Genomic DNA, 114,300 nt, shown 5'->3' with positions numbered 1-114,300 from the left:
AACGGGGCGGCATCGACGCCTACCTCGATGAATTGAACGAGCACAGCCCGTTTCGCGCATAAAAAAACGCTCCCGGCCATGACTGGCGGGGAGCGTTTTTTATTTTACTGCGTGTTCTTAGGCTTTGGCGGCATCGGCCTTGAACGCGGCGACGCCGTTCAGGATTTCTTCCTTGGCGATTTCCGGACCATACCAGCCGTCGATCTTGACCCATTTGCCTTTTTCCAGATCTTTGTAGTGCTCAAAGAAATGCTGGATCTGGCGCAAGCGCAGTTCGTTCAAGTCTTCCGGCTTTTGCCAGTGGCTGTAGATCGACAGGACCTTGTCGACTGGCACGGCCAGCACTTTCGCGTCTTCGCCCGACTCGTCGGTCATTTTCAGCACGCCGATAGGACGGCAGCGCACGACCACGCCCGGGATCAGCGGGAACGGGGTGATGACCAGCACGTCAACCGGGTCGCCGTCCGGCGACAGGGTGTTTGGCACGTAGCCGTAGTTGCACGGGTAATGCATGGCGGTACCCATGAAGCGATCGACGAAAATCGCGCCGCTTTCCTTGTCGACTTCGTACTTGATCGGATCGGCATTCATCGGGATTTCGATGACGACGTTGAAATCGTTCGGCAGGTCGCGGCCGGAAGAGACGTTATTCAAACTCATGGGATTCCTCATTAGCGGGTGGTGTTTTAACCGCGCAATTATAGCGAAGTACAGGCCGCTTGTGCGACGCAGCAGCGGCCCGCCGGCGTTTTGCGCGTCCTGCCAGCAACAGTGGCGCGGCGACACGGGCCGCCAGCTTGCACGCCGTTTGGAGGAATGCTTCAAGAAAAACGTCTTTCGCTTGCGCACCTGGCGGCCCCTGCCGGACAATCGCGCCATGAATCTGCCCCAAGACCAGTGGTACCCCGTCCTCGACAGCACCGAACTCAAACGTACACCTCTGGGCGCCGAGCGCCTGGGCCGGCGCCTGGTGTTCTGGCGCACGGCCGATGGCGCGCCGCACGCGCACGTGGACCGCTGCCCGCACCTGGGCACGGCCCTGAGCGCGGGCAGCATCGCCGGCGACAGGCTGGTGTGCCCCTTCCACGGCTTCGCCTTCGACGCCGCCGGCCAGTGCGCGCACATTCCCGCCAACGGCTGCGCGCGCAAGGTGCCCAAGGCGATGGCCGTGGACGGCTTTCCCCTGGCTGAAGCGCACGGTTTCATCTGGCTGTGGCTGGGACAGCCCCTGGAAAGCTACCCGCCCCTGCCGTTCTTCGCGCAATTGCAGCAAGGCTGGAAGTACCGCACCGAGATCGTCGACTGGCCCGTGCACTACACGCGCGCCATCGAAAACCAGCTCGACGTCGCCCACCTGGCGTTCGTGCATCGCAGCACCATCGGCCGGGGCGGACGCAGCTTTGTCGACGGCCCGTATGTGGAAGCGGGAGCGCAAGGCATCCGCGTCTGGACCAGCAATGCGCTGGATCAGAAGCAGGAGCATCGCAGCCAGGCCGAACTGGCTCAGGCGGCGCAAGGCCGCGAACCCAGCCTGCAACTGCTGTTTCCCGGCACCTGGCTGCTCAACATCACGCCCGGCATGAAGAACTTCATCGCCTTCGTGCCGATTAACGAGCACAGCGTGCGCTACTACCTGCGCTTCTACCACCGCGTGCGCGTGCCTGGCCTGTCGTGGCTGTTTGGCAGGCTGATGGGTTGGAGCAACCGTTTCGTGCTGAACCAGGACCGCCGCGTGGTCGTCACGCAAACGCCGGCCAACAGCCTCGACGCCACCGGCGACCGTTTTATCGAAGCCGACCGCGCCATCATCGCGTATCGAAAACACCTCTCGCGTTTGCTGCAAACAAAATAAGCACGGCATTCCATGCGACGCCCGCTCAATAGAGGAAACATAATATCCGCCAGGCTGATAATAATAAGTACAAATACGTAGACGGCACCCGGCGCATTCCAGCCCATCCCGATTCATATTCTCTTTTAATATCACCATACCATAAACATGGTTATTATTTTTTCTATTGCATTTTTTATAGCCATTAGTGGCAACATTATCTGTTTACACTCTTCCAATATGCGCACGCACCTGCGAATCATCCATCCACACCGCCCCATACGCCGCATGCCAACATAATATTTGCGCTTATTTGAACAAATTATTTTTTGAAAATGGCAATGCCGTGAAAAATGGCGCTACCAGAAGACAATAGTAAATTCTGATAAAATATTACATTCTGGTGTTTCCAAAACTTCGCATACTCTGCAAACAAAGCCTTCGCTAGATTCTATATGGCGCATCCACGCGCCACCGATAAATCCTTGCAAAAAGGAATATGATGATTCCCTCTTTCCGGTCCGGGCCTTTATTAAAGGTTACCGGCGTTATTTTCATTCTGTTTGGCCTCGCCCTGCTGGGCGGCGGCATCTGGCTGACATCGCTTGGCGGCTCCTGGTACTACTTGCTGGCCGGCATAGGCATGCTGATCGCAGGCGTGCTCGTCTTCAAAGGCAAGCGCAGCGCGCAGCCGTTCATGGCCTTCCTGCTGCTCGCCACCCTGATCTGGTCCGTCATTGAAGTGAAGTTCGACTGGTGGCAATTGCTGCCGCGCCTCGACATCTGGTTTGCCGCCGCCGTCTGGCTGCTGCTGCCCTTCGTCAGCCGCCGCCTGGCGCCAGCCGCCGCAGAGAAACAAGGTCAAGCGGGCAAGACTGCCCTCTCCGCCGCCGTGGCCCTGACCGTCATCGCCGGCGTCATCGCCCTGTTCCAGGACTACCATGACCTGCATGGCGAAGTGCCAGCCGAAAACATGGCCGCCACCGCCACGGGCAACCTGGCGCCCGGCGTCGAGCACAACGACTGGTCCGCCTATGGCCGCTCCGGCTATGGCGACCGCTATGCCCCGGCCGCGCAAATCACGCCAGCCAATATTTCCGGCTTGAAAGAAGCCTGGACGTATCATACGGGCGACTTCAAGGGTCCGAACGATCCGGGCGAGATCGCCAATGAAGTCACGCCACTGAAGGTCAATGACATGCTGTATCTGTGCACCCCGCACAACATCGTCATCGCGCTGAACCCGGACACGGGCAAGGAAATCTGGCGCCACGATCCGAAGATCAACCGCGACGCGGCCAGCTACCAGCACATGATCTGCCGTGGCGTCGCCTACTGGGACGTGAACGCGGGCCGCGCGAAGAACAATCCCGCCCCCGAAGCTGCCAGCATGGAATGCCCGCGCCGCATCCTGGCGCCCACCATGGATGGCACCATGATTGCCGTCAACGCCGATACGGGCGAGTCGTGCAAGAGCTTTGGCAACAACGGCGTCGTCAACCTGTATAAAAACATGGCCATGATCAAGCGCGGTTTCCTGATGCCGACCTCGCCGCCGGCCGTATCGCAGAAAATGGCCGTGATCGCCGCCAGCGTGACGGACAACCATTCGACGGAAGAGCCATCGGGCGTGATCCGCGGCTACGATCCCGTCACCGGCAAGCTGATGTGGAACTGGGATCCGGCCACGCCGGAAGATACGGCGCCTTTCCCTGAAGGCAAGAACTACACCAACAACTCGCCCAATTCCTGGGGCGTGGCCAGCATCGATGAAAAGCTGGGCATGGTCTACATTCCGATGGGCAATGAAACCCCCGACACCTGGGGCGGCAACCGCAACAAGAACGGCGAGAAATTCAACAGCGCCATCGTCGCGCTGGACCTGGCGACCGGCAAAGTGCGCTGGGTGTACCAGACCGTGCACCACGATATCTGGGACATGGACATCGGCGGCCAGCCGTCGCTGGTCGACATCGACACGCCGAAAGGCAAAGTCCCATCCGTGGTCGCCACCACCAAGCGCGGCGACATCTATGTGATCGACCGCCGCGACGGCAGCCTGGTCGTGCCGGCGCCGGAAAAACCCGTGCCAACGAGCAATCCTGCCGCTGGCGACACCCTGTCGCCCACGCAGCCGTTCTCGGCCCTGACCTTCTTGCCTGAACGCAATATCAGCGAAGCGGACATGTGGGGCACGACGCCATTCGACCAGCTCGCTTGCCGCATCATCTTCAAGGAACGCCGCTATGAAGGCCCGTTCACGCCGCAAACGGCCGGCAAGGGCGCCGTCATCTCCCCTGGCCCGCTCGGCATCTTCGAATGGGGTGGCGCGGCCATCGATCCGGTGCGCCAGTTGTTGATCGTCAACCCTGACTACATGGGCTTCCTGGAAAAACTCGTGCCGCGCGCCGAAACGACGGCCAAGGGCGGCACGGGCGGCGAAATGGGCTTGCAACCGCAGACGGGCGTCCCATTCGCCGTGGAAATCAAGGCCTTCCTCTCGCCGCTGGGCTTCCCATGCCAGGCACCGCCGTGGGGCTATGTGGCCGCCGTCGACCTGCGCACCATGAAAAAAGTGTGGATGCACAAGAACGGCACCACGCGCGACAGCGGTCCCGTGCCGATTCCATTGCCACTGGGCGTGCCCAGCCTGGGCGGCATGGTGACCACCGGCGGTGGCGTGACTTTCCTCAGCAGCACGCTCGACTACTACATCCGCGGCTACGATGTCAGCAACGGTAAAGTCATCTGGAAAGCCCGCTTGCCAGCCGGCGGCCAGGCTACGCCGATGAGCTATGTGTCGAACAAGTCGGGACGCCAGTTCGTCGTCGTCATGGCCGGCGGCCACGGTTCGCTGGGCACGAAGATGAGCGACACCCTGGTCGCGTATGCCTTGCCGGAAGGCACTGCAGCGGTACCGAAGAAGTAAAGCGCGAAGAAGTAAAGTAGCAAAGTAGCAAAGTAGCAAAGTAGCAGCGCAAAAAAAAGCCGTTCAGTCTGCACTGAACGGCTTTTTTACGTCTGAAGAAACAAGTGGCTTACAGGATAGTAGCCAGTGCGCACTGCCGGTAATGCGCGGCAGCCTGTTCCGTCTGCTGCAAGGCGTCGTGCATCTGCGCCAGCTTCAGGTGGGCGTCGCGCACCATTTGCGGCTCGTTCGCATCCGACAAAGCCTGCTCCAGATGGCGCTGGGCCTTGCCCCACAGTTTTTGCTTGAGGCACAAGGTGCCCAGGGTCAGCGCCAGTTCCGCGTCCAGCGGACGCTGCTTCATCCATTGCTCGCAATGCTCGATCTGCAGCAGCAGGGCCGGCGTGCCGCTTGGCGCCGCCGCTTCGCGGTAGGCGCGCACGACGCGCTCGTCCCAGTCGGCGGCCAGCGACTCTTCGCACACGAGGCGCGCTTCATCGTGCAGGCCGCGCGCATTCAGGGCCGTGGCGGCGCGGCAGGCGATGTACGGCTTGACCCGGTCCGCGCTTGGCACGGTGGACCACACGCGCATCAGGGATTCGGCGTCATGCGACGGGTCGGACAGCAAATGCTCGTAGGCCAGTTCGCGCAGGCGCGACGACAGGGCCGGATGCAGGGCGCGGTGCTTGTCGAGCGAACGCACGAGACGCAGCACTTCCGGCCAGTTCTTCGCCTGCTGCTCGGCTTTCAACGACCATTGCAGCGCGTGGATGTGGCGCGTACCGCTGGCATTGAGTTCGCGCACGGCGGCCAGGGCCGCTTCCGGCTGGTGGTCGTCGACCAGCAATTCCGTCACCGTCATCAAACGGGCCGTCTTCAGGCTGGCATCGCCTTCGACGCGGGACAGCCAGCTGTCGCGGCGTTCGGACTGGCGCATGCGGTGCGCGGCGCGCGCGCCGATCAGCGCGGCCAGGCCGGCGTTTTCTTCCAGTTCGGCGGCGCGCAAGGCGGCCTTCTCGGCATGGCCGAAACGGCCTTCGAACAGGGCTTTCAAGGCTTCGCGCAAGCCCTTGTTGCCGTCGCGCTCACGCTTGCGCTGGCGGTAGGCCGCCACTTGCGCTGGCATGCGCACGGTGGCGCGCACGGCGCGCACCAGCAGGTACAGCAGCACGAACAGCACGACCTGCAGCAGCAGGAAGAAGTTCAGCGACAAGTCGATGCGGTACGGCGGATAGAACAGCACCACGTTGCCGGGATTGAAACGGGCCGTCACGGCGATACCGATCGCCGCGGCCATCAGGGCGAGTAACCAGAGAAATAGACGCATGGGCTCAGGACTTCGCTTTGTAGTTGCGCACAGCCGTCAGGCTGTCGGACAAGGTTGGCATTTCGATGGCCAAGTTGCTGCCCTGCACCTGGCGCAGCAGGGCTTGCGCCGTCTGCGTGCTCTTGGCGCGGGTGTCGAAATACTTGGCCAGCGCATCCTGCGCAGCGATCAAGTCGTTGCGGAAAGCCGTTTCATTGCGCGACAACAAGGCCATGCGGGCATTGAGCAGGCGCAGCTTGACGTTTTCACGCAAGAAATACGACTGCGTCGGCGACAGCATCAGCGCTTCCGGCGTATCGACACGGCGGATGCGGATCAATTGGCGCACGTCGGCCCACATGTCGCCGCTCCAGGTATTGAAGCCGTCGCGCACTTTTTGCAGCAGCGGTTCCGGCGCCGGCGGCCCCACCAGCTTGCCGGCGGCGTCGCGCACGGGCTTGGCCTTGCCGGTTTTTTCCGGCGCGGCCGGCAAGGCCGGCGTTTCGTCGGACAGCATCGGCAGGGAATCGACCTGGGCGATCACGGCGTCGAGGCGCAGGGCCACGCCCGTCGAATCGACGCTGGGCAGGGCCTTGAGTTTTTCCATGTCGCGCCCAATGGCGCGGCGGATGGTGATGAATTGCGGCTTGTCGGAACGCGACAGGCTGCGGTCCGCGTTTTGCAGGGCGATCAGTGCGCCGGGCACGTTGCCGGCCAGTTGCAGCTGCTGGCTGGCCGTCGACAGCACTTGCTCGATTTCTGTCAGCGCCCACTCGTCGCGGTTTTTCGACAAGTCGTTATACAGTTGTTCCAGGGCCAGCTGCTGGCTTTGCGTTTCGCTCTGGCGGTTTTCCAGCGCACCCACCTTGATTTCCAGCTCTTTCGTGCCTTCTTGCACGTTGCGCGCCAGCACGCCCGTTTCGGCATTGCTGACGTCGCCCTTTTGCAGGCGCTTGGCCACTTCTTCGCGCAGGTTGCGGATCTGCTTGCTGGTCGACCAGCTTTGCGCAGCCAGCAGCACGGCCAGCACGATGACAGCGATGCTCATGGGCTTTTGCAGCTGTTCCAGCAGGGTCGGCGCGCGGCCGGCAGGTTGGTCGGCCGCCTGCGGCGCCGTCTTCACGGCGCTGCCAGGCGTTGCATTCGGTTCGGAGAGTGTAGGCATTTCGTTCATGGTCGTGATTGTAACGCGGCGAGCACTCCTGCGTCGCCTGATCCTGTCAGGGTGACACGGGCGAAACCCAGGGCCGCCGCCGTTTGTGCAATGCGGGCGTGCGGCACGATCAGATGCTGCTGTTGCATTTTCACAACAGCCGTCTTTTCAGCATCCATTTCGCCCAGCAGCGCCAGCAAACCGCGCAGCGCTTCCGAGCTGGTGATGATCCAGTCATTATTATGCTGCAACAGATTTTCCAGGGTCGCCCGCAAGGCCGGCGTCAGCGTCGGCACCTTGCGCCGATAAGCCGTGACGAACTCGACTTCGGCGCCGGCCGCGCGCAAGCCGTCGGCCAGGTAATCGCGTCCGCCATCGCCGCGCACGATCAGCACGCGCTTGCCGCGCAGGGCCGGCAAGTCCAGCGCCAGCAATAAATGTTCGGAATCGCTGCGCGCCGTGTCCAGCGGACTCGTGATGCTGGCATTCGCATCCGTGACGCCATGCGCGGCCAGGGCCATCTTGCTGCCCTCGCCCACCACCGCCAGCGGCAAGCCTGCCGGCCAGGCGGGCAGGTGCGCAAAGACGCAGTCGATGGCGTTCGGCGAGACGAAGGCCACCAAGTCATATTCCGCCAGGCGCGCCAGCACGGCTTGCAGCTGCGCGCATTCGTCCGCGCCGTCAAGCGCGTGGATTTCCAGCAGCGGCAGCAGCTGCACGGGCAAGCCCAGCGCCGCGATCCTGGCGGCCAGCGGCCCCGCTTGTTGCGCAGGCCGCGTGATCACCACGGTGTCAGGCATGCGGCGCCAGGCCTTCATGGTTGTCGGGTGTGACGGCACACGAGGCGAGGATGCCGGCGGCGTCTTGCCCGCGCAGCAGTTCGGCCACCTGCTCGCCCAGCTGTTCCGGTGCGCTGGCCTGGCCACTGACGTCTGCGCTGGCCATGCGCGCGCCGTCCGGCGTGGCGACCATGGCGCGCAAACGCATCTGTTCGCCTTCGACGGTGGCGAAGGCGGCCAGCGGAATCTGGCAGCTACCGCCGAAAATCTTCGATACCTTGCGCTCGGCCGTGACGGCTTGCGCCGTGGCCGCGTGGTTCAGCGGCGCCAGCAGGCGCACCAGGTCGGCGCCGTCAGCACGGCCGCTGCGGATTTCGATCGCCATGGCGCCCTGGCCAGCGGCCGGCAGACTGTCTTCCGGCGCCAGCACGGCGCGGATGCGCGACGCCAGGCCCAGGCGTTTCAGGCCGGCGGCGGCCAGGATGATGGCAGCGTAATCGCCACGGTCCAGCTTGCCCAAACGCGTATCGAGATTGCCGCGCAGGGGCAAAATCGTCAGATGCGGATAGCGCGCGGCGATCAGCGACTGGCGGCGCAGGCTGCTGGTGCCGACCACGGCGCCATGCGGCAGCTCGGCCAGGCTGGCGTAATCGTTCGACACGAACGCGTCGCGCGGATCTTCGCGCTCGAGGATGGCAGCCAGGGCAAAGCCTTGCGGCAACTCCATCGGCACGTCTTTGAGCGAATGCACGGCCAGGTCGGCGCGGCCTTCTTCCATCGCCACTTCCAGCTCCTTGACGAACAGGCCCTTGCCGCCTACCTTGGACAGGGCGCGGTCCAGAATCTGGTCGCCGCGTGTGGTCATGCCGAGAATTTCAACGCTACACTGCGGATACAGGGCGGCCAGACGCGCACGCACGTGTTCAGCTTGCCACATGGCAAGACGGCTCTCGCGCGTGGCGATCACCAGGCGGGCGGGAATAGTCAATTCGTTCGGGGTCAATTCGGATGCTTTCAAAACAAGTTCTTTCGCTGTGGCTGTCGTTGTCATTATCGTTGCCAATTCGCCCGCCCGATATCAATTTGTATCGGAATGGCGCCCGGCGTCGCTATAATCGTTATCCCTTGGCCTAAACGGCCAAGTCAGGCTAGCGTCCATGTTGAAGACCACAAATTTTATCATGCGCCCCCTCCCCTCTGCGGCCAAACGCCCGGTGCGATCCACATTCCCTTGCTTTTACACTTACTTTGGTTCTTTATTATGCTCAATGACGCAGTAGCACCAGAAATAGTTCCAGCGGCCGGCTCCGACAAGGACGCGCCGCTGAAAGAAGACATCCGCCTGCTGGGCCGCCTGCTGGGCGACGTGCTGCGGGAACAGGAAGGCGACGCCGTCTTCAATGTGGTGGAAACCATACGCCAGACGTCCGTGCGCTTCCGCCGCGAAGCGGACGCGGACGCCGCGCTGGAACTCGACGCCATGCTCAAGGAACTGAGCCGCGAACAGACGATTTCCGTCGTGCGCGCCTTTTCCTACTTTTCGCACCTGGCCAACATCGCGGAAGACCAGCACCACATCCGCCGCCGCCGCGCCCACCTGCTGGCAGGATCCAGCGCGCAAAAGGGCAGCGTCAGCTTCGCCCTGAAAAAACTGCGCATGGCCGGCGTGCCGCGCAAGACCGTCGACACCTTTTTCCAGGATGCCCTGATCGCCCCCGTGCTGACGGCCCACCCGACGGAAGTGCAGCGCAAGAGCATCCTCGACGCCGAGCACGACATCGCCCGCCTGCTGGCCGAGCGCGACCTGCCGCAGACGCCGAAAGAACGCCACGCCAACATGCAGCTGCTGCGCTCGCGCGTCGCCACCCTGTGGCAGACGCGCATGCTGCGCTACTCGAAGCTGACGGTGGCCGACGAAATCGAAAACGCCCTGTCCTACTACCGCATCACATTCCTGCGCGAACTGCCGGGCCTGTATGACGACATTGAGGACGACATCGCGGCCGAGTACCCGAACGGCAATGGCACCATCGAACCGATCAACGCCGCCTACGTGCAGATGGGCAGCTGGATCGGCGGCGACCGCGACGGCAATCCGAACGTCAACGCGGGCACCATGCAGCACGCGCTGGCGCGCCACGCCACCACCATCCTCGATTTTTATCTCGATGAAGCACATGCGCTGGGCGCGGAATTGTCCGTCTCGACCCTGATGGTGGGCGTGAGCGCCGAACTGCAGGCGCTGGCCGACCAGTCGCCGGACGCCTCGCCGCACCGCAGCGACGAGCCCTACCGCCGCGCCCTGATCGGCATCTATGCGCGCCTGGCCGCCACGGCCCGCGCGCTGGGCGCCACCAATATCCTGCGCAAGGAAGTGGGCGCGGCCGCCGCCTATCCGGACGCGGCCGCCTTTGTCGCCGACCTGCGCACCATCGTCGCCTCGCTCGAATCGCACCACGGCGCCGCCCTCGTGCGCCCGCGCCTGGCCACGCTGGCGCGCGCGGCCGACATCTTCGGTTTTCATCTTGCCTCGCTCGACATGCGCCAGACATCCGACGTGCACGAGCGCGTGCTGGCCGACCTGTTCGCGCAAAGCGGCGTGGCCGACGACTACACGGCCCTGTCCGAGGAAGACAAGCAGGCGCTGCTGCTGAATGAACTGGCCCAGCCGCGCCTGCTGTACTCGCCCTACATCAGCTATGCCACGGAAACGGATTCCGAGCTGGCGATTTTGCGCGCGGCGCGCGACATCCGCCAGCGCTACGGCGCCCGGGCGATTCGCAACTACATTATTTCGCACACGGAAACCGTGTCCGACTTGCTAGAAGTATTGCTGCTGCAAAAGGAAACAGGCTTGCTGCGCACCGACTGGCAAACTGGCGACAGCAGCTGCGAGCTGATGGTCATCCCCCTGTTCGAAACGATACCCGACCTGCAGCGCGCGGCCGGCATCATGAGCCAGGTCATGGCCTTGCCCTTAGTCAAGCAATTGATCGCCAAACAGGGCCAGTTGCAGGAAGTCATGCTCGGCTATTCCGATTCGAACAAGGATGGCGGCTTCCTCACGTCAAACTGGGAACTGTACAAGGCGGAACTGGCGCTGGTGTCCGACTTCCAGAAGGCCGGCGTCAAGCTGCGCCTGTTCCATGGCCGCGGCGGCACGGTGGGCCGGGGCGGCGGACCCAGCTACGAAGCCATCCTGGCCCAGCCGCCGGGCACCGTCAACGGCCAGATCCGTCTGACGGAGCAAGGCGAGATCATCGCCTCGAAGTTTTCCAACGCGGAAATCGGCCGGCGCAACCTGGAATTGCTGGTCGCCGCCACCCTGGAAGCGAGCCTGGCGCCGCAGGAAGCCAATCCGGCCCGCAACGGCCAGCTGGCGCAGTTCGAAGCCGTGATGGCGGAGCTGTCGGACCTCGCCTATCACGCCTACCGCCACCTCGTGTATGAAACGCCGGGTTTTACGGAGTATTTCTTCTCGGCTACGCCGATTGCGGAAATTGCCGAACTGAACCTCGGTTCGCGCCCCGCCTCGCGCAAGGCCAACCAGCGTATCGAAGACTTGCGCGCCATTCCCTGGGGCTTTTCCTGGGGCCAGTGCCGCTTGCTGCTGCCGGGCTGGTTCGGTTTCGGCAGCGCCATCGAAGCGTGGATCAAGCAGGCCGACGGCGCCGCGCAGGAGGAAAGGATCGCCACCCTGCGCGCCATGTACGCCGAATGGCCGTTCTTTGCCACCCTGCTGTCGAACATGGACATGGTGCTGGCCAAGACGGACCTGGCGATCGCCTCGCGCTATGCCGAACTGGTGGCGGACCAGGGCTTGCGCGAACGCATCTACAAGCGCATCACGGACGAGCATGGCAACACCTTGCGCTGCCTGGAGCTGATCACCGGCAATACCGAGCGCCTGGCGGGCAATCCGCTGCTGGCCCGCTCGATCCAGAACCGCTTCGCCTATCTCGATCCGCTGAACCACTTGCAAGTGGAATTGATCAAGCGCAACCGCGCGTTGTCCAGCGCCAGCAAAGTCGACGAACGGGTGCACCGCGGCATCCAGCTGTCGATCAATGGCGTGGCGGCCGGCCTGCGCAACACGGGCTGATCGCGTCACCTTGCCATCGGCAAACAGGGGCCGGCGCCGCAAGGGCCGGCCCTTTTGCTTTCCCAATGGAAAAATATTCTCAAGAAAGCAACAATTGGTATTACACTAGCGGTTGATACTTTTCCCTCTTCGGCGCCAGGCGCACCGCAGCGGCCAACCATGACGCCGGGAACGCGGATGAGCAAATGGTCGATTGAAACGCTGAGTGCGGCATGCGCCGCCCTCATCCTGATCATGCTGGGCTGGCTGGCGGGCGCCGCCTGGCAGCAGCTCGACTTCTGGGAACACATCTGTCTGTCGCTGCTGCTGGCGACCGCTGGCGGCATCGTACTGTGGCTGCTGCGCGTGCTGCGCAACCACCTGGCCAGCACGCGCCAGCAGCTCGACGCCAGCGCCATGCGCTACCGCGACCTGAGCGAGACGGCGCAGGACGGTATGTGGCAAACGGATGCGCAGGGCACGATCTTGCATCTCAACCAGCGCCTGTGCGACATGCTGGGCATCCCGGCGGAAAAGCTGCTGGGCCACAAGATGAGCGAATTCCATGACGAGGCGACCTTGCTGCGCCTGTGTCCGCTGCGCCAGACAGCCACGGATAGCTGCATGGGGGAATTGCAGTACCGTCACAGCGATGGCTCGGAACGCTGGGCCATGATCAGTGGGCGCTGCCTGTACGACCCGCAAGGCAGCCTGACGGGCGCCCTCGTGCTGGCCAGCGACATCACGGAACACAAGCGGGCCGAACACGCCTTGACCGTCGCCCATGCGGAACTCGAAAGCCGCGTGGCCCTGCGCACGGCCCAGCTGCTCGATGTCAATCTGCAGCTCTCCGCGGAAATCGCCATGCGCGCGCAAACGGAAGCGGCCCTGGCGCGCAGCGAAGAGCGGCTGCAGGACATCATTTCCATGATGCCCCTGTCGCTGTTCCTGAAAGATGCCGATTCGCGCATGCTGCTGATGAACCAGGCTTGCGAGCAGCAATGGGGCGTGCGATTCCAGGATATCGCCGAAGGACGCGACGTGCAGCACTTTCCCTCGGACCAGACGCAGGGATTCCACGCGGCGGACCAGGAAGCGTTTGCCAGCCGCAGGGTCGTCATCCGCGAAGAGCTGGTATGGAATGCGCGGCTGCAGGAAAACCGCCTGCTGCAGACGCATAAAAAGCCCATCTTCGACGCGCAAGGCCGGCCGCAGATGATCATCGCCTTGGGCATCGACATCACGGAAAGCAAGCGCAACGAGGAAAACCTGCAGCGCACCCTGGCCCAGCTGCGCGAACTGAGCGACCACCAGCAGACCATCAAGGAAGAGGAAAGGCGCCGCATCGCGCTCGACATCCATGACGACCTGGGCCAGAACCTGATGGTGCTGCGCATCGACGTGTCGCTGCTGCACGCGCGCACGGCCAGCACCCACCCGCGCCTGCACCGCCACGCCCAGCGCGTGCTCGACACCATCGACGCCACCATCCGCTCGGTGCGCACCATCATCAATGACTTGCATCCCAGCACCCTGGAGCTGGGACTGGGTCCGGCGGCGGAATGGCTGATACGCCAGATGGAAAGCCGCGGCGCCATCCGCTACCGGCTCAAGCTCGACAGCGAGGCGCCCGACCTGGGCCTGGACCAGCGCCAGACGTCGGCCATCTTCCGCGTGCTGCAGGAATCGCTGTCGAACATCGTGCGCCACGCCCAGGCCAGCGAAGTGGAAGTGGCGCTGGCGCAGGATACGGACGCCATCGTGCTGCGCATCAGCGACAACGGCATCGGCATGCAGCCGGACGACCACGGCAAAAAGGCCGCCTTCGGCCTGAAAAGCATACGCGAACGCGTCCACGCCCTGGGTGGCGAACTGCGCATCGATAGCCAGCAGGGCCAGGGCACGGCGCTGGCCATCCGCTTGCCGCGGGCCAGGAAAAGCGCGCCGGTCGGGCATGACGAAATGCAAAAAATAGCAAAAATAGTAGCTAATTAAGTATGCATTGGCAGCATTAAAAATTATAGTAAGATTTTTCTTGAGGAAACTATCATGCTGCCACGGTTCTCCTGCTTCCCCGCCCCACTGCTCGGCCTGCTCCTGCTGGCCGCCGTCTCCACCGCCAGCGCCACCATCTATGCCGAACGGGGCTTTGGTGAAAAGGATGGCAATGGCAGCATCGCGTCCGACCTGAACCCGGCAGGGCTGGTGGCCGGCATCATCATGGAAGAGGAAGGACGGCGCCGCGCCGTGACCTATCAGCATGGCCGCCTCCGCGAACTGGGCACCCTGGGTGGCAATGAAGGTTTCACCAAAGCCATCAATACCCATGGCGTGGTGGTGGGCTCGGCGCAGACGGCCAGCGGCGCCTGGCATGCCTTCCGCTTTGAAGCAGCAGGCGGCATGCGCGACCTGGGCACCCTGGGCGGCAACAGCAGCTATGCCACGGCCATCACGCGCGACGGCATGATCGCCGGCTATGCCGATACCAGCGCCGGCGATTTCCACGCCTTTGTGACGAAAGCCGACCTCAGCCTGCAAGACCTGGGCACCCTGGGCGGCGCCAGCAGCTATGCCAGCGGCGTGAACACACATGGCGTGGTGGTGGGCACGGCGCAGCGCGGCGACGGCTACCGCCGCGCCTTCGTCTACCGCCCCGGCACGGGCATGCAGGAAATCGGCACCCTGCCCGGCGGACGCATCAGCTCGGCCACCGCCATCAATGACGCGGGCCTGATCGTGGGCGCCTCGGAAACGGAAAAGCGCCGCTGGCACGCGTTTGCCTGGGACGGCAAGCGCATGCTCGACCTGGGCGCCATGATCGGCCAGGGCGACAGCTACGCCACGGCGGTCAACGCGGCCGGACACGTCGTCGGCAGCGTCAACATCAACGGCTTTGAACCGATGACCTTTGTCTACAAGGAAGGCGTGATGACGGTGCGCCGCCGCGACGATGGCCTGTACCTGACCAATAAGATCACGGACGCCGGGCTGGTGGTCGGCGCCGTCTACACGGGGCACAAGTTCCAGGCCTTCGCCGTGCCGTCGCAAGCGGCGCCCGCACCGCAGCGCAGCAATCCATTGGACTGGCTGTTCCTCACCTTCATCCTCGGCGCCAGCGGCGTGGCACTGTACAAGCTGCGCGCCGGCCTGCGAGGCCAGCGCACGTATTTCATGTAAGCCAACGCTAGGGATGGACGAAAAAAAAGAGGCTTGCGCCTCTTTTTTTGTTTGCTTGCCCTACGCTTAGTTTTGCGTCAGGAAGGTTTTCAGCTTGTCCGAGCGCGAAGGCTGGCGCAGCTTGCTCATGGCTTTCGCTTCGATCTGACGGATGCGCTCGCGCGTCACGTCGAACTGCTTGCCCACTTCTTCCAGGGTGTGGTCGTTCGACATTTCCACGCCGTAACGCATGCGCAGCACTTTCGCTTCGCGCGGCGTCAGGGAATCGAGCACTTCCTTGATCACGTTGCGCATCGAGGCGTGCAGCGCGGCGTCCAGCGGCGCCAGGGTCGTGTTGTCTTCGATGAAGTCGCCCAGTTGCGAATCGCCATCTTCGCCCATTGGCGTTTCCATGGAAATCGGCTCTTTCGCGATCTTCATGATCTCACGCACCTTGTTTTCCGGCATTTCCATCTTGACGGCCAGGGTCGCCAGGTCCGGCTCGCTGCCCGTTTCCTGCATGATCTGGCGCGAGATGCGGTTCATCTTGTTGATCGTTTCGATCATGTGCACCGGCACGCGGATGGTGCGGGCCATGTCGGCGATCGAACGCGTGATGGCCTGGCGGATCCACCAGGTGGCGTAGGTCGAGAACTTGTAGCCGCGGCGGTATTCGAATTTGTCGACGGCCTTCAGCAAGCCGATGTTGCCTTCCTGGATCAGATCGAGGAATTGCAAGCCGCGGTTGATGTATTTCTTGGCGATCGAAATGACCAGGCGCAAGTTGGCGACCGTCATTTCGCGTTTCGCGTGACGCGCACGCTTTTCGCCGGCGGCCATCTGCTTGTTGATCTTACGCAAGTCAGCCAGCGGCAGGGCTACGCGCGCTTGCAGGTCGATCATCTTCTTTTGCAGTTCCTTGACGGCAGGCACGTTGCGGCTGAGGATGGCGCTGTACGGATACTTGCAATCGACTTCGCGGTCAACCCATTCCAGGTCGCATTCATTGCCCGGGAACACCTTGATGAAGTGGGCGCGCGGCATGCCGCATTTGTTCACGCACAGTTCCAGCACGGCGCGCTCGATGTGGCGCACTTCTTCCATCTGGCCGCGCAAGGTGTCGCACAGCTTTTCCACGACCTTGGCCGTGAAGCGGATGCCCAGCAATTCCTGCGAAATGGCTTCCTGCGCCTTGATGTAGGCTTTCGAGTTGTAACCCTCTGGCGCCTTGCGCATCTTGTCGTACTGCGTCGAAATGACGTTGAATTTCTCCAACGCATTCTTTTTCAGCTGGGCCAATTGCTCGCTGGAGAAACCGGCCGCGCCGCCATTGGCGTCGCCGTCTTCTTCTTCGGCTTCTTCTTCCTCTTCCTCGTCGTCACCGCTGGCGGCGGCAGGCGCGGCGGCAGCGGCAGGCGCCGGGGCATTGCTTTCGTTTAAGTCGACAAAGCCGTCGACCACTTCATCGACCTTGATTTCATCGCGCGCGATTTTTTGCGACAGTGCGACGATTTCGCCGATGGTGGTCGGGCAGGCGGAAATGGCCTGAATCATGTCTTTCAGGCCGCCTTCGATGCGCTTGGCGATCTCGATCTCGCCTTCGCGCGTCAGCAGCGCCACGGCACCCATTTCACGCATGTACATGCGCACGGGGTCGGTGGTGCGGCCGAAGTCGGAGTCGACGGTCGACAGCGCGGTCGCGGCAGCCGCTTCCACTTCATCGTCGCTGGTGACGGTGGCGACGTTGTCAGTCAACAACAGGCTTTCCGCGTCAGGAGCGCGCTCGTAGACGGCGATGCCCATGTCGTTGAAGGTGGCGATGATGCCTTCGATCGCTTCCGGATCGATGATGTTTTCCGGCAATTGGTCATTGATCTCGGCATAGGTCAGGAAACCGCGTTCCTTGCCCATGTTGATCAGGCCCGTAATCTGCTTGCGGCGGCGTTCCAGGTCCGCTGCCGAGGCTTCCGGATCGCCCAGCGCGTCCGCCAGGCCGCCCTTGGCCTTGCGGTCGCGCGCTTTCGACACGGCCTTCAGTTCGGCGCGTTCGACGGCGTTGAGTGCCGCCACTTCATCGTTTTCCGGCGTGAATTCGCTAGGCTTGCGGCCACGGCGGCCTGGAACCTTGACGGTTGGCAGGAAGTAATTCGACGTGTCGATGGCGGCCAGGGCGTCGGCGTCCGTGGTCTTGCTGACCACTTGCGCGCCGGTGATGATGGTCACGGGCGCCGCTTCCGGCTTGGCGCGCACGACTTTCGAACGGGCTGCCGTCACCACTTTGTTCGTGGCGGCGCTTTCGCTGACCTTGCGCGGCGCGGCCGGAGCCTTGGCGCCGGGGGCGATCTTCACGCTCGGCGTTTTGGCCGGTGCCGCTTCAGCGGCCTCGGTCACGTCGGCAACAGCCTCGGCGGCCGGGGCGCTGACGGCCGCTTCCGCAGCCGTTTCGGCCGCTGGCACGGCAGCCAGGCGCGAGCGGCTTTTCTTCACCACGGTGACGACGGTCGGCGCCGTCGTGACGGTGGCTTCCGGATTCGCTTGCGCATTATCGATGAAGTAAGATAAAGTCGTTTTGGGTACGGCAAGTGGCGCCGCGGCTGGGCGTGGCGCCTTGGCGGACAACGTTAAAGTTTTTGGCGTATTCTTCATGAGATATCTCTTAATGCGAGACCAGATGGTGTCGGCGCGAAGTGAATGATTCCACCTAAGCCTGCGAAACCGGACTCGATGGAGCGTATTGTTGCGGCTGCCGTGTTAACGACAGCGGCGCCTGTCTATCGGGACGTTCAAAGCCCGCGCATCCGTCATGGGGAGCGGCGGGCCGAAGCCGGGTCAGATAAATAAGCGATGTACATTGCGGAATGAAAAAAAGCCCGTACCAGAACGGGCTTGAATCTATTGTTGTTCAGTGAAGACACAGCGGAGAGCAAGATTATGCACGACGGCCAGTTATCTGGATAATTGATAAACAAAATATCTGATATCAAAAATACTAATAATTGGGGGCCTGCACCGCACTGCTCCTATCCCCTGCACACCTGAGCCAGACCTTTAAAAACAGGGTCCAGTCATCAGCGCAAGCCGACATTATACACATTTCCCGCATTTCGCGCTGTGCCGGCTGTCGCGCGCAGCCGCTTATTGCAGGTCAAGTTGCCAAAAAAGACAATGCACTTGCCTGTGGCGCGTGCTATGCTCCCCTTTTATAGCCCAACCAATGATGTCGATGACCAGCTCCACGCCAGACCAGCAAGCCACCACTCCTGACACGCCAGTCGATGCAGCCCCAGCGGCGGCACCGGCCGCAGCGACCACGCCGGCGCCCGCCGGCCTGACCGCGCGCGCCCTGCTGAAGCAGTTCCAGGAGCAATTCCCGCCATTCCGCGATTGCCTGCCCTTGTCGATCGGTATCGACAAGCAGATCCTGGCGCGCCTGCCGGACCTGGACCGCAAGCTGATGCGCACGGCGCTGGGCATCCACACGGGTTCGCTGCGCTACCTGCGCGTGATGGAAAAAGCCAAGGTACGCTACGACCTCGACGGCACGGCCGGCGCGGAAGTGACGCAAACCCACCGCGACCACGCCACGCAAGTATTGCAGCAGCGCTTCAAGAAGGAAGCCGAGCGCAAGAAAGCCGAACGCGACGCGGCCGCCGCCGAAGAAGCGAACCGTCTGCGCCTGGACAAACTGAATCAGCTGACCGCGAAATTCTCGCGCAAAGGCTGATCCGGTTTCATGGACACAGCTGCCGCACCGCCACTGCCCCCGTATCAAGGCATCGCCCTCGACCACGTCAAGCTGGTACGCACCAGCGATGATGCACAGGCGGCCATGGCTGCCCTGCTGGCAGCGGACGCCATCGGCTTCGATACGGAGTCGAAGCCGACGTTCGTCAAAGGCGAGTCCTCCACGGGACCGCATTTGATCCAGCTGGCCACCGACGACATCGCCTACCTGTTCCAGGTGGGCAGCACGCCGGCGCCGGCCTTGGCGGAACTCAAAGCCATCCTCGAATCGACCACCACCCTGAAAGTGGGTTTTGGCCTGTCCGACGACGTCAAGCGCCTGCGCAACAAGCTGGGCATCGCCCCGGCCCAGGTGCTCGACCTGTCCGTCGCCCTGCGCGGCGGCCAGCGCAACGATCTGGGCGCGAAAACGGCCGTGGCCAAATTCTTCGGCCTGCACCTGCAGAAATCGAAAAAGATCTCCACCACCAACTGGGCCACCTCGCGCCTGACAGAAAAGCAGATCCTGTACGCGGCCGACGATGCGCAAGTAGCCCTGCGCGTGTACCGCCGCTGGATCGCCGACGGCGGCAAGGTCGCGCCGCAAAAAGCCCCGCGCCCGGCCGCTGTACCACCGGCAGCGCCCGCTTCCCCGGCCTGATTCCACCGTTCATCGCATGCGCAAGAAAAACAGCACCGGTACCAGCGCCGCAGCCATCGCCGCAGCCGGGCAGGCACTGGGCCGCCCGTTGCCGCCATCGCACGCGGCATGGCTGCTGGACAACAATGGCCGCGCACTGGGCGCCCTGACCTTGTTTCCCGTCTACGACGCGGACAATCCGCGCAAGACCTGGGAATCGATAGACCGCCACTACCGCGAAGGCTGGCAGGCGTGGCTGGACAACTTCGCCGGCAGCGGCATCGATCACGCCAGCCTGCTGCCCTTCGCGCAATTCGGCACGGGCGACTACTATTGTTTCGACTATGCCCAGCCTGGGCCATCGGGCGAGCCGGTGGTCGTGCTGTGGTCGCACGAAACGGGAACCACCAGCACGGTGGCGCCCGACTTTAGCGCCTTTCTCGCCCTGCCCGGCCGTCCCGGCTGACTTCCCCTACGGCGCCAGTTGCTGCGCCGCCAGCCGCCCCAGCGCGGCGATGGCCGCTTCCAGCTGCGCGCTCCACGGGTGGCCGTAATTGAGGCGGATGCAGTGGCGAAACGCGCGCGTGGCGGAAAAGATGGGGCCGGGCGCGATGCTGATGCCGGCCGCCAGCGCGCTGCGGTGCAAGGCCAGCGCATCGATACCGGCAGGCATCTCCACCCAGACGAAATAACCGCCCTGCGGCCGCGTCACCCGCGTGCCGGGCGGAAAATGCACGGCAATGGCTTGCAGCATGGTGTTTTGCTGCGCCGCCAGGGTCAGCCGCAGCTGGCGCAAATGGCGGTCATAGCCGCCTTGCGCCAGGTAGTCGGCCAGCGCCATCTGCAACGGTATTGGCGCCGACAGGCTGGTGGTCAGTTTCAGGCGCTCGACCTGGCGCGTGTAGCGGCCCGCCACGGCCCAGCCCAGGCGAAAACCGGGCGCCAGGGTCTTGGAAAACGAACTGCAATGCATGACCAGGCCCGCACTGTCGTGGCTTTTCGTCAGGCCCGGACGCTGCTTGCCAAAGTACAGCTCGCCATACACGTCATCCTCGATCAGCGGCACGCCATGGCGCGCCAGCAATTCGACTAGTGCGCGCTTCTTTTCCGGCGACATCAGGCTGCCCAGGGGATTCTGGAAATTCGTCATCAGCCAGCACGCCTTGGGCTGGTGTCGCTGCAGCAATTCTTCCAGTGCCGCCAGATCGACGCCGTCGCGCGGGCTGGTGGCGATCTCGACTGCCTTGAGTTCCAGCCGCTGCAGCGCCTGCAGGCACGCATAGAAGCTGGGCGACTCGATCAGGACCGTGTCGCCGGGCCGCGTGACGGCTTGCAGGCACAGGTTCAGCGCTTCCAGCGCGCCATTCGTGATGACGATGTCGTCGCTGGAAACGGGCACGCCGCCCTGCTGGTAGCGCAGGGCGATCTGGCGGCGCAGCTCCGCATTGCCCAAGGATAAATCCGTGACGGTGCTCCACGGGTCGAGGCGGCGCATGCTGGCCGACACGGCGCGCGCCAGTTTTTCCATCGGGAACAGGTGCGGACTGGGAAACGCAGAGCCGAACGGCACGATATCGCGCACCCCCACGGCGCCCAGCACCTCGAACACGAGGTCGCTGACGTCGACGGTGGTGCTGGCGTCGAGCGGATGGGAACTATCCGGCTCGGGGGCCAGCGCGGCGCGCTGCGGCGCCACGTAATAGCCGGAGCGGGGACGCGAGACGATCATGCCGCGTGCTTCGAGCAAATAATAGGCCTGGAACACCGTCGACGGACTGACGCCCCTGCGCGCATGCTGCTGGCGCACGGAAGGCAATTTATCGCCAGGCAGCAATAGCTGCGTGCTGATCATGGCGGCCACTTCTTCCGCCAATTCCTCATATCGTTTCAACCCTGCTCCTCAAACTGATCCGTAGTTTTATTGCACAACTGATCCTGTCACAGTGACAGCACCCGTTATATGCTAGGGTAACAACATCCGGGCAGCAACACCGGCACGCGACACAGACCGACGAGACAGGTGATCTTTCCATGCGACTTTCCATGCTACTGCATTCTCCCCTCGCGCTGGTGCTGGCCATCGCCACGCCCACTGCCATCTCCGCCAGCCACGACAGCCTGGAGCAGCGCATCAAGGCGTGCACGTCTTGCCATGCGCAGCAGGAAAAGCACGATGCCTTCTTTCCCCGCATCGCCGGCAAACCTGCAGGCTACCTGTACAACCAGCTGCTGAACTTTCGCGAGGGAAGGCGCCAGTATCCGATGATGAACTATATGGTGGAACACTTGCCTGACGATTATCTGCGCGAAATCGCCGACTATTTTGCGGCGCAGCACCCGGCCCCGCCGCCGGCTCAACCCAGCAGCGCCGGCACGACGGCCCTGGCGCGTGGCAAGCAACTGGTGCTGCACGGCGACGCCGGCAAAAAGATTCCCGCCTGTATCGCCTGCCATGGCCAGCAACTGGCCGGCGTGGCGCCCGCCATCCCCGGCTTGCTGGGCTTGCCCCGCGACTATATCAACGCCCAGCTGGGCGCCTGGAAAAACGGCGTCCGCCGCGCCCACTCTCCCGACTGCATGGCGCAAGTGGCGCAGCGCCTGTCGGACGCGGACGTGGGCGCCGTCTCGGCCTGGCTGGGCACGCAGGTGGCCAGCGCCGACGCGCGTCCCGCCAGCAGTATCGCCCTGCCCTTGCCGCTGCATTGCGGCGGCGTGCCGGGCTCCAGCGCGCAGGTGGCGCCATGAAAAAATGGATGATCGCCGCGGGCTTGCTGCTGATTGCCGGCGGCAGCGCCACATTCCTGCTGTATCCAGCCGACGACCTGGGCCCGCCCGCCGTGGCCAGCACCCTGAGCCAGGAACAGCTGGTCGCGCGCGGCGCCTATCTGGCCAAGGCGGGCGACTGCATGGCCTGCCACACGACGCGCGGCGGCGTGGCCTACGCGGGTGGCCGGGCCTTGCAGACGCCGTTCGGCAAGGTGCTCTCGCCCAACATCACGGCCGACAAGGAAACGGGCATCGGCAGCTGGACGGCCGACGATTTCTGGCGCGCCATCCACAACGGCAAGTCGAAGGATGGCCGGCTGCTGTATCCGGCCTTTCCGTACACCAACTACACCAAGGTGCGGCGCGAAGACAGCGACGCCCTGTACGCGTATTTCCAGAGCGTGCCGCCGCACAGGCAGGCGAACGCGCCGCACGCGCTGCGCTTCCCCTACAACCAGCAGATCGCACTGGCCGCCTGGCGCGCCCTGTATTTCAAGCCGGGCGTGTACCAGCCGCTCACAAACAAAAGCATGGAATGGAACCGCGGCGCCTACCTGGTGCAGGGCCTGGGCCACTGCAGCGCCTGCCATAGCAGCCGCACCACCCTGGGCGGCAGCGACGACGGCTTGTCGGGCGGCCTGATCCCAGTGCTGGGCTGGTACGCGCCGTCGCTGACGTCGGACGCGGAAGCGGGCCTGGGCGACTGGGACACGGCGCATATCGTGGAATTGCTGCAAACGGGCGTGTCGCCGCGCGCCACAGTCTTCGGCCCCATGGCGGAAGTCGTGCGGCAAAGCTTGCAGCACATGAGCCACGCCGACGTGCAGGCGATGGCCGTCTACCTGAAGAGCCTGCCAGGCCCGGCGCAGCCCGCGCAACGTTCGCCGCGCGGCACGTCGGAGCAAGCCACGCAGCAACTGGCCTTGGGCGCGAAACTGTATGAGGCGCAATGCGCGAGCTGCCACCAGGCCGATGGCAAGGGCGTGCCGCCCGGCTACCCGCCGCTGGCCGGCAACCGCGCGCTGACGACGGAGTCGGCCGTGAACGCCATCCGCCTCGTGCTCAACGGCGGTTTCGCGCCCGGCACCCGCGGCAACCCGCGCCCCTACGGCATGCCGCCGTTCGGCCCCGTCATGGATGATGCGGAAGTGGCTGCCGTGGTCACGTATCTGCGCGCGTCGTGGGGCAATGATGCGCCGGCCGTATCGGCGCTGGAGGTGAATAAATACCGCAGCGTGCCGCTGGAGTAAGATCGTTTGACGATTATCTCAAATTGAGATAATCTGAGAATCATGGCATTACTTCGGCATGCATATGCGCATCGTCGCCAACAAAGCTTTGATGGATTTCGCCAGCAGGCATCCGCTGGCGGGCGAACCCATGCAGGCATGGCGCAAGATCATCGAATCGCGGTCATTTGCCAATTTTGCTGTGATGAAGTCGACATTTAACGCCACCGATCATGTTGGCGATTACTATGTTTTTAATATTGGCGGTAACAAGTACCGGATCATCGCCGCGATTCACTTCAATCGCCAGTTGCTGTTCATCCGGGAAGTGCTGACGCATAAGGAGTACGACGCATGGAAGCCTTGATGCATCGTGAAATGATTACAGAAATCACTGTCCACTATCAAGCCTTGTCCAGGCTGGTTCCTCTGCAGGCGATTCCTGATGCGGCCGCTTATGAACAAGCTGTCAGCGTATTGCATCAGCTATTGGATGCCGGGGCGGCCGATGAAAAGCACCCTTTGGCCGGGCTGGTTGACAGTGTCGGCCGGCTGATAGCCGATTACGACCAGGAGCATTTTCCGCCCGCCCCCGTCTCGCCTGCAGCCACGCTTCGCCTGTTGATGGAGCAACAGGCGCTGACACAATCCGACCTGCCGGAAGTGGGAACCCAAGGCGTCGTGTCCGAAGTGCTCAACGGCAAGCGGGACCTGAATGTGCGGCAAATCAAGGCCCTGGCGCAACGTTTCGACGTCCCCATCAGTGTTTTTATTGCATGAGCTCGTAAAAAACCGGCAAGCGCCGGTTTTTCATTTCAAACAGCCGCTTTCAGCGGAACTTGCTTTTGTGCCCCGTCTTCAAATCCAGCGCATAACGCACGCCATTGTCCGTCAGCATGACTTCATCGGGCGGCTCCTCGCCGGCCAGGGCGCCGTCGATCAGGGGCAAGCCTTCACCCTTGCGCATCAGGTCGTCGCAGCGCTCGTACACGTTGGCGCAGCCGGTGGAGGCCATCAGCGATTGCACGATGGCCACTTTCCATGCGTCGACGCCGCCGGCGTTGAATTCGCAGATCAGATAGCCTTGCACGCCGCCGAACAGCTGCACCACCAGGCCCGGCAAGCCCTCGTCTTCGCCCTTGATCAGGGTCAGCAGCTGGTTTTCGCCCGCCTTCTTGATGGCTGGCAGTTTTTTCTCGATGGCGGCCTTGACCCGGCGCTTGATCAGCGCGTGGTCGACCGGTTCGTCTTCCTTGAAGCTCCAGATGCGCGCGCGGATCTGCGACTTCGAATTGTAGGCGGCGCGGGCGATGAATTGCTTGGACGAGCTTTGCACGATGGCCGTCGAGCCGGGCTTCATTTTTTCCTGCGGCTTGCCTTCGACTTTTTCAATCGCGGACGCGTAAATCCACGATTGGCCCAGCAAGCTCTTTTCCTTGCCCTGTTTGATGGTGATGATCAGCATGTAATTCCAGTAGTGTGAGCGGCGCGTGCCGCTCGTCGTATGTCCAATACCGGCATGATACCTCATGCCATCCTGTCGCATCCTTCTGCATTCCATGCCACCGCTGGCGCAGTCTGTCGCAGGGCGGTACGCGGACACACCCGGCTGGCATACCATGCAAGTAGACCAATTCAAAACAGGGAGCAAGAATGACACAGCCACTTTTCCACCCGCGCCACCGCCGCCACGCCAGCGCCGCGGCCGCCCTGCTGCTGGCCGCCTGCGCGCTGGCCATTCCGGCCGCGTCGGCGCTGGCGTCGCCGCTCGACTGGATTTCCGGCAACAGCATCCAGGGCAGCGGCAAGCTGCAAAAGCAGACGCGCGACGTGGGCAGCTTCCATGCCGTGGCGCTGAACGTGCCGGGCACGGTTGAGCTGCGCATCGGCAACACGGACAGCGTCACCGTCGAAGCGGACGACAATATCCTGCCGCTGATCGAGACGGCCGTGGAAAACGGCACCCTGCGCATCCGGCCCGCCAAGCGCAACGCCAACTTCCGCCAGAGCAGCCTGACCATCGTCATCCAGGCGCGCCAGGTGGAGCGCGTCAGCGTGGGCGGCTCGGGCAACATCACGGCAACGGGCTTGCGCGCCGAAAACCTGCGCTTCGACGTGGGCGGCTCCGGCTCCATCCACGCGCGCGACCTCGACAGCCGCCAGGTCTCCATCGCCATCGGCGGCAGCGGCAGCTTCAAGGCCAGCGGCAAGACGGAGCAGCTGACGGCCTCGATCGGCGGCTCGGGCAATATCGAAGCGGGCCGCCTGGCCGCGCGCGAAGTGCAGGTGAGCATCGGCGGCTCGGGCGAAGCCACCGTGTGGGCCAAGGACGACCTGGCCATCAGCATCGGCGGTTCTGGCGAAGTGAGCTACTACGGCGATCCGCGCATCAGCCGCAGCATGCAGCGCTCCAGCAGCATCCGCCGCCTGGGCAGCGCGCCGAATTAAGCGCCCGCAATGACAAAAGCCCGGAGCGATCCGGGCTTTTGGCGTTTCAGACAGCCGACATCAGCGGGCCGGCTTGACCGGTTCGCGGTCGATCAGGACCGTGTTGACGCTGTCCGTCAGCCAGATCTGGCCATCCTGGATCGTGCATTGCAGTTGCATGTTGCGCTGCGCCAGCTTGCTCATGTCCTGCGCCGCCTCGGAGGGCAAGTTGATCACGGTCAGGTTCTTCGCCCGTTCCAGTTTGTTGGCGATCTGTTTCCACCAGATGTGGCTCGTTGCGCCATAGCTGTAGACGATCACCTGCTCCGAACGCCCACAGGCCTTCAGGATGCGCTTTTCGTCGGGCTGGCCCACTTCGATCCACAGCTGGATGGCGCCCGTCAGGTCTTTCTGCCACAGGTCGGGCTCTTCCGTATCGAACAGGCCCTTGGTGAAGGTCAGCGCCTCGTCGGCGTGGATGGCGAACGCCAGCAGGCGCACCATCATGCGCTCGTCCGTCTCGGACGGATGGCGCGCCAGGGTCAGCGCGTGATCCTGGTAGTAATTGCGGTCCATGTCGGCGATCTGCAGATCGGCTTTGAAAATTGTTGCTTTGAGGGCCATCGTGTTTCTGTCTCGGTAAAGTGAAGAGTGAAGTCGGTATCAGCGGAAGACCACGGTCTTGTCGCCATTTTTCAGGATGCGGTGCTCGACGAACCATTTCACGGCGCGCGCCAGCACCACGCACTCGACGTCGCGGCCGATGGCCGTCAGGGTTTCCGCATCCATCGCATGGTCGACGCGCTCGACGTCCTGCTCGATGATCGGGCCTTCATCGAGGTCGCCCGTGACGAAGTGGGCCGTCGCGCCGATCAGCTTGACGCCGCGGTGATGCGCCTGCGCATACGGCTTGGCGCCCTTGAAGCTGGGCAGGAAGGAATGGTGGATATTGATGGCGCGGCCATCGAGCGCCTGGCACAGGCCCGGCGACAGGATCTGCATGTAGCGCGCCAGCACCACCAGGTCGATCTTGTGCGTGTCCATCAAGTCGATGATCTTCGCTTCCTGCGCCAGCTTGGCCGCTTCCGGCGCGCCGGCCGCCAGCGGCAAGTGGTGGAAGGGAATGTTGTAGCTGGCCGCCAGCTGGTAGAACTCCATGTGGTTCGACACGATGGCGGGAATTTCCACGTTCAGCAAGCCGCTCTTGTAGCGGAACAGCAAATCGTTCAGGCAATGGCCGATCTTCGACACCATCAGCATCACGCGCGGCTTGACGCGCGCATCGTGCAACTGGCCGTGGAAGGGGCCATTCAACTGCATGGCTTGCGACAGGTCGGCGAAGTCGCTGCGCAACTGGGCGTCGCTGACGGCGCCGTCTTCCAGCGCGAAATGCACGCGCATGAAGAACAGCTGGGATTCCTGGTCGCCGAACTGGGCGGAATCGAGGATGTTGCAGCCGCGTTCGGCCAGGAAGCCGGAGACGCGGTGCACGATGCCGCGCTGGTCCAGGCAGGACAGGGTCAGGATGTATTCGGGATGCGTCATGGTCGCGGAAATAGGTCAAAAAGTAAGGCGATGCTCGGCTCAGCCACGCGCGCCGGCCATCGGCTGCGCTGCCGCGAGCCGGCTATTGTCGCACGGCCGGGCCTGTAAACCTGCATTTTCCACACAGCCATCATGGGGGACGCGACGCGCCATCTTATTAGCGTTCGTTTGATCTGGCGCAAAACCATCGCATTTTTCAAGCAGCCAGGGGCCATTCGCGCCTTAAACGGCGTCCTCGCGTGGAACCTGGCGCGCCATCCGGCGTCTATCTCTTTGCTTGTTTCACCATACGTCGCATCCGGTACACCGGGTGTTTTTTGGATCCGTTTTTCATTGAGGTAGAACATGTTCCCAAACAGTATGTCCCCCAGTTTCAGCCCCGCCCTGAAGTCCCATCTGGAGGCCCAGTGCAATTTCGCCACGGAACTATCGCGCAAGATGTTCGATACGGCGCAGCAACTGAGCGAGCTGCATTTGCGGCTGGCACAAGACTTGCTGCAGGAATGGAGCAACGCCAGCCAACAACTGCTGTGCGCGCGCGACTCGGGCGAATTCATGTCGCTGGCCGCTGGCCAGCTGCAACCAGGCGGCGTGAGGCTGCGCCAGTACCAGCAGCAGCTCGGCAATCTGGTCGCCAACGCCAATGTCGAGATGAACCGCACCGCGGAAACGCATATCCCCGAAGCGAGCCGCACGGCCGTCGCCTTCGCGGACGAAGTGGTGCGCAAAACCGCCGAGGAAACGGAAAAAGCTACGCAGCGCCAGCGTGAAATGATCGAAAAAATGCACGCCGCGGGCCACCGCAATGGCGCCGGCCAGAGCCGCGACACCAGCAGGCAATCCGATCAGGCGCATTGAACACCTGAATTGACCACTTGACCCCACTCGACAGCAAGGAGAGCGACATGGCTAACAATCAAGGTAATGAACAGGGCAAAGGCACTGGCAGCAGCCAGAAAGCCGGCGAATCAGGCAGCGGCAAAGGCACGAGCAAGCGCGGCTTTGCCGCCATGAACGAGGAGCAGCAACGCGAAATCGCCAGCAAGGGCGGCCAGGCAGCCCATCAAAAGGGCACGGCCCATGAATTCGACTCGGAAGAAGCACGCCGGGCCGGGCAGAAAGGGGGCGAAGCCGTCAGCCGCAATCGCGAACACATGGCGGAAATCGGCCGCAAGGGCGGCGAAAGCCGGCAATCGGCCCAGCGCGCCAATGAAAGCCGCAGCACGGCGGCACGCAGCGGCAGCACTGGCCGGCAGGGCAACAAGGACGAAGACGACAAGGGCTGATCCGAGGCTGCTCCGGGCTAACCAGACTGGCCAGATTGCCCGGCAGCTCGGGGCTTGAGGCAGGAAGGCAGGGGCTGCTCTGGCGGCCCCATGCAAGGGCTGGGGCGGCGCGTGGCGCGGCGGTATGGTACATTCTCGCCTTACCGACACCTCCGCGCCCCGTCCCGCCCTTCCCCGCATGCAGCCATCCCTGAAATACCTGAGCGCCTATTCCGAACAAACGCAAGCGCAAGTACAGCAACTGATCGCGCAAGACAAGCTGGGCGACGTCCTGTTGAAACGCTATCCGAACGCGCACGATGTACGCAACGACAAGGCTTTGTACCAGTATGTGCAAGACTTGAAGAATGAATTCCTGCGCAATGCCGAGCCCATCAACAAGGTGGCGTTCGACAGCAAGATCCATGTGATCCAGCACGCGCTGGGCTTGCATACCTCGATCTCGCGCGTGCAGGGTGGCAAGCTCAAGGCCAAGCATGAAATCCGCGTGGCCACCATGTTTAAGGAAGTGCCGCTGGAATTCCTGCGCATGATCGCCGTGCACGAACTGGCGCACGTGAAGGAAAAGCAGCACGACAAGGCGTTCTACAAGCTGTGCACGTATATGGAACCGCAATACCACCAGTACGAATTCGACGTGCGCCTGTACCTGACCCAGCTCGACCTGTCAGGCCAGCGCCTGTGGTCCTGAAGTCCTGGCCATAACGGGCCGTTCCTAAAGTCCACGAAACAATGCCGCCCAGGGTATCCACTGGGCGGCATTGTTCGGTATGCGCCGGCGGGGCCGGCAGCAAGTTCAGATTCAGGCGGCGTTCTTGCGGCGGCGCAGGAAGGCCAGCAGGCCCAGTCCGCCCAGCATCATGCCGTAGGTGGCCGGTTCCGGCACGGCGCTCACGCTGGCGGCGATATTGTCGACCTGGAAGGTGTGCAAGGCGCCTTCCTTCCACGATGCCGACAGCAGGTTGTTAAAACCCGTAAACGTGTAATCGCTGAAGGTATGGCTGCCATCAAGGCTGAAGGTCTGCGTCACCGTGCCGCCGCCCACCTGGTGGCCGACAAAAGTCACGTCGTAGGCGCCAGGCAAGCTCACGAAGTCAGCCAGGCTGATCGAGCTTAGCGAGAAGGCTGCGCCATCGGTACGGCTCAAGGTGGTCGTCGACAGGAGCGTGGCGCCCAGGCCGGCCGAGCCAGCGTAGGCGAAGTTGCTCTGATGCGCAGAACTCAACAGGCCCAGGAAGCTGCTGTCGAAATCGTAACCGCCTTCGGAGTAAGAGTTGAAGACGGATCCGAGGATGCCGGGATGTTCCAGCGCATCGAAGCCGATGGTGGTGGTTTGTGCGTGGGCGCCGCCAGCGGCGAGAATGGCGGCGACAGCGGTCGCGCGCAGCAAGGTCATGGTTTTCAAAATAGCATCCTTTCAAGATGATGAAGTAGCGAGGTTGTGGCAACTTGCAATACTTAGGCGTCGTCGCGGGAAACGGGAGGTGCCTCGCTGGGTGTCCGACATGCCTGTCTTTTGAACAAGTGCAGTAGAACACATTCATGCATAAAAAGCATCTTGATTTTCAAAAAAACATGTCTCAGTAGAAATATTCTGACCATATTTATATTAATTAGTTTATTGAGCTTGATCAGTTTTCCCGTACAGAAATAAAAAAGCCATGCACTTCACAGTGCATGGCTCTGAGAAAGGTTCCACAGGGAATCTTTACGGCGAAGAATCTTTCAGGCGCTGCACCAGGGTCGCAGGATCGGCGTCGGCATTCAGGAAGGCCGCGTGCTGCGGACGGATAAAACCCTGCTCCTTGCCGTTTTGCACGAAAGCGATCAAACCGTCATAAAAACGGTCGACATTGAGCAAGCCGATGGGCTTGGCGTGCAAACCCAGCTGGGCCCAGGTGAGCATCTCGAACAGTTCTTCCAGGGTGCCATAGCCGCCCGGCATGGCGATGAAGGCGTCGGACAGGCTGGCCATCATCGCCTTGCGCTCATGCATGTCCTTCACGATGAACTGGCGCGTCAAGCCCGTATGGCCCACTTCACGCTCGACCAGCTGGGTGGGGATCACGCCCGTCACCTCGCCGCCCAGGCGCAGCACTTCATCGGCGATCACGCCCATCAGGCCCACCTTGCCGCCGCCATACACGAGCGAGATATTTTCCGCCACCAGCACGCGCGCCAGCTCGCGCGCCGCCACGGCATAGTCCGGCGAGACGCCCGCGTTGGCGCCACAATACACACATAAAGCCTTGATCACAGTATTCCCTACCCTTTCAATTCATCGATCGCCGCCTCGACTTCGAGGCGTTCCTTGGCGTCCAGTGCCACGCACTCGGCCGCCTTTTCATACAGTGCCAGCGCTTCCGCCAGCTTTTTCTTTCCGTCGAGCATGTTCAAGGCGCGCGCGTATTCGCTGTGCGCCAGCGCCGAATACGGCGTCAGGGCCAGCGCCGTCTTGAAGTGCTGATAGCCGTCTTCCTTGTTGGCGCCGTAAGTCAGGCCGCCGATCATGGCGCCGACCTTGTCGATAATTTCCGTATGATAAATCCCAAACGCGATATGCGCTTCCGCATGCATGGGCGCTACAGTCATCGTGCGGTCCAGGCTGTTGCGCACGCGCGCCCCCATGCCCTGTGCCAGGGCCTTGACGACGGACGTGCCCAGCGCATAGCGGCCCAGGCTGTAGGCATGCCAGTAATAGCCGGCCGGATTGGCCGGCTGCTCGCTTTGCTGGCGTTCGCAGCGCTCGGCCACTTCTTCGTACATGTCGAGTTTGCGGCTGTCATCCACTTCCAGGTGCGTGGCGTAGATGCAGGTCGCCTTGTGCGCCACCGCATAGCCGGGCACGCCGACGGCCAGGCCCAGCTTCACGGCGCGTTCGAAGTCGCCCGCATGGAAGGCCAGCCAGGCTTGTACCAGCGCAGGGTGGGTGGGAAACGGTTCCACGTCGCCCGCATGCAGGCGCGCCCAGGCCGCTTCCAGGGTTTGCGGCGTGTAGACATATGCTTCGTCCGGATAAGGAAATTGTTTCCAAGCCATATATCTCTCCTGTAATGGACGACGGGGCGCCAGCAGCCGCGTCAGTCGTTCTTGAGTTTGGTCACATACTCTTCCGACAGTTTGCGAAACAGCAAATGCGTTTCATTGCGCAAATACGGCCCGATCAGGGACAGTACCTGGTAGCAGCCGCGCGCCAGCGCATCGGACATCGATTGCTGCTCGCTGTACTTGCGCGGATTGCGCACATACTCGTACGACAGCCAGTAGGTGGCAACGACCACCATATTCGTCGCCATCGCGGCCACTTCCATATCCGACGCTTCCAGCGACTGTTCGCTGCGCAAGTCTTCGCACAGCTGCGTGGCCACCTTGATCTTGTGCGCCAGGATCAGTTTGAAGTGCAATTCCAGCTTGCGGTTGCGCGACAACAAATCGTTGAGGTCGCGATAGAAAAAGCGGTAGCGCCAGATCAGTTCGAACATCAGGTGCAAATACAGCCAGACATCCTCGATATTCGAGCGGCGCCCGTCGGGCACGGTCAGGATGCGTTCGATTTCCGCCTCGAACTGGACGAAGATCGAATTGACGATGTCGTCCTTGTTACGGAAGTGGTAATACAGGTTGCCGGGCGAAATGTTCATCTCTTCCGCGATCACGGTCGTCGTGATATTCGGCTCACCAAACTCATTGAACAGGCGCAGCGACAACTCCAGGATGCGTTCGCGGGTACGGCGTGGTGCTTTTTGTAGCATGGCGGGCAATCTCTCTGTGTTCTGCCTCAAGCATACCACCTATGATAGCTGTAATGAAACACTCCGCCCCCAGGCGCGGGCGAAAAACGCGGGCAAGAAAAAGCCTGCTCGCGCAGGCTGGAGGGATGCGGCGCCGGCTCAGGCGGCCGGCGCTTTTTTCTTCGTCGCCGGTTTGCTCACCGGCTTGCTCGTTGGCCTGGCTGCGGCGCGCGGCGCGGTCCTGGCCGCCGGCTTGGCCGGGGCCTTGGCGACGGCCGCTTTGGGCGCGGTTTTCAGCGCGGTTTTCAGCGCAGTTTTTGATGCGGCTTTCGGCGCCGCCTTCACGGCGGGCCTGGCCGCAGCCTTCGGCCTGGGCGCCGGCGCGGCCTTGGCCGACAGCGCCGCCACTTGCTGGCTCAAGGCGTCGATCTGCGCGTGCAGCGCGGCAAGATCCTGTTGCGTGGGCACGCCGATGGCGGCCAGGGCGCGCGCGACGCGCTCTTCAAACACCTGTTCCAGCTTGTCCCAGGAGCCGCTGGCCTGCTTGCCCACGCCATCGGCCAGCTTGCCGACGCTGTCGCTGACGTCGGCCACCTTGTCTTCGGCGCGCTTCTGGAATTCCGTGCCTTCTTTCACCAGCCGGGAAAACACGCGCCCCCCTTCTTCCTGCGCCTTGGCGAAAGCGCCGAGACCCGCTTGCCAGATCTGCTGCGCGGACGAGCGCACGGCGTTCGCCAATTCCGCGTCTTCCGCCAGTTCCTTCAATTTCTTCACCATCGCCAGCTCCCGTCATGTGAAAGGCCATGCCACTCATGGATGCGTTTTATTCTAGAGAGCAAAACTAGAGACGGGAGTCTAATTCGATGGGAAACGGCTGCGCAAGGTGCGCCAGCGCACGCGGCGGCGATTTACGCGGCAGTGCAAGCGCCTACGCCGCCGCTTTCACCTGGCCGTGCAGCAGCTTGTGCAGGCGGAAGCCTTCGCGGATATTCTCGCGCAGCACGGCGCCTTTCCACGGCTTCGTGTAGAAGCGGTCGACGGCGCCGCGGTTGATGGCTGCCATGATGGGCGTCAGGTCGGCAAAGGCGGACAGCATGATGCGGAAGGTGTCGGGGCACAGATGCTTGACCCGCTCCATGAATTCGGTGCCGCTCATGAGCGGCATGCACTGGTCGCACAGGATCACCTGCACCTTGTGGCGCGCCAGGATGTCGAAGCCCTCGGCGGCCGTCTGCGCCGTCAGGATGCGGTAGCCGTCCTGCGCCAGGAAGTCGCTGAGCACGTCGAGCATGAAGACGTCGTCGTCGACGATCAGCAAGGTTTGCTGTTCTTCGCTGCCCGCATCCTCGGGCGCCTGCAGCAGCTGGCCTTTCATCAGCATCTGCTCGAATTCCTCGTGCGGCACGGGGCGACTGAAATAATAGCCCTGCATCTCGTCGCAGCCGTGGCGCCGCAGATAGGCCAGCTGCGCATCGTTTTCCACGCCTTCGGCGATCACTTCCAGCTTCATGCTGTGCGCCATGCTGATGATGGCCAGCACGATGGCCGCGTCGTCCGGGTTGCTCGTCACTTCGCGCACGAAGGCGATGTCGATCTTCAGCTTGTCGATGGGGAAGCGCTTCAGGTAAGCCAGGCTGGAATAGCCGGTGCCGAAATCGTCGATGGAAATCTGGATGCCCAGCGCCTTCAGGTTGCGCAGCACGGCGATGGTTTCCTCGGCGTTCGACATGAGCGAGCTTTCCGTCAGCTCCAGCTCCAGCAGTTCGGGCGCGATATCGTATTTGCGGATCGCCTTGAGCACCTCCTCTTCCAGGCCGCCGACGAAAAACTGGATGCCCGACACGTTGACCGACAGGTGCACGGGCCCGATGCTGCTGGCGCCCCACTCGCTGATCTTGCGGCACGCTTCGTCGAGCACCCAGTTACCGACGCGCACGATGAGACCCGTTTCTTCCAGCAGGGGGATGAACAGGGCCGGCGAGACCATGCCGTGGCCGGGGCGGCGCCAGCGTATCAGCGCCTCGGCGCCGCTGATGCGCCCCGAGATGATGTTCACCTTGGGCTGGAAGAACAGCACGAATTCCTCGTTGTCGATGGCGCGCCGCAGGGCATTTTCCATGTCCAGCCGCGCCATCGACTGCGCATTCATTTCCGCCGTGAAGAAGCGGAAGGCGTCGCGGCCCGCTTCCTTGGCGCGGTACATGGCCGTGTCGGCATATTGGATCAGGGTGTCCGCATCGACGCCATCGTCGGGGTACACGGAAATGCCGATGCTGACCGTCACCGTCACTTCATGGCCTTGCAAATCGAAGGGCTTGCGCATCGCTTCGCGGATCTTGTCGACCACGCCCACGGCATGCTGGGCGCCGTCGGGCAGCACCAGGATGGTGGCAAATTCATCGCCGCCGAAGCGGCCGATGGTGTCGCGCACGCGCAGGCAATCGACGAGGCGGCTGGAAAACTGGCGCAGCAGGTCGTCGCCGATGGTGTGGCCCAGCGTATCGTTGATATTCTTGAAGCGGTCGATATCCATGAACAGCACGGCCACGGCCCACTGGTGCTCGGCCGCCTGCGACAGCGAATGGGTCAGCGAGGCGTAGAACTGGCTGCGGTTCGGCAAACCCGTCAAGGTGTCGAAATGCGCCAGCTTCATCAGGCGCTGCTCCGCATCCTTGCGCTCGGTGATGTCGCGCGCCACGGCCACCAGGATCCAGCTCTGCCCCGAGCGCAGGGTGCGCCGCTGTACTTCCACCGACAGGGGCGAGCCGTCCTTGCGCTGCAGCTGCAATTCCGTCATCGGCCCGCCCTGGTCGCCGGCCAGCAGCTTGTTGTACAGCTCTTCCAGCTGGGATTCTCCCTCGTGCGCGCGGCCCGGCCCCACGCGCAGGAAATCCTCGCGCTCGAAGCCGAGCATGCGGCAAGCCGTCTGGTTGACGTCGACGAAGCACATGCCGGCGCGGTCGACGAGGAAAATCGCGTCGGCCGTGGCATCCATCGCCAGACGGAAGCGGCGCAAGTCTTCATCGAGGCGGATGCGCGCCGCCATGTCCAGGGTCAGCTGCTCGTGGTGGCGCTTGATTTCGTCGTACAGCAGCAGGTTGTCGTAGGCGACGGCGATCTGCGCCGCCACCGTGGCGGCGACCCGCTCGTCGACTTCGGAAAATTCATTCGCCCCCAGCTTGTCGACCAGGTACAGCCAGCCGTGGCTGCGCTCGCGCGAAGCGATGGCCACGCCCAGGAAGGAATGCACGGGCGGGTGCGTGTCGGGCAGGCCCAGCGCGCCGGGGTCGCCCTTCAAGCCATTGACCCGGTAGGGCTGGCGCTGTTCCAGCAAGCGGTTCAAAATGCCCGTGCGCGGCGCGCTGGCGATGCGCTCGAGGTTTTTCTCGGCGCCGCACGAGGAAAAATAGCTGAGCTTTTCGGCGCCCTCTTCCAGCACGCCGATGCAGGCGTACCTGGAGACGCAGATATTCTGCGCCACCTTGCAGCCCGCCTCGATCAGGGCGCGCGGATCGCGTTCGGCGCCCAGTTCGATGCCCAGCTCGATCAGGGCCGTCAGGCGCAGACTCACCGCCTGCAGGCTCGACAGCGAGCGCGACAGGCGCTCCGTCATGACGCCCAGGTCTTCGGGAATGGCGGCCTGGCCTTCGCGCTGGGTGGCCAGCTGCGAAATCTGCTGGCTGCTCGATTCAAGTTCGTCGAGGTAGCCGCTGACCTGGTGCTCGATGCCGGCCAGCTTGCCTGTGGCGGGAGGGGCCGCACCGCCGCTGGCCTGCGGCGCCGCCGGCACCTGGGCCGCCGCCGGCATCAGCCCCAGCGCCTCGTTGACGGTGCGCACGATGACCTCGGGGTCGGACGGCTTGGGCAGCACCCAGCGCACGCCGCAAGCCTGCGCCAGCAGGATCGCTTCCTGCTCGCGGTAGGTGGCCGTATAAAAGATGATGGGCACGTCGGTCAGCGCGGGATCGGCATGCACACGCGTGACGAATTCGTAGCCGTCCATGTTCGGCATGAGGATGTCGGAAATGATCAGGTCCGGCCGCTCGGTGCGCAATATTTCCAGCGCATCGGCGCCATTCGCCGCCTCCAGCAGGCGGTGGCCGCCGTAGCCCAGCAGGGCGGTCAGAAACTCGCGGTTCAGCACATGATCATCAACGATCAGGATGGTGGCTATGTCGTTTTTAACTGGCGTCGACGGCGCCCCCGGTAAAAAAGACTCCAGCTCCGCGACGAACAGGTCGGGTTCGATCGGCTTGCCGATGTAGCCATTGAAACCCGCTTCGAGCAGGCGCTCGCGGTCGCCCACCATGGCCAGCGCCGTCACGGCCAGGGCCGGGATGGTGCGCAGCTGCGGGTCTTTCTTCAGCTCCGCCACCACGCCATAGCCATCGAGCTTGGGCAAATGCACGTCGCAAATGATCAAGTCCGGCAGTTCGCTGCGCGCCATGCGCACGCCCTCTTCGCCGTCATAGGCGGCCAGCGGCGTGTACCCGAAGGCACGCAGCAAATACACCATCAATTCCATATTGGTGGCGTTATCTTCGATAATCAGGATACGTGCGGACAATTAGCGCCCCCAATAAAAACTGCATGGACTCATTTTCTGCCTGCGTTCAACTTTCCGTTTGCGCGATCTACATAACAATCCTACAACATCTTGCCATACATCCAGAAAAATATCTGTCCACAAGATGCCTGCGGAACGGCGCAAGCGGCCCCAGCAAAAAAATTTCGCCGGCTGTCTTCTGACGTTAGCTTAATACAGTACGCCAGTGGAAAACAGCATTTTCTGCCCCGTGCGTTGTTAAACAGGGGCAACAGCAGAGTCAAAACAGACAGTCTTGTCATGCAGACAAAACACAACAGGACTCAGGCAAAATGGGGAGTAGATGGGGGTTGGGCGACTTCGTTCTTGATAGTGATTTCTTCCAGCAACTGGCGCAGCACGCGCGCATCGCTGGCCAGCGCCACGTGGCCGATGCCGCCGAAGGCGAGATTGCGCGCACCGGGCAGTTGTGCGGACGATTGCGGCGCGACGATATTGTCGTGATGCGAATAGATCGACGTGATCAGGGCGCGCGTCTCTGCCGTCTCGCTGGCGGCCAGTTGCGCCAGCCAGCCGCTCGGCGCGCCATCGATACGGCTCATCTGCCGCGCATTCGTCCCCGCCGCCAGGTTGGCCAGCGCCGTGCCGTGGTGCGGCGTGCCGATGGTGATGATGCGGGCCACGCGGGCCGCGCCATGCCGGCGCAGCCAGGCGCGCGCCACCAGGCCGCCCATGCTGTGGGCGACAAGAATCACGCGGTCGCTGCCCGTGCGGGTGCACAGCTCGGTGATGGCTTGCTCGACCTGCGGCACGAACGCCTCGATGTCGGCGTTGATCGGTTCCAGATCGACGCCCTCGTGCGCGATGCCGGCCCGCGCCAGCTGCCGGCTCAGCTTTGTCCAGTAGCCGCGGTTGCACACATAGCCGTGGATCAGCAGCACGGGCAGACCCTGGCCAGTGATGATGTCGGCCGCATGCAGGCGCGGACGCAGCATGCCCCACGACGACGTCCACAGGGTGGCGCGCAACTCGCCCAGGAACAGGCGCGCGGCACCCATGGCGCCCAGCTGGTATTCAGGCGGCACGGGGCTGCCCAGGCGCCGGCTTTCCAGGAAATTGCGCACCACGACCAGCGCGCGCACGGCCAGCAGTGTGGCCAGCGCCAGCAGCACGGCCAGCAGCGGCGAAGCGACGCCCCACGCCTGCATGGCCAGGTAAGCCACGCCCAGCACGGCCAGTACTTGCAGCAGCATCAGCCACTTGAGGATGCGTGCGATCATGCGGTCGCCGGAACGGGCACGGGCGCCGGCTTGCCCGTCAGCGCTTGCGCCAGGCCGCTGGCCAGGCGCGCGGCCAGCGCGTAGATCGTCAGTTGCGGATTGGCGCCTATCGAGGTGGGGAACAGCGAACCGTCGTGCACGGACAGGTTGCGCACGCCGTGATAGCGGCCATCGCTCGCCGTCACGCCCAGGCGCGCATCGTCTGACATGGCACAGCCGCCCATCACATGGGCCGACACCACGCGCGCCAGCAAGGCCTTCATCGGCAAGGCGCCGATGGCCTGTTTCGCCTGCACCCAGCTCGTGTAATGGCTGGCCAGCTCATGCACGGGATAGACGCTTTTCGCGCCGGCGGCGAACTGGATTTCCGCCATCGACAGCAGCGCGCGCCGCACGCCATCCCAGATGAACGGCGTGAGCGGATAGTCGAGCACGGGCGCGCCGAAACTGTCGATGGACACCGTGCCGCCCGCCGCATCATGGTGAAAGCCGTCGCGCAGCAGGGCCAGCAAGGCGTGCGCATGGGGGAATTCGCGCATCGTGCGCGCATGCTCATCGCCGAAACCACCCATGGTGGTGGCCATCAGCAGCGGGTGCAAGGGCGGCGCTTCGAGCTTGTAGCCGATGGGGCCATCGATGGGCGCCGTATGCAGAAAATGGTCGGAATAAATCGTCTGCGGCGCGCCCGCATAGGCATCGACCCTCTGCGGAAACAGGCCCGCCGAGACCACCGTCGGATGCAAAAAGGTGCGCCGGCCCAGCAAACCGTGCGGGTCGGGCGCCTGCGAGCGCAACAGCAACGCCGGCGAGTTGATGGCGCCGCCGGCCAGCACAAAGTGTTTGGCGCGCAGCGTCAGGCGCACGCCCGTCGGCACTTGCCCGGCGGCGTCGAGCGCCGTCACCTGCAGGCTGTCGACGCGCTCGCCCTTGAAGGTAAAGCGCTCGGCGCGCGCATGCACGAGCAAGCCCGCGCCCAGCGCCAGCGCGGCGGGAATCGTCGTCACCAGCATCGACTGCTTGGCGTTGGTCGGGCAGCCCATGCCGCAGTAGCCGAGATTCCAGCAACCGGCCACGTTGCGCCGGATGGCGGCCGTGGGTATGCCCAGCGCCTGCGCGCCACGGCGCAACAAGTCGTTGTTTTCATTCGGCGGCGCGGCCCAGTCGCTCACGTGCAGGCGCTTTTCCATCATGGCGAACCACGGCGCCATGGCATCGACGCCATAGCCGGACAAGCCGAAATGCTTGCGCCAGTATTCCAGGGTGCCGGGCGGCGTGCGAAAACTCGAGGTCCAGTTGACGGTGGTCGAACCGCCGACGGTGCGTCCCTGCAGGATATTGATCGCCTTGTCACGCGTCTTGCGGGCGGCCGATTCCTGGTACAGCGCTGGATAGGCCTGCGCTTCGCGCATCTTGAAGTCTTGCGACGACTTCAGGCCGCCCTCCTCGACGATCAGCACTTTCAAGCCGGCCAGCGCGAGGATTTCCGCCGTCACGCCGCCGCCGGCGCCGCTGCCGATGATGACGACGTCCGCTTCCAGGGTGCGGTCGGCGCTCAATGTGCTGGCGTCGGTGACGTTCCAGCCGGCGGCCACGCCGATGGCGATGGGGTCAGGAATGGGGGATGTACTCATGGATGCCTTATGCGCTCAGTTCGGGCAGCGGTCCCGGATAGCCGATGGCGGCCCAATGGGCGGCATCGGCATACCAGGCGCCGAGGATCAGGTCGTGCAGGGCCAGGTAGGCCGTCTGCAGTGTGGCCAGGCGGTGCGTGCGCCACGACTGCAGAAAGGCGCTCACCTGGGCGGGATCCGCGTCAAGCCAGCCGCCATGCACACCGGCGACGAAGCGCCGCGCGGGCGCCAGCGCCAGCAGGCCAAACAAGTCCTGCACCTCCTGCTGCGCCGCCAGCGGCAAGCCACGGATGGCCGTGTCCACGCCAGTGATGGCGCCATCGAGCGCCGCACCCCGCGCGGGGGCTTGCAGCGGCAGCGCGCTGCCCAGCATGGCCGGCACGATGGCCGCCAGCGCCGCGCGCGCCCCGCCATCGAGCATGAAGCGGCCAGGCGGCGCCAGTCCGCGCACGAGACGGTAGGCGGCGCCGCCGGCGGCCAGCACACCGGCGCCAAGCAAGCCCAGTTTCAGAAACGATCTGCGTTGCATCCCCATGTCTCCCCTTGTTTTGTACGGCCTTTTGCAGGCCAGTGTACGCCAAAGGCAGTGGGCGTTTGAACGCAAAAACTAGAGCGCAGAGTCTAGTTTGCGCGACTGAAACCACAGCAGCAGCATGGCCAGCAGCGCCGCCAGCGCGCCGCCGATGGCGATGCTGGGCAAGCCAAAGGCGACGATCAGCGCACCGCCGAGCGCGCCACCGGCCGCCGTCCCCGCATTGAAGGCGGCGATGTTCAGGCCCGCCGCCACGGCGTCGCTGCCCGGGCAATGCTGCTGCGCCAGGCGTAGCAGCCGCATGGTCGACAGGGTCACGAGGGCAAAGAAGAGCAAGCCCAAAGTGCCGGACAGGGCCAGCATGGCCAGGGGCTGGGCGCGCAACATATAAAACCCCAGCAAATTGAGCGCCAGCGCGGCCAGGGCCAGCACGGTGGAACGCAGCGCGTGGGGGCGGTCTGCGCACCAGCCGCCCAGCAGGTTGCCGCCGATGGCGCACGCGCCAAAGCACAGCATGGCGGCGCCCAGCCAGGCCGCATCGAGTCCGCCCAGCTGCAGCAGGAAGGGCGACACATACGTAAAGAAACTGAACGTAGCCACGCTGACCAGCGCCGCCACGCCGGCCGCCATCAGCAGGGGTGGCTGCAAGATGGCGCGCAGGCTGGCCAGCGCCGATACGGCGGCAAGCTGCTGGCGCGCGGCCGGCATGGCGCAGCGCAAGCCGGCGCCGCCGCACAGGGCCAGCACGCCGATGGCCGCAAATACCCAGCGCCACGACGAGACGGCGCCCAGCCACGTCCCCAGCGGCACGCCGCCGGCCAGCGCCAGGGTCAGGCCCAGCCAGACGATGGACAATGCCCGTCCTGCGCGCGACGGGTCGACCAGGCTGGTGGCCGCATGCGAGGCGACGGCCATGAACACGCCATGCGCGAGGCCCACGGCAAAGCGCACACCGAGCAGCGCGCCCAGTGCAGGCGCCGCCGCCATGGCCACGCTGCCAGCGGCCAGCACGAGCATGGTGGCCACCAGCACCTGGCGCGTGGGCCGGCGCGCCAGCATCGCCGTCAGGATCGGCGCACCGATGGCCGCCCCCAGCGCATACGCGGCAATGGCGCCGCCGGCCGCCGCCACGCTGGCGTGCAAGTCGCGCGCCATGGAAGACAGCAGGCCGGCGGCGATGAATTCAGATAAACCAAAGGCGAAGCTGCACAGGGAGAGCAGATAAATGGAGAATGGCAGCGTGGCGGACGGCAGCACTGTGCGCGAAGACATGGTAGACATGGCAGTTCCTGACAATCAAAAACGCCATGCTGGCCCCTGGGCCATCATCTGTAAAATATCTTATTTATCTTGAAATGAGACGCTTAACGTCTCAATTCAAGTCTCAATGCGAGGCAGACAGCCGCAACTGCGCCAGCAGCCGCTCGCGCACGGGCGACGTGCGTTGCGGATCCCACGCCATGTACAGGTCGAGCTGGCGCAACGCTTCGGGCGCATCGCTATGCACCGGCAGCATGACGACGCCGGCAGGCCTGGACGCGGCCAGGCTGGCCGGCAGCAGGGCCACGCCGAAGCCGGCCGCCACCAGTCCCAGCACCGTTTGCAAACGGCGCGCCTGTTGCGCCACGTGCGGCACAAAACCCGCGTGCAGGCACAGGCTGGCCAGCTGGTCGTGGAAACCCTGGCCCAGCTCGCGCGGCGAGGCGACGAAATCGTCACCGGCCAACTCCGCCAGGTCCACCCGCGTCAGCCCCGCGCAGCGGTGGTTCAACGGCAGCGCGATCACGATGTCTTCGCCCGACAGCCGCTCGAAGCGAAAGAGCGGCGTGCTGCGGCCCGGTGCGCGCAGCAGGGCGATATCGACCTCGTTCTTTTCCAGCCACTCGACCTGCTGCTGCGTCGACGCTTCACGCAAGGTGAATTGCACGGCGGGCGAGGCGGCGCGGAACGCGCGCAAGGCATCGAGTACGTGGGCGTACGGCGTGATGTGGATGAAACTCAGGCGCAAGTGCCCCTCGACGCCCTGCGCCACGCGGCGCGCAGCGGCCACGCCCTCTTCCAGGCTGGCCAGCACCTGGCGCGCCGTGGCCAGAAACGTGCTGCCGGCGGGCGTCAAGGCAACCTTGCGGTTCGTGCGCTCGAAAACGGGGTAGCCGAGCAAGTCTTCCAGCCGCAGTATCGCCTGCGACAAGGGCGGCTGCGCCATGTGCAGCCGTTCGGCCGCGCGCCGGAAATTGAGTTCCTCGGCGACGGCGATGAACTGGCGCAGCAGCCGGGTCTCTATCATGGGCCTTTTTTGGCGACCGCCAGGATATGCCGGGCGATGCCGCGCAGGATGTTGACTTCTTCCGTTTCCAGCCCCGTGCGCGAAAACAGGCGTTTCAGGCGCGGCATCAGTTTTTTCGGATTGTCGGCGTCGAGAAAATCGATGGCGACGAGCGCCTGTTCCAGGTGCGCATACATGCCGTCCACCTGCGCCAGGCTGGCCGCGTCGCCATGGAAACCGACTGGGCTGGCGGCTTGTCCATCGCCGAGGGCCGCCACGCGGCATTCATAGGCCACCACTTGCGCCGCCTGCGACAGGTTCAGCGAGGAATACTCGGGATTGGCGGGGATATTGATCAGCACATTGCACTGCTCGACGATCTCGTTGGGCAGGCCGAAGCGCTCGTTGCCGAAGATGACGGCCGCGTGCAGCTCTTCGCTGGCGGCCAGCTGGGCCGCGATGGCGCGCGGGGCCGTGACGGGCGGCGAGAATTCGCGCAATCTGGCCGACACGGCGGCCGCGTAATTGCAGCCTTCGAGCGCCTCGGCGATCGAACCGACGATGCGCGCGCCCGACAAAATATCCTGCGCGCCGCTGGCGAAGGCCACCGCTTCCGCATCCGTCAAGGCATCGGGAAAACGGGGGTTGACCAGCACCAGATCGGAAAAACCCATCGTTTTCATGGCGCGCGCGACGCCGCCAATGTTGCCAGGACGACTAGTTTCGACAAGAATAAATCGCAGGCGTTTGAAAAGAGACGTGTTGATTTCGGGCAGATTCATTTAAAATAGCGCTATTGCGCGGTATCGATACAGGAAATTTCGGGAAACGGAGTCACAAAACGCTGACTCCAGGCCGGGATTTTAACCACTTCGGCACCGCTCCGCTCTTTAATTCATTCTTGCACTCTATCGTACCGGCGCCGAAAGGCGACGCTGGGCGGTCGCGTGCTTTTAACGGAAGCTCACATGCACCCAATGCTCAACACGGCGATCAAAGCCGCCCGCCGCGGCGCCGCCGTCATCAATCGCGCCTCTTTTGACCTCGACCGCGTCGTCGTCACGGAAAAACAACATAACGATTTCGTCACCGACGTCGATCAGGCGGCCGAACAAGCCATCATCGAGGTGCTGTCCAAAGCCTACCCGGACCACGCGTTCCTGGCTGAGGAATCGGGAGCTTCCGCCAACTCGCACGACGAGAATGAATATCAGTGGATCATCGACCCGATCGATGGCACCACCAACTTTATCCACGGCTTCCCGCAATACTGCATCTCGATCGCTCTCGCGCATCGCGGCGTCGTCACGCAAGCCGTCATCTACGATCCGGTCCGCAACGACCTGTTCACGGCCACTAAAGGCGCCGGCGCCTACCTGAACGAAAAGCGCATCCGCGTCACCAAGCTGGACCGCATCTCGAACGCCCTGCTGGGCACCGGCTACGTGGCCGGCAGCGCCCGCGCGCTGGACGAATACCTGAAGATGTACGCGATCATGGGCGAACGCAGCCAGGGCGTGCGCCGTGCCGGCTCGGCCGCGCTGGACCTGGCCTACGTCGCTTGCGGCCGCCTGGACGGCTTCTACGAAAAAGGCTTGAAGCCTTGGGATATCGCCGCCGGCGCCCTGATGATCACGGAATCGGGCGGCATCGTCGGTGAGTTCAGCGGCGAATCGGACTACCTGTACAAGGGCGACGTCATCGCCGCCAGCCCGAAGATCTTTGGCCAGATGATTACCCTGCTGACGCCATTCGCCTGATTGCCAGGCAAGGGCTGATGTAAAGAAGCTGCCGGAGGAAACTCCGGCAGCTTTTTTTTCGCCTCTCAGCGATCTTTCAATTGCCGCGCATGGCCGGCAGCAGCACACGGTAAATCTGCAGGAACGCCGGCCCCATCAGCACGACCATCAGCGACGGAAAGATGAAAAAGATCAGCGGAAACAGCAGCTTGAGGGCGATCCTGGCCGCCGTTTCTTCGGCGCGCTGACGCCGCTTGGTGCGCAGCTGGTCGGATTGCACGCGCAGCGACGCGGCGATGCTCGTGCCGAAGCGCTCGGCCTGGATCAGCAAGGTCACCAGCGCGTCCACGTCTTCCACGCCCGTGCGCAGGGCCAGGTTGCGCAAGGCCTTGTCCTTGGCGCTGCCGGCGCGCAACTCCAGCGTCACCAGTTGCAGCTCTTCGGCCAGGACGGCGCTTTTCAGGCCGATTTCCTGCGCCACGCGCGCCAGCGCCGCATCCATCGCCAGCCCCGCCTCGACGCACACCGTCATCAGGTCGAGCGCATCGGGAAAGGTTTCGAACACTTCGCGCTGACGCTGTTTCAGGCAGTGCGACAGCCAGACATTGGGCAGGTAATAGCCAAGGCCGGCCGCCGCGACCAGCCACAACGGCATATTGTGCCCGCCCTGGCGCAGCAGAAAATACAACAGCAGCGGCAAGCCCACGAACAGGCCCGTCTTGGCCGCATAAAACAGGGCCGGCGCGGCCTGGCTGCGCCAGCCGGCATGCACGAAGCGGCTGCGGATGGGCGAACGTTCCCAGCCCTCGTCCGGCAGCGACAGCCTGGCCAGCGGGCGCGTCAGGCTGACGGCGTGCGCCACCCAGCGCCGCCTGGCATGGCGCTCGCGGTCGCCGGCGGCCGCATCGCCGAGCGCCTGCAGCCGCTCCTGCACGGCGCTGCCGGCGAACAGGCGCAGCACCAGCACGGCCAGCGCGAAAACAATCAGGAACAGCAGGCCCAGCAAAGCCAACTGCGCCGCACTCATGCCGCTCATCGTGTCTTTTCTTTCATGTCACACCCGGATATGGATAATTTTTCGGATGCCGAGCACGCCAACCATCAGCAAGCCCAGCGCCACGCCGACCATCTTGCGCCCGCCCGCATCCGTGTACAGCACGGCAATGAACTGCGGATTCATCACGTGCATCATCAGCGCCGCGCCAAACGGCAGCAAGCCCAGCACCCAGGCCGACATGCGCCCTTCGGCCGACAGCACGCGCACCTGGCCCAGCAGTTTCAATCGGTCGCGGATGATCGCGCTGATGCTGCCCAGCAATTCAGTCAGGTTGCCGCCCGTCTCGCGCTGGATCAGCACGGCGATGACGAAATAGCGCAAGTCCGTGCTGGGCACGCGCGCGGCCAGGTTGCCCAGCGCATCGGCCATCGCCACGCCAAAACTGACTTCGTCGAACACGGCGCGAAACTCGTCGGCCAGCGGCCCCGTCATCTCCTCGCCGACCATTTTCAGCGCGGTGGGAAAGGCATGGCCGGCGCGCATGGCGCGGCCCATCAGGTCGAGCGCGTCCGGCAACTGCTGCTCGATGCGCACCAGCCGCCGGCTCCTGGCCCGGCGCGCCAGCAGATACGGCAGCGCGGCGCCGCCCGCGCCCAGGCCCAGACGCACATACCATGGCAGCGGCAGCGCGCTGGCCAGCAGCAGGCCAACCGTCGCGCCCAGTGCGCAATAGCCGAGAAAGCCGGCCACCAGCCAGCGCATGCCCGCCTGCAGCAGCAGTTGCTCGACGCGCCGCGCGCCGGGCAAGCCTTCCAGCACGCCTTGCAGGAAGGGATAGACGCTCAGCGGGCGCTGCTTGGTGATCGACAGCGCCTGTTCGCCATCGCTGGCCGTATACATGGACTGCAGGCGCCGCGCCACCCGCGCCGCGCCCGGCCCCCGCGCCGCTTGCCACGCCAGCCAAACGCCCGCCACCAGCAGCAGGACGGCAAGGAAGAGGAACACATAGACTAGGTAGGAAAGCATGGCGGTCAGCGCCCCGCCGCCGTGGGCTCGAACAGGGCGGCCGAGACGCCGATGCCAAAGCTGTTCAGGCGTTCGAGGAAACGCGGGCGGATGCCGCTGGCCGAGAAATGCCCGACCACCGCGCCGCCCTCGGCCACGCCCGTCTGCCTGAAGCTGAAGATTTCCTGCATCGTGATGACCTCTCCTTCCATGCCCGTGATTTCCTGGATCGACGTGACCTTGCGCTTGCCGTCGATCAGGCGCGACACTTGCACCACCACCGACACGGCCGAGCTGATCTGCTGCCGGATGGCCTTGCTGGGCAGGTTGGCGGCCGCCATGCTGATCATGTTTTCCAGCCGCGTGATGGCGTCGCGCGGCGTATTGGCGTGGATGGTGGCCATCGAGCCTTCGTGGCCCGTGTTCATCGCGCCCAGCATATCGAGCGCCTCGGCGCCGCGCACCTCGCCCAGGATGATGCGGTCGGGGCGCATGCGCAGGGCATTGCGCACCAGCGCGCGCTGGCTCACCTCGCCCTTGCCTTCGATGTTCGCGGGCCGCGTTTCCAGGCGCACCACGTGCGGCTGCTGCAATTGCAGCTCGGCCGCGTCTTCCACCGTGACGATGCGTTCCGTATGGCCGATGAAGCCGGAAATCACGTTGAGCATGGTCGTCTTGCCGCTGCCCGTGCCGCCGGAAATGAGAATATTCATCTTCGCCTTGCCCAGGCCCTGCAGCACCTCGGCCATCTCGGCCGTCATGCTGCGGTAGGCGACCAGGTCGGCCAGGCGCAGCGGATCGACGGAGAAACGCCGGATCGACATCACGGGGCCGTCGATGGCCAGCGGCGGGATGATGGCGTTGACGCGCGAACCGTCGGGCAGGCGCGCATCGACCATGGGACTCGATTCGTCGATGCGCCGGCCCACGCGCGAGACGATCTTGTCGATGATTTTCATCAGGTGGGCGTCATCGTCGAAGCTGATGTCGGTCAGCTCCAGCCGGCCGCCGCGCTCCACATACACCTGCTTGTGGCCGTTAACGAGGATGTCCGACACGCTGGCGTCCGAGAGCAAAGTTTCGAGCGGCCCGAAGCCCAGCATCTCGTGCTGGATGTCGCGCGTCAGGCTCCGGCGCTCGGCGTCGTTGATGACCACCGCCTCTTCGTCCAGCAGGCGCTCGACCAGGCCGCGCAATTCTTCGCGGATGCGCTCCTGCGACAGGCGCTGCATGCTTTCCAGGTCGACTCTTTCGAGCAGCAGTCCATGGATGCGCAGCTTGAGGTCGCGGTAGCCGTGGTTGTCGATGGCGGCCGCGCGTTGCGGCGCGAGCGCGGCGATCTTGGCGCTGCCGAGCCGTTCGCGGATGGACAAGGCGGCGGTGGGGGAACTAGCCATGAAATGCTCCTGTTTAAAAGGTGAATCAGGCGCGCCGCAGAACACGGCCCAGCCAGCCCTGGCGCGCCGTGCTGGCCGCGCCGCCGGCCAGGCTGGCGGCGAACTCCTGCAGCGAGCGGGTGATCGGGCTGGCTTTGTCGAGCTGCAAAATCGGCATGCCCTGGTTGACGGAGGCGGCGGCCGAAGCGTAGTGATTCGGTACCGTGCGGTAGACGGCCGTGCCATACGCCGCCTCCAGGTCGCGCAGGCGGATTTCGCCGCCCTTGTCGTGGCGGTTGACGATGATGTGCACCTTTTCCTTCGCGTATTCGAGCGAGCGGAACATGCCCAGCAGGCGCTTGCCGTCGCGGATGTACGGCAAGGTCGCCTGCAGCACGGGAAAGATCATGTCAGCGTGGTCGAGGGCGCGCACGCTGACGGCGTCGAGGTTGCGGCCCACGTCGAGCACGATGAAATCGTACTGGCGCCTGGCTTGCCGGATGATGGCGTCGATGTGCTCGGGCGCCACTTCACTGGCGTGGGCCGGATCCTCGGGCGCGGCCAGCACGCTGTAGTTGGGCAGAATGTGCAGCATGCTCGATCCGAGGAACGAGGAGTCGAGCCGGTGGATGTCGCGCGTGACGTCGGACAGGGTGGCCAGCGGCTTGTTCTCGGAAACGAAGAGCGAGGCGTCGCCAAAATGCAGGTTCATGTCGATCAGCGCAACGCGCTGCTGGCCGCCGGCGGCCAGCGCATAACCGAGGTTGCTGGCAATGAAGGTGGCGCCGCTGCCGCCCTTGCAGGAAATGAAGGCGAGCACCTTGCCGTTGCCATGCTCGCGCCGCTCCAGCTTTTCCTCGATGCGTTCGAGCGCCGCATACAGACTGGCCGGCGCGGCGGGAAACGGCAGCACGTCGCGCACGCCCGCGCGCATGGCCTGCAGCAGGAACTCGGGCGCCTGCTGGTGGCACAGCACGATGAAGGCCATGCGCGGATGCAGGTTGCTGAGGCGCTCGATGGCGGCCAGGTCGGCGCCGTCGTTCGATGGACGGTCGAAGATCAGCACGTCGGGCAGCGACTGCGCCGCCAGCAGCGGTTCGAGCGAGTCGCCGCCAGCGCTGATCTCGTCGAGCCGGTTGCGGCTGCGCAGCAACCGTCCCAGTTCGGACAGGGTTTTTTCATCCCTGGAATGGATGGCGATTTTCACGATATGCCTTGCTGATTCTGTGGTGACGGTGCCAGGTTCACGGGCGCGCTCCGACACCGATGGTAAAGGCGGCCCCTTGCGGCGCGGGCGCGGCAAAGCTTTTCTGGTACGCCGCGTAGGCGGCCTGAGCGGCCTTGCCGTCGATGCCGGCCACGGGGTCGCGGTTCGCGCCCGCCTGCGGCGACAGCACTTGCCGCGCGCGCAGCTGCGCGACGCTGTGGCCGAACTGGCGGTCCAGATTCGGCGTGGCGGCGCAGCCGCTGGCGGCCAGCGCGGCCAGCAGCACGGGAAAGTAAAAAGAATGCTGCATGATGTGCTCCTATTGAGTGTCCGGACCGACTGGCGCTGTCTGCGCGGCCGCTTCCTGGCGTGGCCGTGGCGCGGCGGCGCCTTCCATTTTTCCCTGCAAGAAGAACTCGCCGCGGCTCGGCGCCACATAGGCGTCGGTCGGCAGCACGATATCGGCGCCATCGGCGGTGTCGAGCGGCTTGACCAGGTGCGGCGTGATGATGAACACCAGCTCGGTACGGTCGGTCTGGAAATCGCTGCTGCGGAACAGCGCGCCCAGCACGGGAATCTCGCCCAGGAAGGGCAAGGCCTTGATGTTGGTCGTCACATTGTTCTTGATCAAGCCGCCAACGGCAAAACTCTGGCCATCGAACAGCTGCACCGTGGTCGTGGTGCGCCGCGTGGTAAAGGCCGGCAACACCGCATTGGCGGCGGCGCCCCCGCCGGTGGTGATGCCGATGCCTTCGCGGTTCAGCTCCGACACTTCCGGCGCCACCTTCAGGTTGATGCGTCCGCCTTCCAGCACGGTGGGCGTGAACTTGACGGCGATGCCGAATTCCTTTTCCTCCAGCGTGATCTTGTTGGTCGTGCTGTCTTGCGCGACCGGTATGAAAATCTTGCCGCCCGCCAGGAAACTGGCTTCCTGGCCGCTGATGGCCATGATGTTCGGCTCGGCCAGCACCTTGACCAGACCGTCGCGCTTTTGCGCATCGAGCGTCAGGCCATTGCCATTCTTGCCGTTGACGGCGCCCAGATGGCTGGGGTTGCCGCTGAGCAGGTTCGACAGCAGGCCGTAGCTCCAGTTGCCGCGCGTGCCGCTGAGGCCCACGCTGGCACCGAGCTGGTCGACGAGCGTCTTCGACACTTCGGCGATCTTCACTTCCAGCATCACCTGTTGCGGCGCCGCGATCGTCAGCATATTGATGACCTTGACGCCGCCGCCCGCGCTGGCGGCGCCGTCGGCCGGCGCAGCCGGTGCAGCCGCCTCGCCCACGCCGCGCTGCGCATAGGCTTGCGCCATCTCGAGGATCTGGCTGGCCTTGACGCCGTCGCTCACCTGCCCCGACAGCACGATGCTGCCGCCGGCCGCGCCAACTTTCACGGCGCGCTCGCCAGGAAAGACATAGGCTAGCTGCGCCTGCAAGCCTTCGACGTCGATCTCGACTTCAATATCGACGATCACGGGGCGCTGCTGCCGGTCCCACAGGATCAGGTTGGTGCTGCCCGGGGCCAGGCCCCAGACGAACAGCTGGCTGGACGAGCCCAGCATCCTGGCGCCGGCCACCCTCGCATCGTTGACGGCGATCTGCGACACCGGCAAGCTCAGCTTGCGCAAGGTGGACTTGCCCACGGCGATGCGCACGGGCTCGCCCAGGCGGGCGATATCGGCGCCCAGCGACATGGCCGGCGCCGCCACCGGCGACATGACGGCTTGCCTGGCCGGCGCCGCCGCGATGGCGATGGCTGGCCAGGCCAGTCCTGCCGCCAGGGCCAGGCGCATGCCCGCACTCGTGGCGTGCTTACGAAATGTGTTCATCGATCATCCTTGCTCGCTTGCCTGCTGATTTTTAAAATTGCTGGACGCTCGTATCCATGCCCTTGATGACGGTGATGCTGTCGCGCGCGGCGGCGCGTGCCGGGGCCGGTTGGCGCCGCGCCGCGCGCACCGGCGCGGCCGCCGCTGCCGGCGCCTTCAGTTCCAGCAGCGACTCCTTGGTGGCGCCGCCCGTGTTGACGGGGTCGGGATCGACCTGGTTGCGCAGCACCAGCGACAGGCTGCCCACACTGCGCGCCAGGTCCAGCTTTTCCACCTGCTCCGGGGTCAGCTCCAGGGTCACGGCGTTGACCACCTTGGGTTTGTTGTCGTCGCGGCCCGACTCCTGCGCCACGGCCAGCACGAGTATGCGTTCAAGCACGATCTTGGAAATGGCCAACGGCTCGCCGCCCGCCTGCCTGGCGCGGTCATCCTGCGTATGCACGAGAATGTCGACGAAATTGCCCGGCAGGGCGAAGCCGGCCACGCCCACCACGTCATTGACGCGCACGGTCATGGCGCGCTTGCCGGCCGCCACGATGGCCGACAGGCCGCCCGTGGCGCCGGGCGGCGCGAGTTTGCTTTCCAGCACAGGCTCGCCCTTGCTGACGGCGCTGCGCGTGATGCGCCCGTCGAGCGGGCCTGCCTCGCCGAACGCTCCGGGCGGCATGGCGCCGGCCGGCCAGTCCATGCCGCGCAGCATGGCCGGCGTCACCTTCGCACCCACGCCGATATCGACCAGCGCGACCATCACCGTCTGGCTGGCTGGCGCGCCCTGCCCTGACATCCAGCGCGCGGCCGCCAGCACGGCCCCCCCCGCCATCAGCAACGCCAGCAGCAGCACGATCGCAACGCGGCTATTTCTCATTGTTTTTCCTCTTGGTAAAACTGGGGTTTCCGGACGGACGCGTCATGCCTGGCCGCCGGCCGCCAGGGCCAGCCAGATGGCGGTGCCGGCGGTAATGGCGATCGCATACGGCAAGTTGCCGCCCGGCGCGGCGGGCGAGTCAAGCTGCGGCGCCTCGCCCGCCGCGGCGCGCAGCCAGCCTTGCAGCAGCAATTGACGGGCATTGCCCAGCGACTGGCGCAGCGTGCCCTGGTACAAGGCCACGGCCAGCGCCAGCACGCCGCCGGCGAGCAGGCTGCACAGCACGGCAAACACGGTGGCGCGGGGACCCAGAAACGCTCCCACCATCGCCATCAGCTTGACGTCGCCCGCGCCCAGCGCCTTCAGCGCATGCATGGGCAACAGCAAGCCCAGGCCGACGGCCAGGCCGCCCAACGCCAGCCACGGTCCGGCCGGCGTCAGCCCGGGCAAGGCCAGGCTGTTGAGCAGCACGCCCAGCACGGCGCCGGCAAACACCAGCCGGTTGGGAATGCGCCGGCGGCGCACGTCATGCCAGACAGCCGCGGCAAGCAGCCCCCACAAGACTATGGCGGGGCTGAACGTCCAGAAAGAATGAGGGTCCATCGTGTACCTGATGCAAGCCGAGCGCATGACAGCATGCGCATCGTTGGGCGGGAAGTCGACAGGCCGGTGCGCATGGGCAGCCGGCCTGTCGGGTGCAGCGCGGTGGGCAGGCGTTTTAAATCGCCGCGCCCGTCAGCTTGGTGCCGATCGCCTTGAAGGCGCCATCGAGGCCGGTGGTGAAATAACCGACGGCCGTGACCAGCGCCGCAGCCACCAATGCCGCGATCAGCGCATATTCGATGGCAGTCACGCCATCTTCTTCGGCGATAAAGTTTTTAATGAAATTCATATTATTCCCTTTCAGGTCAAGTTTTAAACATGATAAAAACTGAAAATACAGTCTGAAAATAAAAACATTATCCTTGTTTTTATTTGCCAATTTCTGATGCGTGTATTTTATATAAACAAACATAAAATCGAATCAGAGAAAAGTCATTTTATGCGCAGTACAAAACATCTTAATTTTTTGTCTATAATCAGGACATATGTACTGTCATTCCGCATGGATGGGCTCGGCCAGCCGGTTGCGGGTGGCGTACACATATAATTCCAGGCGGTTGGTGACGTCGAGCTTGCTGTAGATCGATGTCAGATGATTACGCAAGGTTTGCTCCGAGATAAAAGCGCGCTGGGCGATCGCACGGTTCAGCGCGCCATTTCCTTCCACCATCATGGCAACGATCTTGCGCTCCTTCAGCGTCAGCCTGGCGATCCGCTGCTCTTCCGGATCGGGCGCCGCTTCCGGCTTGTTCAGCACGCCCAGCATGCTGTCGAGCAGCGCCGGATCCAGGCACAACTCGCCCTGATGCAGGCGGGCGATGGCGTCGACCATTTGCTTGACGGGCGTTTCCTTGCCCACCACCGCGCGCGCGCCGCTGCGCACGGCGCGCCCGCAGGCGGCCTGGTCCTGCGTGCCGCTGAACAGCATTGCGCGCGACACGCCATTGCCGAGCAGCTGCGGCAGGTAATCGATGGCGCAGGCGCCGCCGCAGCCCAGGTCGGCGTCCAGCACGATGACGTCGGGGCACAGGGTCCGCGCCAGCAGCAGCGCGCTGTCGATCTCGGTGGAACTGGCCACCACCTGCATCGCCGGCTGGGCGCTGGCGAACAACTGCTCCAGGCCCCACAGCCAGGTCTTGTGGTCCGACACCAGCATGACGCGGATGACATTTTGTGTTGACATGCTTTACCTCTTTACTTGAAGCCCACTCCCCTCGGGGAATGTTGTTGATCCGAATCGGGTTGCCTGCCTCGTCCGCGCGCGCCTTCTGCTGCCGCGCGCAGGGGGAAAAAGTCATGGGGGCACGAAGGAAGAGGCCTTGGTCCGGCACGCGCACACGCGGTGCGTGACCCAGGCCAGCGGACGCCGCATGGCGGGCGTGTGCCGATGGAGGGGCAGCGTGGTCAGGGCGGACGCGCTACCGGCGCGCCATCGCTGCTGCCACCGCTGCTGTTGCTTACATTGCAGCATTTTGTTGCATCACCTTGCAAAACAAGTCCTTGCCTGCACGCAGGACAATCCTGACACCAGGCCTGTTTTCCTACCCGCGCATATTACTCCCGGCCCTGAGGGGAAGGGGCCGGCACAATTGAAATAAGGCAGTTAATTACGATTATCTTGACCTGTAATAATTTAAATGGCGGACACGCCATTGAAAATCGATATAGAATAATCGCCAGTCAAATGGCGCAATGCCATCCGCCCGACATTCGTCATCGCGGAACTTAACCGGATTATTCCCATGCGTTTAAAACAGGCCGATTCCCGCATATTCCGCAAGCACGACGGACAAGGCGGCACCACGCTGCTTGAATTGGCCCTGATCACACCGGTCTTTCTCATGCTGATAATCGGTATCATCGAATTGAGCATGGCCTATTTTGCCAATATGACCATGCAGCACGCGGTGCGCGAAGGCGCGCGCTATGCCGTCACGGGGGCCAAGGACCTCGACCCCGACAGTGCCAACCAGCAGCGCTACCAGGCCGTGATGCAAAAAATACGCGACAGCTCCATGGGCATGTATGACAAGGTCAGCCCCGTGATCTCCGTCAACGGCAGCGATGCGGTCGGCGCCGCCATGTTCGGCCAGGCCGGCGATATCGTCGTCATTACCGTCGATTGCCGCTGGGCGTTTGCCACCCCCATGATCCGTGCCCTGTTCCGCGATGGCCAGGCGCATTTCGTCGTGGCAGCCACCATGCGCAATGAAAGCTTTGGCGGCCTGTGATGCGCGGCTACTTTCCTGCGCGCGCCGCGCGCGGCATCGCCGCCGTGGAATTTGCCATCGTGCTACCGCTGCTGGCGCTGCTGCTGTTCATGGTGGTCGATCTGTCGCGCGCCATCCAGGCCAAGACCATCCTGCTCAACATCAGCCGCGAAGGCGCCAACCTGGCCTCGCGCTCCACCTCCGACCTGAGCGGATCTAGCCAGGCCATCATGAATGCGCTGGCGGCCAGCACGCCGCCGCTGGACATGAACCAGCGCGGCATGATCTATATCACCAAGATCATGGGCTACACGGCCAAGAGCGGCATGCGCAACATCGTGCTGGAACAGTACCGCTGGGATGCGGGCGCGAAGGCCAGCGGCTACCTGCCCGCCAGCCAGGTGTGGCAATGCGGCAGCTGGAGCAATGGCGCGTGCACGGGCATCGCCAAGGACGAGTCCGCCCCCACGGTGGCGTTGATGCGGGACCAGCTGTCCGACGGCGAACTGATCTACGCCGTGGAAACTTTCTACAATTTCGACATGCTGTTCGGCACCTTGAAAATTGGCAACAGCACGACGCCCGTTCTGGGCCCCAACCTCACTTCGATGACGGTATTCTGATGCGCATTCCACACAAGCGGCAAGGCGGGCAAGTGCTGATCATGGTGGCGCTGTCGGCCGTCGTCCTGGTCGCCTCGGTGGGCCTGGCCGTCGATTCGGCCCTCGGCTACTTCGTCAAGGCCAAGCTCAACGCGGCCGTCGACTCGGCCAGCCTGGCGGCGGCGCGCGGCGTCACGGCGGGCAGCTCGGAAGAGGAACAGCGGACCAATGCGCGCCAGTCGGCCAAGGAATTTTTTGACATCAATTATCCGGACCAGTTCCTGCTGTCGACGCCGACCCTCAACCCCGTCGGCGTCACGTTCGACAAGGGCATCGTCACCATCGACGTCTCTGCCACCGCCTCGCTGCCCGTCTCGCTGATGGGCGTACTCGGCTTCAAGACCTTGAACGTGGCCGCCACCGCGCAAACCATCCGCAAGGATCTGGACATGGTGCTGGTGATGGATACCTCGGGCTCGCTGGCTAGCAATGCCGACGCCGTGCGGGCGGCGGGCAAGTCCTTCCTGAATAAATTCAATTCCACCGTGGACCGCGTCGGCTTGCTGCATTTTGCCAGCGGCGCGCAGCTCGATCTGCCGATCAAGACAAGCGATCGCGGCTTCGATCGCACGCAGGCTGGCAATGCCATCAATGGCTACAAGTTCGAAGGCGGCACGAATTACTCGGAAGGCATGTGGAATGCTCAGGACCAGCTCAATAGCATCAGCCAGAACAATCGCTCCAGCCTGCGCGTCATCGTGTTCTTTTCCGATGGATCTCCGTCCGCCTTTTCCTCTTACTTTTTCCCCGCTACCACGGGCAATTGCACGAAAGCGGGAGCGCTGGCCGTGTACGACGATTTACCATCGAGCGGTTTTGCGACAGATGGACTGTACCGTATCAATGCAAGCAGCGCCAAGCTCGCGCCCGAGACCTATTGCACCAGAAACCTGATCAGTGAATTGCCGACCTGGTATAACGCGCACAATCTTCCCGCCCAGGCCGACGATCCGACGGCACGCGAATTCCCCATCGTGACCACTACGCCGCGTGCGGTGAGCAAAGATATGTCCACCAGAAAACTCCAGTGGACCAATATGCACCGTGCATCGCGCAACCTGGCAGAGGCGATGGCCAGCAAGGCACGCCTGGAAAATACCTACATATTTACTCTGGGCATGGGCGCCGCGCTGAAGGCCAAGGCCGGGCCGGACAATGAAATCGGCGAGGACTTGCTGCGCTGCATGGCCAATACGGCGGATGCACCAAACCGTTGCCGCAAGCCGGCCGAACCCGTGGGCCTGTACTGCTATGCGGCCACCGAAAGCGAGCTGAGTCCCTGTTTCACGCGGCTCGCCTCGGCCATTTTGCGCATTTCCAAATAAGGCCCGCCACCGGCTAGAAGGCGAAACAGCTGCAGCCGAGCGTGCCCCAGAAGCCGGAAAAGTCACTGATCGGCACGGCCGATTTGCGCGCCCGGTCGTGGGCGTGCGCATGCACGCCGCAGGCGCCCGCGCACTGGTGCGGCATGGCCGCTTGCGCCGGCGTCGCCACGGGCCGGTAATGGCCGGGCACCGCGCGCACGGGCGACCACTCGGGCAGCACGGGAATCAAAGGCGGCGCCAGTGCCGAAAATGGCCCCTGGCCGTAGACGACCTTGCCGCCGACGATGGTCAGCACGGATTCGATGGACTTGATCGCTTCTTCCGGCACCGTGAAATAATCGGCCGACAGCACGGACAGGTCGGCCAGCATGCCCTCGCGGATGCGCCCCTTCTTGCCTTGCTCGCTGGAGAACCAGGCGCTGCCCGCCGTCCACAGTTCCAGCGCCGTATCGCGCGACAGTCTGCCCGCCGCATCCGTCAGGGCCAGGCCGCCCACGGTGCGCCCCGACACCAGCCAGTACAGCGCCGTCCACGGGTTGTAGCTGGCGACCCTGGTCGCATCCGTGCCGCCGCCGACGGGCACGCCCGCGTCGAGCATGCGCTGCACGGGTGGCGTGGCCTTGGCGGCATCCGCGCCATAACGCTCGACGAAATACTCGCCCTGGAAGGCCATGCGGTGCTGGATGGCCAGGCCACCACCGAGCGCCCTGACGCGGTCGATGTTTTTCGGGCTGATGGTTTCCGCGTGGTCGAACAGCCAGTGCAGGCCGGCGAACGGGGTGTCGCGGTTGACCTTTTCAAACACGTCGAGCATGCGGCTGATCGATTCGTCATAGGTGGCGTGCAGGCGGAACGGCCAGCGCTGCTCGACCAGGTGGCGCACGACCTTTTCCAGCTCATCTTCCATGCCGGCCGCCAGCTCGGGGCGCGGCTCGAGGAAATCCTCGAAGTCGGCGGCGGAAAAGACCAGCATTTCGCCGGCGCCATTGTGGCGGTAAAAGTCCGTGCCGTCGCCGGGTTTCACCATGCAGGTCCACTTCTGGAAGTCCTGCAGTTCCGCGCCCTTGTTTTGCGTGAACAGGTTGTAGGCGATGCGTATCGTCAGCTGCTCCTTTTGCGCCAGTTCGTCGACGACGGCGTAATCCTCGGGATAATTCTGGAAGCCGCCGCCCGCGTCGATGGCGCTGGTGATGCCGAGGCGGTTCAATTCGCGCATGAACTGGCGCGTGGAGTTCACTTGCAATTCGAGCGGCAGCTTGGGGCCTTTCGCTAGGGTCGCATATAAAATCATGGCGTTCGGGCGGGCGATCAGCAAGCCCGTCGGATTGCCTGCCGCATCGCGCACGATTTCGCCGCCGGGCGGATTCGGCGTGTTCTTGTCGTAGCCGACGGCGCGTAGGGCGGCGCGGTTGAGCAGGGCGCGGTCGTACAGGTGCAGGATGAAGACGGGCGTGTCGGGCGCGGCCGCATTGATTTCATCGAGGGTCGGCATGCGCTTTTCCGCGAACTGGAATTCCGTCCAGCCGCCCACCACGCGCACCCATTGCGGATTCGGCGTGCGCAAGGCTTGCTCCTTGAGCATGCGCAAGGCGTCGGCCAGCGAAGGCACGCCTTCCCAGCGCAATTCCAGGTTGTAGTTCAAGCCGCCGCGGATCAGGTGCAGGTGCGAATCGTTCAGGCCGGGAATCACCGTACGGCCATCGAGGTCAATCACCTGCGTGGCGGGGCCGCGGTGGCGCATCGCGTCTTCCACGTCGCCGACGGCGAGGAATTTGCCATCGGCGATGGCGACGGCGGACGCCAGCGGCTGCGTCCTGTCGACCGTATGGAAACGGCCGTTGAGCATGATCGTGTGTGCGTGCATGGGAACTCCCCAATCAAATGAAAACACGGCCCCGCCGGCGGGCGGCGGAGCCAAAATCAGCGAAAAATCAATGGCCTTCGCTGGCGTTGAACATGGATTTGGCGTAGATCAAGCCCAGGCCATAGCCGCCGCCATGCGCCACGGCCGTCGCCACCGTTTCATTGTAGGTCTCGCCGCGGGCCCAGTCGCGCTGCAGTTCCAGCAAGTATTGCACGGACGTCAGCGGCTGCGCGCCCGCCTGTATCATGCGCTGCATGGCCATCGCATGCGCTTCGTCGGAGACGTCGCCGCTGGCGTCGGCGATCACGTAGACGTCAAAACCTTGCTCCAGCGCCGACAGCGCAGGGCCGACGATGCACACGGACGTCCACAGGCCGGCCAGCACGATCTTGCCCTTGCCGTAGCCATTCACCTTGTCGGCGATGCGCGCATCTTCCCAGGTGTTCATGCTGGTGCGGTCGATCGGCGCCTGATCCGGGAAGACGGACTGGATCTCGTCGAAGATCGGGCCGGAGAATGATTTCGCCGCCACCGTCGTCAAAATCGTCGGCACCTTGAATTCCGCTGCCGCCTTGGCCACCAGGGCCGCGTTGTTACGCAGCAGGGCCAGGTCAATGGAACGGGTTGCGAAGGCCATTTGCGACTGGTGGTCGATCATGATCAGGGTATGATCGTTCGGGGTCAGCAGTTTTTGTGCGGCTTGGGCGGTGGCGATAGGCATGATGTTTTCCTTAGTGAAAATAATTGAATATAAAAAAGAGAGGTCGTTATACGGTGCTTCCGCTCCTGCCCTTGCGTCACCCTGTGTGTGCCGGGCCAGTGCTATGCAGTATGGACGAGATGGTTTGAAAACAAAAACGGAAAGAATGCCAAGCTATGTGCAATTTTTTCGATAATGAAAAATGACCGCAACAGCAAGCGACACATCAAGGAGAACACATGGGATTTGAATTCAGGATCACGGCCAGCCTGACGCAGGAACAGCGCCAGCACCTTGCACAGCTGCCAGAGTTGGTGGCTCCGGCGCCGCGCCCGCCCGGCGGCGCCATGCCTGACACCGAGGCCAGGCTGACGGATGCCGGCCTGTATGTGTGCCAGCACCTGCGCCCGGACCCGTGGCACGGCCTGGAGACCGTGCGCGCCTGGCTCGATGCGCAGGGCGTACGTTATGCCGTCGACGAGATCGACGACTGAATAAAACCTACAAGGCGCCTTCGAGCATGACGCGCAGGGTGCGGTAGCTGCCCGTATCGACCGTGCGCAGCAGGCTGCCGCCGCCATCCGCATACAGGCTGCGCGTGCGCTCACGCTGGCGCAGCAGATTGGCGCCCGAGACGCGCAGGCGCAGCTGGTCGCTGAAGGTCCACAACGCGTACAGATCCAGTTCGCGCCGGGCGCCCTGCCAGGCCAGCAGCTGGCTTGACTCGCGCGTCCGTCCGCCGCCCTGGTAATGCAGATTGCCGCCCAGGGTCAAGGGCTTGCCGGCCAGCCGGTAATCGGCGCCCAGGTTGGCGCTCCACGGCAGTTGGCCATCGAGGCGGTTGTCCGGGCCGGCGACGGCGTCCAGCGTCGACCAGTTGCGCGCCACGTTCGCCCGCAGGTCCAGCGCGGGGGCGCCTGCCCACAGCGCCGACAGCGGCAGCTTCGCTTCCAGTTCGATGCTGCGCACCTGCGCCCTGCCCTGATTGACGGGCGTGGCCACCCAGCGCCCCTGGTCCTGATACAGCCGGTCCAGCATCACATCGCTGATGCGCCGCAGCGAGGCGCTGGCGCCCAGCATGGCGCCTTGCCCAAGATAGTATTCGTAGGCCGCATCCAGGCCCCACGCCAGCTCCGGGCGCAGCGCCGGGTTGCCCTGGTTGTCGGGGTTCACGGGACTATTGCCGTTGTCGTTGAGATAAGGGCGCGGGATCAGCTGGAAAATCTGCGGCGCCTTGTAGGTGCGGGTGACGGCCAGGCGCACCTGATCCTTGCCGGCCAGCTTCCACAGGCTTTGCAGCACGGGACTCCATACCTGCGCGCGCACGTCGACGCGGCGCTGCGCGCCACCATTGGCGCTGGCCGTGCGCAAGGTTTCCCAGCGCAGCCCCAGATACAGCGACCAGCGCGCGGAGATATCCCATTCATCCTGCGCGAACAGGGCCAGGCGCCGCACCGTGGCCGCATAGTCTTCGTCCGGCAGCACGGGTGGCCCGCCCGGCGACAGCTGGCGTTCGCGGCGGAACTCCGTGCGCCGCCGGCTGCCCGCATCCCAGCCCGCCGCCAGCGCATGTCCCTGGCCCAGAGCCCGGCGATAGGTGCCGCTGGTCTGCACGCCCACATCATCGAGGCCCGCATCGACCCGGCGCACATTCGCCGGCCCGGGTGTGGCGCTGACGCCCTGGAACAGATAGTCGCTGCCACGGTGATTGGCATCGAGGCCCAGTTTCATGTCGAGGCTATCCCCTGTTCCGAACTTGCGCAGCCAGTGCAGATCGCTGCGCACGGTGCCGCTGTCCTGAGTGAACGCGGCGTCGTTGTCCGGATAGTCGGTATGGCTGCCCAGGTAAGCCGTTTCCACGACCTGGCGGCGGCTGGCCAGGCGGCGCAAGCTGACCAGGCTTTGCCAGGCCAGGCTGTCTTCGCCCGCCAGCGCCCATTGCAAACGGGGCGCCAGCTCGAACGTATCGCTGGTCACGCGCTCGGTCAGCGGCATATGGCGCACCACCGTGGGCCTGCCTTCGCCATCAAATGCGCGGTTCCATTCGTCGAGCAAGCCCCGGCGCCCCGTGTGCGCGAGCGTGCCGGCCAGCGCATACGACAGGCGGCCGTCCTTGTCCGCCCACTGCACGGTGGCGCTGCCGGCGGGCATGCCGTGGCTGCCGGACGCCCCCAGCTTGAAGGTGCGTTCGCGCCGCTTGCCCGATTTTTTCAGCACGATATTGATGGAACCGGCGATCGCCTGGGCGGAAAATTGCGCCGTGGCGGCACGCATGATTTCCACGCGCTCGACCAGTTCCGGGTCCAGCGAGTCGAGCGAAAAACCGGGCGGCACGGGCACGCCGTCGAGCATGATCAAGGTGTAACCCTGGCCCAGTCCGCGCAGCTGGATTTGCCCGCCAGCCGTGCCCGAAGCCGTGCCGCCGATGGTAATGCCGGGCAGGCGTTTCAGGGCGTCGGACAGGGCACGGTCGCCCTGGCGTATCAATTCCTCGTGGCCGACGACGATGGCGGCGACGGTGTCGTTGCGGCGCTGCTCCACCTTGCCCGCAGTGACCGTCACGGAAGGCAGGACGTCTTCGGCACGCACGTGCGCCGTCAAGGGCAGCGCAAGGCTGCACAATACAATACTCAATCGCATGGGAAATCCTGAAAGGTCTGTGGTGGTGTCGGCTGGCGCGTTCCCGCGCTCAGCCGCCCCGTGGCCAGCTCACGCTAATGGCCGAATTGTTCCTTGCGCATGCGCAGGGCGCGCGCGGTGGCGTTGGCATCGAGGCCGGCCAGCCACTGTCGCGGATCCTGCAAGCGCCCGTCGCGGGTGACCTCGAAATGCAAATGCGGCCCCGTCGCCAGACCGGTGGCGCCCACGGTGCCGATGGCCTGCCCTGCCGTGACGGCCATGCCGGTCGTCAGCGTGACCCGGTCGAGATGGGCATACAGCGACGCGACGCCAGCGCCATGGTCGATGCGCACGGCCTTGCCGAGGCGCGCATCTTCGCTGACGCTGGCGATGCCGTCGGCCGCCGCATGCACGGGCGTGCCGCGCCTGGCGCCCAGATCGATGCCGCGATGGCCTTGCGGTGTCAACTCGCGCACGACGCCAAAGAAGCCGGTCACGCGCATGCTGTCCAGGGGATTGCGCAAGAGAGCTGGCGCCGTCGCCGGCGCAGCGAGCATGCTTGCCGGCGCGGCTGCCACGGCCCACGCCAGTGCCGGCTGCAGCGCCAGGCTGGCCGCGCCGATCGCGCACAGCAGCAGCGCCGTCAGCACCCGCAGGGCCGTGGATGGGCGCGCCTGCCCGTCACGCATGCGCAGCAGGCGCTCGGCCATGCCGCCGCCGCCAAAGGCCAGCCCCGGCAGCGGCTGGGCCTGCAGGCCCAGTTGCCTGACCAGGGCCGCCGCATATTGCTGGCGCTGGCGCGGGGGCCGGCCAGCCAGTACCTGGCGGTCGCAACCGAGCTCTTGCGCCCAAGCCAGCTGGCCGGCCAGCCAGCGCGCGGCCGGATTGAACCACAGCAGCGCCTGCAGCATATTGGCCAGCAGCAGGAGCACGGGGTCGCGCCGGCGTGCATGGGTCAGCTCATGGGCGATCACCAGTTGCTGCTGTTCCGGCGTAAATTGCGCCAGGTGCGCCGGCAACAGCAGACGCGGCCGCCACACGCCCACCAGCATCGGCGAGATCGGCGCCGCCACTTCCAGCACGTCCATGCCGTGCAGGCGGCGGCGCTGCGCCAGTTGCAGCAAGCTGCGCAACATGGCGTGGCCACGCTGCCAGCGCCAGGCTGCGCAAGCGACGCCCAGCAGGTAGATCAGGCCCCATGCGGATGGCACCAGGGCCAGCCAGGAAGCAGTGGCTGGCAGCCCGGCGGCTGGCCCAGCCATGGCCAGCTGCACGTCGGGCGCGGCGCCGGCCAGCGAAACGGGCACGCTCAGTTCGGGCACCACGCTCAGTTGCCGCGTGTCAGGCAGCAGCGGCAGCACGAACACGGCGGCCAGCACCAGTTGCGCGACTAGCCACACGCTGCGCTGCGCCGCCAGCGCGGGCCAGCGCCGTTGCGCCAGGCTCAGCAATGCCCACAGCAGCGGACCGGTCACAAGACAGGCGACGCTGGCCTGCAACAGCGTGAGAGAAAACAGCAGCATCGCTTAGTCCTTTCCCTCGAGCGGCCAGTCCTGCAGCAATTGTTCCAGCGCCGCCAGCTCCTGCTGGTCCACCAGTTTGCTGCCCGTAAACATACTGACCGGCAAGGGACTGTCGATTTCCATCACGCGCCGGCCAAAGTCGTGGGCGAACGCGGCCAGGGTAGCCACCTTGTCCACGTTCGCTTCATACACGAGCACGCCATGCACGCTGCGCTGCAGCAGCATGCCCTTGTCCAGCATGCGTTCGAGCGTCTTGCGCGTGGATGAAAACGACCATCCCAGCTCGTCTTCCACCCTGGCGTGCAATTCGCGCGCGGATAGCGGGTGGTCTTTCCACAAGGCTTTCAATAACGACAGTTCGGTGACGGAGGGCGTGCTCATGGTGCATCCTTTTAGTGACTATTGACGCAATTATGCGACAAGAGTCACACACACGCAAGCGCTATGTGCGACAACTGTCACATGCACTAAAACGCCTCCCGCGCGTCTTGCGCTCGGGCACGCCATGTCCAGATGGCGGCGAAAGGCCGCCTTGCCAGTGATCACGTCGCCGCTGCCCCGTTTCCCTATCGTATGGCTCAGGCTTTCCAGGACGGCAGCGCGCCTTGGCCTGACTTTTCTTTACTTGCGGCATTGCAAAGCTGAAACAAAACAGGCGCGTTTTTGCCATGCTGTTATACTTCGCGTGTGCGGCACATATGACCAGTCCCCTTGCCGCTGTCTTTCGACCCCTAATCTGATTGCCTGCGACTGGCGCCTCACGATGGCGACAGGCCGATCTCACAATAAAGTTACCATGTCCTTTTCCTCCCTCGGATTGTCCGACGCTATCGTACGTGCCGTTACCGAACACGGCTACACCGTGCCGACCCCGATTCAGTCGCAGGCGATTCCCGCCGTGCTGGCTGGCGGCGACTTGCTGGCCGGTGCACAAACCGGTACCGGCAAGACGGCCGGCTTCACCCTGCCCGTGCTGCACCGCCTGTCGACGGACGCCAATGGCGCGTCCATCACCAGCAACACCTCGACGCGCCCGATCCGCGCCCTGATCCTGGCCCCGACGCGCGAACTCGCCGCGCAGGTCGAGGAAAGCGTGCGCGCCTACAGCAAATACACCAAATTGAACTCGACCGTGATCTTCGGCGGCGTCGGCATCAACCCGCAAATCAAGCAATTGAAGCATGGCGTCGACATCCTCGTCGCCACGCCGGGCCGCTTGCTGGACCACATGGGCCAGGGCACGGTCGACCTGTCGAAAGTGGAAATCCTGATTCTCGACGAAGCCGACCGCATGCTCGACATGGGCTTCATCCGCGACATCAAGAAAGTGCTGGCCGTGCTGCCGCCAAAACGCCAGAACCTGCTGTTTTCGGCCACGTTCTCGGAAGAGATCAAGGCCCTGGCCGACGGCTTGCTGAACAAGCCAGCCATGATCGAAGTGGCGCGCCGCAATTCGACCGTGGAAGTGATCAAGCAAAAGATCCATCCGGTCGACCGCGACAAGAAGCACCCGATGCTGTCCTACCTGATCAAGTCGAACAACTGGACGCAAGTGCTGGTATTTACACGCACCAAGCATGGCGCGAATAAACTGGTCGAGCAGCTGGGCGCGGACGGCATCGGCGCCCTGGCCATCCACGGCAACAAGAGCCAGTCGGCACGCACGCGCGCGCTGTCCGAGTTCAAGGATGGCACCTTGCAAGTGCTGGTCGCCACCGACATCGCCGCGCGCGGTATCGATATCGACCAGTTGCCGCACGTCGTCAACTACGACTTGCCGAACATTCCGGAAGACTATGTGCACCGTATCGGCCGCACGGGCCGTGCCGGCGCCAAGGGCGAAGCCGTGTCGCTGGTCTGCGTGGATGAGCACGAAATGTTGAAAGACATCGAAAAGCTGATCAAGCAAACCCTGCCGCGCGAAGTCATCGAAGGTTTCGAGCCCGACCTGAACGCCCGCGCCCAGCCTGTGCAATTGCGCAGCGGTACCGGCGGTCACCGCAACAACAGCCGCGCGCCAGCCGGCGCCGTGGTGCGCGTGAAAACCGGCGGCAGCGGCGCCAAGCCACGCAGCGCCGGCCCAGCGGGCGGCGGTGGCGGCGGCAACCGTTCGGGCAATGCGCCGCGTTCGGCGGCAAACCATCGCTCCGGCGGCCGCGGCCGCTAAAACGCGGCCTTAAAGCTACTGCGCGGGGCGCTATTGCGTTTGCGTTGCTCGCCGTACTCTTGTACGGCTGCGCTACTCGACGCAATATCACTCCCGCTCGCTACGCTTTCAGGCGGCGTTTGTCTTTATCAAAAAGACGGCAAAAACCGTTCCAGGACTTGCTTCTGGAACGGTTTTTTTATGCCCGCCACCATTTGCCGATTTGGGCTAGGATAGTATTCATCGTCCTCACCTGCGTGCCGCCATGCCGAACTTCGCTGCCAACCTCAGCATGATGTTTACCGAACTGCCCTTCCTCGACCGCTTTGCCGCCGCCAGGGAAGCGGGTTTCGATGCCGTCGAATTTCTGTTTCCCTATGCCGTCGAGGCGCGGCAGATCGCCATGCGGCTGGAACGCCACCATCTGCAGCTGGCCGTCTTCAACTTCCCACCCGGCGACTGGGAGCACGGCGAGCGGGGCATTTCCTGCGATCCGCGGCGCGGCGAGGAATTCCGCAACAACGTGCAACTGGCGCTCAACTATGCGCTGGCGCTCGGGGCGAAACAGCTGCACTGCATGTCCGGCATCGTGCCACCCGGCATGAGCCTGGAGCGGGCGCGGCAAAGCCTGATCGGCAACCTGCAATTTGCGGCCGACGCCTGCCGTCCGCATGGCATCAACGTGCTGATCGAGCCGATCAACCGCTACGACATGCCCGGTTACTTTCTGAATCATAGCCAGCAGGCGGCCGACATCATCGCCGACTGCCAGCGCAACAATATCTTCCTGCAATACGACATTTATCACATGCAGCGCATGGAAGGCGAACTGAGCAACACCATCCGCGCCCTGCTGCCCCTGATCCGCCACATCCAGATCGCCGATACGCCGGGCCGCCATGAACCGGGCACGGGCGAGATCAACTACCGCCATCTGTTCAAGCTGCTCGACCAGGTCGGCTACGCAGGCTGGGTCGGCTGCGAATACCGTCCCGCCAGCGACACCGTTGCCGGACTGGGCTGGCGCGAGCAATTGACAGGCACAGCGGGCACAATCGGCGCCTGATCGCAGCGCGCTTGCGCCGGCACAAGGCGGGCGGCGCAAGCCGGCACGACAATACCTTTCCATACAGTATTTCCTGTCGAGAGGTCACGTGTCCGCCCTGCCCGCCCGCCATTGCCGCGCCCTTGGCCTGAACCTCTGCCAACACCTTTGCCTGGCGATTCTGCTGTGCGGCTGCGCCACCGCGCGCCCCGAGCTGGCGCAGGTGCGCGCGCTGGCCGCCGGCGCCGATGCCCTGACCGCCTTCGGCGAACTGTCGCAGCGCCACGTCGACAGCTACCAGCGCGCCCGCCCTTATCTGTCGCCGGCCGAAGACGCGCGCGAACGCCTGCTCGATGCGCAGCGCCGCGCCGCGCAGGCGGATGTCGCGCGCCTGGCGCAGGCCGTGCGCCTGTACCTGCAGGCGCTGGGCCGGCTGGCCGATGCCGATGCATATGACGTGCGGCCGGAACTGGCCGGCGCCGGCGCCGCCATCCGCGCCTGGCCCGGCAGCGGCATCGACGACCGCCATGTGAGCGCCTACACCTTGCTGCTGCAGCAATTGTCGCGCCTGGGCGGCGCGGCCAGCCAGCGGGCGCAGCTGGCGCAAGTGCTGCACGACGGCGATGCGCCGCTGCAAGCCCTGCTGGCCGCGCTCGACAGCTTGCTGGCGCTGTACGACAAGAGCGGCGATAACGAGCGCGACATGGTGCTCGGCTTGCTCGATGTGGAAATCGCGTATGCGGACACGCCGCCGCAGCGCCTGCTGGCCGTGCTGGCGAAAAACATGCAGCAAAACAAAACCGAGGAATACCGCCTGCTTGGCTTGCGCCATACCCTGGCGCGCCGGCAACTGGCGGCACTGGGGCGCGAACACGCGCAGCTGGCTGCCGCCCTCACCACCACGGAGGCAAGATGGACGGATCGGTAGGCACAAGCAGCAGCGAACGGCGCGAAGCGGCTCTCAGCAGCGCCATGCGCGTCGAGCAATTGGCCGACAGCCTGTCGCAGGCGGCCGTCACCCTGCACGGCGCCGTCATGCGCGCCATCCGCAGGCGCGCCAGCCAGGGAGACAGTGGCATCAGCCACAGCCAGGCGCAAGCCGTCTTCGCCCTGGAAGTGGCCTTGCGCCAGCAAGCCAATCAGCTGTACGCCGATGCCGCCGGGCACACGGTGGCCGGCCTGGACACGGCGCAGCGCCAGCTCAGCGGCCTGCTCGACACGGTGCGCCTGCGCATCGCCCGCAACGACGACGTGCGGCACTGGATCAGCCTGGCGACGAGCTTGTTGCACTTGGGCAGCGCCGTGCTTGCAGGCAATCCCGAACGCATCCTGGGCACCCTGGGCAAGGTGCGTGAGCGGCTGCAAGAGATGGCGCCGGACTGATTGAAATCGGCCGGCGAGCGCCTATACTGGGACGTCCCCGCCGGGCAATCGTGCCTGCGGGACGACCAGAGGAGACCAACATGCGTATCGAACCGTATTTGCAATTCGATGGAAACTGCGCGCAAGCGCTGGAATACTACCGCCAGCACCTGCATGGCACCGACCTGTGCCTGATGCCGTATCGCGGCACGCCGATGCAGGAGCAAGTCAAGGAAGACTGGTATGACAAGATCATGCACGGCTCGGTGCAGCTGGGACCGACCATGCTGATGGGCTCGGACGGCGGCTGCAGCGAAGATGGCGCCAAGGGCATGCACGGCAGCTCGATCTGCCTGACCGTCGATACGCCGGAAGAGGCGGAACGGGTCTTCGACGCGCTGGCGCGTGACGGCAACATTCAGATGCCCTTGGAGGAAACGTTCTGGGCCAAGCGCTTCGGCATGCTGAAAGACCAGTTCGGCGTCGCCTGGATGGTCAACTGCCTCAAAGAACCAGCATAGAACGGCCCCTGCCCGCCTGCGCCGCGTCAAACGCGGCGCGGGTAGTAGCGCAAGCAGAGTCGCCCATCCTGGACTACCATATAGGACAGACGCCTATCGGGGACAGCCATGAATGGATTGCCGCAAGACCAGCTGCAGCGCCTGCAGGGCGTGCTGGAGCAACGCAAGCTGGCGTTGCTGGAACAGATCGAGAACGAAGCGGCCGAAGCGGATGCGCGCGCCTCGCTGCTCAATGAAGTCGAAGCCTCGCCGGCCGACAACGCCAGCGTGCGCACCTTGAACGCCCTCGTCAGCGAAGCGGCCGAGCACAACCTGGCCCAGCTGGCCATCATCAAGCATGCGCTGGCCAGGTTTACCGATGGCAGCTATGGCCTGTGCGACAACTGCGGCGAAGCCATCGGCCTGTCGCGCCTGAACGCGCGTCCCGAAGCGCGGCTGTGCATCGATTGCCAGACGCGGCTGGAAAAAGTCCGGCGCCCGGTGCCGTGAGGAGAGCATAACGGCGGCGCAACAACAAAGGGCAAGGCATCGCTGCCCTGCCCCGTGTTTTCCAGCGTGACTGCCATTGCCTTCCGTCCTGCGCCAGCATCTGTGCGCCGGCTGGGTGGACGGGTCTCCTCTACTGCCATTGCCTCTATGCAAGCGGCACGCTTGCTTAACTCATATGCTGCCCGCCATTGATGGCGATGTTCGCGCCCGTGACGAATGCCGCCTCGTCGGACGCCAGGTAAGCGACCAGGGCCGCCACCTCGTCCGGCTCGCCCAGACGGCCCAAGGGAATTTGCGGCAGGATTTTTGTTTCCAGGATATCGGCCGGCACGGCCGTCACCATCTGCGTGCGCAGGTAGCCGGGCGAGACCGTGTTGACGGTGATGCCATGGCGCGCCACTTCCAGCGCCAGCGCCTTGCTGAAGCCATGCACGCCCGCCTTCGCAGCCGCATAGTTGCACTGGCCAAACGCGCCCTTCTGGCCGTTGACGGACGAGATATTGATGATGCGGCCCCAGCGCTTGGCCAGCATGGGTTCGAGCACCTGCTTGCTCATGTTGAACAGGCTGTCGAGATTGGTGCGCATGACCTCGGCCCAGTGCGGCAATTCCATCTTGCGCATGCTCTGGTCGCGCGTGATGCCGGCGTTGTTGACCAGCACGTCGACCCTGCCGAACTGCGCCAGCACGCTGGACACGGCCTCGCTGCAGGCGGCGAAATCCGTCACATCAAGGGACAGCGGATGAAAATAATACTGCTGCGCCTGCTGCTCTTCGAGCCAGTTTGCCACCCGCGCATTGCCCGGCGTATGCGCCGCCACGACGGCAAAGCCCGCCCCATGCAGGCGGCGGCACAAGGCCGTGCCCAGGCCGCCCATGCCACCCGTGACCAGCGCTACCTTTTGTTCCTTCATGACTGTCTCTCCCCGCTTGTTATGGTTGTTCTGCGTGGCATCAAGTGTAGGAGCAGTTTTTATTGGCAGCCTTGCGCCAAATCAAGTGCTCAGGCTGATGCAGTCGTGCGCGGCCGGCACCCCGGACTGTGCCAGAATGACCGCTACCGCACAGCGAGAGGACAGGCCATGACATATAAAACCGTATTGCTCCACATCGACGACAGCGCGGGGCGCGCCGCCCGCATCGACGCGGCCGCCAGCATCGCCCAGGCTTGCGGCGGCCACCTGACGGGCGTGGCGCTAACGGGCGTGTCGCGGCTGCTGTACCAGAACCAGCCCGACCTCGATGCCGACCCGAACCTGAGCTTGCATTTGAATTTCCTGAGGGAACGGGCGACGCGCGCCCTCGACGGTTTCGAGCAACAGGTGCGCGCGGCCGGCGTCGCCTCGTTCGAGCAGCGCGTGCTCGACGACGAGGCGGCGGGCGGCATCAGCCTGCTGGCCCGCTATGCGGACCTGGTCGTCATCAGCCAATACAATGCCAAGGATAAATCGCCGTCCGTGATGCGCGACTTCCCCGCCTATGTGCTGCTGCATTCGGGCCGCCCCGTGCTGATCGTGCCGTATGCGCCGCCGCTGCCCCTGCTGGCGCCGCCGGCAGCCGCGCGCAATGTGCTCATTTCCTGGAACGCCAGCAAGGAAGCAAGCCGCGCCGTGAGCGCCGCCCTGCCCCTGCTGCAGCGCGCCGGGCAAGTCCACGTGGCCATCTTCGACGCCCAGGTGCATGCCGCCGAGCACGGCGAACAACCGGGCGCCGAACTGACGCAGTACCTGGCGCGCCACGGCGTGGAAGCGCGGCTGCATTTGCTCGATGGCGGTGGCGTGCGGCGCGGCGACATCGGCGAAGCGCTGCTGTCGCAGGCGGCCGACCTGTCGGCCGATTTGCTGGTGATGGGAGCGTATGGCCATTCGCGCCTGCGCGAAACCATCCTCGGCGGCGTCACGCGCACGATTCTGCAAAGCATGACGATCCCCGTGCTGATGGCGCACTAGACCTTTGGAAAAACGGCAGGGTTAGCCGCCCTGCCAGGGCTGGCTGCGGATCTTCGCCACCTGGCGCTGCGCCAGCCACTGCCATAGCTGCAGCGCGTCGTCCTGCGGCAGGGCCGACATGTGGCGCGGCGTGGCCAGGGCGATTTCACAATCGCGGTCCGACCATTCCTCGAAAGTGACTTCGCCTCCGCTAGCGACCTCGACCTGATACATCAAGCCGTCGTCGTAGCCGAAACGCAACAGGACGGCGGCCGGGCTGCCATCGGGCGTGGCGCCGCCGCCGCGGTAGACCTCGGCCAGCGCATCGGCCAGCTGTGCCGGCGAGGGCGCGCAGATGTCGCGCCCATCGGCCCGTGTCAGAATGAACCATGCCTGTGTCATGACGCGCCCTCCTATCCATACTCGTTAGCATGCGAGGCAAGTACTACGGGCAGTCACCTTGGTCCAGTGTCACTATGGGCGCGCGGAAACTATCCCTGTCGGCATTATTTACCAATAATTACTAATACTAACAAGGATCATACCTAAATTTCATGCAGCTCGGAATTTATGAATTCACGCCACCAGCACGGGAATGCTGAGCGGGTCGAAATCATGCCAGTCGCCATTGGCGATCGTGCCTTCCGCTTCCTCGATATGCTCGGCGCCCAGCCGGTGCAACGCCTCGAGCGCCCGTTCGCGCTCGTCGGGGCCGCCCAGCGCGACGGCGATCAGCATGCCGGGATGGCGTGGCTGGCGGCGGTTTTCGGCGTTCCCCTCGCCATTTGCTTCCGGCTCGCCCGCGTCCTTCATCTTGTTGAAACTGTAGAGCGAGCCCACGTGCGCGCCCACGAGCGCCCCCACCACCGGGCCCAGCGGCCCCGTCGCCAGGGTCGTGGCCGCGCCGATGCCCGCACCGACGGCGGCCCCGACAGCCACACCCTCGACCACACCCTCTGGCGTCTCTTTCGCTCCCGGCGACATGTCGCGGTCACCGCCGAGCGCGTGCAAGTCGTGCTGGCCCGGCTGGTTGACAAAGAAGGCGCTGATGCGGCTGTCGGGAAAGCCCGCCTGGTTCAGGGCCGCGCGCGCGGCGTCGATCTGTTCCTGCAACTGAAAATGACCTGCGATGATGCGTGACATGATACGGCCCTCCTGATCGGCTGCTGGCGCACCATGCGCCGCTTGCCTGGCTAGCGTGCGCCTGCCGCCGGCGAAATACCGTTCGCTTGCGCACACAGCCGCCAATCATGCGGCCGCGCTGAACGGGCTGCGGATATCGGACAGGAATTGTTGTGCGCGCGCATGTTGCGGCCGCGTAAAGAAATCCTCGGGCGTGGCCCGTTCCAGCACTTGCCCGTGGTCCATGAACCAGACGCGGTCCGCCACTTCGCGCGCAAAGCCCATTTCATGCGTCACGCACACCATCGTCATGCCGCCCTGCGCCAGGTCGCGCATCACTTGCAGCACCTCGCCCACCATTTCCGGATCCAGCGCGCTGGTCGGCTCGTCGAACAGCATCAGCGGCGGTTGCATGGCCAGCGCGCGGGCAATCGCCACGCGCTGCTGCTGGCCGCCCGACAGGGCCGCCGGCATGGCATGCGCCTTGTGCGCCAGCCCCACCCGGTCCAGCAGCGCCAGCGCCCGCTCTTCCGCCTCGCGCCGGGTCAGGCCGCGCAAGCGCTGCGGCGCCAGCGCGCAATTGTCCAGCACGGACAAATGCGGAAACAGGTTGAATTGCTGGAACACAAAACCGATGTGCGAGCGGAAGGCATTCACGTCCAGCCCCGGCGCGTGGATGTCCTGGCCGGCCACCGTGATGCGGCCCGAAGCGATCGCCTCCAGGCGGTTGATGGTGCGGATCAGGGTCGACTTGCCGGAACCGGACGGCCCGCACACGACCAGCACCTCGCCCTTGGCCACGTGTTCATTGATGCCGCGCAAGGCGTGATAGTCGCCATAGTATTTGTTGACGTTGTCAAAGGTGATCATGCTGCCGCTTTCAAAAGACGCGCCTGGCGCCGCTCGAGCCAGAAGGCGGCGCGCGACAGGCTGAAACATAAAACAAAGTACGTCATGCCCAGCAAAAAATACACTTGCACGGGTTTCGTCAGCACCAGGCCATTGACTTGTGTAGCGATGAACGACACTTCGGCCAGGCCGATGATGGTGCCCAGCGAGGTTTCCTTGATGGTCGAGACGAACTGGTTGACCAGCGAGGGCAGCATGTGGCGCAGCGCCTGCGGCAGCACGACCTGGCGCATGCTGTCCAGATAGCTCAAGCCCAGCGAACGGGCCGCCTCCACTTGTCCTGCCGGCACGGCTTGCACGCCGGCGCGCACGATTTCCGCCAGATAAATGCCGTCGAAGATGACGAGAGCCGCCAGCATGGTGCCGAATTGCCCGCTTTCATGTCCCGTGATGCTGGGCAGGAAAAAGTAGGCCCAGAAGATAACGAGCAGCAAAGGAATACCCCGCACCACGTGGATCAGCGCGGCGACGGGCCAGCGCAGCAGCCGCCAGGGACTCAGGCGCGCCAGCCCCAACAGCAAGCCAACGGGCAGGCTGAGCACCAGCGCCAGGCTGGCCAACAGCACCGTCAGCGCCAGGCCGCCCAAAGGTCCCTCGGGATAGCGGCCGACGAGGAAATACAGCCAGTAGTCATGGAGCAGTTCCAGCATCAGGACACCTTCTTTTGCAGCCAGGCCGCCAGGCCCGCGATCACCAGCGACACGGCCAGATACGCCGCGCTGGCAAAGACAAACGCATCGACGCTGCGGAACGAGGCCGCTTCCACGCGCTGCGTCTGGTACATCAGCTCGGCCACGCCGATGACGGTGGCGATGCTGGTGTTTTGCCACAAGTTCAGGGTTTGCGACAGCAGCGGCGGCGCGGCCAGCCGCAGCGCCTGCGGCACGATGCACAGGCGCATGGTGGCGAGAAAGCTGAAACCCAGCGCCCTGCCCGCCTCGAATTGCTGGGCAGGAATGGCGCGGATGCCGCTGCGGATGTCTTCCGCCATGTAGGCGGCCGTGTACAAGGTCAGGGCCGTGATGGCGCTGACGGCTTCGATATTGCCGGCATACAAACGCTCCTTCCACGTGTCGGGCAGCAATTCGGGCGCGCCGAAATACCAGAACAGGAAGTGGGCCAGCAAGGGCACGTTGCGGATCAGCTCGACATACGCGGCGCCCAGGGCATTGAGCAGACGCGACGGCGCCAGGCGCAGCATGGTCACGCCGCACGCCAGCGGCAAGGACAAGAGCAAGGTGATGCCCATCAGTTGCAGGGATAGCAGCAGGCCGGAGAGCAACCAGTCGCGGTAGTCGCCGGACAGCAGAAAGTTCAGATCAAACATGCGGAAGCGTCAGGCAAGGTTCAGGCGTCGATCTTGTCCGACTCGATCTTGAAATTGCGCTTCTGGAACTTCACATTACTGGTCGGGCCATACCATTTGAAAAACAGTTTTTCCGCCTCGCCCGATTTCTCCAGCCCGCGCAGCACCTGGTCGACGGCTGTCTTCACGCCCGTCTCGCCCTTGCGGATGCCGAAGGCAAACACTTCCTGGCTGATGTTTTGCGGCAGCACGATATAGTCTTTTTGCGCGGCGCCCAGCTTGGCGTAGTTGTTGAGCAAGGAGACTTCATCGTCGACATAGCCGACGCCCTTGCCTTGCTGCAAGCCCAGGTACGCCTGGCCCGCCGTCTCGAACGTCACCACGTCCACGCCGGGCACGGCCTTGCGAATATTCGGCTCCTGCGTGCCGCCCTTGACGGTCAGCACTTTCTTGCCGGCCAGGCCAGCGACCGTCGTGATATTGCTGCTTTTTTTCACCAGCACGCGCTGGCCCGTGTAAAACGTGGACAGGGAGAAATCGACCAGCGCTTCGCGTTCCTTGTTGTGCGTCAGGGACGCCGTCAGGATATCGATGCGGCCCTGCTGCAATTCGGGAATGCGGGCGGCCACGGCCAGCTGCTTGATCACCGGCTTGACGCCCAGGCCCTGGGCGATGGCGCGGCACAGGTCCACTTCATAGCCGACCAGCTGGCGCGACCTGGCGTCGATGAAGCTGTTCGGCTCGTCCGTGCCCAGGGTCCCGCAGACCAGCTCGCCCTTTGCCTTGATGGCGGCCAGTTGGTCCGCTTGCGCCACCTGCGCAAAGGCGATGGAAGTGAAAAGAAGCGCGGCGAAGTGAAGGCGGGTCTGCATGGAATTCCTCTGGTGGATAACGAATGCCGCCATTAGACCGCAGCGCGCTTATTTCCAAAAAGGAATCTTTTCAGCCTTGCATATGAAGAATTCATCTAAGGCGGATGATCGCCGCCCTGGCGCCCACGGCGCCCGGATAGCGGGGGTCGAGCTGCAGCGCCTGGCGATAGGCCTCGACGGCCTGCGGGCGCAAGCCTTGCTCGACATAAAACTCGGCCAGGCTGTCCTGCAGATTCGCGTCGCGCGGATGCAGGCTGACGGCCGCCTGCAGCACGGCCATGCCTTGCGCCACGGCGCCGCTGCCCTTCAGTCGGTACGCCTCCAGATTCAGCGCCGCCGGACTGGCCGCGCCCAGCGGGTCGCGCTCCTGCGCCAGGCGCAGGGCGGCCAGGGCCGGTTCCGTCTTGCCGGCGCGCAGCAAGGTCAAGCCTTGCAGCGCATGCGCGCGGTCGCTGAGCGGATACAGTTCCACGGCCAGGCGGCTGGCCGCCAGCGCCGCGTCTGTCTCGCCGCGCGCGGCCGATGCTTGCGCCAGTTCCTGCAACTCGGGCACGAAATCGGGATAGGCGCGCTGGCCGCGGAAGGCCGCGCGCAGCTGGCCATCGCGTGCGGCAATGGATGCAGGTGCGGCCGACCAGGCGATGGCGGCCGTGCGGTCCCAGCTGGCGGCCAGGGACACGATGGCTTGCTCGAAAGCGGCCTCAAAACGGGGCAAGGTGCCGGCCTTTGTCCCTTGCGACAACAGGACATAGTCGCGCGCAAACGCCAGCGCGCCGCCGCGCGCATATTTGTTCAGGTCGACGCCCGACTCGCGCAATTGCCTGGCCATGCTGGCCCCGGCCGTGAGAAACACGCGCCCGCCCATGGGATGGCGGGCCGCGTCGATGTAGGCGCGCGCCGTTTTGGCATCAGGCGCCAGCGCTTGCCCGTTGATTTGCATAAATGCCTCGCGCGTGGCGGCCGCATCGGCGTACGGCTGATCCGTCCGCTCGGCATATGCCCGGCCTTCCTCGAACAGGCCTTGCGCCACTTGGTACGCGCGCTGCGCGCCCGCATCGGCGATATACGTGTTCAGCTGCCACGGTTCGCCCGTGACCACCTCGAACAGGCGCTGCACGAAGGCTTCCGGATTGACGCGCTCGAGATTGGAGGCGACGGCAAGGGTCAGCTTGCGCGAGGGAAAGCTGTACAGATAGGTGACGGTTTCCGGCTGCTGGCCGCTGTGGGCAATGGCGTAGCGCCCGCCCGTGGGGAAGATTTCCCAGCCCATGCCATAGTTCGTCAAGCGGCCGGCGCGCGTGGCCATCGGCTGCACCATGGCGGCCACGCTGGCCGCCGACAGTATCTTGCCGTCATGGACACCCCTGCCGAACGCCAGCATGTCGGGCACGCTGGCGCGCGTGCCGCCGGCGGAAAAGCGGCTGCTGATGTCGACGAATTCCGAATTCTTCCACTCCTTGCCGGCCAGCCGGTAGCCGCGCACGCGGTGGGCGATCACGGCGTCCGGATAATCCAGCACGGTGGCGTCCATGCCCAGCGGGCCCCACACGTGGCGCCGCATGTAGCCGCCATAGCTTTCGCCCGAGGCGCCCTCGATGACGGCGCCCAGCAAGTTGTAGCCATAGCTGGTGTAGCGAAAGCGCGTGCCCGGTTCCGCGATCAGGTCGAACTGCTCGAAGACGGCGATGGACTGGCGCGTATCCTTGTGCTCCTTGAAATGCTGTTCCACCTGGCTGTTGCGGTAGGCGTCGATGCCGCCCAGGTGGCCCAGCAGCTGGCGCACCGTCACGGGGAACCCTTTGACGGGGAAGTACGGCACATAGGTTTGCACGGGCGCATCCAGGTCGATCTTGCCCTGTTCCACCAGTTGCAAAATGGCCACCGCCGTCATCGGCTTGGTGACGGACGCCAGCCGGTAGCTGGAACGGGCCGTGGCCGGCACGCGGTTTTCCAGGTCCGCATAGCCATAGCCTTTTACCCATTGCACGTCGCCCTGGCTGAAACCGACGGTCACGCCCGGAATGCGTTCCGCGCCCATGCGCTGGGCGACCCAGCCGTCGAAGTCGGCCAGGCGCGCGGCCAGCGCAGGAGCAGGAACAGCAGCGGGCGCGGAAGCGGCTTGCGCCACGCCGCAGAACAGGGCCAGCGCGCCGGCGAAACCGTAGTATTTGCTGCTTTGCATAGTCAAGATTCCATGGTGAGGGCCGTGTGCACAGCACGGCGCTGATGCATGGTAAGTGTCTTTCGCACACTATTGGCAGGCCGTGCACGAAATGCACGCAGCACGCACGAACGACACCAAAGTGGATGAAAATGTTGCAAATGCTTGGCAAATGAGCAGCTACAATGCCCGCCATGTCCTCCTTCTTCCGCTGCCTTCTGCTGTGCTGCCTGGCCTTGCCCTGTTTCGCCTGCGCCATGACTCCGCTCTGGCTGGACGAAGGCTGGCGCGCCTGCGGCAACCCGCCGTCCGCGCCCGCCGCCACGCTGCAGCAACTGGTGCGGCCGGGCCTGCTGCTGTGCGTGGAGCGCGACGTCACCCTGGCCGCCACGCCCTCGTCGACGCAGCTGCTGGTGCTGTCGGCGCTGGCTTCCAGCGAGCTGTGGCTGGACGGCGACTTGATCGGCAACAATGGCCAGCCGGCCCGCCATGCCAGCGGGGAACGCGCGGGCGACATCGATTTCGCCATCCACCTGACGCCCCAGCAATTGACCAAGGGCACGCACCACCTGCGCCTGCTGCTGTCGACGCAGCAGGTGCCGGCGCACTTGACGTCGCCCTTTTATGCGCTGTACCTGGTCGACCGGCAAGACTACCGCGCGGGGCTGGCCTGGTACCGGCTGCCGCCGCTGCTGCTGGCCGGAGCGCTGGGCGCCGTCGCCCTGCTGTTTCTCGCCTTGACGGCGCTGTACCAGCGGCAGCGGCACTGGACCATGTTTGCCGCGCTGTGCCTGGTGGCGGCGCTGCTGCTGGTGGCGGAACTCTGGCGCAGCTTTGCCGGCTATGCCTATCCCATGCATTTGCCGCGCCTGTACGCCGTCAGCGCCCTGACCTGGCTGTTTTCCGCCTTGCTGCCCCTGTATTTTTATACGGCCTACCGCCTGCCGCGCTGGCCACTGGCGGCGGTGTTACTGCTGGCATGCATCGCGCTGGCCGGCGCGCTGCCCGCGCATTTCGACGCGCGCTGCTGGCTGATGTTTTTGACGGGCCTGGCAGCGAGCCTGGCGCTCAGCCTGGGCGCCGTGTGGCGCCGTCTGCCGGGCAGCCGTGGCGGCGCCTTGATCGCGCTGGCCTCGTGCGCCCTGTTCCTGCTGACGGGCAGCCAGTTTGCCGAAGGCGGCTTCGCCCTCGTCGTGTGCTTTTTGCTGCTGCCTTTATGCGCGCAATTGCTGGCGCAACTGCTGCGCGAGCGCAGCAAGGCGGCGCGTGCCCAGCAGCTGGAAAACCAGCTCTTGCGCAAAAGCATGCAGCCGCATTTCCTGATGAATTCCCTGAGCCTGATCAGCGAACTCAACGCGCAATCGCCGCAGACGGCCGAAACCTTCATCGAGGCGTTGGGCGCCGAGTTGCGCATGCTCAATGAATTCGCCCAGCAGCCCAGCATCGCCCTGACGCAGGAACTGGCCCTGTGCCAGAATTACCTGAGCATCATGGGCACGCGGCTGCAGCAGCCGTGCAGCCTGCAGCTCGACGGCGAAGCGGCGGGCATCACCGTGCCGCCCGCCCTGTTGCTGACGGCGCTGGAAAACGCGTTCAGCCACAACCGCTACCGCCACGGCGCGGCCTTTATCCTGCGTATCGCACGACATGCGCAAACGCAGGTGCTCACCGTGCTCCTGCCCGAAGGCGAAGCGCGCCCGCATGCGGGCGGCGGCGTGGGCGAACAATACATCCGCGCCAGCCTGCACGCCGTGTTTGGCGACATGGCCCACTATGCCAGCGAACGGCAGCAGGCAGGCTGGCGCCTCACCTTTACCTTGCCGGCGGCGCCATGAATGTATTGATACTGGAAGATGAACCGCTGATCGCGCAAGGCCTCGAACGCGAGGTGCGCGCGCATTTCGGCAAGCGTCTCGGCAATCTCGCACTGCATGACAATGTGCCGCAAGCGCTGGCCGCCCTGGCCCAGGAACAAGTCGACTTGCTGTTGCTGGACTTGAATCTGCACGGCGCCGACGGCTATGAGCTGCTGCGCCTGGCCGCCGATGCACGCTTCCAGACCATCATCGTCTCGGCCCACGCGGAACGCTCGATCACGGCCTTCGAGTTCGGCGTGCTCGACTTCGTTGCCAAGCCGTTCAGCCGCGAACGCCTGCACAAGGCGCTGCAACGCTACACGGAGCGGCACACGGACGCCGCTTCGCTGGCCGTCAAGAAACGGGGGGCGCTGGAATGGATCGCCATGGCCGACATCGACCACGTGCAAGCCGATGGCCACTACAGCAATATCGTGCTGCGCAGCGGCGAACAGTGTTTTCATGACCTGGCCATCGACAAGCTCATGGCCTTGCTGCCATCGCACTTCCTGCGCGTGCACCGCTCCTACATCGTCAACAGCCTCGGTTTCAAGCGGCTGCAGATCGCGGCGGGCGGCAAGTATGCGCTCGATACGCAGACGAGCACGGGCATTCCCGTCTCGCGCAGCAGCTATCCCGCGCTGAAACAGCGGCTGCTGGGCTAAAGTCCCCGCTTACCAGTGCTGGGCAAAATTGGGAAATGGCGAAGCCATGTGCTCGGCTTCCACGGGCGGCGCCATCCAGTCGCGCGGGTCGACCTTGTAGTACTGCAAGAATTGCGCGTACAGCTCCTCGTGGTGCTCAGCCATCTGGTATGGCTTTTCAAAGAAGGTTTCCGTGGCCACGGCAAAGAATTCGGCGGGATTCGTGGCGCCGTAATGGTCCATCACGCTGTGCTGCTGGTAGATGGCGTCGTGGCGCAGGTTGTCGAAGTCGCGCGACAGCACCGTGGCCCAGCTGCGGTAGCTCGATACGCTGGGCAGATAAGGTGCGCCATTCGCGGCGCCCGATTCGCTGTCGAGCTGGTGGGCGAATTCATGCAGCACGACATTGTGGCCATCGGTCCAGTCGGCCGCACCGCGCTGCACGTGATCCCAGGCCAGCACCACTCGGCCATCGCCCCAGGATTCGCCCAATAAACCATTCGCCGATGGCGTCACCACGCCGCCCGGCCCCACTTCATCGCGCGTGACGATGAATTCCGTCGGATACACGAGGATGGTATCGAGTTCCGGATACACCTGCGTCTGGCGGTTCAGCAGCAGCAAGCAAGCCTGTCCCGCGATGGTATAGCGCATCTCGTCCGTGATTTCCAGGCCGCCGCAACCGACGAATTTCTTCTGATACAGGAATTGCACGACGAGGCGGCGCAACTGCTCCTGCAGCGGGGCCGGCATGCGCGGATACACGGGGATATTCTTTTCCAGCACGGCCAGGCCTTCAGCCGGCAAGGGCCTGGACAGCGCCCGCTTCAGGCGCCAGCGGGGAAACCACAGCGACAAGACGATGGCGGCCGTGACGAGGGCGATCCACAGCAGCGGGTTCATGCGGCGGCCCGCTGCAGGACAATGAGGCCAATGGGGCAAAGGGACACGGCGTAGGCAGACAAGGACAAGCTCCTTCAAGTGAACCCGCGTCGCGGGCAACAGTCCAGCCCACATGGGGATGCTTGCAGTCTTTTCAATCAGACTACGTGAAACGGCCTGCGCCAACGCCAAAAGCCGGGGCGTAACCCGGCTTTCATTACAAGCTCACAACGCCTGACTAAACCGTCAGGTGTTACTCGGCCGACTTTTGCTGTGGCGCACCGAACAAGGCTGCCACGAGCGGATCGCGCGTCACGGGACCGCGGTTGACGCGGATGGCGTAATGCGTGTCATCGGCCAGGATGTGGAAGTGACGGCCGCTGCCTGCCATGCTTTGCTCGCGCAAGCCTGGACGGTCTTTGCGCGGTGGCGCGCCTTCGCGTTTTGGCTGGACGATGGCGGCCAGGAAGGCGCGCACGCGCTCAGGGTCTGGCGTCAGCTGGTACACTGCCTTGCCCAGGTAGGTGGCGGTGCCTTCGATGTAACGGGCCAGTTCGATCACGCCCGCTTCGCGCAAGTCGCGGATGTATTTGCGGGCGCCCGATGGCGAAAACTTGAGGAACCAGGCGATTTCATCGGCCAGCATCTCGTGCAGCGACAATTCGCCGATCAGCTTTTGCATGTTTTCGATGCGGCGCAGGGTGGCCGACGTCGAACGCACGCGCTCGATCGGTGCCATGGAAATAGGGTTCATGCGTTCCGGGGGGATGGGTGCTGCGCGTTCTACCATTTGCGAGCCTTTTTCGGGGCTACGAAGTTCCTGGTGCGCTGCCTTTAATTCGCTCTTCACGTGAGACTGAGTCATTGCATGCATTTGAATACTCCTTTTAAACGATTGCCGGTAGCCCGAATTGTTAAGTTCTTGGCAATTTTTATACCAGAACACCACGAATCCTGAGCGTCTGGACACAGAATGCCCGTGTCGGCGGCTACGGTCTGTGCGTTAACGAACATTAGAAGCAAGAAAGTGAAAAATATTGCCCTACCGAATCATTTCTCGCATGGCATCTAAAAATGACATCTAAAATCCCTGTATGACTACCGTGTGCTCCCATTGGTGGCGCAAAGTGAAATAGCGAACAGAAGCGCAAGCGCCATTGCAATAAATTCAAGCTTCGCGCGCGGCGCCCACCGCCCGCATCGCGATCCTTCGACTCTTGCAAAGGAAACATCATGAAAATACCTGCCCTGTTGGCCGCCGCCTTGCTCGTCAGCCTGTCCGCCTGTAAAAAACCGGCCGAGGCGCCCCTGCCCGAAACGGCGCCCAACCCCAGTTCCGCGCCACAAGTGATGCCGGCTCCCGTCACGCCAGCCACGCCAGACACAGGCCCTGGCAGCACGACGCCGCCTGCGCCGCTGACCGATCCCGCCACGGCGCCCGCCCTGCCACCGGCCACGGCGCCAAAGTAAGCCCGGCAGACGGCGCTATCCATCAGGCGCCCGCGCGGCGCCGCCCCTACTCCACGGGGGAGTTACGCGTTGCCAGCCTGTTTGCAACGCGTTTTTTTACGATTGGAGTCGGCCGCGCCCTGAAGGTTCACCGGCATGCGGCCCCGCCAGCCAACCTCGAAGCGGCCACCGGAAATGCGGCTATCCGCACAGCCTTTCCCCTCGCCGTGCGGAAAAGCGGAATCCCGCCATTTCCCATTTTCAATGGATTCAAATTAAACCTTTATAAACAATCACTTGCAATAAACGCCAAAATACGCTCCACTGGCACGGAAGATGCTTTTATATTTTCATAACCGCCATCAGAGCGGCAGCCTGACCCACTATATAAAACCATCTACCTTTTGGAGACAACAGCATGGCACGCACCTTCCGCATCTCGTCCTTCCTGAACACCAAGGCACTGGCCGTGGCCGTCGCCCTGGCCGCGCAATTCCCGCTGGCCGTCCATGCGGCCGACCTGGTTCGCCTGGGCAACCTGAAATTCGCCCATTACGGCGCCGTCGCCTACATGAAGGAAATCGCGCCGAAATACGATTTGAAAATTGAAGAGCGCATCTTCGCCAAGGGCCTCGACATCGTGCCAGCCATGATCGCCGGTGAAATCGACGTGTCCGCCAGCGCGCTGGAAGCGGCCATCACGGGCCGCGCCACGGGCTTGCCCGTGTACCTGGTGGGCGGCTTCGCCAAGGGCGGCGTGCAGATCGTCGGCCGTCCCGACCTGAACATCAAGGGCATCGCCGACCTGAAAGGCAAGAAAGTCGGCGTCACGCGCGGCGGCCCGCAGGAAATCCTGCTGTTTGCCGAACTGACCAAGGCCAAGCTGACCTGGTCCGACAAGCCGGGCAAGGACGTGCAGATCCTGTACATGGGCTACCCGGACTTGAACCAGGCGCTGCTGACCAAGGACATCGACGTCATGAGCCAGTCCGAACCGTACTCGACCCAGGCGATCCACAAGAAATACGGCGCGGCCATCCTCAAGCCTTACGACACGCCGCTGGGCGAGCCCGTGCGCGCGCTCGTAATGACGGAAAAAATGTACAAGGAAAAGCCGGCCGTGGCCCAGCGCTTCATGGATTGCTTCGTCGCCGCCACGCGCGCCTTCCTGGCCGACCCGAAACTGGCGGAAAAATACGTGCGCGAATCGATGTTCAAGAACCAGATCACCTCCGACGATTACCGCGACGCCATCGACAACGCCATCTTCACGGAAGACATCACGCAAAGCCACGTGCAGCTGACCACCGACTACATGGTGAAATTCGGCGTGGGCCGCATGGCCAAAGCGCCTGCCGCCAAGGATTGGGTCAAGCTGGATCTGCTGGAAAAAGCCAAGAAGTCCTACGCACCTCGCTAACCACGACCTCGCTAATCTGAAAGTATCACGATGAATATTCAAATGATGAAACGCTTCGCGCACGGCGCCGCCGTGCCCGTCGCCGTGCTGCTGCTGTGGCAAGCCATGTCGACGTTCGGCTGGATCAATCCGCAAATCCTGCCCTCGCCCGTCGCCGTGGTTGTGAAATGGTATGAATACCTGATCCCCATGGAAGCGTACACGCCCGAAGCGGGCAATTACCTGGTGTGGATGTTCTCCGGCGAACTGCCGCATGACGCCTGGGCCAGCCTGTCGCGCGTGCTGGGCGGCTTTGCCATCGGCGCCGGCCTGGCCTTGCCGCTGGGCTTGCTGATGGGTACCAACAAGACCATCTATAAACTGTTCGACCCGCTGGTGCAGGTGCTGCGCCCGATTCCGCCGATCGCCTACATTCCGCTGGCAATTTTGTGGTTCGGCCTGGGCAACCCGCCCGCCTTCTTCCTGATCAGCATCGGTTCCTTCTTCCCCGTGCTGATGAATACCATCGCCGGCGTACGCCAGGTCGACGGCATCTACATCCGCGCCGCGCGCAACCTGGGCGCCAGCCAGATGACCATGTTCCGCCGCGTCATCCTGCCGGCGGCCACGCCGTACATCCTGGCCGGCGCACGCATCGGCATGGGCACGGCCTTCATCGTCGTGATCGTGGCGGAAATGATCGCCGTGAATAGCGGCCTCGGCTTCCGCATTCTGGAAGCACGCGAATACTTCTGGTCCGACAAGATTATCGCCGGCATGTTTACCATCGGCCTGTTCGGCCTGGCCATCGATATCGCCATGAATGCCCTGAATAATCATTTGCTGCAGTGGCACCGCGGCCTGGAACACTAAGAGGAACGGCCATGACCACGATCAATATCAATGCAGTCAATAAAATCTTCACCACGGGCGGCGCGGACGTCATCGCCCTGAAGGACATCAACCTGGAAATCGCCAGCGGCGAGTTCATCTGCCTGCTGGGGCCGTCCGGCTGCGGCAAGTCGACCCTGCTCAACGCCATCGCCGGCTTTTCACAGCCGACGTCGGGCCAGATCCTGGCCGGCGGCAAGCTGATCACCGAACCAGGTCCCGACCGCGGCATGGTGTTCCAGGAATACGCGCTGTTCCCCTGGATGAGCATCGAGAGCAATATCGCGTTCGGCCTGGAAATCGCCGGCAAGACGCCAGCCGAGATCAAGGAACGGGTCGACATGCTGCTGAGCATGCTGGGCTTGACGGAATTCCGTGCCCGCTACCCGAAAGACTTGTCGGGCGGCATGCGCCAACGCGTGGCGATTGCCCGCGTGCTGGCCCTCGATTCGCCGATCATGCTGATGGATGAACCGTTCGGCGCGCTCGATGCCTTGACGCGGCGCAACCTGCAAGATGAATTGCTGAAAATCTGGAAAGTCTTCGGCACCACCATCGTGTTCGTCACGCACTCGATCGAGGAATCGATCTACCTAGCCGACCGCACCATCGTCATGACCTACCGTCCCGGCACCATCAAGCGCGACGTGGCCATCGACCTGCCCCGCCCGCGCGACCCGAGCGACCCCGAGTTCAACCGCCTGAAACGCATGCTGGGCGAGATGGTGATGGAAGAGCAGCAAAGGCATCATAACGCCGAGACGATGGCGAGTACGGCTGATTAGTTCCCGCGCAAGCAAACCCCTTGGCAACTACCGGGGTCGGACCCTCAGGGTCCGACCCCAGTCTTTTCGGGTTTCAGCTTTACAATACCGTCGTAACAAACCCGAGAATTTAACCCGACACACGGAGCAGCATGGCATTCGGCAAACGGACCCTGAGACCCGCGCTCGGCCCCCTGCTGGCCGTGGGGTCGCTGGTCGTGCTGACGTGGGCATCGTATGCCTGGGTCCAGCAGCGCCAGCTCGATGAATTGCACCGCACCCTCGATTCGCGCGCGGAACTGTATGCGGCATCCATCGGCGGCGCCCTCAACAAGTACGAATTCCTGCCCCTGGCCGTGGCCCAGAGCGATGCCGTGGCACAATTGCTGGAGCAGCCCAGCGCCGACAAGGTCACGCAGATCAACGCCTACCTGGTCGACATGAACCGCCGCGCGGGCGCCTTTGCCGTCTACGTGCTCGATGACAAGGGCACGACCCTGGCGTCGAGCAACTGGCAAGAGCGCAGCTCGTATGTCGGCGTCAACTACGGTTTCCGGCCCTACTTCAAGGATGCGTTCGCGGGCGGCATCGGCCGCTTCTACGGCATCGGCGCCTCGACCTTCGAAGCGGGCTATTTCATTTCGCAACCCGTGCAGCGCAACGGGCGCATCATCGGCATCGTCGCCGCCAAGGTCAACCTGGACTGGATCGAGCAATCGTGGCGCACGCCCGGCGCGGGCGAACAGATCTGGGTCAAGGATGCAAATGGCGTGCTGATCCTGGCCACCACACCCGCCTTCAAGTTCAAGACCCTGGCCCCGCTGTCGGCGGACGCGAAGAACAACATCAGCGAACAGCGCCAGTTCCTGCAAGAAAATCTGCCCATCCTGCCGCACCGTGTCAGCCGCCAGTTCGCCGACGGCGCCAGCGTGATGACCCTGGAACGACCGCAAACGGGCGATACGCCGGCCCTGTCCGGCAGCGCGGACAAGGTGGATTACCTCGCCGTGAACCGCGCCCTGGGCCCGCTGCAATGGCAAATCACGGTGCTGGCCGAACTCGACCAGGTTGACGAGGCGGCGCGCAACGCGGCCATCGCCGCCGCGCTGGGCTGGGCCTTGCTGCTGCTGGCCCTGATGTATGCGCGCCAGCGCCGGCGCCGCATCGCCGACAAGCTCAATGCGCAGCAAACCCTGGCGCGCGCCTATGAACAGCTGGAAATCAAGGTCGAACAGCGCACGGCCGATCTGGTCCACGCGAATGGCCGCCTGCAAGCCGAGGTGGCCGAGCGTGAGCGGGCCGAACAGACCCTGCGCTATGCCCAGGCGGAACTGGTGCAAAGCGGCAAACTGGCGGCCATCGGCCAGATGGCGGCCGGCGTGACGCACGAACTGAACCAGCCGCTGGCCGCCCTGCAAACGTTTTCCGACAATGCCAAGGTGTTTCTGGCAAGGGGCCGCATCGACGATGCGCTCGATAATCTGTCGACCATTTCCGACCTCGTCAAGCGGCTCGGCTATGTCACGTCGCAATTGAAAGGCTTTGCGCGGCGCAGCGACGATGCCCGCAAGCCCGTCAGCGTGCGCCAGGCGTTCGCGCAAACCATGCTGCAAATCCGCACGCGCAAGCATTCGCAGCGCCTGACCCTGCATGAAAACTGGCATGAGGACGACATCATCGTGCTGTGCAACGCCATCGGCCTGGAGCAAGTGTTCACCAACCTGATCACGAACGCCATGGATGCCGTGCCGGAAAGCGAGCCCGTGCATATCTGGTTCCAGGTGCGCCGCGAAGGCGACCTCGCCGTGCTGCATATCACCGATAATGGCCCCGGCATCCCGCTGGCCTCGCTCGACAAGATCTTCGACCCCTTCTATACAACCAAGGAACACGGGCTGGGCTTGGGATTGTCGATCAGCGCAGGCATACTGCGCGCGGCCGGCAGCGCCCTAGCCGTGCGCAACCGCAGCGCGCAGGAAGGGGGCGGCGCACAATTTACCATCACCCTGAGCTGCGCCCCGGGGGAGCATAAGATAGAGACGAAGGAATAGGGAATGCACGAGAATAATTTTGAAGGCATGCAAGTGCTGCTGGTGGAAGACGATGCCGTCGTGCGCAAGGGCGCCCGGCAATCGCTGGAACTGGCGGGCCTGCAAGTGACGGCTGTCGCCACGGCCGAGGAAGCGCTGCCCTACCTGGTGCCTGAATTTGCCGGCATTTTATTGAGCGACATCAAGCTGCCCGGCATGGATGGCTTGAAACTGCTCGATATCGCCGTGGCACAGGATGCCAGCCTGCCCGTCATCCTCGTCACGGGCCACGGCGACGTGTCGATGGCCGTGGGCGCCATGCGCCGTGGCGCCTACGATTTCATCGAAAAACCGTTCTCCGCCGACTTGCTGGTGGAAGTGTGCCGCCGCGCCCTGGATAAACGCCACCTGGTGCTGGAAAACATGAACTTGCGCCGCCAGCTCGAGCAGCGGGTCGGCATCGAAGCGCGCATCGTGGGCCGCAGCGCGGCCATGGCCAAGGTGCGCCAGCTGGTGCTGAACCTGGCGCCGAAATCGGCCGACATCATCATCCTCGGCGAAACGGGGACGGGAAAAGAACTGATCGCCCGCTGCCTGCACGACTTCAGCGAGCGGCGCGACCACCCTTTCGTGGCGATCAACTGCGGCGCCCTGCCCGAATCGATCTTCGAGTCAGAACTGTTCGGCCACGAGGAAGGCGCGTTTACGGGCGCGCAGCGCCAGCGCATCGGCAAGATCGAATACGCGAACGGCGGCACCCTGTTTCTCGATGAAATCGAAAGCATGCCGCTGGCCCTGCAAGTGAAACTGCTGCGCGTGCTGCAGGAGCGGCAGGTGGAGCGGCTCGGTTCCAATAAACTGATTTCCGTCAATTTCCGCGTCATCGCCGCCGCCAAGGAAGATTTGAATGTGCTGGCGGAACAGGGCAAATTCCGGCCCGACCTGTATTACCGCCTGAACGTGGCCAGCCTGACCCTGCCTGCCCTGCGCAACAGGCGCGAAGATATCCCCCTGCTGTTCGAATTTTTCGTGCTGCAGGCGGCGCTGCGCTATGGCCAGCCGGCCGCCCTCGTCAGCGGCGAGCTGATCACCTCGTTGATGGCGCAGCGCTGGGCCGGCAATGTGCGCGAGCTGCACAATGTGGCCGACCGCTTCGTGCTGGGCTTGCTCGACGACACGCTGAGCCCGGCTGGCTGCCGCGAAGCCTCGCTGGCCGAGCAAGTCGACACCTTCGAGATTGCCATCATCGAGGAAACCTTGCGCCGTCACAACGGCAACGTCATCGAGGCGGCTGCAGCTTTGAATATCCCGAAGAAAACCCTGTACGACAAGCTCAAGCGCTTCGATATTTCCACCGAGCAGTTCCGCTGACGCCTGCGCCGCGGCCAGCCATGCACCCACAGCCGCGGGCGGCGCGCTCCTACTTGCCGGCCTGCCCGCGCATGCCAGAATCGTGACTCCACTTCCTGCCACGAGAAGGAGTTCCCATGAAACCATCCGCATTGATGCTGGCCATCCTGCTGTTCGGTAGTGCAAGCGCCCTGGCACAGGCCCAATCGACGGGCACTGGCAACACCGGTACGTCCGCGCAGCAAAAAACATCGCAAGACGACGCGACGACGACGCGCAAGAATGGCAAGAAACAGCACAAGAAATCCGGCAAATCGCGCAGCCACGATACAGGACAATCGACCAGCGCGGGACAACCCACCAGCGGCAGCAACTCGGGCGGCGGCGCCCCGGGCAGCGCTGGCCAGTCCGCAGGCAACGCCGCGCGCAGCGGCACGCAGAACATGAACGGCAATACGGGCGGTACAGGCACGTCGGGGACATCGGGAACTTCCGGCAATACCGGCACCTCTGGCACGTCGGGCAATATCGGCAACACGGGCGTGGTACCGCCGCGCCAGCCTGGCCGCTAAGCGCCGGCAACGCGGCACGGGATAGCCATGACGGCGCTGCAGGCCGCGCTGCTGCTGCACGGCCTGCTGGGCGGGGCCGACGTCATCCTCAACCACGAGTTGCTCGTGCGGTTGCCGTCGCGCCCGGGTGCGGCCGCCGAGCAGCGCCTGCACAGCGCCCGCGAAGCCATCTTCGGCCTGCTGTTCCCCTCGCTGGGCCTGTTCAGCTGGCATGGCTGGCTCGCTTGCTGGCCTGTAGCTTTGCTGCTGGCGGAAATACTCGTCTCGCTGCGCGACACCGTGGTCGAAGGCGACACGCGCCGCTTGCCCGTACCCGAGCGCATCCTGCACGTCCTGCTATTCATCAACTTGGGCGTGATCGCCACCTTGCTGCTGCAGGCGCTGCCTGGTTGGCTGGCCCTGCCGACGGCCATGCAAGCCCTGCCGCCCGGCGGCCCCGGCCAGTGGCTGGCCGCCATGGGCGCCATCTCGCTGGCGTGGTGCGTTCGTGACGGCCTGAGCGCGCGGCGCCTGCGCTTGCGTGCGATCCAGCATGCCTGAACACTGGCAATATGCTCACACACGCATGCGGCATATTCCTACTTGGAAACGGCGGCATGCATGTGACAATCGAGTCTCGACAGCAGTATCCCAACTTTCTACACAGGACACGCACCATGAAAACTCCCGCTCTCTTGCTGGCCGCCACCCTGATGACCGTTGGCGGCGCCTGGGTGCAAGCCCAGTCGACGACGAATTTGAACCAGACGGGCAACCACACCAACAATGCCAGGGATCCGGGCCAGCAATCGGATGCCTCCGACAAGCTCGACAACAAAGGCAAGCTGATCCACGACGGCAAGACCAGCAAAACTCGCACGGACAAACGCACGCGGCGCGGGAAGCCGACAGCCAACCCGGAAAACAAGCCCCACACCGGCGCGCCAACCGAGCCGCCAGCGTCGACGCCAGCGGTGCCCAGCATCCCCGTCGCCCCCACGAAATAAGTCCAGCGCTGCGCCACGTTGCTTTCAGGCACGCTATCATCGCGCCTTTACAAGATAGCCAGGAAGACAATGAAAGCAGCATGGTGTGGAATGATGGCGGCAGGGGTATTGACGGCCGCGAGCGTACAGGCGGCGCCCACGGTGGGCGAATGCATGGAACTGACGACGGGTATCAAGTTCAGCAAGAACAATGGCGACGCGCAAGTCAACGTCGAGGAACTGTTCGAAGGCAAGACACAAAAGGGCACGCAGCTGATCCTCAACGGCGGCGTGCTGCTGGCCACGTCCTACCAGGATATCCGCGATGGCCAGGTATTCTTGACAGGCAACGTCCACTACAACGAAGACGGCACCGTGCGCAGCAAGAACGTTTACACGCCGCAGTCCGCCATCCCCGCCAACATGCGCCCCGGTCAGGAAGTGCGCGTGCAATTTTCGGACACGCAAACGAGCACCCATTATCCGCTGGCGGGCCTGTCCGACAAGATCACCACCTCGACGCGCACGGACGAGCGCAATTTCTCCATCACCTTCCTGGGCTGGGAACGCCTGGAACTGGGCGGCCGCCGCTTCCCCGACGCCTGCAAGTTCGAACTGCATGACGTGGGCGGAAAAAGCAAAGGCAAAAGTGGCGAATACGTGTGGTACGCGCAAGGCTTCGGCGTGATCATGACGGACAAGCTGGACAAGAATGGCGAGGTGCAGCCCGCGTATCGGATTGCGCTGGCGAACATCATTAGCGCGCCATAAGGCGGCCCTCTCTCCGCAATGCTTGCGTAAACGCAATTAAGCCGCCGTCCCGCCCCTCTACACTGTCCTGTCTGGTCTGCATGGAGCGGTGATGGCGTATCCCAAACTTCCCTACACCAGCGGCAAGAGTAGCGCCCTGCTCCATGGTGGCCGCCTCAACGACGCCATCGTGCGCATCCGCCCTGAGTTGCCCGGCAACATCATCGTCATCCATGGCGTGAACGACGTCGGCACCAGTTTTGGCGCCGTGGAAAAAGGACTCTGCCAGGGACTCGATGCGCGCATGTATGGCGGCGGCCACGTGTTCACCCCGGCCACCTACCGCCTGCCGCAGGCATCCGACAAGAAGGAAGCCTTGGCCGATCCGGACGATGTATTTTTCAAGCGCCAGCCGGATGACACGACGTACAGCCCCGTCATCCCGTTTTACTGGGGCTTTCGCGAACGCAGCAACGCCAGCAAAGTGATCAACGGCCAAAACACGGACCGCTACGGCAACCGCCTGGACAAGGATATGTCGAAGAACGGCGGCCCGTTCGGCAATGCCACCAATACCCTGCCCGACATGTGGAACAAGGGATTATTCTCTCCGTACGACGTGGGCGGCGACCCCGTGCGCCCTTTGAAGACGGCGCCGGGCCGCATGTACATGGTGCTGGCGGCCAAGCGCCTGGCCGCGCTCATCGCCATGATCCGCGATTACGACAGCGACGACGTGGTTTCCATCGTCGCGCACAGCCAGGGCTGCTTGATCTCGCTGCTGGCGCAAGCCTTCCTGCTCGACGAAGGCAAGCGACCCGCCGACACGCTGATCCTCACGCATCCGCCCTACAGCCTGGTGGAAGACACGACCATGTTCTTCGGCGCGGCGGAATCGAGCCGCATCTTTGGCGGCGGCCGGGATGCGGTAATGGAAAGCCAGTACGACGCCATCAACAACCGCCAGACGCTGCATGCGCGCCTGCAAACCCTGGCGCAGATCGTACAAGGCGTGGTGGCAAAAAGGCATGCCACGCCCGCCTTTACACAAATCAAGGATCACACCGTCTGCCATGGGATGGCGGGCGCGGCATGGCGCGCGGAAGCGGACCGAGACAACCGGGGCAAGGTCTACCTGTACTTTTGCCCCGAAGACATGACTGTAGCGCTGGATAATATGCAGGGCATCGGCTGGCAAGGCATACCCGACCACATCGATGGCCATGGCCTGTCCAAAACCAAGGGCAAGACGGACAAAAGCATCTGGGGTGATGGCCCCACCTACTGGGAAAAGGATTTCCAGCGCCGGCAACCGCTAGCGGAACTGGGTAAAGGATTTTACCAGCGTGTCTTTACCAACAAACAGCGCCCCGATGCGGCTGGCAAAAACAATGGGCAGGTGCTGGTAGGCCTGCCGCCGCACGACTTCGCCCTGCGGCTGGAAGGCGAGGACGACCATGCCCACGTGGCTGGCGCCAACCGGGGCCACCGCGGCAACCACGACGAGGCGCCATGGCCGCCCGTCAAACCCAGCAAATGGAATATCTTTTCCACGGAAGCGGGTCGGCGCGAAGGCTTGCGCACGATCAATGGCGAAGCCTTGCGCGTACCCGGGAAAGCCGTGCTCGACGGCGGCGAGATCCGCCCTGGGCAATTCCCGAAGGATTCCGACCAGGCAAGGCTGCCGCGCGACCAGCAAGGACCGTGCGAGGAAGTCGACCCAATCGATGCAGCCATCGCGGTGACCAGCAAGAAAGGTTTGCGCATGCGCAAGCAGGAAATCATTGCCGATCCGCGGCCGCTCAAGCATCGCATTCCCGAATACGGCGTCGGCATGTTCGGCTCGGGCCAGCGCGATCAGGTGGAAAAAGCCCTGAACCTGGGCAAGGAAGCAGGCGACCAATGCAAGATCGACCGCGTCTCGCGCCATCCGGGTGGTGGCGACAATCTGCTTGTGAATCGCGAAGAAACCCCGAACGAGGCGCGCAAGCGCTGGCAGAACGAGGTCAGCCCAAAATCCTTCCACGGGGCCATTATCGGCAACGCAGAGAATCATCGCAACGTGACGGCGTATGACGTGGCCATCGGCAGCGGGAAGGCGAGCAGTGATCCAAGGTTTTATGAATATTTGTGCGCCGTTGCCGACTGGCGATTACAAGGCGATATCCGTAATCCAGTGCGGCCATCCATCCCCCGATGGAGTGACTTCAAGAAAAAATTTGCAATCTACCTGGCGGCAGAACCGGCGCAGCGCCAGCTCATTATCAAAGGCAATGCCGACTACTACAGCTCGGGAGTGTTGCCAGCCTTCGTGCCTGCCTTGCAGGCGGGTCTACCATCCACTGTTGTGTGTGAAACAATCAACGGCAGGCGTACCGAATCGGTCGTCACGCCAGTCGTCCACAAGCCAAGCGACGATATCCCAAAATGAAAAGTACATTTCCACGCTTACGATATCCACTCGGTGCCGCCCTCATCGTGTTGGCTCTATTTGGGTCTTTGCTGATCGGTCCGTCACCTTTCTTATTGGAGTCCACGATGCGTAGTAAATTATGGCACCACCTGCAATGGCTGTTGCTGCTCCCGCCCATCGTCGCGGCTACATTGCTCGGTTCTCGCTGGCTGCATTCGTCCAAGCCTGTTGCCGTCGCACAGCCGCAAGTGCAACAAGCGGCGCCCAGCGAACAGGACAAGCGGGAATATGTGCTGGAAGTCATCGGTCTCGGCGTCACTCTGGACAAGTATCGCCAAGGCAAGCTGTGGGAAGCGCTGCAGCAGGGAAATGCCTATGCCAGCATCCGCGAACAGGACAAGGAAAAATACACCTGGGACGCCATGCAAAGAGCTGGGATAGCAGGTGGCCGCGGCGGCGACACGCTGGAGAATGGGGCGAGGGATACTCCCATGTATTTCGGCGTCCCCGTTTTCAATGCTGAGCCACCGATCTTCAATTCGCGCATGCTGGACAGCCCCGACTCACCAGCCATAGGCCTGGCCGGTGGCGCCGCGTCATCCGGTCTGCACTGGCATCTGTTCGCCAGTGGTCCACGCCGCCTGAGCGAACATCCGGACCGCATCCTGGAAGAGGTATTTGCCTTTTTCGATGCCCATCCCGATGTGCCTTACATCGTGCTCAATTCCGAAGACAGCATGCCCACGCGCGACCTGTACAGTCCTGACAACTCTCCGCCGCTCACACATGACGGCCGCTACATCCCCGAAATGCCCGACACCTCCGCCCTCTTCGTGCTGGCCCGGCGCGAGCGCATAGACGCCGTGCGGAAGTTTGCATATGACGATGCGCCGCCCGAGGACAGCGTCGATGACCTCAACACCTACGGCGTGGCGCGGCGCCTGTATCTGGCATATGACAAATTGATGCGAGCAGTGCCCCATCCAGACAAAAAAGAAGACCCGAGTGCATTCACCCAGCGTCAGCCCTCAATCGCCGAATGGCTCCCCGTCGCCGCGCAATTCGCGCAGCGCTCCGATATCCGCGGCACGGGCAGCTTCAGCATGCTCGACAGGCTCCAGCACAAGACCTACCAACCGCCCAAAGACTGGCAACCCACGCCCTGGTTTCCCTTGCCATTCAACAAGGAACAACTGGCGCAGCTGGACCGCCTGCCGACCTTCGGTTTCATCCACCGGCCCACGTTTGTCAGGATGACGGATGAGCACGGCAAGCCCCTGACGCGGCGCGATCAGCGCGAGCAAGCCTTGCAGGCGGGCTGGCAACAAGCCTTGCGCAACTTGCCGGAAGCCGAGCGCCCCGCCGCGCCGGCGCGCCTGGTCGCTGCCACCGGTGGCAATCAGGCGCAGCTGGTGGCGCTGCACAAGACCTTGCTGAGCCATGCGGAAGATGGTGGCACGGAACTCGACAGCGGCAATACGGCGCAGTGGATCGACACGGATCAGCGACTGGGCAACACGGGCGCGGCCACCCTGTTCGTGCAGATGGCCATCGCCGTGATGGGCAGCTACCGCGATGGCGGCGTCAGCGCCGTGGTGAATTTACGCAATCCGGACGAAGCGACCATCGTACTGGTCAGCCCGCCGTCGGACGAAAAACGCCGCACGCAAAAGCATCCGCACGGCGGCGATGTGCTGCGGCACTACGTCACGCCGGCCATCGACCCGGCGAATTATCCGGCGAACTGATCTCAGTGCGCGGCAAGCGGCGCCAAGGCGTTCCCCCGCACCTGAAACGCCACCTGCGCCACCGACTTGCCATCGGCATCGACAAGGGCCAGCGCGTGCTTGCCCGGCACGGGGCGCCAGCTGATGCTGTCAAGCGCCGCGCCCATGTCCTTGCCGTCGAGCACCCAGCGCAAATTGCGGCTGCCCTGGGCCTGGAAGAATACGCGCTGCAGGGCGGGCGGGATGTCGGGGTCGATGGCGAGGATGCTGTCGTCGGCCGGATACACGATGGCGGGCGGCTTCACGGTGTCGCCCAAGACGGCGATGACGGGGCTCTCCGTGCCGGTGATAAACCATTCGCGGCGCGGCGCTTCCAGCGCGGGCTGGTACGCCACCATCTGCTGCAGCACGCCGGGCGGCGCTTTCGGGGCATGGCTGGGCACGTTCTTGTGCAGGTAATCCATCACGTCGCGCCACACGGGCGCGGCGCCAGTCACGCCCGACACGTCCCACATGGGCTTGCCATCGAAATTGCCCACCCAGACACCCACCGTGTAGCGCGCCGAGTAGCCCATGCACCAGTTGTCGCGCATGTCCTTGCTGGTGCCCGTCTTGACGGCGCTCCAGAAATTCGTCCCCAGCTCGTTGCGCAGGCCAAACGTCATGCTGCGCGCGGCGCGGTCGGCCAGGATGTCGCCGACGATGAAGGCGGCGCCCGGCTCCATCACCCGGCGTTTATCCTTGCCAGCCTGCCCCGGCTGCAGGCTGGCGGTGCTGTACAGTCCGCCATTGGCCAGCGCGCGGTAGGCGTTGGCCAGTTCCAGCAAGGTGACTTCCGACGAGCCCAGCGCCAGCGAAGGGCCATAGTATTCGGCCGCTTCCGTCAGGCTCGACAGGCCCACGTCCTTCAGGCGGTTATAAAAGCCGTCCTGCCCCGTCAGCAGCACCGTGCGCACGGCGGGAATGTTCAGCGAGCTGGCCAGGCTGGTGCGGGCGCTGACGTAACCCTTGAAATTGCGGTCGTAGTTTTGCGGCGCATACATGCCGGACGCCGTAGCGACGTCGAGCGGCGAGTCGTCCATGACGGACGCGGCCGTCATCAAGCGGCGCTCGATGGCCAGTTCATACAAGAACGGTTTTAATGTGGAACCGGCCTGGCGCAGAGCCGTCACGCCATCGACGTGGCTGCCGCCCGCATTGCCCACATAGGCGAGGATTTCTCCGCTGCGGTTGTCTAACACGATGATGGCGCCATCGTTGACATTGCGCTCGCGCAAGGACGCCAGTTGCTGGCGCAGATTTTCCTGTGCAAAGCGCTGCAAGGGACCATCGAGCGTGCTGGCGACTTGCGCGCCCGGCTGCTTCAGCAGCTGCTGCGCCACTTGCGGCGCCGGCGCCAGCTCCGCATACAACGCGTTGCGCTGCAGGGCCGTCTGCACGCGCTGGCCGATCAGCTGGCAACTGCTGTCCATGCGCCACTCTTGCGCCAGCGCGCAGGCACGCCGCGTGACGGTGGCAGGCGGCGCGTTCGGCGCCCGCACGAGGCTGGCCAGGATGATGGCGTCCGTCTGGTTCAGTCCGGACGGCGCCTTGCCAAACAGGCTGTACGAGGCGGACGCGATGCCCTGCAGCTCGCCGCGGAACGACACGAGGTTCAAATACGCTTCAAAAATCTGCGCCTTGCTCCAGCTGTCTTCGATGGCCTGGGCGGCGCGCATCTGGTCCCATTTCTGGCGCAGGCTGCGTCCGCCCGAGGACGCCTGCAAATCCGCATCGAGCTGGCCCGCCAGCTGCATGGTGATGGTAGAAGCGCCCCGGGGCTTTTTTGAAAACAGATTGTCCCAGGCGGCCGTGGCCAGCGCGGACACATCCACGCCGCCATGGCGCATGAAGCGCTGGTCTTCCGCCAGCAGCACGGCTTGCTGCACGGCCGGCGAGATATCGGCCAGCGGCACCCATGGCAAGCGCCGCACCTTCATGTCCACGCGCAACGATTGCAGCGGTGCGCCGCTGCGGTCCAGCAATTGTGCTTCCGAACTGCGGTAGGCGGCTTGCACCTGGGCCGGCGTCAAGACCGCCTCGGCGAAGACGGGGCCGGCCAGCAGGCAGCCCATGACAACGATGACACTCCTCACTGCCCCACCTTCACATTCGCGTTCGGCGACTCGCCAAACATTTCGGGCGAATACATGGCTTCGATGCGCGTGGCCGGCAGGCTGAAGTCACCTGCATTGTTCAGGCGCACCGTGTATTCCACGCTCCAGCTGCCCTTCGGAACAAACGCGTAATACGCGCGGAAGGCATCGAAAGCCCGTTCCTCGAACGTGGGCCAGACCCAGCCCGTGGATTTTTCGCCCGCCGTCATCAGCTGCGAATCGCGGCCCAGGCCGTTGCCCAGCACCGTGGCGCTGGCGGGAATCGGGTCGTCGACCACCACCCAGCTCATGTCCGCCTGCGCCGACAAATCCAGGCGCACGCGGTAGATGTCGCCGCGCGACCAGGCACCCGCCGTCTTCTGTTCCACCGGCGTAATGGTTTTCTTGATCGTGTAACCGCTGGACACGGGCGCCTTGAGCGGGATGGCCGCCAGGCTTTGCACGGTGGCCCAAGGCTTGCCGGTGCCGCTGTGCGCCAGGCCCAGGGTGTCCGTGCCCTTCGGCCACGCTTGCAGCACAGGCCCCACTTTCGCCGCGCCATTCCACACGAGCGCTTGCGTATCGCCGCCCAGCTTGACGGCGCTGGCGCCCGTCACGGGCGTGGATTCGAACTTGGCCGAGAATTTATTGATGGCCAGGGTACCCCAGGCGTTGGCTACCGTGGTATCCCAGCGGCCCTTTTTCTGGCGGCCCATGCTGCCGCGCACCAGGCGGCCGATGTCGTCTTTCCACGCCGGGTTGTCCATCACGGCCAGCAGCAGGCGGTTGGCGTTAACGTCGCCGGATACCATCAGCCACCACCAGTTATCCTTGCGCTCGGTGGAAAAGCCCATGGTCGTGCCCTGGAAATTCAGGCGTGAACGCAGGATCTGCTGCGCTTCAGCCAGCAGCGTATCGCGGCGCGCCAGGCTGGGCGTGCGTTGCAGCAACAGGCTCCAGTCAATGACGGCCGAGGTAGGCCACAGGTTCGGGTTGATGCTGATACTTTCCAGCGCATCGGGCGGCACCTTGTTCGAACGCGACAGCGCTTCCAGCGCAGCAAGTTTACGCACGGCCAGGTCCGTCGTGTCCAGCGCGGAACGGCGCACGATGCGGCCCTGCACGAAGGCCGTCAAGGCTGCTTCCATGCGGTTTTTCGTCTGCTCGGGAATCGCATAGCCCGCTTCCCGGGTTGCCGACAACACATACGCCGTCAGGCTGTCGCTGCCCAGCTCCATGATGGGGAAGTATTTCAGCATGCCATCGCTGTCCAGGTAGGCGGGCAGGCTGGCGGCCAGCTTGTTCCACGCGTCCTGGTCTTGCAGGGCGATGGCTTTCGACGTGTTTTGCTCGAAGCAGGTGTACGGATACGCGGCCATGTACTCGCGCACGCCTGGCAGCTCGCCACCGAGCCTGGCGACAAAGCTGGTCTGGATGCCGCCCCGGCCCGGCAAGGCGCCGGCCGGCATTTGCACGGACATATTGACGGGCTTGTCGATCTGCTGCAAGGTGGCCTGGTACGTGCGCACGGGCGTGGCCTGACCTACCTTTTGCGTGATTTTCAGTTTATCGGAGGTGTTGCCAAGCCCGCTGCCCGCCTTCGCGACTATCTCCCACACAATCTGCTGCGCGCCGAGCGGCACCTGGTAATCCCACCCCACCTCGCGCGCTTCGCCCGCCGCCAGGGTCAGGCTCTGCCGCGGCAAGGCCTTGCCGGCCGCGCTGGCGTTGAGGTCCACGTTCAAGGAGGCGGCCGAGGTGTTGCGCACCGTGAATCCGGCACGCAACTGGTCGCCTTCGCGCACGAGGGTCGGCAAGCCCGACATCAAAATCAAGTCTTGCGAGCTGCGGATGTCCGTGCTGCCCGTGCCAAACAATTCCTTGCCGGCGCTGGCGATGGCGACGATGCGGAACGCCGTCAAGGAATCGTTGAGCGGCACTTGCACCGTCGCTTCGCCCTTGGCGTCGAGCTTGACGGTGCCCTTCCAGAACAGCAGGGTGTCGAACAGTTCGCGGCTGGCGCCCTTGCCCCCGCCACCGCCGGCCGGGAAGGCCTTGCGGCCGAAGTGGCGCTTGCCGATCACCTGCATCTGCGCCGTCGCCGTTTCCACCTGCAGGCTGCGCTGCGCCATCATGGTGTCGAGCAACTTCCAGCTATCGTTGGGCATCAGTTCCAACAGCCCCGTATCGACGGCCGCCAGCGCCACTTCTGCGCCTGCCGGCAACGGTTTGCCATCGGCGCGGCGCACGCGTACGGACACTTCCGCCTTGTCCCGCGTTTTATACACTTCCTTGTCGGACACCACCATCACGTTCAGCTCATGCGCCTGCCACCCCACGTTCAGCGGTGCGATGCCCATCTTGTAGGCCGGCTTGCCCAGGTCGACCAGCGCCGTCGGCTGCACGCCATCGACCCTGCCCCGCACGACAAACACGGATACATACACATTCGGTGCGTAATTCGGTTTGACCGGGATAGTCACCACCGGTTCCCGGCCATTGAGCTGGCGCACATAGGTGTCGAGGATGCCTTCGCGCTCGACCGTGATCAAGGCCGTGCCCGCGCGGAACGGCATGCGTACTTGCAAGCTCGCTTCCTGGCCCGGTTCATAGCGTTTCTTTTCCGGCAGCACGTCGATGCGGTCATTGTCGCTGGCGTTGAACCACCAGTCGCCGCTGCCGGCCACCCAGGTTTCGCGGTTGGCGACGGCCGCGTTGCCGGATGCATCCTGCGTGCTGGCGCGCAAGACCAGATTGCCGCTGGCAGGCGCTTTCACGTCGCACATCAACAAGCCCTTGCCATCCGTCTTGCCCGAGCACGCCGGGCCCAGCTTGACCACTTCGCTGCTGTTTTCATACGCATAGAAGCCGCCGATCAGGCGCCGGCGGTGCGAATAGCTGTTGCGCTGGAAGAAGTCGACGGCGACCGGGGCATTCGCCACGGGCTTGCCATTCGTGCCGAGCACGGCCACCGTGAACTTGAAGGCATCCTTGCTCAAGGCCCATGCATCGGGCTTGATGCCGATCACATAGTTTGACGGCCACAGCGGTACGCGCGTGGCGACCGATGCCGTCTCGCCATTCGCATCCTGGAAAGCCATTTCCGCCACCAGGTCGCGCGGCGTGGACAGCTGCGGCAGCTGGTCGATGACGATGCGCGCGCCGCCCGCCTTGTCCAAGGTCAAGCTTTGCGTGCGCGCGGCCGTGGCGCCGGGGCCACCCGCGCCATGGCCTTCATCCTGCCATTCGCCCTCATCGTCGTCATAGCCCGTGCCTTGTTTCACAAGACCTTCCTTCACGTCGCCATTGCTGAAGCTATAGTCGGGATAGTCGGCAAACGTCACGCTCTTGTCTTGCAGCACCGTGCGCAGCTTGACGGGCGCGTTGGTGGCGGCGCCGCCGGCCAAGTAGGTGATTTGTGCATCGAGGGCCAGCTGCTTCGCCTGCACGGCGGGCGCTTTCGGCCCTTGCAGCAGGGCTTTCATGGTCGGCACGCGGAACGCTTCGACGCGGAAACTGCCAGACGGGCGTCCCGCCATGGTGACGCTGTATTCTCCCTGCTTGGCGTCGGCGGGAATGACCCAGTCGCTTTCCGCCGTGCCGCTGGCGGACCAGCGCAGCGGCAATTGATAGTTCTGGTCGCTGCCCTGGTGCGTGATGACGACGGAGGTGGCGCTGCCGGGACCGTTGTTCTTGTCGACCAAGCTCATGCCCTCGCCCGTGTGCTTGCGGATGAAATGCTTCATGTGCACGGTTTCGCCGGCGCGCAGCAAGGTGCGGTCGAATACCGTCGCCAGCAGGGTGTTGTCGGCGCGCGTATCGTCGGTCGGCAAATTGAAACGCCAGGCTTCGATGCCGCCCACCCAGTCCGACAGGGTGAACGTCATGTCGCCGCCGCTGCGCGCACTGATAAAGTAGCGGCCATTGTTCTTGCAGCTGGAATTGGCCAGCTCGCCGGGAATGTGCGCCACGCCGTCCGCCCCCGTGGCGCCTTGCCACAGCAGCTTGCCGGCGCAGTCGCGCACGGCCACTTGCGCTTTCGCAACAGGCGCGCCCTTGTCGAGCGACGTCACCCACACGAGCGACGATTGCGCGCCATGCTTGAAGTGGGCCGCCAGATTCGTCACCAGCGCGGCCGTGCGGATGTAGGCCGTCGTCGGTTTGCCCAGCAACGCCTTGCCGAGGATGGGGCTGGCCAGCTCGACCACGTAAAAGCCCGGTTTTTGCAACGGAATGCCGATCACTTCAAAGGTTTTCTTGCCATCGGGACGCGGCAAGCTGATGGGACGCGTGCCGGAAGCCCCGGCCAGCACGGATTTGCTCATGTTGCCCGCATATTGCGCGTACGGCTGCCAATATTCGCCGCCGTCGCCATTGCCGGCCAGGCGCTGCATCCACTCGATGATGAACTTGTCGTCATTGTCGGGCACGCGCAAGGTGGCGCCCGTGGCGGCAGCCGATGGCTGCGCGACTTCCTTGCCCGACAGCACGGGTTCGATATTGCGCACGGTGACGGGCAGCAAGCCGTCGCCCTTGGCTTCGATGATGCCGAACGGGGCCGGGAACTTCAGCAGCGGCGGCTGTTCGCCCGTGCGCACCGTCATGGGAAAGCGCGCGCGGTTGAGCAAGGTGCGGCCCGCGTCATCCGTCAGCTTCGGCGGCAGGCTCAGGACAAAACTCGCTTGCACGGGAAAGGGGCCGTTGAAGGCGGCGCGGTACAGGAACTCGGCCTTTTCTTCCTCTTTTGAAATCGTCGGCGCATACGTCTTGCCGCCGCCCTTCAGGCTCATGGCGCGCACCTGCGCCGCGCTCACGGGTGCGGAAAACTGCACGCGCATGGGCAGGAACGGGATGCACTGTTCCTTCGGATTGCTGCGCTCGCAGCTGAATTTGGCCGTGAAATCGGGCCGCGTCTTGAACTGCAGCGTTTGCGCCTTGTCCGTGGAGATGCCGCTGGCGCTGGCGATGCCTTCGCCCCACACCAGCGACACCTTGGCGTTGGCGGGGAAGCTGCGCTTGCATTGCAGCACGGTGACGGGCAGCGGCGGCGCGCCCTTGCTGGCGACGGGCATGCCCACTTTCCAGACCGTGCCGCGCTTCTTGAAATACACGGTCAGGTAGCGGTCGAGAAAGCTCTTGCGCAGGGTCAATACCTGCTCCATTTCCTTGCCTTTAAGCAGGCGCACGGGAATCTTTTCATTGATGCCGTCGGCGCGGCAGTACGCGTTCGTGGCCACGCTGGCCTCGTTTGGCGCGGCATCGAGGCCCAGCACGAAGATCTGGTTCTCATCGATGTACGGTTGGCCGTCATATGGTACGGCTTCGACGATGGCCGGGCCGCCCGTGGTGAAACGGTAGGACGCCGTCCCCTGCAAGGGCTTGCCGGCCTGGTCCTTCAGGCCCGGCTTCAAGGTGAAGCTGCACGCCACGCCGGCCGGCAAATCGCGCTCGAAATCGTAGTTCCAGTTGCGCTCGTCAGCCCAGCGCCCCGCGCCCGCCACGACGGCAGGTTCAGCCTTGCCGCAATCGATGGCGAATGGCGCGGGCAAGCCCATGTCGCCGAACGGCACCATCGGCGTGGCGAACTGGGCCCGCACCTGACGCACGGCCTTGACCGTGCCGCTCGGTGAAAACAGGGACACGCCGCTATCGGCCCAGGCCGGCAGAGCCAGGCCCAGCGACAGCAACAAACATAGCGGGCCCAGTTTGCCAAATGGCGGGGAAGAAACAGCACGGGGGTGGTCAGACACGGGTGACTCCTTGATGAAAAGTGGCGGAGCTGGCTGCGGCGCACGATAGTTGCCCGAGAGAAGCCCGGCAAAGCAAGCGAACGCGGCAGGAATACAACATCAATGTAATATTAGTTATCAAGCTCATCATTGTTGCTAATATACAGTGGCACGCTGGTAACAAGTCGTACGATTGCCTCCAGTCGCGGTGCCAGGATGTGGCCGTGATTGCAAAAGTTTGCCGAGGCGAATTAGTTTTTTTCAACACCAAAGTATTTGTCGTGAATCTGCAACACCATTGATATACCGCAATGCTTTGTGCGCTATCGCACCGACCACTTGAACCTGCAACCGTATTCTCTACTCCAACAGCAGTGCATTTATCGCAAGAAAGCGCACCTGGAATTGCTGTCTATCTCTAGCAATAGCATGTCTGGCAGTTGTCGCATTGATGCAGTAGAGAAAATCTCTTATCAACGTTGGGAGTTACTTGTGAATAATCTAAAAAAAATCGCCGTTGCCGCCGCAGTACTGTGCTCCGCCCTCGGCGCACAGGCCCAGGAAATCAATCCCTCCTGGTACATTCAACCCAGCCTCAACGCACTCAAGCCAGATTCCGACTTCGCCACGGATAAAACCGGCTATGGCGCAGGCTTGCGTTTCGGTAAACCCGTTTCGCCGGACTGGGATATCCAGCTGGGCACCACGTATGCCCGCTCCAAGGATGGCGGTCAGCGCTACCAGCAAAATACGCTGGGCGTAGACGGTCTGTACATGTTCTCGCGCAAAGCTTTCCGCCCCTTCCTGCTCGTTGGTGCCGGCATGCAGCGCGACAAGGACACCAGCTTCGCTTTCGGCGAACGCAGCAAGAGCTCGCCTTACGCCAGCGTCGGTCTGGGCTTCCAGTCCACGATCAACGATCAATTGTCGTTCCAGGCTGACATCCGCAATGTGCACGGTTTCCTGCGCGGCAATACGTTCGACCCGAGCAGCAAGTCCAACAACTACTATGTCACCGTGGGCCTGAACTTCGCGTTCGACAAACCAGCTGCACCGCCGCCGCCACCGCCACCGCCGCCAGCGCGTGAAGAAGTCGTCGTGGTCGTGCCGCCACCACCGCCGCCACCGCCAGCACGCTTTGAAAAAGTGACGATGGCGGCAACGGAATTGTTCGCGTTCGACAGCGCCAAGCTGGGCCCGACACAGACCAAGCTCGACGAAATCGCCCGCGTGCTGAACGCCGCACCGGACGTCAACAACGTCGTCATCAGTGGTTATGCCGACCGCATCGGTTCGCCCAAGTACAACCTGAAACTGTCGCAGCAGCGCGCTGATGCAGTCAAGGAATACCTGGTCGGTCATGGTGTCGCCGCCAACCGTCTGACGGCCGAAGGCAAGGGTTCCACCAATCCTGTTGTCACCTGCGACAACAAGAAACGTGCCGACCTGATCAAGTGCCTGGAACCAAACCGCCGCGTTGAAGTGGAACAGATCACCATCGAACGCCGCGTGCAGTAAACTCAACAGTGGTACGCCACTTGTGAATAAAAAAAGGGGCTCGCGCCCCTTTTTTGCATTGAAAGCCATCATGAATATTTCTACCCGCTATCCCAAGCTGGCCGGCCTGGCGCCGTTCAGCAAGCAGATGCGCAGTGTCATCGTCTGTTCCGTCACCGAATGGCTGGAACACCGCGCCTCAAGCAAGGGCGCCGCCCTCGCCTACTACACCCTGTTTTCCATCGCCCCCATCCTCGTGCTGGTGATTGCCATCGCCGGCTTTTTCTATGGCCCGGCCGCCGCACGCGGCGAGCTGATGGGACAACTGCAGGGCTTGCTGGGCACGCAGGGCGCCGAAGCCATTCAGCTGGTGCTGGCCGGCGCGAAGAACCATGAACAGGGGCGCATCGCCACCCTCATCGCCAGCGCCCTGCTGCTGTTTGGCGCCACCAGCGTGTTTGCCGAGCTGAAAGCCAGTCTCGATGAAATCTGGCAAGTGCCGCCGCTGAAGGAAGCGGGCGCCTGGGACATGCTGCGCACGCGCCTGCTGTCCTTCGGCCTGGTGCTGGTACTGGCCTTCCTGCTGATGGTGTCGCTGGTGGTCAATGCGGCCATGGCCATCCTCGCCAACTTCTGGGAAGGCGTGTGGAAGGACACGGCCGTGCTGTTTACCATCCTGTCGAACCTGATCGGCTTTGCCGTCATCGCCAGCCTGTTTGCCGTCATCTACAAAATGCTGCCGCGCGTGCGCCTGTCCTGGCGCGACGTGGTGATCGGCGCCGTGGGCACGGCCTTCATGTTTTCATTGGGGAAATATGCAATTGGCGTGTATATCGGCAATAGCGGCGTGGCCAGCAGCTATGGCGCGGCCGGTTCGCTGGTGGCCCTGCTGTTGTGGGTGTATTACTCGGCACAAATCTTCTTCCTGGGCGCTGAATTCACGCGCCAGTTCGCCCTGCAACTGGGCAGCATGAAGGATATGCCGAAGACGGACGATGGCGACGTGCAAGTCAAGATATTGAAACGCCACCAGTCCTGATTCCCTCGCTCCACATGCGAAAACGGCGCCCGCGGGCGCCGTTTTCTTTACTGTAACGCAGGCTACTCGCCCAGCAGTTCCGCCACCACTTCCATGCCCTGCACGCGCTCGGCGACGACTTTCACGATGACGATGATGGGCACGCCCAGCAGCAAGCCCCAGACGCCCCACAGCCAACCCCAGAACAGCAGGCTGATGAACACGGCCGTGGGATTCATGCGCGCGATGCGCCCCGTCATCCAGGTGGTGACAAAGGTGCCCACCAGGGTGGCGATGGCCATCGACGTGCCCGTCACCAGCAAGACCATTTCCAGCGATTCGAACTGCAAAAAGGCGACCAGGCCCGTGGCGATGGTGATGAGCAAGGGGCCGAAATACGGCATGATGTGCAGCAAGCCGGCCACGATGGCCCAGGCGCCCGCATTTTCCAGGCCGATCACGCGCAGGGCGATCCACATCAGGACGGCCAGCAAGCCATTCGTGACGAGCAGCATGAACATATAGTTCTGGATCGAGGTATTGATGTCTTCCAGGATGTGCACGGTGACCTTCTTGCGGCTCAGTGACGGCCCCGTCAGCTTGACGAGCTTGCGCTTGAAGGTGTCGCCCGATAGCAGCAGGAAAAACACGAGGAAGATGACCATGGTGGCCTGGCTGAGGAAGCCCACCAGGCCCAGCGAACCGGCCCAGACCCAGTCCATGATCTTGAAATTGGGCGCCTCGGCCGCGGCGGCGCGGCGGTTGTTGCGGCGCGCTTCGGCGCCGGCGGCCACTTGCTCGATTTCATTGGCCACGGCCTGCATCTTCTGGAAGGTGCTGTTCTTGCCGCCCGTACTGGCGGCGATCAGGCGCGACAGCTTGTGCGTGGCGGCCGGCAACTCTTCAACGATGGATTCGAATTCGCCCTGCACGCGCTCGACCACGACGAGGGAGCCGAACAGGATCAGGGCCGTGACGGCCGTGGCGCCGATGGCGCGCGGCAGGCGCAGCTTTTCCAGCCAGGCGACGACGGGATTGAGGGTATAGGCAATGAAAATGCCGAAAATGACGGGAATGAGGAATTTCTGTGCCCACTGCAGCGCATAAATGAAGCTGACGGTGGCGATGATGCCCAGCGCCAGGCCGCGCGCATTGACGTGCAGCGGCAAACGCAAGGATGAATCGGGGTGCTCCACAGGCGTGCCGGGAGGTGGCCCGGCAGGCTCGGTGGAGGCAGCCGCCACCGGCTCGGGCGGGGTATCTTTAGGCTGGATATGCATGCGATTCCCGCGACGGTCGGTGGTGGACCGCAGCGCCAGCCGTGGGGCTGGCCGCTGCGGCAGGTCATGCCATTACTTGACGCGGATGTCGTTTTTGACCGACTTCACGCCCTTGACGCCACGGGCGACTTCGCCTGCCTTGGAGGCATCCGACGGCTGGGCCACGAAGCCGCTCAGCTGAACCACGCCCTTGAAGGTTTCAACGTTGATTTCCGTCGATTTCAGGGTAGGCTCATTGAAGATGCTGGCTTTCACTTTGGTGGTGATGGCCGCGTCGTCGATGTACTCGCCCGTGCCTTCTTTGGTTGGGGTCGAAGCGCAACCTGCAACGGCGAACAGGGAAGCGATGAAAAGGCCAGTAGCGATAGATTTAGTGAATTTCATGGTTTTTTCCTTAGGAGTGGTCAATCAATGTGCTCACAATGAGCTTCTTATACCAGTGTGGTGACTGCGCGCCGGAGGGAGCTCAGTAGCCAAACTGGGTTTTTGCAGCCTTGATACAGTCATCCTTGGCTGCGCCGGCTAATGCATCGCATTTTTCTGTCGCGACCTTGTACTCGGCTTTTCTTTTTGCTTCACGCGCATCGCTGCGCGCTTCGATGACTTTCTTGTCCGCCTTGGCATCGGCCAGGGCCGCCACTTTGGTGGACTTGGCCAGCTTGACGCAGACATCCTTGTCGTTGCCCGTCAGCGCATCGCAGCGCGTCAGGTCGACGTCGTAGTTCGCATCGGCAATCTTGATGCGCGCCTTGGTGTAGGCACGCAGGGTATTCGTGTATTGCGCCTGGGCCACCGCTTCATCGTAGGCGCGCACGGCTTTCGCTTCGGCAACGCAGACATCCTTCGGGTTGCCCGTGATTTTTTCGCACTCGGCATGTGCCAGCTTGTAGTTCAGGCCCGCCTGCTCATTGGCCGCCTTGTAGGCTGCTTTCGCTTCCGGCGTGGCCGCCACGGCCTGACCGCCCCAGGCGGCGCATGCCAGGCTGACGACGATGGCGGTGAAAAGCTTATTCTTGTTCATATTGTGTTTCTCCCTGGTGGTAGCAAGCATGTCTGCTTGGCATGACTACCGTTTTACGTGGATCGCCGCCTCTCTTCTGTACGCTGCCGTACACAAGTAATTTATTTTGAAAGCGGAAGGGATACAGGGATAAATAACAACGTTTTGATCGATCGCCACGGTAAAAAATACCATTTTTGGCAGCAAATAACTACGTGCGGCAGCGTACAGACCGGAAACAGGGGCATGACTAAGATGGCACTACACCCTCACCTCGTCAGGAGAATAAAATGAAAACCAACGCCACCTTGGCTGCACTGATGCTCGCCGCCACCGCCGCACTCAGCGGTTGCGCCACCGGTCCTTCCCAGTCACAACAATATTACCCGGCCAACCAGCCTGAATCGGCCATGTACGGCACCGTCGACTCCATCCAGATCGTGCAAGGCGGCGGACAAACCAGCGGCGCCGGCGCCGTGGTCGGCGGCATCGCCGGCGCCCTGCTGGGCAATACCATCGGCTCGGGCGGCGGACGCACGGCCGCCACCGTGGCGGGCGCCGTTGCCGGCGGCGTCGTGGGCAACCAGGTCGAAGGCCGCAGACAGCAAGCGCAGGCCTACCAGATCAGCGTACGCCTCGACAACGGCGAATACCGCACCGTGGTGCAGGACAATGCGAATGATTTGCGCCCGGGCAACCGCGTGCGCGTCGTTGACGGCCGCGTCTACCGCTATTAATCCCTTGGCCTGGCTTGTCCGCAAGCCTGCGCCGGACCATGCACCAACAAGGAGATACCATGGGCACCATCATTCTGATCATCTTGATCCTGGCCCTGGTCGGCGTCCTGCCCACCTGGCCGCATAGCCGCAACTGGGGTTACGGCCCCAGCGGCATCGCCGGCCTGGTCGTAGTGATACTGATCCTGCTATTACTGACGGGCAGGTTGTAAAAAAAGGCGCTACGGCGCCTTTTTTATTTCAAGGAGGAAATATCATGACTATCCACAACACACTCTTGGCCACCCTGTTCGCCTGCAGCCTGGCGCCTCTGGCACTGGCGCAGACTGCCGCGCCGCAGCCGGGCGACCCGCAACGCTGGTACCAGGAAGACAGCACGGCGCAAGCCCAGCTGCGCACCCTGCGCAAGGAAATCGCCGCCGCCCTGGCCGAGGCCAAGAAAGCCTGCCGTTCGGAACCATCGGCCGCGCGCGCCACCTGCCTGAAGGATGCGCAAGACACGTATCGGCAAGACATGGCAAACGCGGAGAAGCTGCGCGAGGCGGCGCATCCGCAGTGACGATCAGGCAGCGTCGCGTTCGTATGGCGGCAACTCGTGTACCACCAGCGGCGTGTCTTCCGTGACAAAAGCCAGCCAGCCGGCCGCCTTGATTGCGCGCAAGCCATCCTGGTAGCCCTGCTCCCAGCGCCACTCGATGGAGCCCTTGGAGAAATTGATGTCCTTCGCGGCCATGTGCCAGTCGCGCCCCGCATACGGCAGGCGCACGATGTGCATGGTGCTGTCGCAACCCAACGCCACCAGTTCTTGCGTCTGCTGGCGGTTGTGCTTGGTGTCGGGCAGGCCGGCGTACAGTTCGCGCAATTTGCGCTGCAAGGTATGCGTATTGACGTAATCGGCGATATGCCGCTTCGAGCGCGACGCGAAGGTGACGTCCTTTTGCCGCGTCTGCACTTCATCGAGGGTGGTCGGTTCCGGCCCTTCCGAGCTCCACAAGTCGACCATGAAGACCAGGGTGTCGACGTGGGGCGTGTCGTCAAGCACGGTTTCCAGCGGCGTATTCGAGTACAGGCCGCCATCCCAGTATAAATCGCCATCGACGCGCACGCCGGCAAAGCCGGGCGGCAAGGCGCCGCTGGCGCGGATATGGTCGGCCGTCAGTGGTTGCTGCTGGCTGTCAAAACTGGTGAGGCTGCCGCATTTGACGCGCAGGGCGTTGACCGTCAGGCGCATGCCGCCGGGCTGGTTCAGGTAATCGAAATCGACCAGTTCCTCGAGGGTGCCGGCCAGCTCGCTGGTGTCATAAAAACTGGCCTCTTCCGGCTTGACGGCGATTCCAGCGGGAAACAGGCTGAAGGTGCGCGGCTTGAAAAAGCCGGGCACGCCGCGCAGCACGGTATCGAGCGTGGCCAGCCAGATGTTCGAGCGGCGCTGCTGGTCGGAGACCAGGTTCATGTCGATGCTGTCGCGGTGCGCCACGCGCTGCCAGAACTCTTTCAGACGCACGAGCCTGTCTTCGTGCTTGTTACCGGCCAGAATGGCCGCATTGATGGCGCCGATCGAGGTGCCCACCACCCAGTCGGGCGCCAGGCCATGCTCATGCAGCGCGTGGTAGACGCCGGCCTGGTAGGCGCCCAGTGCGCCGCCGCCCTGCAGCACCAGCACGATGCGCAGGCGCGAGGGATTTAACTGATTGATCGGTGTCTTCGAATTCGTCATCAAGATAGCCCTCTGTCCGCCGCGCGGGTGCGGCGTAAATCATTGTAAGGGATTGCGCCTGTCTGCGCCGGACCTTGGGTACGGGCAAAAAAAACGCCGTCAATGACGGCGTTCCTGTGCAACACGGCTGGCGTTCAGCGCTTGCGGCGCAGCCAGCTGGCGGCAACGGCGGCCACGGCCACAAGGACCAGGGCCGGCTTGACCAGTTTCTTGCGTCCGATAAAGGACAGCGCCGTCAGCACATAGGGCATGGCGCCCTGCAAACGCATGCCGCCCGGCGCCAGCAGGGATTCGACGCGGTGGCCGGCAAAGCCGACCGCCGTCTCGACCACGCCCTGCAGCATCGACTCGGGGCGCAATGCGTAGCCCACGTTGGCGCGCGCATGCACGATGCCTACGCGGTACATTTCGCCCTGGGCGATCAGCAGGCGCTTGCGGGCGGCTTGCGCCGCCAGTTTGTCGTTTTCCGACATGAATTCTCCTCGTGAGGCCGCTTACATCAGCATGTCGCGGTCAGCCTTCAATTCCGCCATGGTGGCCGGCATGGACAGCTTTCCTTGACGCAGCATGGCGCGCGCATACATCACCAGCGCGATGGCCAGCAGTACGAACACGACCGTCATGATCGCCAGGATCTTCCAGCCCAGGCTATCCCAGGCGAGGAAGACGATCAGCACGCTGCCGTAAGCGATGGCAAACAAGCCCGCCACGGTCGCCAGCGCGAAAATGACAATCAACTGCAGCATGTGATTGCGCACTTCCGACAGTTCGATGGTGGCCAGTTCCAGCCGCGACAACATCAGTCCGACGGCGTTTTTGGCCAGGCCGGCAACCGAGCCGATCAATCCCGGCCCCTGGTGAGACGAAGCAGACTTGTCCATATCGCTCCTGACAGTGGATTACTTGCGGCCCAGGATGAAGCCGACCAGCACGCCGACGCCAGCGGCGACAGCCACGGTGCGCCATGGGTTTTCCTTGACATAGCCGTCAGCCTGGGCAGCCATCTGCTTGGTGGCAACGATGGCCGATGCTTGCGCTTCATGCGCCTTGGCCAGGGCGGCGTCCAGGGTTTTCATGCCCTTGACGCGCACTTCGTCGGCTTTTTCGCCCGTCAGGGCGGCAGCGGCGCTGAACAGGGCTTGCGCATCCTTGACCAGGGTTTTGACATCGTTATTGACGGTGGTGATATTGTTTTCCAACATGGTTTAGCTCCTTAGCTGTGGATGAATGTAGTTACTATACCTACTTTACTCAAAAACACTATTCCATCAGATCGCGCATATCATCGGCGTGCTCTTCCTCGACAGCCATGATCTTGATCAACAAATGGCGTGTGGTCGGGTCTTTGTCGCCGATTTTCACGATCATCTGGCGATACGACTCGATCGCTACCCGTTCCGCGATCAGATTGGCACGCACCATACTTTGCACGTCTTCGGAGTCATCATACTCGGCATGGCTACGCGCAAGCAATGTTGCAGGATTAAAATCTGGCTTACCATTCAATTGCACGATGCGTTCGGCCAGCCAGTCGGCGTGCTCCTGCTCCTGCTGCGCATGTTCCAGGAACTCGGCCTTGATGCTGCCGTTGTCACGCCCGCTCACGGTGTAGTAATGGCGTTTATAGCGCGCAATACACACCAGTTCGGTGGCCAGCGCCCCATTCAACAGGGTGATCAACTCCTGGCGGTCGGCCTGGTAGCCGGCCGTCACGGCGCCATCGTCCAGGTTTTTGGCGGCGGCGCGGATGGCTGCCGTATCGATGCCAGCTGGAATCTCAACAGATGTTAGTGTCATGATGTTTCCTTTCAAGTCTTGCATGGGTATCCACCGGCCAAGCTTCGGCCGGTGCTGCCTTTCTACTGCCGCGTCAACGGACGCGGCTTAGCGGCGGGCGGGAATGGCCGTGTTGTCCTCGGACAAGACGATTTCCACGCGGCGATTCAGCTGGCGGTTTGCCGCCGTGTCGTTGCCGGCGGCCGGATAGGCGGCGCCATAGCCTTTCGTGGCGATGCGGTCGCGGCTGATGCCTTGCTCCAGCAGCGCGTTGCGCACGGATTCGGCGCGGCGTTGCGACAATTCCAGGTTGTGCGCGGAGCCGCCCGTGCTATCCGTAAAGCCTTCGATCAGCACGGTGCGCTGCGGATTGTTTTTCAGCACGTCGGCCAGCTTGCGCGCCGTATTCGCGCCATCGGCCGTCAGGTTCGCCTTGTCGGTGCCAAACAGCACGTCGCCCAGGGTGATCACCATGCCGCGTTCGGTTTTCTTGGCGGCCAGGTCGGCCAGCTGCGCTTCGAGTCCGGCGGCGCGGGCTTGCGCATCGCGGGCCGACGCTTCGGCCGCTTGCGCCTGGGCCTTGGCCGCTTCCGCATCCGCTTGCGCCGACTGGGCGCGGGCCGTGGCCTGGTCAGCCTGCTGCGTGCGCGCATCGAGGCGCAACTGATCGCGCTGCTTGCCGGCATTGGCGATATCGGCTTCCGCTGCCTTCTGCTTGGCGACTTCTTGCGCCGTGGCTATCTTTTGCTTGGCCAGGTAGGCCAGTTTGTCGACTTTTTCGCTATCTTCCTGGCGCGTGGCGGCCGCGTTCGCCGCTTCCAGCGCAGCGCTCGCTTCGCGGAATTCGCGCGGCGCATAGGTCGACACGATCGGGTTCGATTGCGCCGCCATGTAGTCGCCGCGCGTCTGGTCGAGCAGGCTGGTGGTGGTCGGTGCGGAGCTGCAGGCTGCAACAAAGGCGGCCATGGCCAGCAGGCCGGGAATGGTGGTGTAAGTAGCTTTTTTCATGATGGGGTCCTGTTATTAGTTATTGTTGTGGCTTATTGTTTTGGGGCTTGCTGATTGGCACGGTCGAGCTCTTCGCGCATGACGCGGATGTTCTCGTTGATTTCATCGGCGGCACTGGTGGCCTTGGCCGAGTTGGCCTTGCTTTGCGCCAGCTTGGCATCGGCTTGCGCCTGGTCGGCCAGGTCGCGCGCCATCTTGTAGTCGCGGTCTTTCAGGGCCTGGTTAGCCATGCGCATTTTTTCGCGGGCCGAACGCATTTCATCGGGTGCCAGGTCGGCGGCGCCGGCGCTGGCGGCGTTATCGACGGCGGCGCGCGACACGGCGACGTCGGCCGTGGCAGGCGTTTTCAGGCTGGAGCAGCCCGTCATCAGGACAACGGCGGTGGCGCAGGCGGCCAAGGCGGCCAATGGGGACATCTTGAAATCTCGGTTTGTCATTTTTCTTCTCCTGGAGAATGTTAAGCGTGAGGGTTAGATGCGGTGCATCTGGAATCAGGAACTGCGTTTGATGTATGACGTTATAGGCTGCGGCTCCCCGCATATCCGTTCGGTGCCGCACATAGGGTAAGAAATCGACAATACTTGCATTGGCAACGTGCGCCAGCGCACGTGTCCGCCAGCAAAAGCTGAAACAGGCCCGGCCTTGGAGCGATTCCTGTAGCATCGCAACTACTTGTACAGAAAGAATCAGCTTATGCCGCTCTCCCGCCGTCAGAAAATCGCCCTCGCCAGCACCGCCGTGCTCATCGCCCTGCCCGTCACCGCCGCCATCGTCCTGTCGAACATGGATTGGAACCGCGCCAAGCCCTGGCTCAATGCGCGCGCCAGCGACGCGCTGGGACGGCCGTTCGCCATCGACGGCGACCTGGCGCTGACGTGGCATCAGCCAGCCGGTACCGCGGGGCAAAAAACCTGGCGCGACTATCTGCCCTGGCCGCACCTGCAGGCCAAGGATGTGCGCCTGGGCAACCCGAGCGCGATGACGGACACGGATGGCCAGGCGCAGCTGGCCACCGTCAGCCAGCTGGCGTTCTCGCTCAACCCGCTGGCCCTGCTGGACAAGAAAATCATCATCCCGCAATTGCGCTTCGACACGCCGCAGGTGCGCTTGCTGCGCAACAAGGATGGCAAAAATAACTGGACCTTCGACAAGCAGGAGCAGCCATCGCCGTGGCAGCTGGAATTGCAAAGCGTAGTCTTCAGCAAGGGCACCGTCTATCTGGACGATGGCGTCAGCAAAACGGCGATGCGCGCCGATGTCGACACCATCGCGGACGATGCGCGCTACGGCATCGCGTGGACGCTGTCGGGCACCTACCGCGGCGAAACCGTCAAGGGCGGCGGCAAGGCGGGCGGCGTGCTGTCGCTGCAGCGGCAAGGCACGCCCTTCCCCATCCAGGCCGACATGCGCGCGAGCGGCAGCAGCGTGGCCATCGAAGGCACCCTGACGCGCCCGACAGACCTGGCCGCGCTCGACGTGCGCCTGAAGCTATCCGGACCCAGCATGGCCCGCCTG

Annotated in this window: 108 protein-coding genes (2 of these 108 running past the window's edge); 49 read left to right on the top strand and 59 right to left on the bottom strand. The window is 63.6% G+C overall.

Annotation, left to right across the window (positions count from 1 at the left end; genetic code table 11):
- Positions 1–62, top strand: the 3' end of a protein-coding gene (locus tag FG13_RS27985) for a GNAT family N-acetyltransferase (RefSeq protein WP_035826465.1). It extends 1,072 nt beyond the left edge of the window; 62 of the gene's 1,134 nt are visible here — the last part of the coding sequence; its start codon lies beyond the left edge, outside the window; it ends in the stop codon at positions 60–62.
- Positions 63–117: 55 nt separating this feature from the next.
- Here FG13_RS27985 and ppa read toward each other — a convergent pair whose 3' ends face one another.
- Entirely contained in the window at positions 118–660 is a 543-nt protein-coding gene (gene ppa / locus FG13_RS27980; protein WP_035826464.1) for an inorganic diphosphatase, read from the bottom strand.
- Between the two features lie 217 nt (positions 661–877).
- On the opposite strand from ppa, the gene FG13_RS27975 reads away from it, so the two are divergent.
- Entirely contained in the window at positions 878–1,852 is a 975-nt protein-coding gene (locus FG13_RS27975; RefSeq protein ID WP_035828917.1) for an aromatic ring-hydroxylating oxygenase subunit alpha, read from the top strand.
- Between the two features lie 478 nt (positions 1,853–2,330).
- Positions 2,331–4,760, top strand: a complete 2,430-nt coding sequence (locus FG13_RS27970; protein WP_051959508.1) for a membrane-bound PQQ-dependent dehydrogenase, glucose/quinate/shikimate family — start codon at positions 2,331–2,333, stop codon at positions 4,758–4,760.
- A gap of 109 nt (positions 4,761–4,869) precedes the next feature.
- Here the strand turns inward: FG13_RS27970 and FG13_RS27965 are convergent, their stop codons facing one another.
- The 4 genes from FG13_RS27965 to hemC are packed head-to-tail and all read right to left on the bottom strand — an operon-like array spanning position 4,870 to position 8,995.
- Positions 4,870–6,066: a heme biosynthesis protein HemY gene (locus FG13_RS27965; protein WP_081922746.1), complete on the bottom strand. Its 1,197-nt coding sequence runs from the start codon at positions 6,064–6,066 to the stop codon at positions 4,870–4,872.
- Positions 6,067–6,070: 4 nt separating this feature from the next.
- Positions 6,071–7,219 (bottom strand): uroporphyrinogen-III C-methyltransferase, encoded by a 1,149-nt coding sequence (locus FG13_RS27960; RefSeq protein WP_035826462.1) that lies wholly within the window; start codon positions 7,217–7,219, stop codon positions 6,071–6,073.
- Positions 7,216–7,998 (bottom strand): uroporphyrinogen-III synthase, encoded by a 783-nt coding sequence (locus FG13_RS27955; RefSeq protein ID WP_035828912.1) that lies wholly within the window; start codon positions 7,996–7,998, stop codon positions 7,216–7,218. Before FG13_RS27955 ends, FG13_RS27960 begins: the two co-directional genes overlap by 4 nt.
- Complete coding sequence (gene hemC / locus FG13_RS27950; protein ID WP_152598882.1) at positions 7,991–8,995, bottom strand: hydroxymethylbilane synthase; 1,005 nt, start codon at positions 8,993–8,995, stop codon at positions 7,991–7,993. Before hemC ends, FG13_RS27955 begins: the two co-directional genes overlap by 8 nt.
- 243 nt (positions 8,996–9,238) lie before the next feature.
- Between hemC and ppc the strand changes: the two genes are divergently transcribed.
- From ppc to FG13_RS27935, 3 genes are all read left to right on the top strand, one after another.
- Positions 9,239–12,079 (top strand): phosphoenolpyruvate carboxylase, encoded by a 2,841-nt coding sequence (ppc, locus tag FG13_RS27945; RefSeq protein WP_035826458.1) that lies wholly within the window; start codon positions 9,239–9,241, stop codon positions 12,077–12,079.
- Between the two features lie 177 nt (positions 12,080–12,256).
- Positions 12,257–14,053: a PAS domain-containing sensor histidine kinase gene (locus FG13_RS29220; RefSeq protein WP_051959507.1), complete on the top strand. Its 1,797-nt coding sequence runs from the start codon at positions 12,257–12,259 to the stop codon at positions 14,051–14,053.
- 54 nt (positions 14,054–14,107) lie between these two features.
- Positions 14,108–15,235: a hypothetical protein gene (locus FG13_RS27935; RefSeq protein WP_051959506.1), complete on the top strand. Its 1,128-nt coding sequence runs from the start codon at positions 14,108–14,110 to the stop codon at positions 15,233–15,235.
- A 66-nt stretch (positions 15,236–15,301) separates the two neighbouring features.
- On the opposite strand, the gene rpoD is transcribed toward FG13_RS27935, so the two are convergent.
- Positions 15,302–17,860, bottom strand: coding sequence for an RNA polymerase sigma factor RpoD (gene rpoD / locus FG13_RS27930; RefSeq protein ID WP_035826456.1), 2,559 nt, complete (start codon positions 17,858–17,860; stop codon positions 15,302–15,304).
- A 568-nt stretch (positions 17,861–18,428) separates the two neighbouring features.
- On the opposite strand from rpoD, the gene FG13_RS27925 reads away from it, so the two are divergent.
- The 3 genes from FG13_RS27925 to FG13_RS27915 are packed head-to-tail and all read left to right on the top strand — an operon-like array spanning position 18,429 to position 20,043.
- Entirely contained in the window at positions 18,429–18,938 is a 510-nt protein-coding gene (locus tag FG13_RS27925; RefSeq protein ID WP_035826443.1) for a ProQ/FINO family protein, read from the top strand.
- 9 nt (positions 18,939–18,947) lie between these two features.
- The gene (locus FG13_RS27920; RefSeq protein ID WP_035826440.1) at positions 18,948–19,598 is read left to right on the top strand and encodes a 3'-5' exonuclease; all 651 of its coding nucleotides are present in this window, start codon (positions 18,948–18,950) and stop codon (positions 19,596–19,598) included.
- Positions 19,599–19,614: 16 nt separating this feature from the next.
- Complete coding sequence (locus tag FG13_RS27915) at positions 19,615–20,043, top strand: SMI1/KNR4 family protein (RefSeq protein WP_051959505.1); 429 nt, start codon at positions 19,615–19,617, stop codon at positions 20,041–20,043.
- Positions 20,044–20,049: 6 nt separating this feature from the next.
- Here FG13_RS27915 and FG13_RS27910 read toward each other — a convergent pair whose 3' ends face one another.
- Positions 20,050–21,468 (bottom strand): aminotransferase-like domain-containing protein, encoded by a 1,419-nt coding sequence (locus FG13_RS27910; RefSeq protein ID WP_035826438.1) that lies wholly within the window; start codon positions 21,466–21,468, stop codon positions 20,050–20,052.
- Positions 21,469–21,620: 152 nt separating this feature from the next.
- Between FG13_RS27910 and FG13_RS27905 the strand changes: the two genes are divergently transcribed.
- The 4 genes from FG13_RS27905 (at position 21,621) to FG13_RS27890 (ending at position 24,352) form a co-directional block, all read left to right on the top strand.
- Positions 21,621–22,322, top strand: a complete 702-nt coding sequence (locus FG13_RS27905) for a c-type cytochrome (RefSeq protein ID WP_235211821.1) — start codon at positions 21,621–21,623, stop codon at positions 22,320–22,322.
- Positions 22,319–23,593, top strand: a complete 1,275-nt coding sequence (locus FG13_RS27900) for a cytochrome c (protein ID WP_035826432.1) — start codon at positions 22,319–22,321, stop codon at positions 23,591–23,593. Before FG13_RS27905 ends, FG13_RS27900 begins: the two co-directional genes overlap by 4 nt.
- A 64-nt stretch (positions 23,594–23,657) precedes the next feature.
- A complete protein-coding gene (locus FG13_RS27895; RefSeq protein WP_035828903.1) occupies positions 23,658–23,939 on the top strand; it encodes a type II toxin-antitoxin system HigB family toxin in 282 nt (93 codons plus the stop codon).
- Positions 23,927–24,352, top strand: coding sequence for a helix-turn-helix domain-containing protein (locus tag FG13_RS27890; protein WP_051959504.1), 426 nt, complete (start codon positions 23,927–23,929; stop codon positions 24,350–24,352). Before FG13_RS27895 ends, FG13_RS27890 begins: the two co-directional genes overlap by 13 nt.
- A 49-nt stretch (positions 24,353–24,401) precedes the next feature.
- Here the strand turns inward: FG13_RS27890 and FG13_RS27885 are convergent, their stop codons facing one another.
- Positions 24,402–25,037, bottom strand: a complete 636-nt coding sequence (locus FG13_RS27885) for an SAM-dependent methyltransferase (protein ID WP_034758744.1) — start codon at positions 25,035–25,037, stop codon at positions 24,402–24,404.
- Between the two features lie 188 nt (positions 25,038–25,225).
- Between FG13_RS27885 and FG13_RS27880 the strand changes: the two genes are divergently transcribed.
- Complete coding sequence (locus FG13_RS27880) at positions 25,226–26,020, top strand: head GIN domain-containing protein (protein WP_035826428.1); 795 nt, start codon at positions 25,226–25,228, stop codon at positions 26,018–26,020.
- Positions 26,021–26,080: 60 nt separating this feature from the next.
- On the opposite strand, the gene FG13_RS27875 is transcribed toward FG13_RS27880, so the two are convergent.
- Both FG13_RS27875 and purU read right to left on the bottom strand, forming a co-directional pair.
- Entirely contained in the window at positions 26,081–26,623 is a 543-nt protein-coding gene (locus FG13_RS27875; protein ID WP_034758748.1) for a YaeQ family protein, read from the bottom strand.
- 39 nt (positions 26,624–26,662) lie between these two features.
- Complete coding sequence (gene purU / locus FG13_RS27870; RefSeq protein WP_034786194.1) at positions 26,663–27,544, bottom strand: formyltetrahydrofolate deformylase; 882 nt, start codon at positions 27,542–27,544, stop codon at positions 26,663–26,665.
- 345 nt (positions 27,545–27,889) lie between these two features.
- Between purU and FG13_RS27860 the strand changes: the two genes are divergently transcribed.
- The 3 genes from FG13_RS27860 to FG13_RS27850 all read left to right on the top strand — a co-directional run bounded on the left by FG13_RS27860 (position 27,890) and on the right by FG13_RS27850 (position 29,521).
- Positions 27,890–28,402, top strand: a complete 513-nt coding sequence (locus tag FG13_RS27860) for a phasin family protein (RefSeq protein WP_035826423.1) — start codon at positions 27,890–27,892, stop codon at positions 28,400–28,402.
- A gap of 47 nt (positions 28,403–28,449) precedes the next feature.
- Positions 28,450–28,830 (top strand): KGG domain-containing protein, encoded by a 381-nt coding sequence (locus FG13_RS27855; protein ID WP_035826421.1) that lies wholly within the window; start codon positions 28,450–28,452, stop codon positions 28,828–28,830.
- A 178-nt stretch (positions 28,831–29,008) separates the two neighbouring features.
- Positions 29,009–29,521: a YgjP-like metallopeptidase domain-containing protein gene (locus FG13_RS27850; RefSeq protein ID WP_034758768.1), complete on the top strand. Its 513-nt coding sequence runs from the start codon at positions 29,009–29,011 to the stop codon at positions 29,519–29,521.
- A gap of 111 nt (positions 29,522–29,632) precedes the next feature.
- Here the strand turns inward: FG13_RS27850 and FG13_RS27845 are convergent, their stop codons facing one another.
- The 12 genes from FG13_RS27845 to FG13_RS27790 form a co-directional block, all read right to left on the bottom strand.
- On the bottom strand, positions 29,633–30,226 hold the full coding sequence (locus FG13_RS27845; RefSeq protein ID WP_035826417.1) for a PEP-CTERM sorting domain-containing protein: 594 nt from the start codon (positions 30,224–30,226) through the stop codon (positions 29,633–29,635).
- A gap of 312 nt (positions 30,227–30,538) precedes the next feature.
- A complete protein-coding gene (locus FG13_RS27840) occupies positions 30,539–31,084 on the bottom strand; it encodes a TIGR00730 family Rossman fold protein (protein ID WP_035828900.1) in 546 nt (181 codons plus the stop codon).
- 11 nt (positions 31,085–31,095) lie between these two features.
- Positions 31,096–31,869: a hypothetical protein gene (locus FG13_RS27835; RefSeq protein ID WP_035826413.1), complete on the bottom strand. Its 774-nt coding sequence runs from the start codon at positions 31,867–31,869 to the stop codon at positions 31,096–31,098.
- A 41-nt stretch (positions 31,870–31,910) separates the two neighbouring features.
- Positions 31,911–32,582, bottom strand: coding sequence for a TetR/AcrR family transcriptional regulator (locus tag FG13_RS27830; protein ID WP_034758777.1), 672 nt, complete (start codon positions 32,580–32,582; stop codon positions 31,911–31,913).
- A 138-nt stretch (positions 32,583–32,720) separates the two neighbouring features.
- Positions 32,721–33,338, bottom strand: coding sequence for a phasin family protein (locus FG13_RS27825; protein WP_035826408.1), 618 nt, complete (start codon positions 33,336–33,338; stop codon positions 32,721–32,723).
- A 151-nt stretch (positions 33,339–33,489) separates the two neighbouring features.
- The gene (locus FG13_RS27820) at positions 33,490–37,128 is read right to left on the bottom strand and encodes an EAL domain-containing protein (RefSeq protein ID WP_035826405.1); all 3,639 of its coding nucleotides are present in this window, start codon (positions 37,126–37,128) and stop codon (positions 33,490–33,492) included.
- A 302-nt stretch (positions 37,129–37,430) separates the two neighbouring features.
- Positions 37,431–38,387, bottom strand: coding sequence for an esterase/lipase family protein (locus tag FG13_RS27815; protein ID WP_035826402.1), 957 nt, complete (start codon positions 38,385–38,387; stop codon positions 37,431–37,433).
- Positions 38,384–40,018: a GMC family oxidoreductase gene (locus tag FG13_RS27810; protein WP_035826399.1), complete on the bottom strand. Its 1,635-nt coding sequence runs from the start codon at positions 40,016–40,018 to the stop codon at positions 38,384–38,386. The genes FG13_RS27815 and FG13_RS27810 overlap by 4 nt, the downstream gene beginning before the upstream one ends.
- Positions 40,019–40,025: 7 nt before the next feature.
- Positions 40,026–40,553, bottom strand: a complete 528-nt coding sequence (locus FG13_RS27805; protein WP_035826398.1) for a hypothetical protein — start codon at positions 40,551–40,553, stop codon at positions 40,026–40,028.
- A gap of 72 nt (positions 40,554–40,625) precedes the next feature.
- Positions 40,626–41,831, bottom strand: a complete 1,206-nt coding sequence (locus tag FG13_RS27800; protein WP_235211820.1) for an MFS transporter — start codon at positions 41,829–41,831, stop codon at positions 40,626–40,628.
- A 103-nt stretch (positions 41,832–41,934) separates the two neighbouring features.
- Positions 41,935–42,837, bottom strand: a complete 903-nt coding sequence (locus tag FG13_RS27795) for a LysR substrate-binding domain-containing protein (RefSeq protein ID WP_035826394.1) — start codon at positions 42,835–42,837, stop codon at positions 41,935–41,937.
- Positions 42,834–43,598, bottom strand: coding sequence for an RNA methyltransferase (locus tag FG13_RS27790; RefSeq protein WP_035826392.1), 765 nt, complete (start codon positions 43,596–43,598; stop codon positions 42,834–42,836). The genes FG13_RS27795 and FG13_RS27790 overlap by 4 nt, the downstream gene beginning before the upstream one ends.
- 195 nt (positions 43,599–43,793) lie before the next feature.
- On the opposite strand from FG13_RS27790, the gene FG13_RS27785 reads away from it, so the two are divergent.
- Positions 43,794–44,576 (top strand): inositol monophosphatase family protein, encoded by a 783-nt coding sequence (locus FG13_RS27785; RefSeq protein WP_035826389.1) that lies wholly within the window; start codon positions 43,794–43,796, stop codon positions 44,574–44,576.
- A gap of 76 nt (positions 44,577–44,652) precedes the next feature.
- On the opposite strand, the gene FG13_RS27780 is transcribed toward FG13_RS27785, so the two are convergent.
- The 10 genes from FG13_RS27780 to FG13_RS27740 all read right to left on the bottom strand — a co-directional run bounded on the left by FG13_RS27780 (position 44,653) and on the right by FG13_RS27740 (position 53,616).
- Positions 44,653–45,591 (bottom strand): type II secretion system F family protein, encoded by a 939-nt coding sequence (locus FG13_RS27780; protein ID WP_035826387.1) that lies wholly within the window; start codon positions 45,589–45,591, stop codon positions 44,653–44,655.
- A gap of 18 nt (positions 45,592–45,609) precedes the next feature.
- Positions 45,610–46,578 carry a type II secretion system F family protein gene (locus FG13_RS27775; RefSeq protein ID WP_035826386.1) on the bottom strand — a complete coding sequence of 323 codons (969 nt, stop codon included), beginning with the start codon at positions 46,576–46,578 and terminating at the stop codon, positions 45,610–45,612.
- A gap of 5 nt (positions 46,579–46,583) precedes the next feature.
- Entirely contained in the window at positions 46,584–47,930 is a 1,347-nt protein-coding gene (locus FG13_RS27770) for a CpaF family protein (protein WP_035826384.1), read from the bottom strand.
- 49 nt (positions 47,931–47,979) lie between these two features.
- Positions 47,980–49,140 (bottom strand): AAA family ATPase, encoded by a 1,161-nt coding sequence (locus FG13_RS27765; RefSeq protein ID WP_035826382.1) that lies wholly within the window; start codon positions 49,138–49,140, stop codon positions 47,980–47,982.
- Positions 49,141–49,177: 37 nt separating this feature from the next.
- The gene (locus FG13_RS27760) at positions 49,178–49,450 is read right to left on the bottom strand and encodes a hypothetical protein (RefSeq protein ID WP_035826380.1); all 273 of its coding nucleotides are present in this window, start codon (positions 49,448–49,450) and stop codon (positions 49,178–49,180) included.
- Between the two features lie 9 nt (positions 49,451–49,459).
- A complete protein-coding gene (locus FG13_RS27755) occupies positions 49,460–50,965 on the bottom strand; it encodes a type II and III secretion system protein family protein (RefSeq protein ID WP_035826378.1) in 1,506 nt (501 codons plus the stop codon).
- A 31-nt stretch (positions 50,966–50,996) separates the two neighbouring features.
- Positions 50,997–51,830: a Flp pilus assembly protein CpaB gene (cpaB, locus tag FG13_RS27750; protein ID WP_035826376.1), complete on the bottom strand. Its 834-nt coding sequence runs from the start codon at positions 51,828–51,830 to the stop codon at positions 50,997–50,999.
- A 42-nt stretch (positions 51,831–51,872) separates the two neighbouring features.
- A complete protein-coding gene (locus FG13_RS27745; protein WP_051959503.1) occupies positions 51,873–52,433 on the bottom strand; it encodes an A24 family peptidase in 561 nt (186 codons plus the stop codon).
- 115 nt (positions 52,434–52,548) lie between these two features.
- A complete protein-coding gene (locus tag FG13_RS29785) occupies positions 52,549–52,722 on the bottom strand; it encodes a Flp family type IVb pilin (RefSeq protein WP_071650303.1) in 174 nt (57 codons plus the stop codon).
- 204 nt (positions 52,723–52,926) lie between these two features.
- The gene (locus tag FG13_RS27740) at positions 52,927–53,616 is read right to left on the bottom strand and encodes a LuxR C-terminal-related transcriptional regulator (protein WP_035826362.1); all 690 of its coding nucleotides are present in this window, start codon (positions 53,614–53,616) and stop codon (positions 52,927–52,929) included.
- A 559-nt stretch (positions 53,617–54,175) separates the two neighbouring features.
- On the opposite strand from FG13_RS27740, the gene FG13_RS27735 reads away from it, so the two are divergent.
- The 3 genes from FG13_RS27735 to FG13_RS27725 are packed head-to-tail and all read left to right on the top strand — an operon-like array spanning position 54,176 to position 56,630.
- Entirely contained in the window at positions 54,176–54,664 is a 489-nt protein-coding gene (locus FG13_RS27735; protein ID WP_051959502.1) for a TadE/TadG family type IV pilus assembly protein, read from the top strand.
- Complete coding sequence (locus tag FG13_RS27730; RefSeq protein WP_035826359.1) at positions 54,664–55,266, top strand: TadE/TadG family type IV pilus assembly protein; 603 nt, start codon at positions 54,664–54,666, stop codon at positions 55,264–55,266. Before FG13_RS27735 ends, FG13_RS27730 begins: the two co-directional genes overlap by 1 nt.
- Entirely contained in the window at positions 55,266–56,630 is a 1,365-nt protein-coding gene (locus FG13_RS27725; RefSeq protein WP_035826356.1) for a vWA domain-containing protein, read from the top strand. The genes FG13_RS27730 and FG13_RS27725 overlap by 1 nt, the downstream gene beginning before the upstream one ends.
- Positions 56,631–56,643: 13 nt before the next feature.
- Here the strand turns inward: FG13_RS27725 and FG13_RS27720 are convergent, their stop codons facing one another.
- Both FG13_RS27720 and FG13_RS27715 read right to left on the bottom strand, forming a co-directional pair.
- Positions 56,644–58,494 (bottom strand): amidohydrolase, encoded by a 1,851-nt coding sequence (locus FG13_RS27720; protein ID WP_035826355.1) that lies wholly within the window; start codon positions 58,492–58,494, stop codon positions 56,644–56,646.
- A gap of 67 nt (positions 58,495–58,561) precedes the next feature.
- The gene (locus tag FG13_RS27715; protein ID WP_035826352.1) at positions 58,562–59,215 is read right to left on the bottom strand and encodes a hydrolase; all 654 of its coding nucleotides are present in this window, start codon (positions 59,213–59,215) and stop codon (positions 58,562–58,564) included.
- Between the two features lie 218 nt (positions 59,216–59,433).
- Here FG13_RS27715 and FG13_RS27710 point away from each other — a divergent pair, with 218 nt between their 5' ends.
- Positions 59,434–59,688, top strand: coding sequence for a hypothetical protein (locus FG13_RS27710; protein WP_035826351.1), 255 nt, complete (start codon positions 59,434–59,436; stop codon positions 59,686–59,688).
- A 7-nt stretch (positions 59,689–59,695) separates the two neighbouring features.
- Here the strand turns inward: FG13_RS27710 and FG13_RS27705 are convergent, their stop codons facing one another.
- From FG13_RS27705 to FG13_RS27695, 3 genes are all read right to left on the bottom strand, one after another.
- On the bottom strand, positions 59,696–61,834 hold the full coding sequence (locus FG13_RS27705; protein ID WP_035826349.1) for a TonB-dependent receptor plug domain-containing protein: 2,139 nt from the start codon (positions 61,832–61,834) through the stop codon (positions 59,696–59,698).
- A 74-nt stretch (positions 61,835–61,908) separates the two neighbouring features.
- Entirely contained in the window at positions 61,909–63,336 is a 1,428-nt protein-coding gene (locus FG13_RS27700) for a M23/M56 family metallopeptidase (protein ID WP_035826346.1), read from the bottom strand.
- Between the two features lie 3 nt (positions 63,337–63,339).
- Positions 63,340–63,717 carry a BlaI/MecI/CopY family transcriptional regulator gene (locus tag FG13_RS27695; protein ID WP_035826344.1) on the bottom strand — a complete coding sequence of 126 codons (378 nt, stop codon included), beginning with the start codon at positions 63,715–63,717 and terminating at the stop codon, positions 63,340–63,342.
- A gap of 415 nt (positions 63,718–64,132) precedes the next feature.
- Here FG13_RS27695 and FG13_RS27690 point away from each other — a divergent pair, with 415 nt between their 5' ends.
- The 6 genes from FG13_RS27690 to FG13_RS27665 all read left to right on the top strand — a co-directional run bounded on the left by FG13_RS27690 (position 64,133) and on the right by FG13_RS27665 (position 68,899).
- Positions 64,133–65,503: a DEAD/DEAH box helicase gene (locus FG13_RS27690; protein WP_035826342.1), complete on the top strand. Its 1,371-nt coding sequence runs from the start codon at positions 64,133–64,135 to the stop codon at positions 65,501–65,503.
- 244 nt (positions 65,504–65,747) lie between these two features.
- On the top strand, positions 65,748–66,548 hold the full coding sequence (gene otnI / locus FG13_RS27685) for a 2-oxo-tetronate isomerase (protein ID WP_035826339.1): 801 nt from the start codon (positions 65,748–65,750) through the stop codon (positions 66,546–66,548).
- 88 nt (positions 66,549–66,636) lie between these two features.
- Entirely contained in the window at positions 66,637–67,455 is an 819-nt protein-coding gene (locus FG13_RS27680; RefSeq protein WP_051959500.1) for a hypothetical protein, read from the top strand.
- Entirely contained in the window at positions 67,440–67,910 is a 471-nt protein-coding gene (locus tag FG13_RS27675; RefSeq protein WP_051959499.1) for a hypothetical protein, read from the top strand. The genes FG13_RS27680 and FG13_RS27675 overlap by 16 nt, the downstream gene beginning before the upstream one ends.
- Positions 67,911–67,990: 80 nt before the next feature.
- Positions 67,991–68,410: a VOC family protein gene (locus FG13_RS27670; RefSeq protein ID WP_035826338.1), complete on the top strand. Its 420-nt coding sequence runs from the start codon at positions 67,991–67,993 to the stop codon at positions 68,408–68,410.
- 108 nt (positions 68,411–68,518) lie between these two features.
- Entirely contained in the window at positions 68,519–68,899 is a 381-nt protein-coding gene (locus FG13_RS27665; RefSeq protein WP_035826337.1) for a TraR/DksA family transcriptional regulator, read from the top strand.
- Positions 68,900–69,065: 166 nt separating this feature from the next.
- Here the strand turns inward: FG13_RS27665 and phbB are convergent, their stop codons facing one another.
- Complete coding sequence (gene phbB / locus FG13_RS27660) at positions 69,066–69,812, bottom strand: acetoacetyl-CoA reductase (protein ID WP_035826336.1); 747 nt, start codon at positions 69,810–69,812, stop codon at positions 69,066–69,068.
- A 168-nt stretch (positions 69,813–69,980) separates the two neighbouring features.
- Between phbB and FG13_RS27655 the strand changes: the two genes are divergently transcribed.
- Positions 69,981–70,847, top strand: coding sequence for a universal stress protein (locus tag FG13_RS27655; RefSeq protein WP_035826335.1), 867 nt, complete (start codon positions 69,981–69,983; stop codon positions 70,845–70,847).
- A gap of 21 nt (positions 70,848–70,868) precedes the next feature.
- Here FG13_RS27655 and FG13_RS27650 read toward each other — a convergent pair whose 3' ends face one another.
- The 7 genes from FG13_RS27650 to FG13_RS27620 form a co-directional block, all read right to left on the bottom strand.
- Positions 70,869–71,228 carry a hypothetical protein gene (locus tag FG13_RS27650; RefSeq protein WP_035826334.1) on the bottom strand — a complete coding sequence of 120 codons (360 nt, stop codon included), beginning with the start codon at positions 71,226–71,228 and terminating at the stop codon, positions 70,869–70,871.
- 174 nt (positions 71,229–71,402) lie between these two features.
- On the bottom strand, positions 71,403–71,969 hold the full coding sequence (locus FG13_RS27645; RefSeq protein WP_035826331.1) for a glycine zipper domain-containing protein: 567 nt from the start codon (positions 71,967–71,969) through the stop codon (positions 71,403–71,405).
- Between the two features lie 105 nt (positions 71,970–72,074).
- On the bottom strand, positions 72,075–72,818 hold the full coding sequence (locus tag FG13_RS27640) for an amino acid ABC transporter ATP-binding protein (protein ID WP_035826329.1): 744 nt from the start codon (positions 72,816–72,818) through the stop codon (positions 72,075–72,077).
- On the bottom strand, positions 72,815–73,507 hold the full coding sequence (locus tag FG13_RS27635; protein WP_035826327.1) for an amino acid ABC transporter permease: 693 nt from the start codon (positions 73,505–73,507) through the stop codon (positions 72,815–72,817). Before FG13_RS27635 ends, FG13_RS27640 begins: the two co-directional genes overlap by 4 nt.
- Complete coding sequence (locus FG13_RS27630) at positions 73,507–74,184, bottom strand: amino acid ABC transporter permease (protein ID WP_035826325.1); 678 nt, start codon at positions 74,182–74,184, stop codon at positions 73,507–73,509. Before FG13_RS27630 ends, FG13_RS27635 begins: the two co-directional genes overlap by 1 nt.
- 20 nt (positions 74,185–74,204) lie before the next feature.
- On the bottom strand, positions 74,205–75,035 hold the full coding sequence (locus FG13_RS27625; protein ID WP_035826324.1) for a transporter substrate-binding domain-containing protein: 831 nt from the start codon (positions 75,033–75,035) through the stop codon (positions 74,205–74,207).
- A gap of 91 nt (positions 75,036–75,126) precedes the next feature.
- Positions 75,127–77,217, bottom strand: a complete 2,091-nt coding sequence (locus tag FG13_RS27620; RefSeq protein ID WP_035826322.1) for a serine hydrolase domain-containing protein — start codon at positions 77,215–77,217, stop codon at positions 75,127–75,129.
- 164 nt (positions 77,218–77,381) lie between these two features.
- On the opposite strand from FG13_RS27620, the gene FG13_RS27615 reads away from it, so the two are divergent.
- Both FG13_RS27615 and FG13_RS27610 read left to right on the top strand, forming a co-directional pair.
- Positions 77,382–79,031, top strand: coding sequence for a histidine kinase (locus tag FG13_RS27615; RefSeq protein WP_035826320.1), 1,650 nt, complete (start codon positions 77,382–77,384; stop codon positions 79,029–79,031).
- Positions 79,028–79,717 carry a LytR/AlgR family response regulator transcription factor gene (locus FG13_RS27610; protein WP_035826317.1) on the top strand — a complete coding sequence of 230 codons (690 nt, stop codon included), beginning with the start codon at positions 79,028–79,030 and terminating at the stop codon, positions 79,715–79,717. The genes FG13_RS27615 and FG13_RS27610 overlap by 4 nt, the downstream gene beginning before the upstream one ends.
- Before the next feature lie 9 nt (positions 79,718–79,726).
- Here FG13_RS27610 and FG13_RS27605 read toward each other — a convergent pair whose 3' ends face one another.
- Together FG13_RS27605 and FG13_RS27600 are read right to left on the bottom strand one after the other, a co-directional pair.
- On the bottom strand, positions 79,727–80,599 hold the full coding sequence (locus FG13_RS27605) for a zinc-dependent peptidase (protein ID WP_035826313.1): 873 nt from the start codon (positions 80,597–80,599) through the stop codon (positions 79,727–79,729).
- Between the two features lie 232 nt (positions 80,600–80,831).
- The gene (locus tag FG13_RS27600) at positions 80,832–81,332 is read right to left on the bottom strand and encodes a winged helix-turn-helix domain-containing protein (RefSeq protein WP_223278908.1); all 501 of its coding nucleotides are present in this window, start codon (positions 81,330–81,332) and stop codon (positions 80,832–80,834) included.
- Positions 81,333–81,811: 479 nt separating this feature from the next.
- Between FG13_RS27600 and FG13_RS27595 the strand changes: the two genes are divergently transcribed.
- The 12 genes from FG13_RS27595 to FG13_RS27540 all read left to right on the top strand — a co-directional run bounded on the left by FG13_RS27595 (position 81,812) and on the right by FG13_RS27540 (position 94,909).
- Positions 81,812–82,048, top strand: coding sequence for a hypothetical protein (locus FG13_RS27595; protein WP_035826310.1), 237 nt, complete (start codon positions 81,812–81,814; stop codon positions 82,046–82,048).
- Between the two features lie 397 nt (positions 82,049–82,445).
- Positions 82,446–83,447, top strand: a complete 1,002-nt coding sequence (locus FG13_RS27590) for an ABC transporter substrate-binding protein (protein ID WP_035826308.1) — start codon at positions 82,446–82,448, stop codon at positions 83,445–83,447.
- Positions 83,448–83,489: 42 nt separating this feature from the next.
- Positions 83,490–84,299 (top strand): ABC transporter permease, encoded by an 810-nt coding sequence (locus tag FG13_RS27585; RefSeq protein WP_370385376.1) that lies wholly within the window; start codon positions 83,490–83,492, stop codon positions 84,297–84,299.
- Positions 84,300–84,310: 11 nt separating this feature from the next.
- Entirely contained in the window at positions 84,311–85,102 is a 792-nt protein-coding gene (locus tag FG13_RS27580; RefSeq protein ID WP_035826298.1) for an ABC transporter ATP-binding protein, read from the top strand.
- Between the two features lie 131 nt (positions 85,103–85,233).
- A complete protein-coding gene (locus FG13_RS27575) occupies positions 85,234–87,132 on the top strand; it encodes a sensor histidine kinase (protein ID WP_035826296.1) in 1,899 nt (632 codons plus the stop codon).
- 3 nt (positions 87,133–87,135) lie between these two features.
- Positions 87,136–88,482 carry a sigma-54-dependent transcriptional regulator gene (locus FG13_RS27570; protein ID WP_035826294.1) on the top strand — a complete coding sequence of 449 codons (1,347 nt, stop codon included), beginning with the start codon at positions 87,136–87,138 and terminating at the stop codon, positions 88,480–88,482.
- Positions 88,483–88,598: 116 nt separating this feature from the next.
- Positions 88,599–89,033: a hypothetical protein gene (locus FG13_RS27565; protein ID WP_152598880.1), complete on the top strand. Its 435-nt coding sequence runs from the start codon at positions 88,599–88,601 to the stop codon at positions 89,031–89,033.
- A gap of 27 nt (positions 89,034–89,060) precedes the next feature.
- A complete protein-coding gene (locus FG13_RS27560; protein ID WP_051959498.1) occupies positions 89,061–89,573 on the top strand; it encodes a hypothetical protein in 513 nt (170 codons plus the stop codon).
- A gap of 116 nt (positions 89,574–89,689) precedes the next feature.
- Positions 89,690–90,019, top strand: coding sequence for a hypothetical protein (locus tag FG13_RS27555; RefSeq protein ID WP_152598879.1), 330 nt, complete (start codon positions 89,690–89,692; stop codon positions 90,017–90,019).
- Positions 90,020–90,088: 69 nt separating this feature from the next.
- Positions 90,089–90,769, top strand: coding sequence for a hypothetical protein (locus tag FG13_RS27550; protein ID WP_152598878.1), 681 nt, complete (start codon positions 90,089–90,091; stop codon positions 90,767–90,769).
- Between the two features lie 91 nt (positions 90,770–90,860).
- Entirely contained in the window at positions 90,861–93,179 is a 2,319-nt protein-coding gene (locus FG13_RS27545) for a T6SS effector phospholipase Tle3 domain-containing protein (protein ID WP_035826280.1), read from the top strand.
- A 107-nt stretch (positions 93,180–93,286) separates the two neighbouring features.
- Entirely contained in the window at positions 93,287–94,909 is a 1,623-nt protein-coding gene (locus FG13_RS27540; RefSeq protein ID WP_035826276.1) for a type VI lipase adapter Tla3 domain-containing protein, read from the top strand.
- Positions 94,910–94,911: 2 nt separating this feature from the next.
- Here FG13_RS27540 and pbpC read toward each other — a convergent pair whose 3' ends face one another.
- On the bottom strand, positions 94,912–97,002 hold the full coding sequence (pbpC, locus tag FG13_RS27535) for a penicillin-binding protein 1C (RefSeq protein WP_035826271.1): 2,091 nt from the start codon (positions 97,000–97,002) through the stop codon (positions 94,912–94,914).
- 17 nt (positions 97,003–97,019) lie between these two features.
- On the bottom strand, positions 97,020–102,773 hold the full coding sequence (locus FG13_RS27530; protein WP_235211819.1) for an alpha-2-macroglobulin family protein: 5,754 nt from the start codon (positions 102,771–102,773) through the stop codon (positions 97,020–97,022).
- A gap of 471 nt (positions 102,774–103,244) precedes the next feature.
- Here FG13_RS27530 and FG13_RS27525 point away from each other — a divergent pair, with 471 nt between their 5' ends.
- Positions 103,245–104,270, top strand: coding sequence for an OmpA family protein (locus FG13_RS27525; protein WP_035826268.1), 1,026 nt, complete (start codon positions 103,245–103,247; stop codon positions 104,268–104,270).
- A gap of 70 nt (positions 104,271–104,340) precedes the next feature.
- Positions 104,341–105,288, top strand: a complete 948-nt coding sequence (locus FG13_RS27520) for a YihY/virulence factor BrkB family protein (protein WP_035826263.1) — start codon at positions 104,341–104,343, stop codon at positions 105,286–105,288.
- 62 nt (positions 105,289–105,350) lie between these two features.
- Here the strand turns inward: FG13_RS27520 and FG13_RS27515 are convergent, their stop codons facing one another.
- The 3 genes from FG13_RS27515 to FG13_RS27505 all read right to left on the bottom strand — a co-directional run bounded on the left by FG13_RS27515 (position 105,351) and on the right by FG13_RS27505 (position 107,568).
- Positions 105,351–106,547: an AI-2E family transporter gene (locus tag FG13_RS27515; RefSeq protein ID WP_442905212.1), complete on the bottom strand. Its 1,197-nt coding sequence runs from the start codon at positions 106,545–106,547 to the stop codon at positions 105,351–105,353.
- Positions 106,548–106,619: 72 nt separating this feature from the next.
- Entirely contained in the window at positions 106,620–106,931 is a 312-nt protein-coding gene (locus FG13_RS27510; RefSeq protein WP_035826258.1) for a BON domain-containing protein, read from the bottom strand.
- A gap of 82 nt (positions 106,932–107,013) precedes the next feature.
- Positions 107,014–107,568 (bottom strand): hypothetical protein, encoded by a 555-nt coding sequence (locus FG13_RS27505; RefSeq protein ID WP_035826256.1) that lies wholly within the window; start codon positions 107,566–107,568, stop codon positions 107,014–107,016.
- 269 nt (positions 107,569–107,837) lie between these two features.
- Here FG13_RS27505 and FG13_RS27500 point away from each other — a divergent pair, with 269 nt between their 5' ends.
- The 3 genes from FG13_RS27500 to FG13_RS29215 are packed head-to-tail and all read left to right on the top strand — an operon-like array spanning position 107,838 to position 108,843.
- On the top strand, positions 107,838–108,284 hold the full coding sequence (locus FG13_RS27500) for a glycine zipper 2TM domain-containing protein (RefSeq protein ID WP_034786328.1): 447 nt from the start codon (positions 107,838–107,840) through the stop codon (positions 108,282–108,284).
- Positions 108,285–108,343: 59 nt separating this feature from the next.
- Positions 108,344–108,496 carry a DUF3309 family protein gene (locus FG13_RS29780; RefSeq protein WP_010396415.1) on the top strand — a complete coding sequence of 51 codons (153 nt, stop codon included), beginning with the start codon at positions 108,344–108,346 and terminating at the stop codon, positions 108,494–108,496.
- Positions 108,497–108,540: 44 nt separating this feature from the next.
- Entirely contained in the window at positions 108,541–108,843 is a 303-nt protein-coding gene (locus tag FG13_RS29215; protein ID WP_081922741.1) for a hypothetical protein, read from the top strand.
- 3 nt (positions 108,844–108,846) lie between these two features.
- Here the strand turns inward: FG13_RS29215 and FG13_RS27485 are convergent, their stop codons facing one another.
- The 7 genes from FG13_RS27485 to FG13_RS27455 form a co-directional block, all read right to left on the bottom strand.
- Positions 108,847–110,001: a patatin-like phospholipase family protein gene (locus tag FG13_RS27485; RefSeq protein ID WP_035826254.1), complete on the bottom strand. Its 1,155-nt coding sequence runs from the start codon at positions 109,999–110,001 to the stop codon at positions 108,847–108,849.
- A 134-nt stretch (positions 110,002–110,135) separates the two neighbouring features.
- Positions 110,136–110,474 (bottom strand): hypothetical protein, encoded by a 339-nt coding sequence (locus FG13_RS27480; RefSeq protein ID WP_035826249.1) that lies wholly within the window; start codon positions 110,472–110,474, stop codon positions 110,136–110,138.
- A 21-nt stretch (positions 110,475–110,495) separates the two neighbouring features.
- Positions 110,496–110,882, bottom strand: coding sequence for a phage holin family protein (locus FG13_RS27475; protein ID WP_034758936.1), 387 nt, complete (start codon positions 110,880–110,882; stop codon positions 110,496–110,498).
- A gap of 18 nt (positions 110,883–110,900) precedes the next feature.
- Positions 110,901–111,203 (bottom strand): DUF883 family protein, encoded by a 303-nt coding sequence (locus tag FG13_RS27470; RefSeq protein ID WP_035826246.1) that lies wholly within the window; start codon positions 111,201–111,203, stop codon positions 110,901–110,903.
- Between the two features lie 58 nt (positions 111,204–111,261).
- Positions 111,262–111,798, bottom strand: coding sequence for a ferritin-like domain-containing protein (locus FG13_RS27465; protein ID WP_035828883.1), 537 nt, complete (start codon positions 111,796–111,798; stop codon positions 111,262–111,264).
- An 87-nt stretch (positions 111,799–111,885) separates the two neighbouring features.
- A complete protein-coding gene (locus tag FG13_RS27460) occupies positions 111,886–112,785 on the bottom strand; it encodes an OmpA family protein (protein ID WP_034758945.1) in 900 nt (299 codons plus the stop codon).
- 32 nt (positions 112,786–112,817) lie between these two features.
- Positions 112,818–113,222: a DUF4398 domain-containing protein gene (locus tag FG13_RS27455; protein WP_051959496.1), complete on the bottom strand. Its 405-nt coding sequence runs from the start codon at positions 113,220–113,222 to the stop codon at positions 112,818–112,820.
- Between the two features lie 256 nt (positions 113,223–113,478).
- Between FG13_RS27455 and FG13_RS27450 the strand changes: the two genes are divergently transcribed.
- Positions 113,479–114,300: the beginning of an AsmA family protein gene (locus FG13_RS27450; protein ID WP_035826242.1), read on the top strand. The gene runs 1,218 nt beyond the window's last position; the window shows 822 of its 2,040 coding nt (coding positions 1–822); its start codon is at positions 113,479–113,481; its stop codon lies beyond the right edge, outside the window.

The organism is Janthinobacterium sp. RA13, assembly GCF_000745325.1.
Lineage (GTDB): Bacteria > Pseudomonadota > Gammaproteobacteria > Burkholderiales > Burkholderiaceae_D > Janthinobacterium > Janthinobacterium rivuli.
The sequence above is the reverse complement of the archived record's forward strand: the minus strand, read 5'-3'. Positions and strand labels throughout refer to the sequence as shown.

Coding starts and splice junctions, on each gene's coding strand:
- FG13_RS27670 (WP_035826338.1), top strand. CDS start 67,991: ATGCGTATCGAACCGTATTTGCAATTCGATGGAAACTGCGCGCAAGCG.
- FG13_RS27595 (WP_035826310.1), top strand. CDS start 81,812: ATGAAAATACCTGCCCTGTTGGCCGCCGCCTTGCTCGTCAGCCTGTCC.
- FG13_RS27570 (WP_035826294.1), top strand. CDS start 87,136: ATGCACGAGAATAATTTTGAAGGCATGCAAGTGCTGCTGGTGGAAGAC.
- FG13_RS27550 (WP_152598878.1), top strand. CDS start 90,089: ATGAAAGCAGCATGGTGTGGAATGATGGCGGCAGGGGTATTGACGGCC.
- FG13_RS27625 (WP_035826324.1), bottom strand. CDS start 75,035: ATGCAGACCCGCCTTCACTTCGCCGCGCTTCTTTTCACTTCCATCGCC.
- FG13_RS27850 (WP_034758768.1), top strand. CDS start 29,009: ATGCAGCCATCCCTGAAATACCTGAGCGCCTATTCCGAACAAACGCAA.
- FG13_RS27500 (WP_034786328.1), top strand. CDS start 107,838: ATGAAAACCAACGCCACCTTGGCTGCACTGATGCTCGCCGCCACCGCC.
- FG13_RS27720 (WP_035826355.1), bottom strand. CDS start 58,494: ATGCACGCACACACGATCATGCTCAACGGCCGTTTCCATACGGTCGAC.
- FG13_RS27650 (WP_035826334.1), bottom strand. CDS start 71,228: ATGACACAGGCATGGTTCATTCTGACACGGGCCGATGGGCGCGACATC.
- FG13_RS27605 (WP_035826313.1), bottom strand. CDS start 80,599: ATGAACCCGCTGCTGTGGATCGCCCTCGTCACGGCCGCCATCGTCTTG.
- FG13_RS27580 (WP_035826298.1), top strand. CDS start 84,311: ATGACCACGATCAATATCAATGCAGTCAATAAAATCTTCACCACGGGC.
- FG13_RS27855 (WP_035826421.1), top strand. CDS start 28,450: ATGGCTAACAATCAAGGTAATGAACAGGGCAAAGGCACTGGCAGCAGC.
- FG13_RS27965 (WP_081922746.1), bottom strand. CDS start 6,066: ATGCGTCTATTTCTCTGGTTACTCGCCCTGATGGCCGCGGCGATCGGT.
- FG13_RS27975 (WP_035828917.1), top strand. CDS start 878: ATGAATCTGCCCCAAGACCAGTGGTACCCCGTCCTCGACAGCACCGAA.
- FG13_RS27925 (WP_035826443.1), top strand. CDS start 18,429: ATGATGTCGATGACCAGCTCCACGCCAGACCAGCAAGCCACCACTCCT.
- FG13_RS27955 (WP_035828912.1), bottom strand. CDS start 7,998: ATGCCTGACACCGTGGTGATCACGCGGCCTGCGCAACAAGCGGGGCCG.
- FG13_RS27590 (WP_035826308.1), top strand. CDS start 82,446: ATGGCACGCACCTTCCGCATCTCGTCCTTCCTGAACACCAAGGCACTG.
- FG13_RS27655 (WP_035826335.1), top strand. CDS start 69,981: ATGACATATAAAACCGTATTGCTCCACATCGACGACAGCGCGGGGCGC.
- FG13_RS27780 (WP_035826387.1), bottom strand. CDS start 45,591: ATGAGCGGCATGAGTGCGGCGCAGTTGGCTTTGCTGGGCCTGCTGTTC.
- FG13_RS29220 (WP_051959507.1), top strand. CDS start 12,257: ATGAGCAAATGGTCGATTGAAACGCTGAGTGCGGCATGCGCCGCCCTC.
- FG13_RS27900 (WP_035826432.1), top strand. CDS start 22,319: ATGAAAAAATGGATGATCGCCGCGGGCTTGCTGCTGATTGCCGGCGGC.
- phbB (WP_035826336.1), bottom strand. CDS start 69,812: ATGAAGGAACAAAAGGTAGCGCTGGTCACGGGTGGCATGGGCGGCCTG.
- FG13_RS27725 (WP_035826356.1), top strand. CDS start 55,266: ATGCGCATTCCACACAAGCGGCAAGGCGGGCAAGTGCTGATCATGGTG.
- FG13_RS27635 (WP_035826327.1), bottom strand. CDS start 73,507: ATGCTGGAACTGCTCCATGACTACTGGCTGTATTTCCTCGTCGGCCGC.
- FG13_RS27610 (WP_035826317.1), top strand. CDS start 79,028: ATGAATGTATTGATACTGGAAGATGAACCGCTGATCGCGCAAGGCCTC.
- FG13_RS27630 (WP_035826325.1), bottom strand. CDS start 74,184: ATGTTTGATCTGAACTTTCTGCTGTCCGGCGACTACCGCGACTGGTTG.
- FG13_RS27475 (WP_034758936.1), bottom strand. CDS start 110,882: ATGGACAAGTCTGCTTCGTCTCACCAGGGGCCGGGATTGATCGGCTCG.
- FG13_RS27585 (WP_370385376.1), top strand. CDS start 83,490: ATGATGAAACGCTTCGCGCACGGCGCCGCCGTGCCCGTCGCCGTGCTG.
- FG13_RS27790 (WP_035826392.1), bottom strand. CDS start 43,598: ATGAATCTGCCCGAAATCAACACGTCTCTTTTCAAACGCCTGCGATTT.
- FG13_RS27715 (WP_035826352.1), bottom strand. CDS start 59,215: ATGCCTATCGCCACCGCCCAAGCCGCACAAAAACTGCTGACCCCGAAC.
- FG13_RS27745 (WP_051959503.1), bottom strand. CDS start 52,433: ATGGACCCTCATTCTTTCTGGACGTTCAGCCCCGCCATAGTCTTGTGG.
- FG13_RS27920 (WP_035826440.1), top strand. CDS start 18,948: ATGGACACAGCTGCCGCACCGCCACTGCCCCCGTATCAAGGCATCGCC.
- FG13_RS27665 (WP_035826337.1), top strand. CDS start 68,519: ATGAATGGATTGCCGCAAGACCAGCTGCAGCGCCTGCAGGGCGTGCTG.
- FG13_RS27760 (WP_035826380.1), bottom strand. CDS start 49,450: ATGCAGCATTCTTTTTACTTTCCCGTGCTGCTGGCCGCGCTGGCCGCC.
- FG13_RS27485 (WP_035826254.1), bottom strand. CDS start 110,001: ATGACGAATTCGAAGACACCGATCAATCAGTTAAATCCCTCGCGCCTG.
- FG13_RS27835 (WP_035826413.1), bottom strand. CDS start 31,869: ATGGCTTGGAAACAATTTCCTTATCCGGACGAAGCATATGTCTACACG.
- FG13_RS27545 (WP_035826280.1), top strand. CDS start 90,861: ATGGCGTATCCCAAACTTCCCTACACCAGCGGCAAGAGTAGCGCCCTG.
- otnI (WP_035826339.1), top strand. CDS start 65,748: ATGCCGAACTTCGCTGCCAACCTCAGCATGATGTTTACCGAACTGCCC.
- FG13_RS27575 (WP_035826296.1), top strand. CDS start 85,234: ATGGCATTCGGCAAACGGACCCTGAGACCCGCGCTCGGCCCCCTGCTG.
- cpaB (WP_035826376.1), bottom strand. CDS start 51,830: ATGAGAAATAGCCGCGTTGCGATCGTGCTGCTGCTGGCGTTGCTGATG.
- rpoD (WP_035826456.1), bottom strand. CDS start 17,860: ATGAAGAATACGCCAAAAACTTTAACGTTGTCCGCCAAGGCGCCACGC.
- FG13_RS27505 (WP_035826256.1), bottom strand. CDS start 107,568: ATGAACAAGAATAAGCTTTTCACCGCCATCGTCGTCAGCCTGGCATGC.
- FG13_RS27735 (WP_051959502.1), top strand. CDS start 54,176: ATGCGTTTAAAACAGGCCGATTCCCGCATATTCCGCAAGCACGACGGA.
- FG13_RS27615 (WP_035826320.1), top strand. CDS start 77,382: ATGCCCGCCATGTCCTCCTTCTTCCGCTGCCTTCTGCTGTGCTGCCTG.
- FG13_RS27775 (WP_035826386.1), bottom strand. CDS start 46,578: ATGCTTTCCTACCTAGTCTATGTGTTCCTCTTCCTTGCCGTCCTGCTG.
- FG13_RS27905 (WP_235211821.1), top strand. CDS start 21,621: ATGCTACTGCATTCTCCCCTCGCGCTGGTGCTGGCCATCGCCACGCCC.
- FG13_RS27510 (WP_035826258.1), bottom strand. CDS start 106,931: ATGAAATTCACTAAATCTATCGCTACTGGCCTTTTCATCGCTTCCCTG.
- FG13_RS27740 (WP_035826362.1), bottom strand. CDS start 53,616: ATGTCAACACAAAATGTCATCCGCGTCATGCTGGTGTCGGACCACAAG.
- FG13_RS27795 (WP_035826394.1), bottom strand. CDS start 42,837: ATGATAGAGACCCGGCTGCTGCGCCAGTTCATCGCCGTCGCCGAGGAA.
- FG13_RS27810 (WP_035826399.1), bottom strand. CDS start 40,018: ATGAGTACATCCCCCATTCCTGACCCCATCGCCATCGGCGTGGCCGCC.
- FG13_RS27465 (WP_035828883.1), bottom strand. CDS start 111,798: ATGACACTAACATCTGTTGAGATTCCAGCTGGCATCGATACGGCAGCC.
- FG13_RS29780 (WP_010396415.1), top strand. CDS start 108,344: ATGGGCACCATCATTCTGATCATCTTGATCCTGGCCCTGGTCGGCGTC.
- FG13_RS27620 (WP_035826322.1), bottom strand. CDS start 77,217: ATGCAAAGCAGCAAATACTACGGTTTCGCCGGCGCGCTGGCCCTGTTC.
- FG13_RS27730 (WP_035826359.1), top strand. CDS start 54,664: ATGCGCGGCTACTTTCCTGCGCGCGCCGCGCGCGGCATCGCCGCCGTG.
- FG13_RS27555 (WP_152598879.1), top strand. CDS start 89,690: ATGAAAACTCCCGCTCTCTTGCTGGCCGCCACCCTGATGACCGTTGGC.
- FG13_RS27455 (WP_051959496.1), bottom strand. CDS start 113,222: ATGACAAACCGAGATTTCAAGATGTCCCCATTGGCCGCCTTGGCCGCC.
- pbpC (WP_035826271.1), bottom strand. CDS start 97,002: ATGGGCTGCCTGCTGGCCGGCCCCGTCTTCGCCGAGGCGGTCTTGACG.
- FG13_RS27600 (WP_223278908.1), bottom strand. CDS start 81,332: ATGAACCCTATTTCCATGGCACCGATCGAGCGCGTGCGTTCGACGTCG.
- FG13_RS27960 (WP_035826462.1), bottom strand. CDS start 7,219: ATGAACGAAATGCCTACACTCTCCGAACCGAATGCAACGCCTGGCAGC.
- FG13_RS27800 (WP_235211820.1), bottom strand. CDS start 41,831: ATGTCTACCATGTCTTCGCGCACAGTGCTGCCGTCCGCCACGCTGCCA.
- FG13_RS27895 (WP_035828903.1), top strand. CDS start 23,658: ATGCGCATCGTCGCCAACAAAGCTTTGATGGATTTCGCCAGCAGGCAT.
- FG13_RS27880 (WP_035826428.1), top strand. CDS start 25,226: ATGACACAGCCACTTTTCCACCCGCGCCACCGCCGCCACGCCAGCGCC.
- FG13_RS27825 (WP_035826408.1), bottom strand. CDS start 33,338: ATGGTGAAGAAATTGAAGGAACTGGCGGAAGACGCGGAATTGGCGAAC.
- FG13_RS27480 (WP_035826249.1), bottom strand. CDS start 110,474: ATGTCGGAAAACGACAAACTGGCGGCGCAAGCCGCCCGCAAGCGCCTG.
- FG13_RS27560 (WP_051959498.1), top strand. CDS start 89,061: ATGACGGCGCTGCAGGCCGCGCTGCTGCTGCACGGCCTGCTGGGCGGG.
- FG13_RS27695 (WP_035826344.1), bottom strand. CDS start 63,717: ATGAGCACGCCCTCCGTCACCGAACTGTCGTTATTGAAAGCCTTGTGG.
- FG13_RS27860 (WP_035826423.1), top strand. CDS start 27,890: ATGTTCCCAAACAGTATGTCCCCCAGTTTCAGCCCCGCCCTGAAGTCC.
- FG13_RS27705 (WP_035826349.1), bottom strand. CDS start 61,834: ATGCGATTGAGTATTGTATTGTGCAGCCTTGCGCTGCCCTTGACGGCG.
- FG13_RS27915 (WP_051959505.1), top strand. CDS start 19,615: ATGCGCAAGAAAAACAGCACCGGTACCAGCGCCGCAGCCATCGCCGCA.
- FG13_RS27690 (WP_035826342.1), top strand. CDS start 64,133: ATGTCCTTTTCCTCCCTCGGATTGTCCGACGCTATCGTACGTGCCGTT.
- FG13_RS27845 (WP_035826417.1), bottom strand. CDS start 30,226: ATGACCTTGCTGCGCGCGACCGCTGTCGCCGCCATTCTCGCCGCTGGC.
- FG13_RS27785 (WP_035826389.1), top strand. CDS start 43,794: ATGCTCAACACGGCGATCAAAGCCGCCCGCCGCGGCGCCGCCGTCATC.
- FG13_RS27640 (WP_035826329.1), bottom strand. CDS start 72,818: ATGATCACCTTTGACAACGTCAACAAATACTATGGCGACTATCACGCC.
- purU (WP_034786194.1), bottom strand. CDS start 27,544: ATGACGCATCCCGAATACATCCTGACCCTGTCCTGCCTGGACCAGCGC.
- FG13_RS27755 (WP_035826378.1), bottom strand. CDS start 50,965: ATGAACACATTTCGTAAGCACGCCACGAGTGCGGGCATGCGCCTGGCC.
- FG13_RS27970 (WP_051959508.1), top strand. CDS start 2,331: ATGATGATTCCCTCTTTCCGGTCCGGGCCTTTATTAAAGGTTACCGGC.
- FG13_RS27470 (WP_035826246.1), bottom strand. CDS start 111,203: ATGTTGGAAAACAATATCACCACCGTCAATAACGATGTCAAAACCCTG.
- FG13_RS27805 (WP_035826398.1), bottom strand. CDS start 40,553: ATGGGGATGCAACGCAGATCGTTTCTGAAACTGGGCTTGCTTGGCGCC.
- FG13_RS27890 (WP_051959504.1), top strand. CDS start 23,927: ATGGAAGCCTTGATGCATCGTGAAATGATTACAGAAATCACTGTCCAC.
- FG13_RS27515 (WP_442905212.1), bottom strand. CDS start 106,547: ATGCATATCCAGCCTAAAGATACCCCGCCCGAGCCGGTGGCGGCTGCC.
- FG13_RS27710 (WP_035826351.1), top strand. CDS start 59,434: ATGGGATTTGAATTCAGGATCACGGCCAGCCTGACGCAGGAACAGCGC.
- FG13_RS27935 (WP_051959506.1), top strand. CDS start 14,108: ATGCTGCCACGGTTCTCCTGCTTCCCCGCCCCACTGCTCGGCCTGCTC.
- FG13_RS29215 (WP_081922741.1), top strand. CDS start 108,541: ATGACTATCCACAACACACTCTTGGCCACCCTGTTCGCCTGCAGCCTG.
- FG13_RS27830 (WP_034758777.1), bottom strand. CDS start 32,582: ATGCTACAAAAAGCACCACGCCGTACCCGCGAACGCATCCTGGAGTTG.
- FG13_RS27815 (WP_035826402.1), bottom strand. CDS start 38,387: ATGATCGCACGCATCCTCAAGTGGCTGATGCTGCTGCAAGTACTGGCC.
- ppa (WP_035826464.1), bottom strand. CDS start 660: ATGAGTTTGAATAACGTCTCTTCCGGCCGCGACCTGCCGAACGATTTC.
- FG13_RS27460 (WP_034758945.1), bottom strand. CDS start 112,785: ATGAAAAAAGCTACTTACACCACCATTCCCGGCCTGCTGGCCATGGCC.
- FG13_RS27675 (WP_051959499.1), top strand. CDS start 67,440: ATGGACGGATCGGTAGGCACAAGCAGCAGCGAACGGCGCGAAGCGGCT.
- FG13_RS27875 (WP_034758748.1), bottom strand. CDS start 26,623: ATGGCCCTCAAAGCAACAATTTTCAAAGCCGATCTGCAGATCGCCGAC.
- FG13_RS27645 (WP_035826331.1), bottom strand. CDS start 71,969: ATGTCACGCATCATCGCAGGTCATTTTCAGTTGCAGGAACAGATCGAC.
- FG13_RS27520 (WP_035826263.1), top strand. CDS start 104,341: ATGAATATTTCTACCCGCTATCCCAAGCTGGCCGGCCTGGCGCCGTTC.
- FG13_RS27885 (WP_034758744.1), bottom strand. CDS start 25,037: ATGCTGATCATCACCATCAAACAGGGCAAGGAAAAGAGCTTGCTGGGC.
- ppc (WP_035826458.1), top strand. CDS start 9,239: ATGCTCAATGACGCAGTAGCACCAGAAATAGTTCCAGCGGCCGGCTCC.
- FG13_RS29785 (WP_071650303.1), bottom strand. CDS start 52,722: ATGAATTTCATTAAAAACTTTATCGCCGAAGAAGATGGCGTGACTGCC.
- FG13_RS27565 (WP_152598880.1), top strand. CDS start 88,599: ATGAAACCATCCGCATTGATGCTGGCCATCCTGCTGTTCGGTAGTGCA.
- FG13_RS27700 (WP_035826346.1), bottom strand. CDS start 63,336: ATGCTGCTGTTTTCTCTCACGCTGTTGCAGGCCAGCGTCGCCTGTCTT.
- FG13_RS27540 (WP_035826276.1), top strand. CDS start 93,287: ATGCGTAGTAAATTATGGCACCACCTGCAATGGCTGTTGCTGCTCCCG.